The 115,343-nt window shown below is 45.9% G+C and carries 100 protein-coding genes, 1 tRNA gene and 3 pseudogenes (2 of these 104 cut by a window edge); 48 read left to right on the plus strand and 56 right to left on the minus strand.

Translation table 11 applies throughout. The features are described from left to right. Together V5J35_RS03910 and V5J35_RS03915 are read right to left on the minus strand one after the other, a co-directional pair. A protein-coding gene (locus tag V5J35_RS03910; RefSeq protein WP_354010005.1) for a hypothetical protein crosses the window boundary here: on the minus strand, window positions 1-158 show its 5' portion. It extends 151 nt beyond the left edge of the window; the window shows 158 of its 309 coding nt (coding positions 1-158); the start codon lies at window positions 156-158; the stop codon falls past the left edge of the window. Window positions 159-195: 37 nt separating this feature from the next. After that, on the minus strand, window positions 196-726 hold the full coding sequence (locus tag V5J35_RS03915; RefSeq protein ID WP_354010006.1) for a hypothetical protein: 531 nt from the start codon (window positions 724-726) through the stop codon (window positions 196-198). Between the two features lie 877 nt (window positions 727-1,603). Between V5J35_RS03915 and V5J35_RS03920 the strand changes: the two genes are divergently transcribed. Beyond that, on the plus strand, window positions 1,604-1,900 hold the full coding sequence (locus V5J35_RS03920; RefSeq protein ID WP_354010007.1) for a hypothetical protein: 297 nt from the start codon (window positions 1,604-1,606) through the stop codon (window positions 1,898-1,900). Between the two features lie 755 nt (window positions 1,901-2,655). On the opposite strand, the gene V5J35_RS03925 is transcribed toward V5J35_RS03920, so the two are convergent. The 3 genes from V5J35_RS03925 to V5J35_RS03935 all read right to left on the minus strand — a co-directional run bounded on the left by V5J35_RS03925 (window position 2,656) and on the right by V5J35_RS03935 (window position 6,610). Next, on the minus strand, window positions 2,656-3,270 hold the full coding sequence (locus V5J35_RS03925) for a LysE/ArgO family amino acid transporter (protein WP_354010008.1): 615 nt from the start codon (window positions 3,268-3,270) through the stop codon (window positions 2,656-2,658). Between the two features lie 1,782 nt (window positions 3,271-5,052). Continuing rightward, window positions 5,053-5,637, minus strand: a complete 585-nt coding sequence (locus V5J35_RS03930; RefSeq protein ID WP_354010009.1) for an acyltransferase — start codon at window positions 5,635-5,637, stop codon at window positions 5,053-5,055. Between the two features lie 136 nt (window positions 5,638-5,773). Beyond that, entirely contained in the window at window positions 5,774-6,610 is an 837-nt protein-coding gene (locus tag V5J35_RS03935; RefSeq protein ID WP_354010010.1) for a DUF6997 domain-containing protein, read from the minus strand. A gap of 1,393 nt (window positions 6,611-8,003) precedes the next feature. On the opposite strand from V5J35_RS03935, the gene V5J35_RS03940 reads away from it, so the two are divergent. Next, on the plus strand, window positions 8,004-9,212 hold the full coding sequence (locus V5J35_RS03940) for an IS256 family transposase (protein ID WP_354010011.1): 1,209 nt from the start codon (window positions 8,004-8,006) through the stop codon (window positions 9,210-9,212). 232 nt (window positions 9,213-9,444) lie between these two features. On the opposite strand, the gene V5J35_RS03945 is transcribed toward V5J35_RS03940, so the two are convergent. The 3 genes from V5J35_RS03945 to V5J35_RS03955 form a co-directional block, all read right to left on the minus strand. Further along, on the minus strand, window positions 9,445-10,053 hold the full coding sequence (locus V5J35_RS03945) for a serine acetyltransferase (protein ID WP_354010012.1): 609 nt from the start codon (window positions 10,051-10,053) through the stop codon (window positions 9,445-9,447). Between the two features lie 646 nt (window positions 10,054-10,699). Then, entirely contained in the window at window positions 10,700-11,308 is a 609-nt protein-coding gene (locus tag V5J35_RS03950) for a serine acetyltransferase (RefSeq protein ID WP_354010013.1), read from the minus strand. A 124-nt stretch (window positions 11,309-11,432) separates the two neighbouring features. Continuing rightward, window positions 11,433-12,344 (minus strand): competence protein CoiA family protein, encoded by a 912-nt coding sequence (locus V5J35_RS03955; protein WP_354010014.1) that lies wholly within the window; start codon window positions 12,342-12,344, stop codon window positions 11,433-11,435. 355 nt (window positions 12,345-12,699) lie between these two features. On the opposite strand from V5J35_RS03955, the gene V5J35_RS03960 reads away from it, so the two are divergent. Then, on the plus strand, window positions 12,700-12,933 hold the full coding sequence (locus V5J35_RS03960; RefSeq protein WP_354010015.1) for a hypothetical protein: 234 nt from the start codon (window positions 12,700-12,702) through the stop codon (window positions 12,931-12,933). Window positions 12,934-14,990: 2,057 nt separating this feature from the next. Here V5J35_RS03960 and V5J35_RS03965 read toward each other — a convergent pair. Then, the gene (locus V5J35_RS03965) at window positions 14,991-15,599 is read right to left on the minus strand and encodes a serine acetyltransferase (protein WP_354010012.1); all 609 of its coding nucleotides are present in this window, start codon (window positions 15,597-15,599) and stop codon (window positions 14,991-14,993) included. 141 nt (window positions 15,600-15,740) lie between these two features. Continuing rightward, window positions 15,741-16,277, minus strand: coding sequence for a hypothetical protein (locus tag V5J35_RS03970; RefSeq protein ID WP_354010016.1), 537 nt, complete (start codon window positions 16,275-16,277; stop codon window positions 15,741-15,743). Window positions 16,278-16,523: 246 nt separating this feature from the next. On the opposite strand from V5J35_RS03970, the gene V5J35_RS03975 reads away from it, so the two are divergent. Then, window positions 16,524-16,988, plus strand: a complete 465-nt coding sequence (locus V5J35_RS03975) for an FKBP-type peptidyl-prolyl cis-trans isomerase (RefSeq protein WP_354009997.1) — start codon at window positions 16,524-16,526, stop codon at window positions 16,986-16,988. Between the two features lie 134 nt (window positions 16,989-17,122). On the opposite strand, the gene V5J35_RS03980 is transcribed toward V5J35_RS03975, so the two are convergent. The 6 genes from V5J35_RS03980 to V5J35_RS04005 form a co-directional block, all read right to left on the minus strand. Beyond that, window positions 17,123-17,911 carry a pentapeptide repeat-containing protein gene (locus V5J35_RS03980; protein ID WP_354010017.1) on the minus strand — a complete coding sequence of 263 codons (789 nt, stop codon included), beginning with the start codon at window positions 17,909-17,911 and terminating at the stop codon, window positions 17,123-17,125. Between the two features lie 484 nt (window positions 17,912-18,395). Beyond that, window positions 18,396-18,617 (minus strand): hypothetical protein, encoded by a 222-nt coding sequence (locus V5J35_RS03985; protein ID WP_354016271.1) that lies wholly within the window; start codon window positions 18,615-18,617, stop codon window positions 18,396-18,398. 6 nt (window positions 18,618-18,623) lie between these two features. After that, complete coding sequence (locus V5J35_RS03990) at window positions 18,624-19,832, minus strand: IS256 family transposase (RefSeq protein ID WP_354008570.1); 1,209 nt, start codon at window positions 19,830-19,832, stop codon at window positions 18,624-18,626. A gap of 58 nt (window positions 19,833-19,890) precedes the next feature. After that, window positions 19,891-20,136, minus strand: coding sequence for a GFA family protein (locus V5J35_RS03995; RefSeq protein WP_354010018.1), 246 nt, complete (start codon window positions 20,134-20,136; stop codon window positions 19,891-19,893). Between the two features lie 14 nt (window positions 20,137-20,150). Continuing rightward, the gene (locus V5J35_RS04000; protein ID WP_354010019.1) at window positions 20,151-20,504 is read right to left on the minus strand and encodes a VOC family protein; all 354 of its coding nucleotides are present in this window, start codon (window positions 20,502-20,504) and stop codon (window positions 20,151-20,153) included. 821 nt (window positions 20,505-21,325) lie between these two features. Continuing rightward, entirely contained in the window at window positions 21,326-21,793 is a 468-nt protein-coding gene (locus V5J35_RS04005; protein WP_354010020.1) for a GNAT family N-acetyltransferase, read from the minus strand. Window positions 21,794-22,982: 1,189 nt separating this feature from the next. On the opposite strand from V5J35_RS04005, the gene V5J35_RS04010 reads away from it, so the two are divergent. The 11 genes and pseudogenes from V5J35_RS04010 to V5J35_RS04060 all read left to right on the plus strand — a co-directional run. Further along, the gene (locus V5J35_RS04010) at window positions 22,983-23,192 is read left to right on the plus strand and encodes a hypothetical protein (protein WP_354010021.1); all 210 of its coding nucleotides are present in this window, start codon (window positions 22,983-22,985) and stop codon (window positions 23,190-23,192) included. 103 nt (window positions 23,193-23,295) lie between these two features. Continuing rightward, window positions 23,296-23,622, plus strand: a complete 327-nt coding sequence (locus tag V5J35_RS04015; RefSeq protein WP_354010022.1) for a hypothetical protein — start codon at window positions 23,296-23,298, stop codon at window positions 23,620-23,622. Between the two features lie 98 nt (window positions 23,623-23,720). Further along, window positions 23,721-23,981 carry a hypothetical protein gene (locus V5J35_RS04020; protein ID WP_354010023.1) on the plus strand — a complete coding sequence of 87 codons (261 nt, stop codon included), beginning with the start codon at window positions 23,721-23,723 and terminating at the stop codon, window positions 23,979-23,981. A gap of 32 nt (window positions 23,982-24,013) precedes the next feature. Continuing rightward, window positions 24,014-24,217, plus strand: coding sequence for a hypothetical protein (locus V5J35_RS04025; protein WP_354010024.1), 204 nt, complete (start codon window positions 24,014-24,016; stop codon window positions 24,215-24,217). A 440-nt stretch (window positions 24,218-24,657) separates the two neighbouring features. Continuing rightward, window positions 24,658-24,903, plus strand: a complete 246-nt coding sequence (locus V5J35_RS04030; RefSeq protein ID WP_354010025.1) for a hypothetical protein — start codon at window positions 24,658-24,660, stop codon at window positions 24,901-24,903. After that, window positions 24,900-25,103, plus strand: coding sequence for a hypothetical protein (locus V5J35_RS04035; protein WP_354010026.1), 204 nt, complete (start codon window positions 24,900-24,902; stop codon window positions 25,101-25,103). The genes V5J35_RS04030 and V5J35_RS04035 overlap by 4 nt, the downstream gene beginning before the upstream one ends. Window positions 25,104-25,865: 762 nt before the next feature. Beyond that, window positions 25,866-26,693 (plus strand): annotated as a pseudogene (locus V5J35_RS04040) (IS256 family transposase); the annotation flags it as partial. 78 nt (window positions 26,694-26,771) lie between these two features. Continuing rightward, the gene (gene tnpA / locus V5J35_RS04045; protein ID WP_354007878.1) at window positions 26,772-27,071 is read left to right on the plus strand and encodes an IS66 family insertion sequence element accessory protein TnpA; all 300 of its coding nucleotides are present in this window, start codon (window positions 26,772-26,774) and stop codon (window positions 27,069-27,071) included. Further along, window positions 27,068-27,418: an IS66 family insertion sequence element accessory protein TnpB gene (gene tnpB, locus V5J35_RS04050; protein WP_354007879.1), complete on the plus strand. Its 351-nt coding sequence runs from the start codon at window positions 27,068-27,070 to the stop codon at window positions 27,416-27,418. The genes tnpA and tnpB overlap by 4 nt, the downstream gene beginning before the upstream one ends. 41 nt (window positions 27,419-27,459) lie before the next feature. Then, window positions 27,460-28,974 carry an IS66 family transposase gene (tnpC, locus tag V5J35_RS04055; RefSeq protein ID WP_354010027.1) on the plus strand — a complete coding sequence of 505 codons (1,515 nt, stop codon included), beginning with the start codon at window positions 27,460-27,462 and terminating at the stop codon, window positions 28,972-28,974. Window positions 28,975-29,002: 28 nt separating this feature from the next. Then, window positions 29,003-29,389 (plus strand): annotated as a pseudogene (locus V5J35_RS04060) (transposase); the annotation flags it as partial. A gap of 608 nt (window positions 29,390-29,997) precedes the next feature. On the opposite strand, the gene V5J35_RS04065 reads toward V5J35_RS04060, so the two are convergent. From V5J35_RS04065 to V5J35_RS04080, 4 genes are all read right to left on the minus strand, one after another. Then, window positions 29,998-30,600: a pentapeptide repeat-containing protein gene (locus V5J35_RS04065; protein WP_354010028.1), complete on the minus strand. Its 603-nt coding sequence runs from the start codon at window positions 30,598-30,600 to the stop codon at window positions 29,998-30,000. Between the two features lie 674 nt (window positions 30,601-31,274). Continuing rightward, the gene (locus V5J35_RS04070) at window positions 31,275-31,700 is read right to left on the minus strand and encodes a helix-turn-helix domain-containing protein (RefSeq protein WP_354010029.1); all 426 of its coding nucleotides are present in this window, start codon (window positions 31,698-31,700) and stop codon (window positions 31,275-31,277) included. Further along, window positions 31,697-32,011 (minus strand): type II toxin-antitoxin system HigB family toxin, encoded by a 315-nt coding sequence (locus V5J35_RS04075; protein WP_354010030.1) that lies wholly within the window; start codon window positions 32,009-32,011, stop codon window positions 31,697-31,699. Before V5J35_RS04075 ends, V5J35_RS04070 begins: the two co-directional genes overlap by 4 nt. Before the next feature lie 690 nt (window positions 32,012-32,701). Next, on the minus strand, window positions 32,702-33,769 hold the full coding sequence (locus V5J35_RS04080; RefSeq protein ID WP_354010031.1) for an IS4 family transposase: 1,068 nt from the start codon (window positions 33,767-33,769) through the stop codon (window positions 32,702-32,704). A 1,233-nt stretch (window positions 33,770-35,002) separates the two neighbouring features. Between V5J35_RS04080 and V5J35_RS04085 the strand changes: the two genes are divergently transcribed. Continuing rightward, a complete protein-coding gene (locus V5J35_RS04085) occupies window positions 35,003-35,467 on the plus strand; it encodes a hypothetical protein (protein WP_354010032.1) in 465 nt (154 codons plus the stop codon). 130 nt (window positions 35,468-35,597) lie between these two features. Here the strand turns inward: V5J35_RS04085 and V5J35_RS04090 are convergent, their stop codons facing one another. From V5J35_RS04090 to V5J35_RS04100, 3 genes are all read right to left on the minus strand, one after another. Next, complete coding sequence (locus tag V5J35_RS04090; protein WP_354010033.1) at window positions 35,598-35,831, minus strand: hypothetical protein; 234 nt, start codon at window positions 35,829-35,831, stop codon at window positions 35,598-35,600. A gap of 94 nt (window positions 35,832-35,925) precedes the next feature. After that, complete coding sequence (locus V5J35_RS04095) at window positions 35,926-36,210, minus strand: hypothetical protein (protein WP_354010034.1); 285 nt, start codon at window positions 36,208-36,210, stop codon at window positions 35,926-35,928. 211 nt (window positions 36,211-36,421) lie between these two features. Continuing rightward, window positions 36,422-36,889 carry a GNAT family N-acetyltransferase gene (locus V5J35_RS04100; RefSeq protein ID WP_354010035.1) on the minus strand — a complete coding sequence of 156 codons (468 nt, stop codon included), beginning with the start codon at window positions 36,887-36,889 and terminating at the stop codon, window positions 36,422-36,424. Between the two features lie 537 nt (window positions 36,890-37,426). Here V5J35_RS04100 and V5J35_RS04105 point away from each other — a divergent pair. Then, on the plus strand, window positions 37,427-38,287 hold the full coding sequence (locus V5J35_RS04105) for a helix-turn-helix domain-containing protein (protein WP_354010036.1): 861 nt from the start codon (window positions 37,427-37,429) through the stop codon (window positions 38,285-38,287). Between the two features lie 684 nt (window positions 38,288-38,971). Here the strand turns inward: V5J35_RS04105 and V5J35_RS04110 are convergent. Together V5J35_RS04110 and V5J35_RS04115 are read right to left on the minus strand one after the other, a co-directional pair. Next, window positions 38,972-39,664, minus strand: a complete 693-nt coding sequence (locus V5J35_RS04110; protein WP_354010037.1) for an aspartate/glutamate racemase family protein — start codon at window positions 39,662-39,664, stop codon at window positions 38,972-38,974. A 126-nt stretch (window positions 39,665-39,790) separates the two neighbouring features. Continuing rightward, complete coding sequence (locus V5J35_RS04115; RefSeq protein ID WP_354010038.1) at window positions 39,791-40,441, minus strand: hypothetical protein; 651 nt, start codon at window positions 40,439-40,441, stop codon at window positions 39,791-39,793. A 375-nt stretch (window positions 40,442-40,816) separates the two neighbouring features. On the opposite strand from V5J35_RS04115, the gene V5J35_RS04120 reads away from it, so the two are divergent. The 3 genes from V5J35_RS04120 to V5J35_RS24320 all read left to right on the plus strand — a co-directional run bounded on the left by V5J35_RS04120 (window position 40,817) and on the right by V5J35_RS24320 (window position 41,632). Next, window positions 40,817-40,945, plus strand: coding sequence for a hypothetical protein (locus tag V5J35_RS04120; RefSeq protein WP_354010039.1), 129 nt, complete (start codon window positions 40,817-40,819; stop codon window positions 40,943-40,945). Between the two features lie 297 nt (window positions 40,946-41,242). Further along, window positions 41,243-41,476 (plus strand): hypothetical protein, encoded by a 234-nt coding sequence (locus tag V5J35_RS04125; RefSeq protein WP_354010040.1) that lies wholly within the window; start codon window positions 41,243-41,245, stop codon window positions 41,474-41,476. Between the two features lie 12 nt (window positions 41,477-41,488). After that, the gene (locus V5J35_RS24320; protein ID WP_472924764.1) at window positions 41,489-41,632 is read left to right on the plus strand and encodes a WDGH domain-containing protein; all 144 of its coding nucleotides are present in this window, start codon (window positions 41,489-41,491) and stop codon (window positions 41,630-41,632) included. A gap of 1,775 nt (window positions 41,633-43,407) precedes the next feature. Here V5J35_RS24320 and V5J35_RS04130 read toward each other — a convergent pair. The 8 genes from V5J35_RS04130 to V5J35_RS04165 all read right to left on the minus strand — a co-directional run bounded on the left by V5J35_RS04130 (window position 43,408) and on the right by V5J35_RS04165 (window position 54,765). After that, the gene (locus V5J35_RS04130) at window positions 43,408-44,409 is read right to left on the minus strand and encodes a restriction endonuclease (RefSeq protein WP_354010041.1); all 1,002 of its coding nucleotides are present in this window, start codon (window positions 44,407-44,409) and stop codon (window positions 43,408-43,410) included. Between the two features lie 59 nt (window positions 44,410-44,468). Continuing rightward, window positions 44,469-45,077 carry a serine acetyltransferase gene (locus V5J35_RS04135; RefSeq protein WP_354010042.1) on the minus strand — a complete coding sequence of 203 codons (609 nt, stop codon included), beginning with the start codon at window positions 45,075-45,077 and terminating at the stop codon, window positions 44,469-44,471. A 48-nt stretch (window positions 45,078-45,125) separates the two neighbouring features. Beyond that, window positions 45,126-45,734: a serine acetyltransferase gene (locus tag V5J35_RS04140; RefSeq protein WP_354010012.1), complete on the minus strand. Its 609-nt coding sequence runs from the start codon at window positions 45,732-45,734 to the stop codon at window positions 45,126-45,128. Window positions 45,735-46,932: 1,198 nt separating this feature from the next. Beyond that, complete coding sequence (locus tag V5J35_RS04145) at window positions 46,933-47,844, minus strand: competence protein CoiA family protein (protein ID WP_354010014.1); 912 nt, start codon at window positions 47,842-47,844, stop codon at window positions 46,933-46,935. A gap of 1,901 nt (window positions 47,845-49,745) precedes the next feature. Continuing rightward, window positions 49,746-50,354 (minus strand): hypothetical protein, encoded by a 609-nt coding sequence (locus V5J35_RS04150; protein ID WP_354010043.1) that lies wholly within the window; start codon window positions 50,352-50,354, stop codon window positions 49,746-49,748. 259 nt (window positions 50,355-50,613) lie between these two features. Continuing rightward, window positions 50,614-51,360, minus strand: coding sequence for a metallophosphoesterase family protein (locus tag V5J35_RS04155; RefSeq protein WP_354010044.1), 747 nt, complete (start codon window positions 51,358-51,360; stop codon window positions 50,614-50,616). Between the two features lie 1,374 nt (window positions 51,361-52,734). Then, window positions 52,735-53,277: a serine acetyltransferase gene (locus tag V5J35_RS04160; RefSeq protein ID WP_354010045.1), complete on the minus strand. Its 543-nt coding sequence runs from the start codon at window positions 53,275-53,277 to the stop codon at window positions 52,735-52,737. Between the two features lie 720 nt (window positions 53,278-53,997). After that, on the minus strand, window positions 53,998-54,765 hold the full coding sequence (locus V5J35_RS04165) for a reverse transcriptase domain-containing protein (RefSeq protein ID WP_354010046.1): 768 nt from the start codon (window positions 54,763-54,765) through the stop codon (window positions 53,998-54,000). Window positions 54,766-55,904: 1,139 nt separating this feature from the next. Here V5J35_RS04165 and V5J35_RS04170 point away from each other — a divergent pair. Then, the gene (locus V5J35_RS04170) at window positions 55,905-56,192 is read left to right on the plus strand and encodes a hypothetical protein (RefSeq protein WP_354010047.1); all 288 of its coding nucleotides are present in this window, start codon (window positions 55,905-55,907) and stop codon (window positions 56,190-56,192) included. 699 nt (window positions 56,193-56,891) lie between these two features. Beyond that, on the plus strand, window positions 56,892-57,827 hold the full coding sequence (locus V5J35_RS04175; protein WP_354010048.1) for a hypothetical protein: 936 nt from the start codon (window positions 56,892-56,894) through the stop codon (window positions 57,825-57,827). Between the two features lie 150 nt (window positions 57,828-57,977). On the opposite strand, the gene V5J35_RS04180 is transcribed toward V5J35_RS04175, so the two are convergent. Then, the gene (locus V5J35_RS04180; RefSeq protein ID WP_354010049.1) at window positions 57,978-58,673 is read right to left on the minus strand and encodes a hypothetical protein; all 696 of its coding nucleotides are present in this window, start codon (window positions 58,671-58,673) and stop codon (window positions 57,978-57,980) included. 1,387 nt (window positions 58,674-60,060) lie between these two features. Between V5J35_RS04180 and V5J35_RS04185 the strand changes: the two genes are divergently transcribed. Then, the gene (locus V5J35_RS04185) at window positions 60,061-60,459 is read left to right on the plus strand and encodes a hypothetical protein (protein ID WP_354010050.1); all 399 of its coding nucleotides are present in this window, start codon (window positions 60,061-60,063) and stop codon (window positions 60,457-60,459) included. Window positions 60,460-60,534: 75 nt separating this feature from the next. Here V5J35_RS04185 and V5J35_RS04190 read toward each other — a convergent pair whose 3' ends face one another. Both V5J35_RS04190 and V5J35_RS04195 read right to left on the minus strand, forming a co-directional pair. Next, window positions 60,535-61,176, minus strand: a complete 642-nt coding sequence (locus V5J35_RS04190; RefSeq protein WP_354010051.1) for a hypothetical protein — start codon at window positions 61,174-61,176, stop codon at window positions 60,535-60,537. A gap of 67 nt (window positions 61,177-61,243) precedes the next feature. After that, on the minus strand, window positions 61,244-61,432 hold the full coding sequence (locus V5J35_RS04195) for a hypothetical protein (protein WP_354010052.1): 189 nt from the start codon (window positions 61,430-61,432) through the stop codon (window positions 61,244-61,246). A 34-nt stretch (window positions 61,433-61,466) separates the two neighbouring features. Here V5J35_RS04195 and V5J35_RS04200 point away from each other — a divergent pair, with 34 nt between their 5' ends. The 3 genes from V5J35_RS04200 to V5J35_RS04210 all read left to right on the plus strand — a co-directional run bounded on the left by V5J35_RS04200 (window position 61,467) and on the right by V5J35_RS04210 (window position 63,401). Continuing rightward, window positions 61,467-61,694: a hypothetical protein gene (locus V5J35_RS04200; protein WP_354010053.1), complete on the plus strand. Its 228-nt coding sequence runs from the start codon at window positions 61,467-61,469 to the stop codon at window positions 61,692-61,694. Window positions 61,695-62,587: 893 nt separating this feature from the next. Beyond that, on the plus strand, window positions 62,588-62,791 hold the full coding sequence (locus tag V5J35_RS04205; protein WP_354010054.1) for a hypothetical protein: 204 nt from the start codon (window positions 62,588-62,590) through the stop codon (window positions 62,789-62,791). 397 nt (window positions 62,792-63,188) lie between these two features. Beyond that, window positions 63,189-63,401 carry a hypothetical protein gene (locus V5J35_RS04210; RefSeq protein ID WP_354010055.1) on the plus strand — a complete coding sequence of 71 codons (213 nt, stop codon included), beginning with the start codon at window positions 63,189-63,191 and terminating at the stop codon, window positions 63,399-63,401. An 81-nt stretch (window positions 63,402-63,482) separates the two neighbouring features. Here the strand turns inward: V5J35_RS04210 and V5J35_RS04215 are convergent, their stop codons facing one another. The 3 genes from V5J35_RS04215 to V5J35_RS04225 all read right to left on the minus strand — a co-directional run bounded on the left by V5J35_RS04215 (window position 63,483) and on the right by V5J35_RS04225 (window position 65,673). After that, a complete protein-coding gene (locus V5J35_RS04215; protein ID WP_354010056.1) occupies window positions 63,483-64,046 on the minus strand; it encodes a hypothetical protein in 564 nt (187 codons plus the stop codon). Window positions 64,047-64,936: 890 nt separating this feature from the next. Continuing rightward, complete coding sequence (locus V5J35_RS04220; RefSeq protein WP_354010057.1) at window positions 64,937-65,362, minus strand: helix-turn-helix domain-containing protein; 426 nt, start codon at window positions 65,360-65,362, stop codon at window positions 64,937-64,939. Further along, entirely contained in the window at window positions 65,359-65,673 is a 315-nt protein-coding gene (locus V5J35_RS04225; protein WP_354010058.1) for a type II toxin-antitoxin system HigB family toxin, read from the minus strand. The genes V5J35_RS04220 and V5J35_RS04225 overlap by 4 nt, the downstream gene beginning before the upstream one ends. A gap of 201 nt (window positions 65,674-65,874) precedes the next feature. Between V5J35_RS04225 and V5J35_RS04230 the strand changes: the two genes are divergently transcribed. From V5J35_RS04230 to V5J35_RS04245, 5 genes are all read left to right on the plus strand, one after another. Then, complete coding sequence (locus tag V5J35_RS04230) at window positions 65,875-66,108, plus strand: hypothetical protein (RefSeq protein WP_354010040.1); 234 nt, start codon at window positions 65,875-65,877, stop codon at window positions 66,106-66,108. Window positions 66,109-66,120: 12 nt separating this feature from the next. Continuing rightward, on the plus strand, window positions 66,121-66,264 hold the full coding sequence (locus V5J35_RS24325) for a WDGH domain-containing protein (RefSeq protein ID WP_472924764.1): 144 nt from the start codon (window positions 66,121-66,123) through the stop codon (window positions 66,262-66,264). Between the two features lie 646 nt (window positions 66,265-66,910). Continuing rightward, complete coding sequence (locus tag V5J35_RS04235) at window positions 66,911-67,237, plus strand: YopX family protein (protein ID WP_354010059.1); 327 nt, start codon at window positions 66,911-66,913, stop codon at window positions 67,235-67,237. 705 nt (window positions 67,238-67,942) lie between these two features. Next, the gene (locus V5J35_RS04240) at window positions 67,943-68,266 is read left to right on the plus strand and encodes a hypothetical protein (protein WP_354010060.1); all 324 of its coding nucleotides are present in this window, start codon (window positions 67,943-67,945) and stop codon (window positions 68,264-68,266) included. A gap of 1,505 nt (window positions 68,267-69,771) precedes the next feature. After that, window positions 69,772-70,728 (plus strand): integron integrase, encoded by a 957-nt coding sequence (locus tag V5J35_RS04245; protein WP_354010061.1) that lies wholly within the window; start codon window positions 69,772-69,774, stop codon window positions 70,726-70,728. Window positions 70,729-71,194: 466 nt separating this feature from the next. Here V5J35_RS04245 and V5J35_RS04250 read toward each other — a convergent pair. From V5J35_RS04250 to V5J35_RS04260, 3 genes are all read right to left on the minus strand, one after another. After that, a tRNA-Pro gene (locus tag V5J35_RS04250) sits at window positions 71,195-71,271 on the minus strand. 41 nt (window positions 71,272-71,312) lie between these two features. Next, complete coding sequence (locus tag V5J35_RS04255) at window positions 71,313-71,858, minus strand: O-acetyl-ADP-ribose deacetylase (RefSeq protein WP_354010062.1); 546 nt, start codon at window positions 71,856-71,858, stop codon at window positions 71,313-71,315. 6 nt (window positions 71,859-71,864) lie between these two features. Further along, the gene (locus tag V5J35_RS04260; protein ID WP_354010063.1) at window positions 71,865-73,226 is read right to left on the minus strand and encodes a class II 3-deoxy-7-phosphoheptulonate synthase; all 1,362 of its coding nucleotides are present in this window, start codon (window positions 73,224-73,226) and stop codon (window positions 71,865-71,867) included. Between the two features lie 528 nt (window positions 73,227-73,754). Between V5J35_RS04260 and V5J35_RS04265 the strand changes: the two genes are divergently transcribed. Next, a complete protein-coding gene (locus V5J35_RS04265; protein ID WP_354010064.1) occupies window positions 73,755-73,991 on the plus strand; it encodes a hypothetical protein in 237 nt (78 codons plus the stop codon). Window positions 73,992-74,011: 20 nt separating this feature from the next. On the opposite strand, the gene V5J35_RS04270 is transcribed toward V5J35_RS04265, so the two are convergent. The 3 genes from V5J35_RS04270 to V5J35_RS04280 form a co-directional block, all read right to left on the minus strand. Next, window positions 74,012-74,863, minus strand: coding sequence for a sulfurtransferase (locus tag V5J35_RS04270; protein ID WP_354010065.1), 852 nt, complete (start codon window positions 74,861-74,863; stop codon window positions 74,012-74,014). Between the two features lie 81 nt (window positions 74,864-74,944). Next, on the minus strand, window positions 74,945-75,475 hold the full coding sequence (locus tag V5J35_RS04275) for an acyl-CoA thioesterase (RefSeq protein ID WP_354010066.1): 531 nt from the start codon (window positions 75,473-75,475) through the stop codon (window positions 74,945-74,947). A 318-nt stretch (window positions 75,476-75,793) separates the two neighbouring features. Continuing rightward, complete coding sequence (locus V5J35_RS04280; RefSeq protein WP_354010067.1) at window positions 75,794-76,129, minus strand: hypothetical protein; 336 nt, start codon at window positions 76,127-76,129, stop codon at window positions 75,794-75,796. A gap of 157 nt (window positions 76,130-76,286) precedes the next feature. On the opposite strand from V5J35_RS04280, the gene V5J35_RS04285 reads away from it, so the two are divergent. The 4 genes from V5J35_RS04285 (at window position 76,287) to V5J35_RS04300 (ending at window position 80,050) form a co-directional block, all read left to right on the plus strand. After that, window positions 76,287-77,237, plus strand: a complete 951-nt coding sequence (locus tag V5J35_RS04285; RefSeq protein ID WP_354010068.1) for a glycosyltransferase family 2 protein — start codon at window positions 76,287-76,289, stop codon at window positions 77,235-77,237. Between the two features lie 25 nt (window positions 77,238-77,262). Then, window positions 77,263-77,628 carry a GtrA family protein gene (locus tag V5J35_RS04290; protein WP_354010069.1) on the plus strand — a complete coding sequence of 122 codons (366 nt, stop codon included), beginning with the start codon at window positions 77,263-77,265 and terminating at the stop codon, window positions 77,626-77,628. Continuing rightward, on the plus strand, window positions 77,625-78,443 hold the full coding sequence (locus tag V5J35_RS04295; protein WP_354010070.1) for a ChbG/HpnK family deacetylase: 819 nt from the start codon (window positions 77,625-77,627) through the stop codon (window positions 78,441-78,443). The genes V5J35_RS04290 and V5J35_RS04295 overlap by 4 nt, the downstream gene beginning before the upstream one ends. A 62-nt stretch (window positions 78,444-78,505) precedes the next feature. Then, the gene (locus V5J35_RS04300; protein ID WP_354010071.1) at window positions 78,506-80,050 is read left to right on the plus strand and encodes a glycosyltransferase family 39 protein; all 1,545 of its coding nucleotides are present in this window, start codon (window positions 78,506-78,508) and stop codon (window positions 80,048-80,050) included. 54 nt (window positions 80,051-80,104) lie between these two features. Here V5J35_RS04300 and V5J35_RS04305 read toward each other — a convergent pair whose 3' ends face one another. From V5J35_RS04305 to tadA, 3 genes are all read right to left on the minus strand, one after another. Then, a complete protein-coding gene (locus tag V5J35_RS04305; protein WP_354010072.1) occupies window positions 80,105-80,575 on the minus strand; it encodes an outer membrane lipoprotein in 471 nt (156 codons plus the stop codon). A 202-nt stretch (window positions 80,576-80,777) separates the two neighbouring features. Continuing rightward, complete coding sequence (gene purL, locus V5J35_RS04310; protein ID WP_354010073.1) at window positions 80,778-84,680, minus strand: phosphoribosylformylglycinamidine synthase; 3,903 nt, start codon at window positions 84,678-84,680, stop codon at window positions 80,778-80,780. A 183-nt stretch (window positions 84,681-84,863) separates the two neighbouring features. Beyond that, window positions 84,864-85,418, minus strand: a complete 555-nt coding sequence (tadA, locus tag V5J35_RS04315; RefSeq protein ID WP_354010074.1) for a tRNA adenosine(34) deaminase TadA — start codon at window positions 85,416-85,418, stop codon at window positions 84,864-84,866. Window positions 85,419-85,737: 319 nt separating this feature from the next. On the opposite strand from tadA, the gene V5J35_RS04320 reads away from it, so the two are divergent. From V5J35_RS04320 to sctU, 9 genes are all read left to right on the plus strand, one after another. Then, complete coding sequence (locus V5J35_RS04320) at window positions 85,738-86,226, plus strand: type III secretion system chaperone (protein ID WP_354010075.1); 489 nt, start codon at window positions 85,738-85,740, stop codon at window positions 86,224-86,226. Window positions 86,227-86,346: 120 nt separating this feature from the next. Beyond that, window positions 86,347-87,678: a type III secretion system ATPase SctN gene (gene sctN / locus V5J35_RS04325; protein WP_354010076.1), complete on the plus strand. Its 1,332-nt coding sequence runs from the start codon at window positions 86,347-86,349 to the stop codon at window positions 87,676-87,678. 9 nt (window positions 87,679-87,687) lie between these two features. Beyond that, window positions 87,688-88,149 (plus strand): type III secretion system stalk subunit SctO, encoded by a 462-nt coding sequence (gene sctO / locus V5J35_RS04330; RefSeq protein ID WP_354010077.1) that lies wholly within the window; start codon window positions 87,688-87,690, stop codon window positions 88,147-88,149. 71 nt (window positions 88,150-88,220) lie between these two features. Then, on the plus strand, window positions 88,221-88,991 hold the full coding sequence (locus V5J35_RS04335) for a type III secretion HpaP family protein (RefSeq protein WP_354010078.1): 771 nt from the start codon (window positions 88,221-88,223) through the stop codon (window positions 88,989-88,991). A gap of 2 nt (window positions 88,992-88,993) precedes the next feature. Next, window positions 88,994-90,031, plus strand: a complete 1,038-nt coding sequence (gene sctQ, locus V5J35_RS04340; protein WP_354010079.1) for a type III secretion system cytoplasmic ring protein SctQ — start codon at window positions 88,994-88,996, stop codon at window positions 90,029-90,031. Window positions 90,032-90,072: 41 nt separating this feature from the next. Next, window positions 90,073-90,732, plus strand: a complete 660-nt coding sequence (gene sctR / locus V5J35_RS04345; protein ID WP_051790083.1) for a type III secretion system export apparatus subunit SctR — start codon at window positions 90,073-90,075, stop codon at window positions 90,730-90,732. A gap of 53 nt (window positions 90,733-90,785) precedes the next feature. Beyond that, window positions 90,786-91,049, plus strand: coding sequence for a type III secretion system export apparatus subunit SctS (sctS, locus tag V5J35_RS04350; protein ID WP_354010080.1), 264 nt, complete (start codon window positions 90,786-90,788; stop codon window positions 91,047-91,049). Between the two features lies 1 nt (window position 91,050). Next, window positions 91,051-91,842 carry a type III secretion system export apparatus subunit SctT gene (sctT, locus tag V5J35_RS04355; protein ID WP_354010081.1) on the plus strand — a complete coding sequence of 264 codons (792 nt, stop codon included), beginning with the start codon at window positions 91,051-91,053 and terminating at the stop codon, window positions 91,840-91,842. Then, the gene (gene sctU, locus V5J35_RS04360; RefSeq protein ID WP_354010082.1) at window positions 91,839-92,891 is read left to right on the plus strand and encodes a type III secretion system export apparatus subunit SctU; all 1,053 of its coding nucleotides are present in this window, start codon (window positions 91,839-91,841) and stop codon (window positions 92,889-92,891) included. Before sctT ends, sctU begins: the two co-directional genes overlap by 4 nt. Window positions 92,892-92,899: 8 nt before the next feature. On the opposite strand, the gene V5J35_RS04365 is transcribed toward sctU, so the two are convergent. The 3 genes and pseudogenes from V5J35_RS04365 to V5J35_RS24260 form a co-directional block, all read right to left on the minus strand. Further along, a complete protein-coding gene (locus V5J35_RS04365) occupies window positions 92,900-95,218 on the minus strand; it encodes an inositol phosphate phosphatase SopB (protein ID WP_354010083.1) in 2,319 nt (772 codons plus the stop codon). Between the two features lie 93 nt (window positions 95,219-95,311). Continuing rightward, complete coding sequence (locus tag V5J35_RS24255; protein WP_419095898.1) at window positions 95,312-95,671, minus strand: hypothetical protein; 360 nt, start codon at window positions 95,669-95,671, stop codon at window positions 95,312-95,314. A gap of 252 nt (window positions 95,672-95,923) precedes the next feature. Continuing rightward, window positions 95,924-95,998, minus strand: a pseudogene (locus V5J35_RS24260) (C2H2-type zinc finger protein); the annotation flags it as partial. Window positions 95,999-96,440: 442 nt separating this feature from the next. On the opposite strand from V5J35_RS24260, the gene V5J35_RS04375 reads away from it, so the two are divergent. From V5J35_RS04375 to V5J35_RS04385, 3 genes are all read left to right on the plus strand, one after another. Beyond that, window positions 96,441-97,877, plus strand: a complete 1,437-nt coding sequence (locus tag V5J35_RS04375; protein WP_354010084.1) for an aspartate ammonia-lyase — start codon at window positions 96,441-96,443, stop codon at window positions 97,875-97,877. Between the two features lie 682 nt (window positions 97,878-98,559). After that, window positions 98,560-99,213: a response regulator transcription factor gene (locus tag V5J35_RS04380; RefSeq protein ID WP_034876826.1), complete on the plus strand. Its 654-nt coding sequence runs from the start codon at window positions 98,560-98,562 to the stop codon at window positions 99,211-99,213. A gap of 424 nt (window positions 99,214-99,637) precedes the next feature. Next, the gene (locus V5J35_RS04385; protein ID WP_354010085.1) at window positions 99,638-100,027 is read left to right on the plus strand and encodes a response regulator; all 390 of its coding nucleotides are present in this window, start codon (window positions 99,638-99,640) and stop codon (window positions 100,025-100,027) included. On the opposite strand, the gene sbcB is transcribed toward V5J35_RS04385, so the two are convergent. The 5 genes from sbcB to V5J35_RS04410 form a co-directional block, all read right to left on the minus strand. Next, window positions 100,016-101,449 carry an exodeoxyribonuclease I gene (sbcB, locus tag V5J35_RS04390; protein ID WP_354010086.1) on the minus strand — a complete coding sequence of 478 codons (1,434 nt, stop codon included), beginning with the start codon at window positions 101,447-101,449 and terminating at the stop codon, window positions 100,016-100,018. The genes V5J35_RS04385 and sbcB overlap by 12 nt on opposite strands. A 13-nt stretch (window positions 101,450-101,462) precedes the next feature. Further along, window positions 101,463-102,092, minus strand: coding sequence for a YigZ family protein (locus tag V5J35_RS04395; protein ID WP_354010087.1), 630 nt, complete (start codon window positions 102,090-102,092; stop codon window positions 101,463-101,465). Between the two features lie 60 nt (window positions 102,093-102,152). Continuing rightward, window positions 102,153-102,512, minus strand: coding sequence for a PilZ domain-containing protein (locus V5J35_RS04400; protein ID WP_354010088.1), 360 nt, complete (start codon window positions 102,510-102,512; stop codon window positions 102,153-102,155). Window positions 102,513-102,527: 15 nt separating this feature from the next. Beyond that, window positions 102,528-114,863, minus strand: a complete 12,336-nt coding sequence (locus V5J35_RS04405; protein ID WP_354010089.1) for a coiled-coil domain-containing protein — start codon at window positions 114,861-114,863, stop codon at window positions 102,528-102,530. Between the two features lie 265 nt (window positions 114,864-115,128). Then, window positions 115,129-115,343 carry the 3' end of a hypothetical protein gene (locus tag V5J35_RS04410; RefSeq protein ID WP_354010090.1) on the minus strand. Its footprint extends 2,728 nt past the window's final position, so the window shows 215 of its 2,943 coding nt (coding positions 2,729-2,943); the start codon falls outside the window, past its right edge — the gene reads right to left on this strand; its stop codon occupies window positions 115,129-115,131.

A 115,343-nucleotide genomic window follows, 5' to 3' on the forward strand; every position in this document is an offset into this window, starting at 1 on the left:
ATTAATTCCCCAAGAGGTTTAAGTATGGAAAAAGAAAGATAAGTAAAAATGCCGCACAATAAAAACCTTATCTTATAGCTCAGTCTTTTTTCCCAGTTGTTTGTTTGGAGTTTTAACAAGCCTATCAATAATGATAAGCAGATAGTTACTTTAATCATGCTTATTTCTCACAAATATTTAGTTCAGATATTTTCATTATTTTCTCTTCCCATAATATATGTCATCATTTGATACAGTTGAATTACAAACAACTACATCACCATAGTAAACAACTACACTTTGAAATTTTATAATCTTATCAATTTCATTCCTGAAATGAGTGATATCTTTTGGTTTACTCTTAACTTGCTCTAAGAATAAATCAGCGACACTAGTTTTTTTTGAAAAAAATATTCCTATGTGTTTTTTTGCTTCTAGGATAGATCTTTTACATTTGTCTCTCAGTACATTTTCGGTTATTTCATCTTCCTTAATCTTTTCCCCGTCAACGTAAATAAAAATGCTAATAGACTTTTCATCATCAATATATTTAGCACTTGCGCTTTTTATCGGTATAAATCTATCTGCTAGCTCTTCCATCCTTTGATTTAATCGATACATACCAAGATCAAAAGCAGTGACAGGCTGTTCCATCAACCAATTTATACTTTTTGGATGTTTTGCAAAAGTATTTGCAGATGTCACTAATAAAAGAGTTGCAATTATATAATTTTTTATTCTCAACATTCTCTCCTAGAAACATAACGCCTGGTTCAGCCGCCGCCGAAGGCGGTCGGGTGGAGGGGCGCAGCCCCGGAACGAACTGGAACCATTTGTTAGGTGCCCTCGCAACTCTGTTGTTAATTTTGAGCAACGTACTTGAAATAACTCCTCTCTCCGTTTACTCAGAGCTTTCCACCATTCACTGCTGAGAAAGGCAGAGAAGTTAAGATTATACTCTGCACCGTTGAGAGCTTGTAGAAACCTGACCGTGGAACCGAACCAAAAACCATCAAACGGGTTTGAGTCTCCCGCCAGCACCTGCTGAGAAGGTGACCAAGCCAATACTGGCGCTGTTTATTACTTGATATTGGAAATCAGAGCTGCTCGCCAGAAACTCCAAACCAGCCCCAACCTTGAGAGAGGCTCTGTACTTGCAAGGTGGCAACCAACCAAAAGGTTGAGAGCCAGAAAAATCTCAACCGTGGAACGGAACCAAACTTACGCATTGACCTGAACTCACCGTATTGGAAATCAGGGTTGCCCGCCAGAAACTCCAAACCAACCCCAACCTTGAGAGAGGCTCTACACTTGCAAAGTGGCAACCAACCAAAAGGTTGAGAGCCAGAAAAATCTCAACCGTGGAACGGAACCAAACTCACGAATTGACCTGAACTCACCGCCAGAATCGGACAGACAAACCATCGACGTTTATTAAACTAACCGGTTTGCACAAAAAACTCTCAGCAAAGACAGAGATTAAAGATGTGTACCCTTTGCACTGAACTCTTGGCACCTAACGCTGAAGCTCAACCGCCAGCCGTAGGCTGGTCGGGTGGAGGTGCGAAGCACCGGAACGGATTGGAGCGACTTGTTATGTGCCGGTTGGCAGAGGATTATCAAGATGGACTACGAATTAAAATACTGTCCGCTGTGTGATGTATATGCAGCACAATACCAGTACTGGGAAGATCGAAACGATCATGTTGTTGCCTGTCTTCAATGTGGCTGTAACGTCACTGCCTACAGCAAGCAGCAAGTAATCAATACTTGGAACAAACGACCAGAAGAAGAAAAGCTACTAAAGCTGCTGCATGAATGCTACATGCGGTTCAAATCGTATCAAATGGATGTAGATATGAGTCCACCTGAGCATCACAGGGATTTTATGAAGCGTATAGAAGCCGCTTTAGGCACATAACGCCTGGTTCAGCCGCCGCCGAAGGCGGTCGGGTGGAGGGGCGCAGCCCCGGAACGAACTGGAACCATTTGTTAGGTGCCCTCGCAACTCTGTTGTTAATTTTGAGCAACGTACTTGAAATAGCTCCTCTCTCCGTTTACTCAGAGCTTTCCACCGTGCACTGCTGAGAAAGGCAGAGAAGTTAAGATTATACTCTGCACCGTTGAGAGCTTGTAGAAACCTGACCGTGGAACCGAACCAAAAGCCATCAAACTGGTTTGAGTCTCCCGCCAGCACCTGCTGAGAAGGTGACCAAGCCAATACTGGCGCTGTTTATTACTTGATATTGGAAATCAGAGTTGATCGCCAGAAACTCCAAACCAGCCCCAACCTTGAGAGAGGCTCTGTACTTGCAAGGTGGCAACCAACCAAAAGGTTGAGAGCCAGAAAAATCTCAACCGTGGAACGGAACCAAACTCACGAATTGACCTGAACTCACCGCCAGAATCGGACAGATAAACCATCGACGTTTATTAAACTAACCGGTTGAACGGAACCAAACTCACAAATTGACCTGAACTCACCGCCAGAATCGGACAAATAAACCATCGGCGTTTATTAAACTAACCGGTTTGAACAAAAGAACTCTCAGCGAAAACAAAGCCTGAAGATATGCACCTTTGGCACTGAGTTAACGGCACCTAACGCCTGGTTCAGCCGCCGCCGAAGGCGGTCGGGTGGAGGGGCGCAGCCCCGGAACGAACTGGAACCATTTGTTAGGTGCTTGGCACGTCGTATATTAAATGAATTGCAATCGAAAGCATTATGATTCCAATAATAAACTCCAGAACCTTCCAAGCTTTAGGTTGAGAAAAAATTGGAGCTAGCTTTTTTGCACCATAACCAAGCCCAAAGAAAAATAGAAACGAACTTGTGACTGCTCCAGCACCAAAAACATGGTGATATGGCTGATACTGAGTTGAGATTGAACCCAATAAAACGACAGTATCAAGATAAACATGCGGGTTTAACCATGTAAACGCTAGGCATATTCCCATGGTTTTTAAAATCGAGCTATTATCGTCACCTTCTGGATTTAGTGCGTGATTTGTACTGAAAGCTGACTTGAAACTTATTAGTGAATACACTGTTAAGAATATTGCTCCCCCATAACGAGCTATTTGCTCAATTTCAGGAAATCTAGTTACGATAACTCCGAAACCTGCTACACCTAATGAAATTAAAATAGCATCAGATACAGCACAAATTAAACAGACGAGAAATAGGTTATGATTTTTAATACCCTGCTTTAATACAAAGGCATTCTGTGACCCTATAGCCACTATTAGAGAGAGTCCTAAGCTAAAACCAGCAAAGAAAGTAGGCATCATATATTTTTTCTTATTGGAATGTGAATGTTATTTAGGCACCTAACGCCTGGTTCAGCCGCCGCCGAAGGCGGTCGGGTGGAGGGGCGCAGCCCCGGAACGAACTGGAACCATTTGTTAGCTGTACCTTCCAAACTGTTAACTCGCGCATTTTTGCCCAACATTATTCACTCTAACCTCTGCCACATACTCTGAGCCCAAATGCCCGACGTTGCTCAGAACCTGAGTTTTTTTGCCCCAGAGGCAAACTCTGCTGCTTATTCTGGCGTTGCACGAAGGAAAGAAACTCTGAACTTACTTGCCGCCCGTAAACTCAGAAGGTGATGCGAATGGAATGAGCCAAAAACTCCTAACCCAATGGGGCGGCATTGCACGCTGGAAAAGACACTAAACCTGATCGCCAGATTGCACAGAACCAAAGAAGTCTTTGACTGATGAACGCTACCGCCTACCGGCAAAGATAAAACCTGCAGTACATTCCTTTGCGCACCTGTGACAGTCATGGATAAAAGATATACGACTTTTTCCATGCGCTAACTTTGCAAGTCAGAGAATACTGATTTTGAGTGGTGATTTCGAGGGAAAAATGAAGTGGTAACAGCCTCTCGCTTTGAGAGAAGAAAGGCACCGAAGTTTAGGAACAGCTAACGCCTGGTTCAGCCGCCGCCGAAGGCGGTCGGGTGGAGGGGCGCAGCCCCGGAACGAACTGGAACCATTTGTTATGTGCCGTTGCTTTGTTTGAACTCTTTGCTGGGCAGCCCCTTAAAGTCACTCCGGACTGCTACCCGCTAAATTCGGTGTTGCTGAAAACGCAAAAGCCAAAAACTCTGGGCTGGCGTGGCACGAACACCCAAGCCTGATTGCCAGCATGGCACTGAACTAACCCTTGCAAGGCGCACCAAACTATAAGCTGCCATTCCAAGCGGTAAACACTCCGAAGCTGCGGCCAGCTTGAATGAACTGGCAAAATAATCATAGCTTTGTGCTGGCGTGCCCCCCTGCCGCTACCATGCACAGAAACCTCTTGGCAGCATGAAAGAGAACTGAACTTTATGCTGGCATTGCACGACACTGATTTTTGGTGGGTGAAAAGCTGGTTCGCCAGCTTGGGAAAGACTTTCAAACCCCAAACAACAACAGCACTTGACTACACGACAGAAATGACCAACTACCTTAAGGCACATAACGCCTGGTTCAGCCGCCGCCGAAGGCGGTCGGGTGGAGGGGCGAAGCCCCGGAACGAACTGGAACCATTTGTTATGTGCCGTTGCTTTGTTTGAACTCTTTGCTGGGCAGACCCTTAAAGTCACTCCGTACTGCTACCCGCTATACTCGGTGTTGCTGAAAACGCAGAAGCCAAAAACTCTGGGCTGGCGTTGCACGAACACCCAAGCCTGATTGCCAGCATAGCACTGAACTAACCCTTGCAAGGCGCACCAAACTATAAGCTGCCATTCCAAGCGGTAAACACTCGGAAGCTGCAGCCAGCTTGAATGAACTGGCAAAATAATCAAAGCTTTGTGCTGGCGAGCCCCCCCTGCCGCTACCATTCACAAAGCCCACTTGGCAGCAGGAAAGAGAACTGAACTTTATGCTGGCATTGCACGACACTGATTATTGCTGGGTAAAATCTATTTCGCCAGCTTGGGAAAGACTTCCAGACCCCAACTAACAACAGCAATTAACTACACGACAGAAATGACCAAGTGTCTAAAGGCACATAACGCCTGCTTCAGCCGCCGCCGAAGGCGGTCGGGTGGCGAAGCCACGAACTGGAAGCATTTGTTAGGCGCGTTCTGACAGTAGCTTTTTTTCAAGATCAAGTAGCTGTTTAGATCTACGTTTTAATCGTTTAGCTGGGCTGCCAAAGAATACCCCCCATTCTTCAAGGTTTTTGGTTACGAGGGACTGAGCACCAATAGATGAACCTTCTCCAACGGTAACATTGGGCAGAATTACTGAGCCTGAACCAACAATGACATGCTTTCCAAGTCTTACTGTTCCTTTACTGATTCCTGTATATTCAGCAGGTACAGTTGGATTTGTAAGGTATTTTCCACTGTAGTCATCTGTTCGACTGTAGATGCGTACCCCTTGTGATAATCCACTGAAGTCGGATAAATGAATACCATCACCAGCAGACAAAAGGCAATAACTCCCTATATGGATATAAGAACCAATTTTTAACCACCCATCTCCTGCGGAGATGATTGTGCAATACCCATCAATGCGTACATTGTCACCAATCTCAATATTCTCAAGACCAACTATTGTACAATTTTTTGCTATTTGTACATTTTTTCCAATGGATTTGAATCCGGCATCTTTCAAATCATTCTCTGAATAATATCCAGGATTAAAAGGGTTCATTTCATCTCCTTTTCTTGAAATTTGTTTAGCGCCTAACGCCTGGTTCAGCCGCCGCCGAAGGCGGTCGGGTGGAGGGGCGGAGCCCCGGAACGAACTGGAACCATTTGTTAAGTGCCGTTGACTCGATTGGTGTTTTTCAATAACCGTACAAACTATACCTTGATATATTTACAGGTTGAAGTTGATCCAGCGATCCAAAACTGGAATCCTGATATGGAATAGAGCACTCTGCAATATTGAATTCAATATGATCATCGTTACGAATAGTTCGCAGATAAACTGGAACAATTTCCATATATGATGGAATATTGCTTTTTATTGAAAGTATTGGGTATAAAAGCTTATGCTTTGCGAGTGAATCAAACTTTTTACTAGATTTTGCTTCTATAACAAATAGGCATTCTTTTCCATCTCTTTGACCAACAAATATAGCATCAATTTCAACTTGCCCCTGTTGATGAGATAAAGTTTCATTACTTTTAGATGAAGGCTGGAAATCAAATGAAAAAACACTTTGACCAGTGGCAGGTATTATTTGATTTTCTGTACTTGAAATGCCTAATGCTTGCGGCAATAAGCCAGATGCCATAGCTAGATTTACAAGTGAATTTTCAGTTAAAGTTGGAAGTAGCTGAAATGCAAATAGACTGCGAATAGATGAATTAGGTAAAAAAACCTCAGGCTCAACTTGACCAAATAGATCCTCATCCATAAAAAAATAATCTGACCAGCCAGAGTTCGTTTTTGCAAGTGCAAAATGTGTATTTCTGCTTCCTGGTGGGGAACCCAACCTAAAGACCATACAATTTGAATTTCGTAACTCTGCTTTCAAATCTTTGAAGCTATTGATTGATATATGCTCAGCTGTGCCTCTTGAGTTGTTATTAATTGAAGATAAGTATTTCTGGAATGATTCAGCCTTTCCGACAAATCTTCCTGAATTTTCGAGCTTTTCTATTGCTTGTTCAAACATTTCAAATGTAACACTTATTACTTGTTGAAAGCTTAAAATTTCCTAAGACACGTGTCTACTGAATTTGCTGAGAATTATGTAAGGCACTTAACGCCTGGTTCAGCCGCCGCCGAAGGCGGTCGGGTGGAGGGGCGCAGCCCCGGAACGAACTGGAACCATTTGTTAGGTGCCCTCGCAACTCTGTTGTTAATTTTGAGCAACGTACTTGAAATGGCTCCTCTCTCCGTTTACTCAGAGCTTTCCACTATACATTGCTGAGAAAGGCAAAGAAGTTAAGATTATACTCTGCACCGTTGGGAGCTTGTAGAAACCTGACCGTGGAACTGAACCAAAAACCATCAAACTGGTTTGAATCTTCCGCCAGCACCTGCTGAGAAGGTGACCAAGCCAATGCTGGCGCTGTTGATTACTTGATATTGGAAATCAGAGCTACTCGCCAGAAACTCTAAACCAGCCCCAACGTTGAGAGAGGCTCTGTACTTGCAAGGTGGCAACCAACCAAAAGGTTGAGAGCCAGAAAAATCTCAACCGTGGAACGGAACCAAACTCACGAATTGACCTGAACTTACCGCCAGAATCGGACAGATAAACCATCGACGTTTATTAAACTAACCGGTTGAACGGAACCAAACTCACAAATTGACCTGAACTCACCGCCAGAATCGGACAAATAAACCATCGGCGTTTATTAAACTAACCGGTTTGAACAAAAGAACTCTCAGCGAAAACAAAGCCTGAAGATATGCACCTTTGGCACTGAGTTAACGGCACCTAACGCCTGGTTCAGCCGCCGCCGAAGGCGGTCGGGTGGAGGGGCGCAGCCCCGGAACGAACTGGAACCATTTGTTAGGTGCCCTCGCAACTCTGTTGTTAATTTTGAGCAACGTACTTGAAATAGCTCCTCTCTCCGTTTACTCAGAGCTTTCCACCGTGCAGTGCTGAGAAAGGCAGAGAAGTTAAGATTATACTCTGCACCGTTGAGAGCTTGTAGAAACCTGACCGTGGAACCGAACCAAAAACCATCAAACTGGTTTAAATCTCCTGCCAGCACCTGCTGAGAAGGTGACCAAGCCTATACTGGCGTTGTTTATTACTTGATATTAGCAATCAGAGTTGCTCGCCAGAAACTCCAGACAAGCCCCAACCTTGAGAGAAGCTCTGTACTTGCAAGTTGGCAACCAACCAAAAGATTGAGAGCCAGAAAAATCTCAACCGTGGAACGGAACCAAAACCAGAAATTTGCTGGGACTCTCCGATAAAACTGAATCAATAAACCATCGACGTTTACAGGGCCAACGGGGTTGCACAAAAAACTCTCAGCAAAGACAAAGATGAGACTGTAATTCAAATTGTGTAAACGCTTGTCGTTAAAACTCCAAAGAGGAGAATAACAATGAGCGTTGACATCGATCCGGAACTCGTCGAAAAACTTGCCAGTCAAATAAAGACTCAAGATGATCTTGCCGAACTCAGTCGTCAGCTGTTGAAAGTCTCTGTTGAGCGTGTCATGGCCGCTGAACTGGAAGATCATCTTGGCTATTCCAAGCATGCGCCTGAAGGTCAAAACTCCGGAAACAGTCGCAACGGTTATTCCAAAAAAACACTCAAGGGCGACTTCGGTGAAGTCGAGGTCAAAACCCCCAGAGACCGCAACGGTGAATTCTCACCACAGCTTATTGCCAAAGGTAAAACCCGAATCAACAAGCTGGATCAGCAGATTCTGGCTCTGTACTCCCGTGGAATGACCACCCGCGATATAGCCGATGCCCTGGAAGAAATGTATGGCGCAGACGTGTCACACAACCTGATATCCAAAGTGACTGAAGCTGTTCAAGAGGAAGTACAGAACTGGCAGAACCGCCCTCTGGAAAGCCTTTACCCCATTGTCTACCTTGACGGCATCGTCGTTAAAGTCCATCAGGATAAGCGGGTTGTCCGGAAAACCGTTTATGTCGCTCTTGGTGTTGATATTGAAGGCCAAAAGGAACTTCTCGGTCTCTGGATTGCCGAAACAGAGGGAGCCAAATTCTGGCTCTCGGTTTTAACAGAGCTTCAGAGCCGTGGCCTTGAAGATATCTTCATTGCCTGTGTTGATGGACTGTCAGGCTTCCCTGAAGCCATCAACACGGTTTATCCAAAAGCCCAGATTCAGTTGTGTATCGTCCATCAGGTTCGTAACTCTCTGAAGTATGTGTCCTACAAGGATCGTAAGGCCGTATCAACGGACCTGAAGAAGATCTACCAGTCAGCTACTGTGGACGAGGCTGAACGTGAACTGAGCGCTTTTGAGGCGACCTGGGATGATAAGTTTCCATCGATAGGTAAATCCTGGCGCAACAACTGGGATAACCTGATAACCCTGTTTGACTATCCTGATGATATCAGGAAAGCGATTTACACGACGAACGCTATAGAATCGCTGAACAGTGTGATCAGAAAAGCTATCAAGCAACGGAAGATCTTCCCATCAGATAACTCTGTGATGAAGGTGATTTATCTGGCGATGGAAAGAGCTTCAGCGAAATGGACGATGCCCATCAGGAATTGGGTATCAGCTCTGAACCGGTTTGCAATTATGTTTCCAGACCGGTTCAGGCAGTAAAGTTGGTTGAGCGTTTACACAGAATTAATTACAGGCTCAAAGAGAACAGGTTTGAGATTATGTATTTAAACCGTCGTATTTCCTATTTTGAAGATTATGCAGAACAAAAGCCTTCACTAAATCCGCCTTTTAGCTCGGTCTATTTGACTTCTAAAATGTTACCGAAACAGGTTATTTTCAAAGAGGTTAATAAGACTGGCACAAGGCATGGTGTGAACACCTAACGCCTGGTTCAGCCGCGCCGCCGACGGCGGCGTCGGGTGGAGGGCGAAGCCCGGAACGAACTGGAACCATTTGTTATGTGCGTGCTATTTTTTTGTTTCGTAATTGATTCTTTTTTCGTGATAAAAACTGTATTTGATTCTATATCTTTATTTACGAAGCTCATTGCTCCTAGCGTAACATTATCACCAATTTCAATACCGTCACCAATTATACAAGTATTTGCTCCGATATTTACATCATCGCCAATTACAACACCTTCTGAATTGGCATCATCTATTGTTCCAATTGTTGTGTTTTGACGTATTTCACAATTTTTACCAATTTTTGTTTTAGGATTAATAACTATTCCTGATAAATGTCCAATACGAAAGCCAATATCTATGCTACTTTCCCTATGAATATCACAACAATACTTAAATCTTATTCTTTTATTGATTTTTTTAGAAAGTTTTTCTGCTAAAAAATTATTTTTCCGGTATAGAACGTATGCAGCACGATACCAAAATATATAATTGGCCTCTCTGCTATTCTGTATTCTCTTTAAAACTTTTTTCCAAGAAAATTTATCTTTTGGTTTTAATACTTCATAGATTAAATACTCTTTAAAAGTATACATCTTCATTACTCTTAAATTGATGCTTTGTAGAAGCACATAACGCCTGGTTCAGCCGCCGCCGAAGGCGGTCGGGTGGAGGGGCGCAGCCCCGGAACGAACTGGAACCATTTGTTAGGTGCCCTCGCAACTCTGTTGTTAATTTTGAGCAACGTACTTGAAATAGCACCTCTCTCCGTTTACTCAGAGCTTTCCACCGTGCACTGCTGAGAAAGGCAGAGAAGTTAAGATTATACTCTGCACCGTTGAGAGCTTGTAGAAACCTGACCGTGGAACCGAACCAAAAACCATCAAACTGGTTTGAGTCTCCCGCCAGCACCTGCTGAGAAGGTGACCAAGCCAATACTGGCGCTGTTTATTACTTGATATTGGAAATCAGAGTTGCCCGCCAGAAACTCCAAACCAGCCCCAACCTTGAGAGAGGCTCTGTACTTGCAAGGTGGCAACCAACCAAAAGGTTGAGAGCCAGAAAAATCTCAACCGTGGAACGGAACCAAACCCAGAAATTTGCTGGGACTCTCCGATAAAACTGAATCAATAAACTATCGATGTCTACAGAGCCAAAGGGGTTGCACAAAAAACTCTCAGCAAAGACAGAGATTGAAGGTGTGTACCCTTTGCACTGAACTCTTGGCACCTAACGCCTGGTTCAGCCGCGCCGCCGACGGCGGCGTCGGGTGGAGGGCGAAGCCCGGAACGAACTGGAACCATTTGTTATGTGCGTGCTATTTTTTTGTTTCGTAATTGATTCTTTTTTCGTGATAAAAACTGTATTTGATTCTATATCTTTATTTACGAAGCTCATTGCTCCTAGCGTAACATTATCACCAATTTCAATACCGTCACCAATTATACAAGTATTTGCTCCGATATTTACATCATCGCCAATTACAACACCTTCTGAATTGGCATCATCTATTGTTCCAATTGTTGTGTTTTGACGTATTTCACAATTTTTACCAATTTTTGTTTTAGGATTAATAACTATTCCTGATAAATGTCCAATACGAAAGCCAATATCTATGCTACTTTCCCTATGAATATCACAACAATACTTAAATTTTATTCTTTTATTGATTTTTTTAGAAAGTTTTTCTGCTAAAAAATTATTTTTCCGGTATAGAACGTATGCAGCACGATACCAAAATATATAATTGGCCTCTCTGCTATTCTGTATTCTCTTTAAAAGTTTTTTCCAAGAAAATTTATCTTTTGGTTTTAATACTTCATAGATTAAGTACTCTTTAAAAGTATACATCTTCATTACTCTTAAATTGATGCTTTGTAGAAGCACATAACGCCTGGTTCAGCCGCCGCCGAAGGCGGTCGGGTGGAGGGGCGAAGCCCCGGAACGAACTGGAACCATTTGTTAGGCTTCCTCTCTACATTGCTGGTTTAGTTGAGACGGTTTCGCTGCACTTTGGACATGTAACCTCAGAGCGAAAAACAATTATACGCTCTGGTGCATAAAGCCAAACATGTGAACACATGTCACATCTGAGCCAACAAGAACTGTAAACGCCTGATTCGGTTTGTTTCTGTGGTTTCTTTTCTCTAGTGATGACAACTTGTTTCTGAGCTGCTTGTTGCTTTGCTTGCTTTCTTCTTTGGCGAATTTGAGAATTTATTGTTTCTAATTTTGATTTCAACCGATATCGAAGCATTTTTTCTGTAGCTTCTTGCTCTGGTTGATTTATCCACTTTTTATGTTTGTATTCAGAAATTATTATTTCTCTAAGCTCTTCTTTCGTTATTAGTGGATTGATTTTTGATAAATCAATTTCAACTGCCTGAATGCCAAGTTTTTTTATTTTATCTTTTTTCTCTAAACTGACAAAGTGACTTACAGCTATTTCTATTAATATTTGCTCGCCTTCGAAGAAACCTATAATGTCAGGTCTTATTTCATCTATGTTTTTCTCAAGAACCACTGAGTCCATTTTCAATGAACCCTTGATATAAAGTATTTCTGATTCACTATGGCTATTACCATCGATATCTGTATCAGACACTGACACTTTATATTCTGGCAAATTTACCTTACCTTCTTCTTCGAGAATTTGTTTTGCCATTAAGTGTATTGAAGTTTCATAACCTGAAATACACTCATCTTTATTGCTTGGGTCATGTGAGAAGTGATGGACTCTACCGCTATAACCTTTTTTGGCTTGCAGTATTCCTTTGCATGCTGGACAAATGCTATTACAAGCAAGTCCAGAGTCAACCTCGCTGACACTAACAAGTTTCCCATTTTTTAAACCAAATGGGATTTTCAATCCTGATATATTTTCCATACTGTCAATTTTTGTGGAAGCCTAACGCCTGCTTCAGCGGTGCGCCGCAAGGCGCATCCGGTGAGCGTAAGCGAACGAACTGGAAGCATTTGTTATGCGTTTCTATCAGCAAGGCACTTTAGCCAAGCCGACAGGCTAAGACCTTGTTCCTTAGCTGCTTTCTCCCAGCGAGCCTTATCATCGGATGAACATCTAAGGTGTATCCGATCCTGTAGTTTATCTGGATTACGTGGTCTGCCACGTTTGAGTTTTTGTGTTTTCATACTTTCAATTATAGTACGCACTAAAAACTTGACAACCTGAAATATGAGCTATAATTAAAGTACGCACTAAAAATATTAAAGAGGAAATAGCTATGAGCATTTTTGACTACGAAAAAGGAATTAGCGAAAGAGTTGAGGTTGTACCTTCCAAAGATCAATTTGGAGGTATCGAATATAAGGTAAAGGTAGATGGCAAATTTCTGACATATAGCCAAGGAGGAGATCAGAAATTTCACTACGAGCATGAAGCTGAATTACATGGTCGGCAATATGCTAGAGGTTACACTTCAGCATCAACGACATTCGGGGTTCATAATATGGGATAAACGCATAACGCCTGGTTCAGCCGCCGCCGAAGGCGGTCGGGTGGAGGGGCGCAGCCCCGGAACGAACTGGAACCATTTGTTAGGTGCTCTCGCAACTCTGTTGTTAATTTTGAGCAACGTACTTGAAATAGCTCCTCTCTCCGTTTACTCAGAGCTTTCCACCATTCACTGCTGAGAAAGGCAGAGAAGTTAAGATTATACTCTGCACCGTTGAGAGCTTGTAGAAACCTGACCGTGGAACCGAACCAAAAACCATCAAACTGGTTTGAATCTCCCGCCAGCACCTGCTGAGAAGGTTACCAAGCCAATACTGGCGTTGTTTATCACTTGATATTGGAAATCAGAGTTGCTCGCCAGAAACTCCAAACCAGCCCCAACCTTGAGAGAGGCTCTGTACTTGCAAGGTGGCAACCAACCAAAAGGTTGAGAGCCAGAAAAATCTCAACCGTGGAACGGAACCAAACTCACGAATTGACCTGAACTCACCGTATTGGAAATCAGGGTTGCCCGCCAGAAACTCCAAACCAACCCCAACCTTGAGAGAGGCTCTGCACTTGCAAGGTGGCAACCAACCAAAAGGTTGAGAGCCAGAAAAATCTCAACCGTGGAACGGAACCAAACCCAGAAATTTGCTGGAACTCTCAGATAAAACTGAATCAATAAACTATCGACGTTTACAGAGCCAACGGGGTTGCACAAAAAACTCTCAGCAAAGACAAAGATTAAAGATGTGTACCCTTTGCACTGAACTCTTGGCACCTAACGCCTGGTTCAGCCGCCGCCGTAAGGCGGTCGGGTGAGCGCAGCGAACGTACTGGAACCATTTGTTATGTGCCATTGCTTTGTTTGAATTCTTTGCTGGGCAGACTCTTAAAGTCACTCCAGACTGCTACCCGCGAAACTCGGTGTTTCTGCAAACGAAGAAGCCAAAAACTCTGGGCTGGCGTGGCACGAACACCCAAGCCTGATTGCCAGCATGGCACTGAACTAACCCTTGCAAGGCGCAACGAACCATAAGCTGCCATTCCAAGCGGTAAACACTCCGAAGCTGCGGCCAGCTTGAATGAACTGGCAAAATAATCAAAGCTTTGTGCTGGCGTGCCCCCCTGCCGCTACCCTGCACAGAAACCTCTTGGCAGTAGGAAAGAGAACTGAACTTTATGCTGGCATTGCACGACACTGATTATTGCTGGGTAATAATCTATTTCGCCAGCTTGGGAAAGACTTACAAACCCCAACCAACAACAGCTCTTAACTACACGACAGTAATGACCAACTATCTTAAGGCACATAACGCCTGGTTCAGCCGCCGCCGAAGGCGGTCGGGTGGAGGGGCGCAGCCCCGGAACGAACTGGAACCATTTGTTAGGTGCCCTCGCAACTCTGTTGTTAATTTTGAGCAACGTACTTGAAATAGCTCCTCTCTCCGTTTACTCAAAGCTTTCCACCGTGCACTGCTGAGAAAGGCAGAGAAGTTAAGATTATACTCCGCACCGTTGAGAGCTTGTAGAAACCTGACCGTGGAACCGAACCAAAAACCATCAAACTGGTTTGAGTCTCCTGCCAGCACCTGCTGAGAAGGTGACCAAGCCAATACTGGCGTTGTTTGTTACTTGATATTGGAAATCAGAGCTGCTCGCCAGAAACTCCAAACCAGCCCCAACCTTGAGAGAGGCTCTGTACTTGCAAGGTGGCAACCAACCAAAAGGTTGAGAGCCAGAAAAATCTCAACCGTGGAACGGAACCAAACTCACGAATTGACCTGAACTAACCGTATTGGAAATCAGGGTTACCCGCCAGAAACTCCAAACCAACCCCAACCTTGAGAGAGGCTCTGCACTTGCAAGGTGGCAACCAACCAAAAGGTTGAGAGCCAGAAAAATCTCAACCGTGGAACGGAACCAAACCCAGAAATTTGGTGGAACTCTCCGATAAAACTGAATCAATAAACTATCGACGTCTACAGAGCCAACGGGGTTGCACAAAAAACTCTCAGCAAAGACAAAGATTGAAGATGTGTACCCTTTGCACTGAACTCTTGGCACCTAACGCCTGGTTCAGCCGCGCCGCCGACGGCGGCGTCGGGTGGAGGGCGAAGCCCGGAACGAACTGGAACCATTTGTTATGTGCGTGCTATTTTTTTGTTTCGTAATTGATTCTTTTTTCGTGATAAAAACTGTATTTGATTCTATATCTTTATTTACGAAGCTCATTGCTCCTAGCGTAACATTATCACCAATTTCAATACCGTCACCAATTATACAAGTATTTGCTCCGATATTTACATCATCGCCAATTACAACACCTTCTGAATTGGCATCATCTATTGTTCCAATTGTTGTGTTTTGACGTATTTCACAATTTTTACCAATTTTTGTTTTAGGATTAATAACTATTCCTGATAAATGTCCAATACGAAAGCCAATATCTATGCTACTTTCCCTATGAATATCACAACAATACTTAAATCTTATTCTTTTATTGATTTTTTTAGAAAGTTTTTCTGCTAAAAAATTATTTTTCCGGTATAGAACGTATGCAGCACGATACCAAAATATATAATTGGCCTCTCTGCTATTCTGTATTCTCTTTAAAACTTTTTTCCAAGAAAATTTATCTTTTGGTTTTAATACTTCATAGATTAAATACTCTTTAAAAGTATACATCTTCATTACTCTTAAATTGATGCTTTGTAGAAGCACATAACGCCTGGTTCAGCCGCCGCCGAAGGCGGTCGGGTGGAGGGGCGCAGCCCCGGAACGAACTGGAACCATTTGTTATGTTTCGTTCTCAGATATGGGTTCTTATTAACTACTTGACACTGACGTAATGTAATAGTCAGCTATTGCTTCTGCTATAGCTTCTAATTGTCTAGGTGTTGTTGCTCCAAATACTCCCTGTATTGTTTCAGATTCAGTATCAAAAATTGACTGGTTTATAATTTTCCCTGTCTCACTGTCAACTATTTCAGCCCTAATTTTTATTGCGGCATCTCCAAGAATAACACCTGTCATAAACCTTTCGATAGATGAGACATACCTAAATCGCTCGATGGATAAGTTTAAACCAATATTACTTTCTAAGCTTTGATCTAATATAATTACAGTCTGAGGCTTTTGCTGGTTAATATTACGCACAACCAGATCATTTAGTTCTGAGATACTTTGAGAAATATTTCTACTTTCTTTAACTCGCTCAGAAGCCAACGTTTGAATTAATAGTATTTTACTCTCAGACGTTATTCGTGTAGTTCCATCATTATTGTCAACAAGCGACTTATTGATTTTGGCAGCACATCCGGTCAGGAAAAGAGACAAAAGCAAAATGTATAAATAGTTTTTCATTGGTAATTCACTTCTTAGTTTTATTGTTTCAATAGTTCGAATATTTCGTGGTTTTGTTGATTAAATAAAATACTCCTTTCTATTATTTTCTTTCTCAATGATTGGTATAGAAACATAACGCCTGGTTCAGCCGCGCCGCCGACGGCGGCGTCGGGTGGAGGGGCGAAGCCCCGGAACGAACTGGAACCATTTGTTAGCTGCTATACTCGAGGATTTTAAAATATACAGAATTGGGAGTAAGCATATATGAAAATAGATCACACAATTCCATCTGCTGTGGTTTTTCTTTGGCTTGCTGCGACAGTTTGTCTCTGCTTTGCTAATGAAGATTCTAATATTAAATCAGGTTTTAATTCGGTAACTCAGGTAATTCCTGTCGATTGTAATGTTAAGGTGAAAGATGGTGATATTATCAAAGCTCATTATAATGGGTACTTACTGTTAACTGACTCAACGATAAAAATTGATTCATCATATGAACGAGGAAAAACATTCAATTTCCGCTTAGGTTCAGAAAGAGTTATCAAGGGGTTTATTTATGGATTTAGTGATATGTGCCTTGGTGAGAAGCGCCTTATTACTATACCTCCTGAATTGGCCTATGGTGAAATTGGAATACCAGGTAGAATACCTGCAAATTCTACGTTGCTTTTCGAAATAGAGTTAGTTGAGATTCTCCAGCCTGACACTACCTCACAGTATATTAGATAGCCTGTTGTATGGCATGGCAGCTAACGCCTGGTTCAGCCGCCGCCGAAGGCGGTCGGGTGGAGGGCGAAGCCCGGAACGAACTGGAACCATTTGTTATGTGGCTTCCCTCTATGTTGCAAGAATGCAGTAGAAATTCAATCCACTAACTCTATGTCGAGATTTTCTAAAAGTCTTGTAGCTTCGTATCGTGTAAACCTTGCCTTTTTTACATTATTGAAGTTTATATCAATGTCGTAATTTGATGCTTCAAGGAAACTAGCTGAAGTAAGATTTGTATTGTTGAAAGTACTCCTGGTTAAATCTGAATAATTAAATTGACCTTTCCTAAAACTTCCTTCTCTGAAATCCACATCATGTGCTTTGCACTCTTCAATAATAATCTCTGGCAATTCCAAACCAAAAAAAGATGAATCATTTATGATGCATTTTCTGAAAGTTATTGGTGATGACGGGCAGATATTTGACCATGTAGCCTTTGCCCAATCAACACCAATAACTTTACTATTAGTGAACGAGACATCAAGAAAACGACTGTAATTAATTTTTACAAGGCTGAGGTTACATTTATCAAATAAACAGTCAATAAACTTACATTTTTCAAAGGTTGATTCACTCAGGTCACAATTAATAAAAGAACATGAATCAAATTCAATATATCTAATATCTTTATTTTTTAAGTCTTCATCTTGAAATTTCACTAAATAATATTCTGTCTCACCTTCTTTAAAACTATTCATATCATAATATCTTAATTCAATCTGTAATTGTATTTTACTTATCGGTTGCGCTTGCCACATAACGCCTGGTTCAGCCGCCGCCGAAGGCGGTCGGGTGGAGGGGCGCAGCCCCGGAACGAACTGGAACCATTTGTTATGTGCCGTTGCTTTGTTTGAACTCTTTGCTGGGCAGACCCTTGAACTCACTCCGGACTGCTACCCGCTAAACTCGGTGTTGCTGAAAACGCAGAAGCCAAAAACTCTGGGCTGGCGTTGCACGAACACCCAAGCCTGATTGCCAGCATGGCACTGAACTAACCCTTGCAAGGCGCACCAAACTATAAGCTGCCATTCCAAGCGGTAAACACTCCGAAGCTGCGGCCAGCTTGAATGAACTGGCAAAATAATCAAAGCTTTGTGCTGGCGTGCCCCCCTGCCGCTACCATGCACAGAAACCTCTTGGCAGCATGAAAGAGAACTGAACTTTATGCTGGCATTGCACGGCACTGATTATTACTGGGTAAAATCTATTTCGCCAGCTTGGGAAAGACTTTCAAACCCCAAACAACAACAGCACTTGGCTACACGACAGAAATGACCAAGTTTCTAAAGGCACATAACGCCTGGTTCAGCCGCCGCCGAAGGCGGTCGGGTGGAGGGGCGCAGCCCCGGAACGAACTGGAACCATTTGTTAGGTGCTGGAGCTTAAGATTTGTTGCAACTCTTGCAAGCTTGGCATTTCTTCATGCTTACATGTTTCTGTCGGAATTCGATCCCATCTCGCCTTGGAAGCAACATGCAAGTGAATAGCTACCTCTCCGTCAGGGTTTTCAAGCAAGCCAACCGGAATCCACATAAACTTAGTGATTCCCAAAGGATTTGAGCCTGTAATTAATTCTGTGTAAACGCTCAACCAACTTTACTGCCTGAACCGGTCTGGAAACATAATTGCAAACCGGTTCAGAGCTGATACCCAATTCCTGATGGGCATCGTCCATTTCGCTGAAGCTCTTTCCATCGCCAGATAAATCACCTTCATCACAGAGTTATCTGATGGGAAGATCTTCCGTTGCTTGATAGCTTTTCTGATCACGCTGTTCAGCGATTCTATAGCGTTCGTCGTGTAAATCGCTTTCCTGATATCATCAGGATAGTCAAACAGGGTTATCAGGTTATCCCAGTTGTTGCGCCAGGATTTACCTATCGATGGAAACTTATCATCCCAGGTCACCTCAAAAGCGCTCAGTTCACGTTCAGCCTCGTCCACAGTAGCTGACTGGTAGATCTTCTTCAGGTCCGTTGATACGGCCTTACGATCCTTGTAGGACACATACTTCAGAGAGTTACGAACCTGATGGACGATACACAACTGAATCTGGGCTTTTGGATAAACCGTGTTGATGGCTTCAGGGAAGCCTGACAGTCCATCAACACAGGCAATGAAGATATCTTCAAGGCCACGGCTCTGAAGCTCTGTTAAAACCGAGAGCCAGAATTTGGCTCCCTCTGTTTCGGCAATCCAGAGACCGAGAAGTTCCTTTTGGCCTTCAATATCAACACCAAGAGCGACATAAACGGTTTTACGGACAACCCGCTTATCCTGATGGACTTTAACGACGATGCCGTCAAGGTAGACAATGGGGTAAAGGCTTTCCAGAGGGCGGTTCTGCCAGTTCTGTACTTCCTCTTGAACAGCTTCAGTCACCTTGGATATCAGGTTGTGTGACACGTCTGCGCCATACATTTCCTCCAGGGCATCGGCTATATCGCGGGTGGTCATTCCACGGGAGTACAGAGCCAGAATCTGCTGATCCAGCTTGTTGATTCGGGTTTTACCTTTGGCAATAAGCTGAGGTGAAAATTCACCGTTGCGGTCTCTGGGGGTTTTGACCTCGACTTCACCGAAGTCGCCCTTGAGTGTTTTTTTGGAATAACCGTTGCGACTGTTTCCGGAGTTTTGACCTTCAGGCGCATGCTTGGAATAGCCAAGATGATCTTCCAGTTCAGCGGCCATGACACGCTCAACAGAGACTTTCAACAGCTGACGACTGAGTTCGGCAAGATCATCTTGAGTCTTTATTTGACTGGCAAGTTTTTCGACGAGTTCCGGATCGATGTCAACGCTCATTGTTATTCTCCTCTTTGGAGTTTTAACGACAAGCGTTTACACAATTTGAATTACAGTCTCAAGGATTTGGCACTGGACTACCACATGATTTACAGAAATCTACTCGATACCCTGTTTTTTTGATAAATGATGAGACGTTTTCTTGCCCGTTGAGCCATTCAAAACTTTCTTTGTTTACAATGGTTCCTGCATTTGCTGATGAGCCTGTAACTTTTCGGCATAAACTACAGTGACATTGATAAAAGTTTGGAAGTTGCCCAGAAACTTTGAACCTCACTTCATTACATAAACATTGACCTATCATAAGTTTCTTTCACTTTATTTGTCTGACCAAACTGCAAACTCGTTGCCTGATGGTTCTGTGAAATGAAAACGACGACCACCAGGAAATGAAAATATTGATTTAACGATTACACCATTATTACGTTCTATTTTTTCTTGAGTTTTTTCTAGGTTATCACTATAGAAAATTAGCAATGCAGACCCGTTTTCTGTTGAAGCCTTTAGTTCAGACTTATAGAAACCACCATTTAAGCCTTGGTTCATAAATGCTATATATTCTTGCCCAAAGTCTTCAAATGCCCAGCCAAAAGCAGAGGTAAAGAAATCTTTTGTTTTACTTAAATTTGAAGAAGGGAACTCTACATAATCTAACTTTTCATGCTCTAGCATTTCAGTTTTCCTTTTGATTTTTCTTGTACCTCAGGAGTGTAGCTCTCGATTTATGGAAGCACCTAACGCCTGGTTCAGCCGCCGCCGAAGGCGGTCGGGTGGAGGGGCGCAGCCCCGGAACGAACTGGAACCATTTGTTAGGTGCCCTCGCAACTCTGTTGTTAATTTTGAGCAACGTACTTGAAATAGCACCTCTCTCCGTTTACTCAGAGCTTTCCACCATTCACTGCTGAGAAAGGCAGAGAGGTATAAGATTACACTCTGCACCGTTGAGAGCTTGTAGAAACCTGACCGTGGAACCGAACAAAAGCCATCAAACTGGTTTGAGTCTCCCGCCAGCACCTGCTGAGAAGGTGACCAAGCCAATAATGGCGCTGTTTATTACTTGATATTGGAAATCAGAGCTACTCGCCAGAAACTCCAAACCAGCCCCAACGTTGAGAGAGGCTCTGTACTTGCAAGGTGGCAACCAACCAAAAGGTTGAGAGCCAGAAAAATCTCAACCGTGGAACGGAACCAAACTCACGAATTGACCTGAACTCACCGCCAGAATCGGACAGATAAACCATCGACGTTTATTAAACTAACCGGTTGAACGGAACCAAACTCACAAATTGACCTGAACTCACCGCCAGAATCGGACAAATAAACCATCGGCGTTTATTAAACTAACCGGTTTGAACAAAAGAACTCTCAGCGAAAACAAAGCCTGAAGATATGCACCTTTGGCACTGAGTTAACGGCACCTAACGCCTGGTTCAGCCGCCGCCGAAGGCGGTCGGGTGGAGGGGCGCAGCCCCGGAACGAACTGGAACCATTTGTTAGGCTTCGTGCTCGAGAGTTTTGCACATGAACTTGCTATATGGGTCTTCTGTGTAGTTTGCGAAAGGCTCGCAGTATTCAAACCCAAATTTTTCGTATAATCTATGAGCAGCAAGAAAAAAAGGCATTGAACCTGTTTCAAGACTTAGCCTTTTATAACCTCTTTCTTCTGAAATCTTTATAATATGTTTAAGAAGAGATGAAGCTACACCTTTCTTTCTAAAACCAGATGCAGTTCTCATAGATTTTATTTCAGCATGTGTGTTATCCAACTCTTTAATTGCTCCACACCCAGCTAATTTATTTTGATACCAGACTGACCAAAATGTAATTTCCGGAGATTTCAATGCATCCAAATCTAAGGCATGCTTGCTCTCAGGTGGAGAAATTGATTTCATATCTTCTATATGCTGTTCAAGAAACTCTGCAATCAAAGGGCTTGAGAGATCATCAACTTCTATTCTCATAATTAATTACTTTGTCTTTTATTTTTCATTTTCAAATGGTTATTTTTAATAGCTCATCTGAATTCGTATAGATATTTTCAGATTCACCTGCAAGCTAGGATTTACGCATGAGAATAATCATTCTCATTTAGACGACAAAATCTTAGGATTTTTGCCCTGTATGTGTGCTGTGTGAAAAGTACATTTCATAACCAAAACCTGTTCAGAATAGGTTGTTAATGGGAATGATTCTCTTTATGCGTAAGCCCTGATCTGCAAACATCAATAAGGACAAATCGTGTTTAAACAATCTTAATCATCTTACCGTTTTCTAAAGTCTAGATTTTGTATAGAAGCCTAACGCCTGGTTCAGCCGCCGCCGAAGGCGGTCGGGTGGAGGGGCGCAGCCCCGGAACGAACTGGAACCATTTGTTAGGTGCCCTCGCAACTCTGTTGTTAATTTTGAGCAACGTACTTGAAATAACTCCTCTCTCCGTTTACTCAGAGCTTTCCACCATTCACTGCTGAGAAAGGCAGAGAAGTTAAGATTATACTCTGCACCGTTGAGAGCTTGTAGAAACCTGACCGTGGAACCGAACCAAAAACCATCAAACGGGTTTGAGTCTCCCGCCAGCACCTGCTGAGAAGGTGACCAAGCCAATACTGGCGCTGTTTATTACTTGATATTGGAAATCAGAGCTGCTCGCCAGAAACTCCAAACCAGCCCCAACCTTGAGAGAGGCTCTGTACTTGCAAGGTGGCAACCAACCAAAAGGTTGAGAGCCAGAAAAATCTCAACCGTGGAACGGAACCAAACTTACGCATTGACCTGAACTCACCGTATTGGAAATCAGGGTTGCCCGCCAGAAACTCCAAACCAACCCCAACCTTGAGAGAGGCTCTACACTTGCAAAGTGGCAACCAACCAAAAGGTTGAGAGCCAGAAAAATCTCAACCGTGGAACGGAACCAAACTCACGAATTGACCTGAACTCACCGCCAGAATCGGACAGACAAACCATCGACGTTTATTAAACTAACCGGTTTGCACAAAAAACTCTCAGCAAAGACAGAGATTAAAGATGTGTACCCTTTGCACTGAACTCTTGGCACCTAACGCCTGGTTCAGCCGCCGCCGTAAGGCGGTCGGGTGAGCGCAGCGAACGTACTGGAACCATTTGTTAGGTGCGATAGAGTCAGAGGTAGGGTAGATGAACAAAAAAGTAGGCTGGAAGAAATTCATAATACATGGTGAATTAGCCCCGCTGGATATATTAGCTGCAAATCTCAACGCACTAACGTTAAGCAAACAAAAAAAGTGGTGGATTCAGCTTTTTGGGGATCAGGTTACTCTGGTTAGTTCGTCAAATAAAAAGAAAACTTACTACCTTTATAGAAAACAGTTGTACCTGCTTAACTAGCACATAACGCTGAAGCTCAACCGCCGCCGAAGGCGGTCGGGTGGAGGGGCGAAGCCCCGGAACGAATTGGAGCGACTTGTTATGTTGCCGGTTGGTATGAAGTATGGAAAAAGAAACGTTAAAACACGCACTGAATTATCTGGTGCAATGCGAAAAATTAGCACCGTCATTAACGCCGATCCAGATAGGGATCATGCTGTTGCTGATGACGGAAAACAGACCAATGGATTATACAGGCATAGCATGTGAACTAAGGGTATCAAAAAACATGGTCGCTAAGAATGTAAAGTTTATGCTTGCGAAAAACGGGCAAGATGTAATCCAGCGCAAAGATCACAGCGTAGTGTTGACCGAAAAAGGGAAACTGTACTGTCGGTCAATCGTTACGAACACTACCTATGCTATTGCGGAGTTTTGTAAGGCAACATAACGCTGAAGCTCAACCGCCGCTGCTTGCAGCGGTCGGGTGGAGGGCGAAGCCCGGAACGAATTGGAGCGACTTGTTATGTGCGATGCCGAGGCTGGAAAATGAACGAAAAACAGATCGAAGAACTTAGAGCATTGAAAGGTCAGGGGATGGAATCTGCCGTTGGCGAATATACTCCAGCCGAACTATGGGAAGCCTTAGATGAGATTGAGCGACTACAGAGATTAACCGCAAAATTATTGGAATGTTTCGGCGCGATGGAAGGCACTTGGTATGAATCAGAATGGTCTGATTTTGGTATAACTGAAGAAGAATCTAAGCAACTTAGAGCATTTTACTCAAAATATACTTCAAGCACATAACGCCTGGTTCAGCCGCCGCCGAAGGCGGCCGGGTGGAGGGGCGAAGCCCCGGAACGAACTGGAACCATTTGTTATGTGCCGTTGCTTTGTTTGAACTCTTTGCTGGGCAGACCCTTGAACTCACTCCGGACTGCTACCCGCTTATACTCGGTGTTGCTGAAAACGCAAAAGCCAAAAACTCTGGGCTGGCGTGGCACGAACACCCAAGCCTGATTGCCAGCATGGCACTGAACTAACCCTTGCAAGGCGCACCAAACTATAAGCTGCCATTCCAAGCGGTAAACACTCGGAAGCTGCGGCCAGCTTGAATGAACTCGCAAAATAATCAAAGCTTTGTGCTGGCGTGTCCCCCTGCCGCTACCATGCACAGAAACCTCTTGGCAGCAGGAAAGAGAACTGAACTTTATGCTGGCATTGCACGACACTGATTATTGCTGGGTAGAATCTATTTCGCCAGCTTGGGAAAGACTTTCAAACCCCAAACAACAACAGCACTTGGCTACACGACAGAAATGACCAACTACCTTAAGGCACATAACGCCTGCTTCAGCCGTTGCCGAAAGGCGGTCGGGTGAGCGTAGCGAACGAACTGGAAGCATTTGTTATGTTGCGGACTATTTGCTGAACACTAAACACACAAGAAAATTAAAACTGAAACTTCAATGGAGAAGTAACAATGAAAATGACAAATGAAATCGGCAATGAAATCTCAGTCAATCTGTCTGAGAGCGTAGCGAAAGAAGTCTGGGATGATGGAGTAAAAGTTGAAGTTACCCCTAACGACCTGTATAAAAAAGGAGTTGCTAAGGATAAGTTCACGCTCTACATCGGCGCTGAAGACTGTGGTGTGTTCCCGTCCTACACTCAAGCACTTGAACATGCAATTGCGCTAATCAATAACGTGGATTTTAATGAAGAATGAAGACATTAACTTTTCATATTAGTGACAAAACCTGTTCTGAGTATCAAATTGAAATCTCGGATCAGCAAGCTGAAAACATTAAGAAGATGGATAGAAAGGAGCTTGGAGAATACCTTCTTAATTTAAAAGAAAAAGCCACCTGTAATGGTACAGATAAATTCGGATACCCAGAGCTTGAAAGCTATGAGGTAGAAGACTGAGTTAGCAACATAACGCCTGGTTCAGCCGCCGCCGAAGGCGGTCGGGTGGAGGGGCGCAGCCCCGGAACGAACTGGAACCATTTGTTAGCTGTTCCTTCCAAACTGTGAACTTGCGTATTTTTGCCCAACATTTTTGACTCTGACACCAGCCACATACTCTGAACCCAAATGCCTCAAGTTGCTCAGAACCTGAGTTTTGTTGCCCCAGAGACTGACTCTTCTGCCTATTCTGGCGTTGCACGATGGAAAGAAACTCTGAACCTGCTTGCCGCCCGTAAACTCAGAAGGTGATGCGAATGGAATGAGCCAAAAACTCCTAACCCAATGGGCGGCATTGCACGCTGGAAAAGGCACTAAACCTGATCGCCAGATTGCACAGAACCAAAGAAGTCTTTTACTGATGAACGCTACCGCCTACCCGCAAAGATAAAACCTGCAGTACATTCCTTTGCGCACCTGTAACAGTCATGGATAAAAGATATACGACATTTCCCATGCGCTCATTTTGCAAGTCAGAGAATACTGATTTTAAGTGATGATTTCGAGGAAAAAATAAAGTGGTAACAGCCTCTCGCTTTGAGAGAAGAAAGGCACTGAAGTTTAGGAACAGCTAACGCCTGGTTCAGCTGCCGCCGAAGGCGGTCGGGTGGAGGGGCGAAGCCCCGGAACGAACTGGAACCATTTGTTATGTGCCATTGCTTTGAGACTGTAATTCAAATTGTGTAAACGCTTGTCGTTAAAACTCCAAAGAGGAGAATAACAATGAGCGTTGACATCGATCCGGAACTCGTCGAAAAACTTGCCAGTCAAATAAAGACTCAAGATGATCTTGCCGAACTCAGTCGTCAGCTGTTGAAAGTCTCTGTTGAGCGTGTCATGGCCGCTGAACTGGAAGATCATCTTGGCTATTCCAAGCATGCGCCTGAAGGTCAAAACTCCGGAAACAGTCGCAACGGTTATTCCAAAAAAACACTCAAGGGCGACTTCGGTGAAGTCGAGGTCAAAACCCCCAGAGACCGCAACGGTGAATTTTCACCTCAGCTTATTGCCAAAGGTAAAACCCGAATCAACAAGCTGGATCAGCAGATTCTGGCTCTGTACTCCCGTGGAATGACCACCCGCGATATAGCCGATGCCCTGGAGGAAATGTATGGCGCAGACGTGTCACACAACCTGATATCCAAGGTGACTGAAGCTGTTCAAGAGGAAGTACAGAACTGGCAGAACCGCCCTCTGGAAAGCCTTTACCCCATTGTCTACCTTGACGGCATCGTCGTTAAAGTCCATCAGGATAAGCGGGTTGTCCGTAAAACCGTTTATGTCGCTCTTGGTGTTGATATTGAAGGCCAAAAGGAACTTCTCGGTCTCTGGATTGCCGAAACAGAGGGAGCCAAATTCTGGCTCTCGGTTTTAACAGAGCTTCAGAGCCGTGGCCTTGAAGATATCTTCATTGCCTGTGTTGATGGACTGTCAGGCTTCCCTGAAGCCATCAACACGGTTTATCCAAAAGCCCAGATTCAGTTGTGTATCGTCCATCAGGTTCGTAACTCTCTGAAGTATGTGTCCTACAAGGATCGTAAGGCCGTATCAACGTAAGCGGTAAATTAACCCCACATTCCAAAGAAAGCCACGCCCCTTAATACTTCAGGTTTTAAAACGGAGAAACTCATGAAACCTGAAGAGCGCAAACAAAACCAGGCACTCTGGCAAGAGCGGATGAACGACTGGCAGCAGTCCGGACTCTCGGCCTCAGGCTGGTGTAAAAAGCACGACATCAAGCAGCACCTGTTTTTTTACTGGAAGCACAAACTGCTCACCAGACCGGATAATAAATTGATCCCTCTGGGCGTTGTTCAGCCAGAACCTTCTGCGCCTTCCCTGGTGATCCTCTATATGGATTCCATACGAATCGAAGCGGCTCCTGAACAGGCAGCAGCCCTGATCAAAGCATTGCAGGCTGCCTCGTGATCCGCCCGGAAGATGAGGTGGCTGTCTATCTCTACGCTGAGTACGTTGATATGCGCAAATCCATCGACGGGCTGGCGGCTTTAGTCGAACAACAAGCCGGACAGTCACCATTTAATCAGACGGTCTACGTCTTCTGTAATCGCAAGCGGGACAAGATCAAGCTGTTGTGTTGGGAGCGTAATGGCTTTGTGCTCTGGTATAAGCGACTGGAGAAATTCCGCTTTAAATGGCCGGGGAATGAAGCACCCGAAGCGATCGATGGAGGCCTGCTCAACCAGCTTCTGGATGGTTATGACATTCGCCCCAAAGCACCTCACCCAACACTGGAATATACGACTTTACTCTAACAAGGTGGCAATGACTGCGCCGCCGTCTATTCTGAATCGGCATGGAAGCCTGTCCTGTCCCTTTACCCGATAATAACCCCGAGCTGATTGCCTGGGTTCAGTCCATCCTTGCGAAAAATGCATTGCTGGAAGACCGCCTTCGCCTTCTTCTGCATAAACAGTTTGGTGCCTCCAGCGAAAAGACATCACCGGATCAGCAGGAACTGTTCAACGAAGCCGAGCAAGATCAACCGGAACAGCCTGAGCCAGACCCCGAAGAAAACGTCACGGTTGCAGAACATACTCGCCAGAAGAAAGGTCGAAAACCGCTACCCAAAGATCTGCCAAGAGTCCGGGAAGAGCACGACATCCGTGACGATGAAAAAAACTGCAGCGGCTGCGGCAGTCAACTTCATCGTATAGGCGAAGAAGTGACCGAACAGCTGGATATCATTCCGGCCAAAATCCGGGTTATCCAGAATGTGCGGTTCAAGTACGGCTGCAGATGCTGTGAAGAAGGCATTAAAACAGCCAAACTGCCCGCCCAACCGATACCGGGCAGCATAGCTACTCCGGGGCTGTTAGCCTTCATTGCCACCAGTAAATACGTTGACGGATTGCCTTTATACCGTCAGGAGAAATTTATCCTGGCTCGTCTGGGTGTTGATATTGCCCGTGCCACCACCTCACTGTGGATGGTGCGCTGTGGTGATCTGGTGCAACCGTTAATCAACCTGATGCGGGACAAGCTGCTGGAAGCGCCACTGATTCACTGTGACGAAACGGTCACCCAGGTGCTCAACGAGGAAGGCAAGGCTGCCCGAAGTCATTCGTACATGTGGGTTCAGGTGGCTGAACCGGTGAAAAATCAAAAGATCATTCTGTTCGATTACGCGCCCAGCCGCAGCGGTTCAGTACCCATGAAGCTGCTGGATGGCTTCCGGGGCTACCTGCAAACCGATGGTTACGAAGGCTATGCTGCCATAGGTCGCAAGAGCGGGGTAATCAGTCAAGGCTGTTGGGCTCACGCTCGTCGGAAGTTCGACGAAGCCATCAAGGGGCAGAAAGATAAAAACAAAACCGGCAAAAGCCATATGGGGCTGTCTTATATCCGTAAGCTCTACCAAATAGAACATGGGATAAAAGAGAGCCCTCCGGATGAACGAAAAAGGGTACGGCAGGAGCAAAGTCTGCCGGTTCTACAGAAGTTACGACAATGGCTGGATAAATCATTGCCCCAGGTGCCGCCAAAAACCTTGTTGGGCAAGGCCCTTTATTACCTGAATAACCAGTGGGAAAAGCTCATCCGTTATTGCGACGAGGGTTACCTGCGTATGGACAATAATCTGGCCGAAAATGCGATTCGCCCGTTCGTGGTGGGTCGCAAGGCGTGGCTGTTCAGCAACAGTACTGACGGAGCTAAAGCCAGCGCCAATCTTTATAGCCTGGTAGAAACAGCGAAAGCCTGCGGGTTGGAACCCTGCCATTATCTGAAGACCGTCTTCAACGACTTGCCAAGGGCAGAGTCAATTGCCGATATCGAGCAGTTGCTGCCCTGGAATCAGAAGCCAGTTTGAATCAAGGTGTGGTGGAATTACCGCTTACGTATCAACGGACCTGAAGAAGATCTACCAGTCAGCTACTGTGGACGAGGCTGAACGTGAACTGAGCGCTTTTGAGGTGACCTGGGATGATAAGTTTCCATCGATAGGTAAATCCTGGCGCAACAACTGGGATAACCTGATAACCCTGTTTGACTATCCTGATGATATCAGGAAAGCGATTTACACGACGAACGCTATAGAATCGCTGAACAGCGTGATCAGAAAAGCTATCAAGCAACGGAAGATCTTCCCATCAGATAACTCTGTGATGAAGGTGATTTATCTGGCGATGGAAAGAGCTTCAGCGAAATGGACGATGCCCATCAGGAATTGGGTATCAGCTCTGAACCGGTTTGCAATTATGTTTCCAGACCGGTTCAGGCAGTAAAGTTGGTTGAGCGTTTACACAGAATTAATTACAGGCTCATTGCTTTGTTTGAACTCTTTGCTGGGCAGACCCTTAAAGTCACTCCGGACTGCTACCCGCTATACTCGGTGTTGCTGAAAACGCAAAAGCCAAAAACTCTGGGCTGGCGTGGCACGAACACCCAAGCCTGATTGCCAGCATGGCACTGAACTAACCCTTGCAAGGCTCACCAAACTATAAGCTGCCATTCCAAGCGGTAAACACTCGGAAGCTGCGGCCAGCTTGGATGAACTGGCAAAATAATCAAAGCTTTGTGCTGGCGTGCCCCCCTGCCGCTACCATGCACAAAAACCTCTTGGCAGCGGGAAAGAGAACTGAACTTTATTGCTGGCATTGCACGACACTGATTATTGCTGGGTAAAATCTATTTCGCCAGCTTGGGAAAGACTTTCAAACCCCAAACAACAACAGCTCTTAACTACACGACAGAAATTACCAAGTTTCTAAAGGCACATAACGCCTGGTTCAGCCGCCGCCGAAGGCGGTCGGGTGGAGGGGCGAAGCCCCGGAACGAACTGGAACCATTTGTTATGTGGCTTCCCTCTATGTTGCACGAATACAGTAGAAATTCAATCCACTAACTCTATGTCGAGACTTTCTAAAAGTCTTGTAGCTTCGTATCGTGTAAACCTTGCCTTTTTTACATTATTGAAGTTTATATCAATATCGTAATTTGACGCTTCAAGGAAACTAGCTGAAGTAAGATTTGTATTGTTGAAAACACTTCTGGTTAAATCTGAATAATCAAATTGACCTTCCCTAAAACTTCCTTCTCTGAAATCCACATCATGTGCTTTGCACTCTTCAATAATAATCTCTGGCAATACTAAACCAAAAAAAGATGAATCATTTATGATGCATTTTCTGAAACTTATCGGTGATGATGGGCAGATATTTGCCCATGTAGCCTTTGTCCAATCTACACCAATAACTTTACTATTAGTGAACGAGACATCAAGAAAACGACTGTAAGTAATTTTTACAAGGCTGAGGTTACATTTATCGAATAAACAGTCAATGAACTTACATTTTTCAAAGGTTGACTCACTCAGGTCGCAATTGATAAAAGAGCATGAGTCAAATTCAATATATTTAATATCTTTGTTTTTCAAGTCTTCATCTTGAAATGTTACTAAATAATATTCTGTCTCATCATCTTTAAAACTATTCATATTACAACGTATTAATTCAATCTGTACTTATATTTTACTTATTGGTTGCATTTGCCACATAACGCCTGGTTCAGCCGCCGCCGAAGGCGGTCGGGTGGAGGGGCGCAGCCCCGGAACGAACTGGAACCATTTGTTATGTGCCGTTGCTTTGTTTGAACTCTTTGCTGGGCAGACCCTTAAAGTCACTCCGGACTGCTACCCGCTAAATTCGGTGTTGCTGAAAACGCAAAAGCCAAAAACTCTGGGCTGGCGTGGCACGAACACCCAAGCCTGATTGCCAGCATGGCACTGAACTAACCCTTGCAAGGCGCACCAAACTATAAGCTGCCATTCCAAGCGGTAAACACTCCGAAGCTGCGGCCAGCTTGAATGAACTGGCAAAATAATCAAAGCTTTGTGCTGGCGTGCCCCCCTGCCGCTACCATGCACAGAAACCTCTTGGCAGCAGGAAAGAGAACTGAACTTTATGCTGGCATTGCACGACACTGATTATTGCTGGGAAAAAACTGTTTCGCCAGCTTGGGAAAGACTTCCAGACCCCAACCAACAACAGCAATTAACTACACGACAGAAATGACCAAGTATCTAAAGGCACATAACGCCTGGTTCAGCCGCGCCGCCGACGGCGTCGTCGGGTGGAGGGGCGAAGCCCCGGAACGAACTGGAACCATTTGTTATGCCTCGTTGAAGAATACAGATGGCGAGATTTTGAAACGCTGTGAAAGTGCTTGAATATGATCTCTAGTAAGATTTCTTGAACCATTGAGAATCATAGATACAAGACTTTTACTTCCTAACTCATTTTTTAAATCATCAGCCTTTAGCTGATACTGATCCATGATTGTTCTGAGAATCGCCACACCATCATCAAGTTTTTCAACTCTTTTATTGAATTCAGAAAACTGCTCTGACTCATCCTCCCATTTTTCGATTGAGATAGAAAGTACCTCAATCAGTGGGAGATATTTATCATAGTCCTCAATGAGTTCATCCATTAACTCTAAGGCTTGTTCGTATTCTTCCTCATTATGAATACGCCCAACAAAACTAGCTTCAGAGAAGAAGTCTACTGCTTTTTGCTTTAGATTTGAGAATCTCATGAACCTGCCTCCTTTGCGTACTTCTTGCATAATTTGTCGTATTCAGCGTGAGTGACGATATGTTTTACATACATGCGGCTATCTCTGAACTCAATGAAAGCAATGAGTCGGAGGTTGTTGCCACCAATATCAATCACCCACCATTTATCTTTGTACTTGAAGTTATCCAAGCTTGGAAAGAGTGATTTCAGCTCGTCTGGGCTATGAAAATCACCATTTCTCAATGACTTATATGCAGCATCAATGGCAGCTGCATCATTTGGGTATTTCTTTGCAGCTTCGTTAAACGGCTTTCTTGAGATAACGTGCATAATAGCCTCTATATTCACTTATTGTGAACTTTAGCACGCTTTAGACAGGTTTACAAATTGTGAATCAAGGGTTGAGGTTAGGGGCATAACGCCTGGTTCAGCCGCCGCCGAAGGCGGTCGGGTGGAGGGGCGCAGCCCCGGAACGAACTGGAACCATTTGTTAGGTGCCCTTGCAACTCCATTGTTGATTCTTGGCACCGGACTCGAACCAACTCCTCCCTCCATTTGCTGCGGACTCTCCACCATGCACTGCTGAGAAAGGCAGAGCAGTTGAAATGAAACTCTGAGCCAAAAATTTGAGAGCCTGTAAAAGCCTGACCGTGGAAACGAACCAAAAACCTGCAAACTGGTTTGAACTTACTGTGAACACCTGCTGAGAAGGTGACCAAGCTGATACTGGCGCGGTACTGCTGCTATGGATCAAGCGGCTGAGCCTGCACGCCAGATACACCGAGCCAACCCCAACCCTTAAGAAAAACTCAGAAGCTTGGGCTGGCGTTGCACCATAGGGAAAAAACGACAAAGCCTGAACGCCAGCTGCCACGGAACAAAAAAACTCTCGACACAAACAGAATCATCTTTTTTTTGAACAAGCCAAAAAACTCGCAGCACATACAGAGCTTAAAGAGTTGCACCTTTGGCACTGAACCGACGACACCGACAGAATCATCTTTATTGCACTAACCCTGACTACGGGACAAAAAAGTTCAAAGCCTGTTTAAATCCACGTTTCAATTTATCAGGATTCAGAAGTAGTTCCTGCAGGTACTCCAAGCCTTGATGGAAAATGCTTTCTGCTGGCCATGATGCACCAAAGCGCGTTTTCGCAATTCTTGATGGAGAAATTGCTTGCCTCTTCAACCCTTCGGTGTAGCTCCAGCAGAATGCCAAAGCCAGCAAAGCCGTCAGCTTGTCCGTCCTCTCTGGTGCGGTCAGCCTGCAAGCTTCCATGTCAAACCCTCTGGTTTTAAGGCAACTGAACAGAGACTCGATTTCCCAGCGGCAATGGTAGTCGGGAATAATCGTATCAGGCTTATCCTGGCTGACAACAAAGCAGTAGCCTTTATGGGACAAACTCCCTGCAACATAAAGCTTCAAGCCCCAGATTTTGCAAGGCTTCGAAATTGCGTCCCAAGTGCCAGCCTTCAGTGAACGAAACTGCAACCGCACGGAGATGGCAGAGCTTTCGGGCTTCGCCACTTGTGTATTCTTCTTGATGCGTACTCTGAACAGTATTCCTTGCTCCATGAGCCAGCTTAGCCAGCCATGTCCATGAAACTCCCGGTCTGCAGACAGGCAGGCAACTGGCTGATCCGGAAAAGTTGCCAAAAAGCGTTTCATGAGGGCAATTCTCTGATTCGACTCGGAGCAACCAGCTTTATCAAGGTTGCTCCAGAACAAAGGAATGGCAACACCCTGACAACAAACAGCCAGAACCAGATGGTTAATGTCCTGACTTCCGAGTTTCCAGTTGGTTCTGTCGAGACAGAGAGTCCACTTAGGCTCAAGAGGCACTAACGTGACAATCAAGCGAGCAATAGCGGAGTAGTCCAGTGAGTAGCTTCTGAAAAAACGTTGAATCCGTTTGTAGCTTGAGTCGGGGGAGGCCTCTCTGACAAAGGCGACACGGAGTCTGTATAGAGAGCTGGTTCTGAGTTTGATCAGACCAAGGATAAATTGAGCAATAAATTCACAACGAGCCTTGTTCCAATCGAGATGAACACTAAGCTTGTCCTGGAGTGCTGTGACAGGGTTCATTGGCATCAAAGAAAGTTTGTGTGAGAACTACTCTCTTAGCTCATGCTGCTGACCTTGCCAGCACTCTCCTCAAAAAATGTCCCGTAGTCAGGCACTAACCAAAAAAACTCACAGCACAGACAAAGCTTGAAGAGTTGCACCTTTGGCACTGAATTAATGGCACCTAACGCCTGGTTCAGCCGCCGCCGGAGGCGGTCGGGTGGAGGGGCGTAGCCCCGGAACGAACTGGAACCATTTGTTAGGTGCCCTCGCAACTCTGTTGTTAATTTTGAGCAACGTACTTGAAATAGCTCCTCTCTCCGTTTACTCAGAGCTTTCCACTATGCACTGCTGAGAAAGGCAGAGAAGTTAAGATTATACTCTGCACCGTTGAGAGCTTGTAGAAACCTGACTGTGGAACCGAACCAAAAACCATCTAACTGGTTTGAATCTCCTGCCAGCACCTGCTGAGAAGGTGACCAAGCCAATACTGGCGTTGTTTATTACTTGATATTGGAAATCAGAGTTGCTCGCCAGAAACTCCAAACCAGCCCCAACCTTGAGAGAGGCTCTGTACTTGCAAGGTGGCAACCAACCAAAAGGTTGAGAGCCAGAAAAATCTCAACCGTGGAACGGAACCAAACTCACGAATTGAACTGAACTTAGGGTAGAGGCACATCAGAACTTACCAGATTCCGGTGATGAGTCCGCGAGTACCAGTTCCTCACAAACTAACTCTGGTAATTTTCCCAGTGCCACTGCCCTTACCGCCAGAGTCGGACAGATAAACCATCGACGTTTACAGAGCCAACGGGGTTGCACAAAAAACTCTCAGCAAAGACAAAGATTGGAGATGTGTACCCTTTGCACTGAACTCTTGGCACCTAACGCCTGGTTCAGCCGCCGCCGAAGGCGGTCGGGTGGAGGGGCGAAGCCCCGGAACGAACTGGAACCATTTGTTATGCGTATACCACTTATTTATCTGGAGTTTAGAGTGGGACGAACGGTCAGTAACCTCAAGCCCTTGCGCTGCATAAGGTTCCGCGATTTTTCGGAATTCAGCATGTGCAAATTGCTCAAATAGCTACAGCCCTTGCAGCACAAGCGATTAAAGAGGCTGACCAAGTGTCCCACTCTAAACTCCAGTTATTTATAACTAGCAGGCATTATTGAATAATTTTTTTGGTACAAAGGAACTAATTCAATAAATTATTATCAATAATACTTAATGCAATCATTCAAAATGGATAAGTAATGAACTCATCACTATTGATTCTAGAAGTACCCGCTGCAGAGATTAATAAGTCAGAAAACATAGTATCAAATAATGACAACAAATCTGATAGTTATTTTTTTAAAGCATACTCTGTTTCAAAACAAAATATAGTTAGCGTTTTTACAAAGCTCGATGATTCAGCTCTATTCCTTGGTTCTGCTCTTGAAAAGACCTGTAGAGACATAAAAGAGTGGCCGCAATACAAATATTTTACGCGCCCACTTTATAAAACACTTGCATCAAGAATCCCACGCCCTATTTCAGCTTTTGCGACTTTTTTAATAGCAGATATAGTCTTGCATCAAATACCTTTCTATTATCTTACACCTGTTGATAAAAGAAACTTCACAGAGATAAGTTCGTGTAGTTACCCTTTTATATTTTCTGGTTTATTGGTCGCATACAAGAAATACAGGTCTGCAAATGACATAAATAGGAATTAATAGAAATACATTCTAGTTGCTTGAATACTTCTTACGCATAACGCCAAGTTCAGCCGCGCCGCCGAAGGCGGCGTCGGGTGTAGGGGCGTAGCCCCGGAACGAACTGGAACTTTTTGTTAAAATCGATCCATCAGTTGTCTTCTTGCTTTTCAAGCCAGATTTTACCGTTGATCATTACATTTATTAATAAAACAACAGAAGATATGCCCCAGAAAATAAAAAAACCAAACATATTTCTGGAATCATTATTCAAGCCAAGGACAGCAAGATACATTATGAATAAGATAAGAATTTGGGCATTTAGCGGAGTGGTTTTCAGTTTTTTGGCTAGTTTTAATGATAATCCAGCAGCAAGTGTGTGCATTTTAAATCCTTTTAAATATGTTCAATTGCTGTTTATGCCGCTATGGCATAAATCCTTATCGTATTTTTAGACATTTGGGCATAAACAGCAAGAGTCATAAAGATTTAATTGCAGTATGTTGTATTGCCATTAATTTGACACGTAGTGCCATCTGATTTGTAAATGGTGTTACCATTTCTTTGGCTCCAGGAACCATCAGAATTGTGATAGGTGTTACCATTTTTCTGCGTCCATGAACCATCAGAGTGGTTATATGTGTTGCCATTTTTTTGAGTCCATGACCCATCGGAATTATGGTATGTATTACCATTTTTCTGGGTCCACGAACCATCAGAATGGTAATAGGTATTGCCATTTTTTTGAGTATATTCTTGAGCATACAAGCCCATAGAAACAATAAATGCAGCCAGTAATAGTGAAATCCTTCTCATAATTCTTCTCCCCATACTTATTATGTGTATTTGAGTATAGGAGCCAATAAAATACGCTGCTTAGAATTCACTCATAGATTTTAACGCCTGGTTCAGCCGCGCCGCCGACGGCGGCGTCGGGTGGAGGGGCGCAGCCCCGGAACGAACTGGAACCATTTGTTAGGCTTCGTGCTCGAGAGTTTTGCGCATGAACTTGCTATATGGGTCTTCTGTGTAGTTTGCGAAAGGCTCGCAGTATTCAAACCCGAATTTTTCGTATAATCTATGAGCAGCAAGAAAAAAAGGCATTGAACCTGTTTCAAGACTTAGCCTTTTATAACCTCTTTCTTCTGAAATCTTTATAATGTGTTTAAGAAGAGATGAAGCTACACCTTTCTTTCTAAAACCAGATGCAGTTCTCATAGATTTTATTTCAGCATGTGTGTTATCCAACTCTTTAATTGCTCCATACCCAGCTAATTTATTTTGATACCAGACTGACCAAAATGTAATTTCCGGAGATTTCAATGCATCCAAATCTAAGGCATGCTTGCTCTCAGGTGGAGAAATTGATTTCATATCTTCTATATGCTGTTCAAGAAACTCTGCAATCAAAGGGCTTGAGAGATCATCAACTTCTATTCTCATAATTAATTACTTTGTCTTTTATTTTTCATTTTCAAATGGTTATTTTTAATAGCTCATCTGAATTCGTATAGATATTTTCAGATTCACCTGCAAGCTAGGATTTACGCATGAGAATAATCATTCTCATTTAGACGACAAAATCTTAGGATTTTTGCCCTGTATGTGTGCTGTGTGAAAAGTACATTTCTCAACCAAAACCTGTCCAGGATATGTTGTTAATGAGAATGTTTCTCTTTATGCGTAAGCCCTGGTCTGCAAACATCAATTAGGACAAATCGTGTTTAAACAATCTTAATCATCTTACCGTTTTCTAAAGTCTCGATTTTGTATAGAAGCCTAACGCCTGGTTCAGCCGCCGCCGAAGGCGGTCGGGTGGAGGGCGAAGCCCGGAACGAACTGGAACCATTTGTTAAGCGCGTTGTTGAGATATACTCCTTAAAATCAATGAGTTAAATAGATGGATTTAATTAAGTTAATTTTTTTCTTGATTAAGTTAAATCATGATCTATCTTATCATTTTCAACTTTGGAGAATGAAATGAAAAATAATATAATTGACCACATTATTAGAAATACTGGCCTTAATCAAAGAGATCTAGCTAATGAACTAGAAGTATCTTCAGCGCAAATTTCTAAATGGAAATCGGGGGATCCAATTCCATCAGATAGAAGGGAGCAGTTAAATAAAATCATTGACTTTTCAGGAACTGATTCTGAATGGGCTGTAATTGCAAAAACTAAAGATAATAGCCAAGCTTGGGTTGCTTATATGAAGCATAAAGATGAAGCGACTCATGTTATACCTTATGAGTTGCGCGAGTTCATGTGTATGATGGATTATCCTGCGCTTTTAAAGCAGATGTATAGCTTTGGAGTACCAATACCAAACTCAGCATTAAAAATAAATGAAGCTAAAGATACTTCATTTGACAGCTTTGTTTCTGAGTTTTTTAAAAAATATTTAGTGCTAGCCGCATGGTATGACCATGTGGTTTTTAGTGATATCAATCTAGTTGATGAGTTATTTATGGAGCCGCACGAAGTAAGGGATTGCTTGGCAGGTGTTGCATTAAATAATATATCTAGAGATCTTATTATTGAGTTAGGAACCGATATGGATTTTTTTGATCGCAATATGAAAGATCATATTGATGAGACAATTTTAAAACTTAATATCATGTGCAATCAAATTGTATTAAAGGGGCTCCCTTTAGTTGCTGATTATTTTGATATAGTCAACAAAACAGTTGATGAAATATCTCAGGAAATCCCAGTATTAAAAATTGATAAAAAAACTGTAAAGGATTATATGGGATACGGTAATTTAATGATTTTAAAAGAGCTTGAACGACAATCGAAACTGTTGGAGAAAATTCATCATAAATTAGCAGAAATATAATTTTACATAGCACAACGGCAATGAACCGATCAACAGGGTTGAGGTTCGGTTCAGCGCTTAACGCTTGGTTCAGCCGCCGCCGAAGGCGGTCGGGTGGAGGGGCGAAGCCCCGGAACGAACTGGAACCATTTGTTATGTGCCGTTGCTTTGTTTGAACTCTTTGCTGGGCAGACCCTTAAAGTCACTCCGGACTGCTACCCGCTAAACTCGGTGTTGCTGAAAACGCAAAAGCCAAAAACTCTGGGCTGGCGTTGCACGAACACCCAAGCCTGATTGCCAGCATGGCACTGAACTAACCCTTGCAAGGCGCACCAAACTATAAGCTGCCATTCCAAGCGGTAAACACTGAGAAGCTGCGGCCAGCTTGAATGAACTGGCAAAATAATCAAGGCTTTGTGCTGGCGTACCCCCCTGCCGCTACCATGCACAGAAACCTCTTGGCAGCAGGAAAGAGAACTGCACTTTATGCTGGCATTGCACGACACTGATTATTGTTGGGTAGAATCTATTTCGCCAGCTTGGGAAAGACTTCCAGATCCCAACCAACAACAGCAATTAACTACACGACAGAAATGACCAAGTTTCTAAAGGCACATAACGCCTGGTTCAGCCGCCGCCGAAGGCGGTCGGGTGGAGGGGCGCAGCCCCGGAACGAACTGGAACCATTTGTTAGGTTGCCTTTTATCAGGATATTGCTAGCTTTACTGCTTGAGCTGCATGTATCTCTGTTGTGTCATAGAGAGCTACTGATGTGTGCTTTTGCTGAATCAGCAATGCTATTTCAGTACATCCCAAAATTACAGCTTCGGCTCCTTGATCGTAAAGCTGGTTAATTATTTCTAAATATTTTTGCCTGGAGCTGTCTTTTACTTTGCCAAGACATAACTCTGAGTAAATGATGTCATGGATTATTTTTTGCTGTTCATTGTTTGGAACTATTACATCAATACCAAATTTTTCGATGAGGCGACCTTTATAGAAGTCCTGCTCCATAGTGAACTGAGTTCCCAGCAAGCCTACTTTTTTTACATTGTCACGTGTCAATTCTTCTGCTGTTGCATCAGCGATATGTAGTAGTGGAATTGATATCGACTGCTCTATTTCGGGAGCTACTTTGTGCATAGTATTTGTGCATATTATAAGGAAATCAGCACCACCTGCCTGAATAGATAGAGCTGCATTGGATAAAATTGTTGCTGTTTCGCTCCATTTTCCCTGATGTTGTAACTTTTCAATTTCATCAAAATTTACGCTATAAAGACTGATTTTTGCTGAGTTTAAACCGCCCAGAGAATTTTTTATCCCTTCATTTATTGCTCTGTAATAACTGGTAGTAGATTCCCAGCTCATTCCACCAAGCATTCCTATTGTTTTCATTTTTCATTTCTCGATGTTTGGGTTGGCAACCTAACGCCTGGTTCAGCCGCCGCCGAAGGCGGTCGGGTGAGCGCAGCGAACGAACTGGAACCATTTGTTAGGTGCATTATAAACTCCAAAAAAGATTTAAAAACCAAAAAGTGATTTTATATCTGACTCTTGGTATTCATTTAATGCTAAAGGTGCATGATGTAACCAAAAACGTGCACAATGCTCTATCAAAAACTCTGACATACTTGCAGACTGCAGACTGTGCTCTACATAAATTTCCTGAGTGCAAGGGGGTGACGGCTTGTTATATGTGGGTTCTACTGGCTTTTTAGGTATTTGGCCAATACAAAACAATTTCTTCCAGAAAGGAATTTTACTAATTTCATCGTTCCAGTATTGTAGATTGTCATTATAGAAAGCCATCTTCTCATTATATATACACGTACTTTTATCAATTTCTTTTTTATAGTTAAGAAGAGCAATTTGATGTTGCTCTTTTCCTATTGTAGTGAAGAGATAATTCATTTCATTCTTTAGAATTCTATTTTTGATTCTTTTCTGCTTCAAAGCTCCGATTTTTCTTAGCTCCAAGTATTTCTGGAGAATTAAACTCTTTATAACTAAATTATTATGTTCTTCATCTGAATTACTTTCCTCACTTCTGTCAAGAATTCTACCAATACTGAGTTCGATTTCTTGTAATGACATTACCACAACATATGTAAGAAATTCTCTTACAGATGCTTCGAATTTATGTCTTTTTCTTACTCTATCCTCATAACCCATTGCTTCTACTTCTCAGGTCAAATATTCGAGAGAAATATAGTACATATTGACCGATTGTTCAGATTTAGCCTGCTTTTTGATGTTGTAGCACCTAACGCTTGGTTCAGCCGCCGCCGAAGGCGGTCGGGTGAGCGAAGCGAACGAACTGGAACCATTTGTTAGCTGTTCCTTCCAAACTGTGAACTCGCGCATTTTTGCCCAACATTTTTGACTCTGACCCCAGCCACATACTCTGAACCCAAATGCCCGACGTTACTCTGGACCTGAGTTTTTTTGCCCCAGAGACTGAATCTGCTGCCTATTCTGGCGTTGCACGATGGAAAAAAACTCTGAACCTGCTTGCCGCCCGCAAACTCAGAAGGTGATGCGAATGGAATGAGCCAAAAACTCCTAACCCAATGGGCGGCATTGCACGCTGAAAAAGACACTAAACCTGATCGCCAGATTGCACAGAACCAAAGAAGTCTTTTACTGATGAACGCTACCGCCTACCCGCAAAGATAAAACCTGCAGTACATTCCTTTGTGCAGCTGTGACAGTCATGGATAAAAGATATACGACATTTCCCATGCGCTCATTTTGCAAGTCAGAGAATACTGATTTTAAGTGGTGATTTCGAGGGATAAATGAAGTGGTAACAACTTCTTATTTTCAGAAATAAAAGGCACCGAAGTTTAGGAACAGCTAACGCCTGCTTCAGCCGCCGAACGAAGTGAGGTCGGGTGAGCGCAGCGAACGAACTGGAAGCATTTGTTATGTTGCATTGCACAAAGCTAAATATAAATAAACGACGGAGCTTGTATGAAATCATTTAAAGAATATCAAAGCATTAATGAGTCAAGACACCCTAAAGCAAAGGGAAAAGAAATTGATAGGCACGAAACTAAAGTGAAATGGCTAACGCTAGATTTGAGAAATAACAACCTATACATAATTGAAAAAATGAAAGGTGTAAGCGATGAACCAGAAGAATACAATTTGAAAAACAATCGAGAAACTATGATGGAATGGCTGGCTATGTGTAAAGTAAAATGAGGAACTATTAGAATGGATAATAAAATTATACTCCCTTGTGACGTTAGCCAAGTATCAGACGGCTATCACACTTTTGCTGAACTGTACGACCATCGTTGTTTGCTCTGGGTAAACGTGCTTCAGTCGAACAAACCCTTCAGCGGTTGGAGAAACTAGCTGTAGCAACATAACGCCTGGTTCAGCCGCCGCCGAAGGCGGTCGGGTGGAGGGGCGAAGCCCCGGAACGAACTGGAACCATTTGTTATGTGCCGTTGCTTTGTTTGAACTCTTTGCTGAGCAGACCCTTAAAGTCACTCCGGACTGCTACCCGCTAAACTTGGTGTTGCTGAAAACGCAGAAGCCAAAAACTCTGGGCTGGCGTTGCACGAACACCCAAGCCTGATTGCCAGCATGGCACTGAACTAACCCTTTCAAGGCGCACCAAACTATAAGCTGCCATTCCAAGCGGTAAACACTCCGAAGCTGCGGCCAGCTTGAATGAACTGGCAAAATAATCAAAACTTTGTGCTGGCGTGCCCCCCTGCCGCTACCATGCACAAAAACCTCTTGGCAGCAGGAAAGAGAACTGAACTTTATGCTGGCATTGCACGACACTGATTATTGTTGGGTAGAATCTATTTCGCCAGCTTGGGAAAGACTTCCAGACCCCAACCAACAACAGCAATTAACTACACGACAGAAATGACTAAGTATCTAAAGGCACATAACGCCTGGTTCAGCCGCCGCCGAAGGCGGTCGGGTGGAGGGGCGAAGCCCCGGAACGAACTGGAACCATTTGTTAGGTGCCCTCGCAACTCTGTTGTTAATTTTGAGCAACGTACTTGAAATAGCTCCTCTCTCCGTTTACTCAGAGCTTTCCACCATGCACTGCTGAGAAAGGCAGAGAAGTTAAGATTATACTCTGCACCGTTGAAAGCTTGTAGAAACCTGACCGTGGAACCGAACCAAAAAACATCAAAATGGTTTGAGTCTCCCGCTAGCACCTGCTGAGAAGGTGACCAAGCCAATACTGGCGCTGTTTATTACTTGATATTGGAAATCAGAGCTGCTCGCCAGAAACTCTAAACCAGCCCCAACCTTGAGAGAGGCTCTGTACTTGCAAGCTGGCAACCAACCAAAAGGTTGAGAGCCAGAAAAATCTCAACCGTGGAACGGAACCAAACCCAGAAATTTGCTGGAAATCTCCGATAAAACTGAATCAAAAACCATCGACGTTTATAGGGCCAACGGAGTTGCACAAAAAAACTCTCAGCAAAGACAAAGATTGAAGATGTGTACCCTTTGCACTGAACTCTTGGCACCTAACGCCTGGTTCAGCCGCCGCCGAAGGCGGTCGGGTGGAGGGGCGCAGCCCCGGAACGAACTGGAACCATTTGTTATGTGCCGTTGCTTTGTTTGAACTCATTGCTGGGCAGACCCTTAAAGTCACTCCGGACTGCTACCCGCTAAACTCGGTGGTGCTGAAAACGCAGAAGCCAAAAACTCTGGGCTGGCGTGGCACGAACACCCAAGCCTGATTGCCAGCATGGCACTGAACTAACCCTTGCAAGGCGCACCAAACTATAAGCTGCCATTCCAAGCGGTAAACACTCCGAAGCTGCGGCCAGCTTGAATGAACTCGCAAAATAATCAAAGCTTTGTGCTGGCGTGCACCCCTGCCGCTACCATGCACAAAAACCTCTTGGCAGCAGGAAAGAGAACTGAACTTTATGCTGGCATTGCACGACACTGATTATTGCTGGGAAAAAACTGTTTCGCCAGCTTGGGAAAGACTTCCAGACCCCAACCAACAATAGCAATTAACTACACGACAGAAATGACCAAGTACCTTAAGGCACATAACGCCTGGTTCAGCCGCGCCGCCGACGGCGGCGTCGGGTGGAGGGGCGAAGCCCCGGAACGAACTGGAACCATTTGTTAAGTTTCTTTACTCACAGCTCATATCGATCTATAGAAGAAGGTCCCGCCTTTCTTTTATTTACTTTCATTGGACGCGATACAAAGTAAAACATTGCTCGGGAAAAATTATTCCACTTACGATATGCATGATCCGTATAGCCGTCATTGTATGCTCTCATAAATGAGCAGTTACGCATCAGGTTATCTATAAAAAACTTGGGGTCTGTAAAATATGTAATATCAGTTTTACGTATCTGGTATGGCCAATTTTTATACTTTTTGTTTATTTTTTTATGCACACTTTTGATGCAATCTTCACATGAAAAAATAATTTCTTGGACTTTTTCTATTGGATAATCCCAATCTTTCTCTCCATCTCTAATCTTGGGTTCACTTTTTGTGAGTTCGATAATATATCCTGACATTAACTCTATGATATCAATGTCGCATTCAATACATGATATTTTTGGCTTGTGAGGATATACCCCACTATTAATTTCATTAATAAACTGTGACCTATAAGACTTGGGGAAATACCTTTTATATAACAACAATGTCTTTTCATTTTTATGTAGTAGGTCAACTATCTTAGCCCTATCAAAAATCTTAATTTCAAGAAAATCTGCTGGGTTATTATCTTTAGCCTGTTTCAACTCCCTTTGTAATGCATCACTTGAAATAGTTGAATAGAAACCTATAAAACCTTTACAGCCATTATTCCTCATTCTGCCTACAATATCTTTCTCATCACTATTTCCTACCGATTTATTTGATATTTTATTATGAGAATAATGTTTGCAACTAACCAAGTAATTAAATTCATTAGATCCAAATTCCCCTTCTCGTATTTCACTTATAATTATATCTTTGCGATCATCATTGCCACGAGATGGCTCTTTGACAATTTTGAAACCAAGTGCTTCAAATAAATCTCTAGCAAATAATTCAAATGCATCTTGATCACCATTTGGTAAATTTCCTTGTGGTATTTCTTTGAAATCAACATTTAACAATTCTGCTTCAGAATCTTTCATATCATTTGTCTCAAAGCATTGCTAAGGCTTTCATTATAGGCTGAAACTTAACGCCTGGTTCAGCCGCGCCGCCGACGGCGGCGTCGGGTGGAGGGCGAAGCCCGGAACGAACTGGAACCATTTGTTATGTGCGTGCTATTTTTTTGTTTCGTAATTGATTCTTTTTTCGTGATAAAAACTGTATTTGATTCTATATCTTTATTTACGAAGCTCATTGCTCCTAGCGTAACATTATCACCAATTTCAATACCGTCACCAATTATACAAGTATTTGCTCCGATATTTACATCATCGCCAATTACAACACCTTCTGAATTGGCATCATCTATTGTTCCAATTGTTGTGTTTTGACGTATTTCACAATTTTTACCAATTTTTGTTTTAGGATTAATAACTATTCCTGATAAATGTCCAATACGAAAGCCAATATCTATGCTACTTTCCCTATGAATATCACAACAATACTTAAATTTTATTCTTTTATTGATTTTTTTAGAAAGTTTTTCTGCTAAAAAATTATTTTTCCGGTATAGAACGTATGCAGCACGATACCAAAATATATAATTGGCCTCTCTGCTATTCTGTATTCTCTTTAAAACTTTTTTCCAAGAAAATTTATCTTTTGGTTTTAATACTTCATAGATTAAGTACTCTTTAAAAGTATACATCTTCATTACTCTTAAATTGATGCTTTGTAGAAGCACATAACGCCTGGTTCAGCCGCGCCGCCGACGGCGGCGTCGGGTGGAGGGCGAAGCCCGGAACGAACTGGAACCATTTGTTATGTGCGTGCTATTTTTTTGTTTCGTAATTGATTCTTTTTTCGTGATAAAAACTGTATTTGATTCTATATCTTTATTTACGAAGCTCATTGCTCCTAGCGTAACATTATCACCAATTTCAATACCGTCACCAATTATACAAGTATTTGCTCCGATATTTACATCATCGCCAATTACAACACCTTCTGAATTGGCATCATCTATTGTTCCAATTGTTGTGTTTTGACGTATTTCACAATTTTTACCAATTTTTGTTTTAGGATTAATAACTATTCCTGATAAATGTCCAATACGAAAGCCAATATCTATGCTACTTTCCCTATGAATATCACAACAATACTTAAATCTTATTCTTTTATTGATTTTTTTAGAAAGTTTTTCTGCTAAAAAATTATTTTTCCGGTATAGAACGTATGCAGCACGATACCAAAATATATAATTGGCCTCTCTGCTATTCTGTATTCTCTTTAAAACTTTTTTCCAAGAAAATTTATCTTTTGGTTTTAATACTTCATAGATTAAATACTCTTTAAAAGTATACATCTTCATTACTCTTAAATTGATGCTTTGTAGAAGCACATAACGCCTGGTTCAGCCGCCGCCGAAGGCGGTCGGGTGGAGGGGCGAAGCCCCGGAACGAACTGGAACCATTTGTTATGTGCCGTTGCTTTGTTTGAACTCTTTGCTGGGCAAACCCTTGAACTCACTCCGGACTGCTACCCGCTAAACTCGGTGTTGCTGAAAACGCAGAAGCCAAAAACTCTGGGCTGGCGTTGCACGAACACCCAAGCCTGATTGCCAGCATGGCACTGAACTAACCCTTGCAAGGCGCACCAAACTATAAGCTGCCATTCCAAGCGGTAAAGACTCGGAAGCTGCGGCCAGCTTGAATGAACTGGCAAAATAATCGAAGCTTTGTGCTGGCGTGCCCCCCTGCCGCTACCATGCACAGAAACCTCTTGGCAGCAGGAAAGAGAACTGAACTTTATGCTGGCATTGCACGACACTGATTATTGTTGGGTAAAATCTATTTCGCCAGCTTGGGAAAAGCTATCAAACCCCAAACAACAACGGCTCTTAACTACACGACAGAAATGACCAAGTTTCTAAAGGCACATAACGCCTGGTTCAGCCGCCGCCGAAGGCGGTCGGGTGGAGGGGCGCAGCCCCGGAACGAACTGGAACCATTTGTTATGTGCCGTTGCTTTGTTTGAACTCTTTACTGGGCAGACCCTTGAACTCACTCCGGACTGCTACCCGCTAAACTCGGTAGTGCCGAAAACGCAGAAGCCAAAAACTCTGGGCTGGCGTTGCACGAACACCCAAACCAGATTGCCAGCATGGCACTGAACTACCCCTTGCAAGGCGCACCAAACTATAAGCTGCCAATCCAAGCGGTAAACACTCAGAAGCTGCGGCCAGCATGTATGAACTCGCAAAATAATCAAAGCTTTGTGCTGGCGTGTCCCCCTGCCGCTACCATGCACAGAAACCTCTTGGCAGCAGGTAAGAGAACTGAACTTTATGCTGGCATTGCACGACACTGATTATTGTTGGGTAGAATCTATTTCGCCAGCTTGAGAAAGACTTCCAGACCCCAACCAACAACAGCAATTAACTACACGACAGAAATGACCAAGTTTCTAAAGGCACATAACGCCTGGTTCAGCCGCCGCCGAAGGCGGTCGGGTGGAGGGGCGAAGCCCCGGAACGAACTGGAACCATTTGTTAGGCTTCCTCTCTACATTGCTGGTTTAGTTGAGACGGTTTCGCTGCACTTTGGACATGTAACCTCAGAGCGAAAAACAATTATACGCTCTGGTGCATAAAGCCAAACATGTGAACACATGTCACATCTGAGCCAACAAGAACTGTAAACGCCTGATTCGGTTTGTTTCTGTGGTTTCTTTTCTCTAGTGATGACAACTTGTTTCTGAGCTGCTTGTTGCTTTGCTTGCTTTCTTCTTTGGCGAATTTGAGAATTTATTGTTTCTAATTTTGATTTCAACCGATATCGAAGCATTTTTTCTGTAGCTTCTTGCTCTGGTTGATTTATCCACTTTTTATGTTTGTATTCAGAAATTATTATTTCTCTAAGCTCTTCTTTCGTTATTAGTGGATTGATTTTTGATAAATCAATTTCAACTGCCTGAATGCCAAGTTTTTTTATTTTATCTTTTTTCTCTAAACTGACAAAGTGACTTACAGCTATTTCTATTAATATTTGCTCGCCTTCGAAGAAACCTATAATGTCAGGTCTTATTTCATCTATGTTTTTCTCAAGAACCACTGAGTCCATTTTCAATGAACCCTTGATATAAAGTATTTCTGATTCACTATGGCTATTACCATCGATATCTGTATCAGACACTGACACTTTATATTCTGGCAAATTTACCTTACCTTCTTCTTCGAGAATTTGTTTTGCCATTAAGTGTATTGAAGTTTCATAACCTGAAATACACTCATCTTTATTGCTTGGGTCATGTGAGAAGTGATGGACTCTACCGCTATAACCTTTTTTGGCTTGCAGTATTCCTTTGCATGCTGGACAAATGCTATTACAAGCAAGTCCAGAGTCAACCTCGCTGACACTAACAAGTTTCCCATTTTTTAAACCAAATGGGATTTTCAATCCTGATATATTTTCCATACTGTCAATTTTTGTGGAAGCCTAACGCCTGGTTCAGCCGCCGCCGAAGGCGGTCGGGTGGAGGGGCGCAGCCCCGGAACGAACTGGAACCATTTGTTATGTGCCGTTGCTTTGTTTGAACTCTTGGCTGGGCAGACGCTTGAACTCACTCCGGACTGCTACCCGCTATACTCGGTGTTGCTGAAAACGCAAAAGCCAAAAACTCTGGGCTGGCGTTGCACGAACACCCAAGCCTGATTGCCAGCATGGCACTGAACTAACCCTTGCAAGGCGCACCAAACTATAAGCTGCCATTCCAAGCGGTAAGCACTCAGGAGCTGCGGCCAGCTTGAATGAACTCGCAAAATAATCAAAGCTTCGTGCTGGCGTGCCCCCCTGTCGCTACCATGCACAAAAACCTCTTGGCTGCAGGAAAGAGAACTGAACTTTATGCTGGCATTGCACGACACTGATTTTTGGTGGGTGAAAAGCTGGTTCGCCAGCTTGGGAAAGACTTTCAAACCCCAAACAACAACAGCAATTAACTACACGACAGAAATGACCAAGTTTCTAAAGGCACATAACGCCTGGTTCAGCCGCCGCCGAAGGCGGTCGGGTGGAGGGGCGAAGCCCCGGAACGAACTGGAACCATTTGTTATGTGCCGTTGCTTTGTTTGAACTCTTTGCTGGGCAAACCCTTGAACTCACTCCGGACTGCTACCCGCTAAACTCGGTGTTGCTGAAAACGCAGAAGCCAAAAACTCTGGGCTGGCGTTGCACGAACACCCAAGCCTGATTGCCAGCATGGCACTGAACTAACCCTTGCAAGGCGCACCAAACTATAAGCTGCCATTCCAAGCGGTAAAGACTCGGAAGCTGCGGCCAGCTTGAATGAACTGGCAAAATAATCGAAGCTTTGTGCTGGCGTGCCCCCCTGCCGCTACCATGCACAGAAACCTCTTGGCAGCAGGAAAGAGAACTGAACTTTATGCTGGCATTGCACGACACTGATTATTGTTGGGTAAAATCTATTTCGCCAGCTTGGGAAAAGCTATCAAACCCCAAACAACAACGGCTCTTAACTACACGACAGAAATGACCAAGTTTCTAAAGGCACATAACGCCTGGTTCAGCCGCCGCCGAAGGCGGTCGGGTGGAGGGGCGAAGCCCCGGAACGAACTGGAACCATTTGTTAGGTGCCCTCGCAACTCTGTTGTTAATTTTGAGCAACGTACTTGAAATAGCTCCTCTCTCCGTTTGCTCAGAGCTTACCATCGTCCACTGCTGAGAAAGGCAGAGAAGTTAATATTGTACTCTGCACCGTTGAGAGCTTGTAGAAACCTGACCGTGGAACCGAACCAAAAACCATCAAACTGGCTTGAATCTCCTGCCAGCACCTGCTGAGAAGGTGACCAAGCAAATACTGGCGTTGTTTATTACTTGATATTGGAAATCAGAGTTGCTCGCCAGAAACTCCAAACCAGCCCCAACCTTGAGAGAGGCTCTGTACTTGCAAAGTGGCAACCAACCAAAAGGTTGAGAGCCAGAAAAATCTCAACCGTGGAACGGAACCAAACCCAGAAATTTTCTGAAACTCTCCGATGAAACTGAGTCAATAAACTAAGAGGCTCGGTACTTGCAAGGTGGCAACCAACCAAAAGGTTGAGAGCCAGAAAAATCTCATCCGTGGAACGGAACCAAACCCAGAAATTTGCTGGAACTCTCCGATAAAACTGAATCAATAAACTATCGACGTTTACAGAGCCAGCGGGTTTGCACAAAAACTCTCAGCAAAGACAAAGATTGAAGATGTGTACCCTTTGCACTGAACTCTTGGCACCTAACGCCTGGTTCAGGGGCGCCGCCGACGGCGGCGTCCCTTGGAACCATTTGTTATGGTTCGTCTATCGTTTTAGGAGAACTTAATTAGGGTAGGATTCTAAAAGTTTTACATTACTACCAGATTTCGCGGCAGCAGTTTCTAGTGAAGCAATTATTCTAGGAATAAATTGACTACTATCTCCTACAACGGATTGTGCAAGGGTTCTACCAAGGTCTTCTGGAGAAAAGCCACCTGAAACAGAAGTAAAGTTGTAATAAACATTTACATGATGACCTTCAGAGTAAGGCATCAAACAAACAAAAAATGTTGTATTTTCTGCACCTTGAAAATTTGCATTGGATGTAGCTGTGAATGTAGATCCTTCGCATTCTGGTACTTTCATTGAATTACCTTGTGCTGCCATTAATGTTCCCATGCTTGAGTTGGCAAACGGGTCAGTTAATGTGAAGCGTGCAGGTGTTTCAGGAAGAGGATGTGGTGGAATGCTGTTTGAAAATCTAACCTGATCAGCATTCTGCTGTAGAGCCGTTCTCAAATCTGCTGCGATAACACTGGAACCTACATCACCTGTAATATCGTAAATTCGATATCCTTCTGTAACTTCCCGTGTTGGAGTCATGCTTGCACATGCAGTTAATAGTGTGGATGCTGCCAATGCAAGAGCTACTTTTGATCCTTTATTAATCATTTTATGCTTACCCCCTAGATAGCATAACTTTTACAAAGTGATTTCGTAGGAATCTGTTATAAAGCCACAGACGTATAGATACTGTCAATCTTAAGTAATAGATAAAAACAATTGTATGCATTTTGTTCTTGCTTTTTGTGTATTTCTTAATCTATCCGTCTGATCTTTAACCTTGCTATTGGTAATAGAACCATAACGCCTGGTTCAGCCGCCGCCGAAGGCGGTCGGGTGAGCGAAGCGAACGAACTGGAACCATTTGTTATGCAGCCCTGCCCGATTTGAGTGAATAAGCCCAATCATTGCGACTTCTTGCTTTCGCTGCATTAACTGCACTATTGAGTTCGTATGGTACTTTAATAAACTCAATGTTCCAGCCTTTAGAGCACTGTTCAATCATTGCGTATGAAGCATGTGAACAATAATTTTGCATGCTATGCATTACTGGCTCTTCATCTTTGTATGCAGGCAAACCAACACTCCCTGGATTTACGACAAGCTGCTCATTTGTAAGCTCAACAGCTCTTGGAATATGTGAATGACCACACAGGACAAGTTTTTCTGTTATGTTACTGAGAAAGTGCCTTATTTCAGATTCATTTCTGACCTTCGGTATGCCAGATGATATATCCTCGACCATATACACCAGATCATTATCAGGGACTCCATGACACATGAAAATATCTTCTGGGAGAGATAATGTAGAAGGTAAAGACTTCATCCATACCAGAGCTTCATTTGGCAATTCTGCAAGTATGAACTGCATTGTAGGATTATCAGATATTTCCTCTGGTGTAGCCTCATAAATTTGGCGATCTTGATTCCCCCTGATTGTAATCATTTCTTCGGATCGTAAAAGTTCATAAGTTTCTTTTGGTGCGAGAGGACCGTATAAGATATCACCAAGATTTATGAACTTCTTTGCCCCTTTCTTTTTTGCATCTTTGATTACTGATTCTAATGCCCAGATATTGCTATGAATATCAGATAAAACTGCAATTTTACTCATAATGTTTTTGTTTTGTATGGCTGCATAACGCCTGGTTCAGCCGCCGCCGAAGGCGGTCGGGTGGAGGGGCGAAGCCCCGGAACGAACTGGAACCATTTGTTAGGTGCCCTCGCAACTCTGTTGTTAATTTTGAGCAACGTACTCGAAATAGTTCCTCTCTCCATTTACTCAGAGCTTTCCACCATTCACTGCTAAGAAAGGCAGAGAAGTTAAGATTATACTCTGCACCGTTGAGAGCTTGTAGAAACCTGACCGTGGAACCGAACCAAAAACCATCAAACTGGTTTGAATCTCCTTCCAGCACCTGCTGAGAAGGTGACCAAGCCAATACTGGCGTTGTTTATTACTTGATATTGGAAATCAGAGTTGCTCGCCAGAAACTCCAAACCAGCCCCAACCTTGAGAGACGCTCTGTACTTGCAAAGTGGCAACCAACCAAAAGGTTGAGAGCCAGAAAAATCTCAACCGTGGAACGGAACCAAACCCAGAAATTTTCTGAAACTCTCCGATGAAACTGAATCAATAAACTAAGAGGCTCTGTACTTGCAAGGTGGCAACCAACCAAAAGGTTGAGAGCCAGAAAAATCTCAACCGTGGAACGGAACCAAACCCAGAAATTTGCTGGAACTCTCCGATAAAACTGAATCAATAAACTATCGACGTTTACAGAGCCAGCGGGTTTGCACAAAAAACTCTCAGCAAAGACAAAGATTGAAGATTTGTACCCTTTGCACTGAACTCTTGGCACCTAACGCCTGGTTCAGCCGCCGCCGAAGGCGGTCGGGTGGAGGGGCGCAGCCCCGGAACGAACTGGAACCATTTGTTATGTGCCGTTGCTTTGTTTGAACTCTTTGCTGGGCAGACCCTTGAACTCACTCCGTACTGCTACCTGCTAAACTCGGTATTGCTGAAAACGAAGAAGCCAAAAACTCTGGGCTGGCGTTGCACGAACACCCAAGCCTGATTGCCAGCATGACACTGAACTAACCCTTGCAAGGCGCACCAAACTATAAGCTGCCATTCTAAACGGTAAACACTCCGAAGCTGCGGCCAGCTTGAATGAACTTGCAAAATAATCAAAGCTTTGTGCTGGCGTGCCCCCCCCTGCCGCTACCATGCACAGAAACCTCTTGGCAGCAGGAAAGAGAACTGAACTTTATGCTGGCATTGCACGACACTGATTATTGCTGGGTAAAATCTATTTCGCCAGCTTGGGAAAGACTCACGAACCCCAACCAACAACAGCTCTTAACTACACGACAGAAATGACCAAGTTTCTAAAGGCACATAACGCCTGGTTCAGCCGCCGCCGAAAGGCGGTCGGGTGGAGGGGCGCAGCCCCGGAACGAACTGGAACCATTTGTTATATGGCCTTCAGTCACAATTCGCTAGCATTTTTTTGACAGCTCTCTTTTCTGTGTAAAATACTGTATTTGATTCGATGTCCTCATTCACAAAACTCATTGCTCCGATTGTTACATTATTCCCTATTCTTAAACGATCACCTATTATACAACTATTGGCACCTATACTTACATTGTCTCCAATTATTATTTCTCTATCAACATCTTTATCAACTATTCCTATCGTAGTATTTTGTCTTACTATAAAATTTTTACCAATTTTAGCTACAGGGTTAATAACTATCCCAGACAGGTGAACTATATTCAAACCTATATCTATATTACATTCTCTATATATATCGCAACAATACTTAAATCTAATTTTCCTATTGATCTTTTTTGATATTTTCTTAAGAAATGGATTATCTTTTCGATATAAAACATATGCTAACCGATACCAAAAAATAAAATCAGCTTCCCTACTCCCTTTAATTTTTTTAAAAACTTTCTTCCAAGAAAAACACTCATCCGAATCTAATAATTCTTGAATTAGATATTCTTTAAAACTATACATCTCTAACTATCCAAAAGGTATATTACTATTTAATGTGTTGCCATATAACGCCTGGTTCAGCCGCCGCCGAAGGCGGTCGGGTGAGCGAAGCGAACGAACTGGAACCATTTGTTAGCTGTTCCTTCCAAACTGTGAACTCTCGCATTTTTGCCCAACATTATTGACTCTGACCCCAGCCACATACTCTGAACCCAAATGCTCGAAGTTACTCAGAACCTGAGTCTTTTTGCCCCAGAGACTGACTCTGCTGCCTATTCTGGCGTTGCACGAAGGAAAGAAACTCTGAACCTGCTTGCCGCCCGTAAACTCAGAAGGTGATGCGAATGGAATGAGCCAAAAACTCCTAACCCAATTGGCGGCATTGCACGCTGGAAAAGGCACTAAACCTGATCGCCAGATTGCACAGAACCAAAGAAGTCTTTTACTGATAAACGCTACCGCCTACCGGCAAAGATAAAACCTGCAGCACATTCCTTTGCGCACATGTGACAGTCAGGATAAAAAATATACGACATTTACCACGTTCTAACTTTGCAAGTCAGAGAATACTGATTTTAAGTGGTGATTTCGAGGGATAAATGAAGTGGCAACAGCTTCTTATTTTCAGAAATGAAAGGCACCGAAGTTTAGGAACAGCTAACGCCTGGTTCAGCCGCCGCCGAAGGCGGTCGGGTGGAGGGGCGAAGCCCCGGAACGAACTGGAACCATTTGTTAAGTGGCTTACCTTATTGCTTGACTCTGAGTTGGATTCACTGAGTAAACATAGCCAACAATCCCTGCCAATTTATGAAAATTTTCCGATTTCTGATATTGTTCTTGGAACTCAACAAGTCGAGAAGGCGAAACCTCCATAAGATCATGAGAAAGTTCAATATTAAAAGCTGTTATAGATTCAGCTGGGCCTTCTTCTTTTTCATAATTTAATGGAAAACGAGATCGCTCTGCTGCTTCTTTAACTTGTAAAAGAAGTTCTTTGGCTAATATTTTATCTTTAGTGGATATGATTATATCGTCTACATAGACACTGATAGAAGCTGTTGAAAGCTGATTTATCTTATGGAGAACTTTTCCGAGCTTACTTTTCCGAAGGCAGAGAGATGCCAAAATCGGTGATTGAACAAAGCCAAATGGTAATATATGTGATTTTTCCAAAGCTTGTTGAATTGTAACTGTTGACTCTACAGCAACTTCTCTGGCTGCTTCATAACCAAAATAGTATTTCAGAGTACGTGTGATACGGCTTCTACTTACTGATGAGAAAAAGCTTTTTAAATCAAGATGTACGAAATAATCATTCATCACATGTGATTTCAATGCAAGTACATGGCCACCGTCTCTTAGGTGATAATAGTAATCAGGCGGTGTCCATTTTGATTCAACGGCACGTTTTATGAGCTTGCCAGACTTTACTGTGCTTTCTGAAGGAACAAATACCCAAGTTCCTGATTTTATTTGGAACTTGCTAATCCATTTGGGTTGGGAAGGCATGAGAGGATATTCTTTTTCGAGTAGTTAAAAGCCACGCTCAAGAACGTAAGAACTTCAGTTGCCAAGCCAACACCTGCTCCTAAAAACAGGATAATAGCTGTAGCAAGTTCCACTCGCTCCCGAGCTAGGCTGTAATTGAATTTCTTCATATTACATCCCTCATCTCAAGTCCTGGCTTACCTAGCGCTGAGCGCATGGCCTTAAAACCAACGGAGAGACACAATGAGTACATATGATACACATAGCGTCATCCATGAATCACAATGTGACACAGATGAGGATAGACTGAGCAATGCTGCCTATCGCCAGGAAATTTCACACTACCACTGTCTGATATCTCATTGCAAGGGCTATCAGGTTGGGCGCCACTTAACGCTTGGTTCAGCCGCCGCCGAAGGCGGTCGGGTGGAGGGGCGAAGCCCCGGAACGAACTGGAACCATTTGTTAGGTGCCCTTGCAACTCCTTTGTTGATTCTTGGCACCGGACTCGAACCAACTCCTCCCTCCATTTGCTGCGGACTCTCCGCCATGCACTGCTGAGAAAGGCAGAGCAGTTGAAATTAAACTCTGAGCCAAAAACCTGAGAGCCTGTAAAAGCCTGACCGTGGAACCGAACCAAAAACCTGCAAACTGCTTTGAACTTACTATGAACACCTGCTGAGAAGGTGACCAAGCTGATACTGGCGCAGCACTGCTGCTATGGATCAAGCGGCTGAGCCTGCACGCCAGAAACACTGAACCAACCCCAACCCTTAAGAAAAACTCAGAAGCTTGGGCTGGCGTTGCACCATAGGGAAAAAACGACAAAGCCTGAACGCCAGCTGCCACGGAACAAAAAAACTCTCGACACAAACAGAATCATCTTTTTTTTGAACAAGCCAAAAAACTCGCAGCACAGACAGAGCTTAAAGAGTTGCACCTTTGGCACTGAACCGACGACACCGACAGAATCATCTTTATTGCACTAACCAAAAAAACTCACAGCACAGACAAAGCTTGAAGAGTTGCACCTTTGGCACTGAATTAATGGCACCTAACGCCTGCTTCAGCCGCCGCCGAAAGGCGGTCGGGTGAGCGCAGCGAACGAACTGGAAGCATTTGTTATGTTTCGTAGTCGATAAATTAAATAGAGGCAGATCATGGAAACTATTGACTGGAATGAGTACGAAGAAAAAGAACACGTCATTGCATGGTTCATTGTTGAAGCTATGACCAAAGCAGGGTTTGACAGGTTTGGTAAATTTGATAATGAAAAAATGGAAATATCAATGCAGATAAACGGTATTGATGTTTCTTTCAAGGAAACTATGGAATTTCTGAACACTCAGCTTGACGATATAAAAAACCGTGGCTTTGAACATGGTAAAGAAGTTGCTGGCTGGGAGATAAAAGAAAACATAGACAAGATACTGGGTATAGAAACATAACGCCTGGTTCAGCCGCCGCCGAAGGCGGTCGGGTGGAGGGGCGAAGCCCCGGAACGAACTGGAACCATTTGTTATGTGCCGTTGCTTTGTTTGAACTCTTTGCTGGGCAGACCCTTAAAGTCACTCCGGACTGCTACCCGCTAAACTCGGTGGTGCCGAAAACACAGAAGCCAAAAACTCTGGGCTGGCGTTGCACGAACACCCAAACCAGATTGCCAGCATGGCACTGAACTAACCCTTGCAAGGCGCACCAAACTATAAGCTGCCACTCCAAGCGGTAAACACTCAGAAGCTGCGGCCAGCATGTATGAACTCGCAAAATAATCAAAGCTTTGTGCTGGCGTGTCCCCCTGCCGCTACCATGCACAGAAACCTCTTGGCAGCAGGAAAGAGAACTGAACTTTATGCTGGCATTGCACGACACTGATTATTGTTGGGTAGAATCTATTTCGCCAGCTTGGGAAAGACTTTCAAACCCCAAACAACAACAGCACTTGGCTACACGACAGAAATGACCAAGTTTCTAAAGGCACATAACGCCTGGTTCAGCCGCCGCCGAAGGCGGTCGGGTGGAGGGGCGCAGCCCCGGAACGAACTGGAACCATTTGTTATGTGTATGCGGGATATACTCATAGAAATGTCAGTACCACTTTTGCACGATATTTCATTATTAACAATAACTGCTCTATGAGTGTATTAATGATTAAATCGTTTCTTCCAATAGCCACAGCCGTATTTCTCTTAACAGGGTGCGCCACTACGTCACAAAATAACAATTCTTCGGCTGAAAATGCACCAAAAAGCATCAACGAGAATCAGTGCCACTATAACAATATGCCTGGTGCTGAATTTATTTATGTCGGGACTCCTAAGTATTTTTCACTATATTTTGAAGGTGATAATGGTTATTTAGGAAAATCTGATATTGGAACCAAGCTAAAAGGGAAAAAATTTAAGTTTTCGGGTAACCTAGCTCAAGAAAAATCATACCAGAAAAAATATAGAAAGATATTGAATATCAATGGAAATGATATTCAGTTTGATAGCAACGTTAAAACTGCCGTTTTGTTCGAGAACTGTGAAACTGCTTTATGGTTTAAAGGGCATGTAAATTACGACAGAGTACAAAATGAAGACACCTTTATAAAGGTTGATGGTCAACCATTTAATGTTAATGATCTTGCTTATGCTTACGGGACAAATAATGTTAAGCCAGCTGAGTATAAAGCGAATATTGAAATTGATGGCTTTGCTAAAAGAGCAACTATTAAAACAGAGTTTCAAGACAAAGTTATGCTAAGAGCATGGTCAGATAGTAAAATGAAAACAAAACCAAATGAATTTCAGGTATATGTAGATCTAGGTTTTTTGGGTGATTGGGGACATATAACTTCTGCAAGGACAAGAGATGGTAATAAATACTCTGTAACTAAAATTAATACTGATGTTGATTGTAGTGGAAATCTTGGTTGTTATTTGACAGAAACTGTTGGAGTATCTTTACCAATTAGTTTTTTAGAAGAAAACAAAAATGGTTTTGATATAAAGTTCTATGGTATGCAACAAAGAGAAGTTAAAATTAGTGGATACCATGTCAAGTCTTTACTTCAAGGTTTAGAACAAATAAAGATTTAACTCAATGATTTGTAAAACCTGCAATTTTAACTTCTTTGGGATTGCAGGTTGTAAATACACATAACGCCTGGTTCAGCCGCCGCCGAAGGCGGTCGGGTGGAGGGGCGTAGCCCCGGAACGAACTGGAACCATTTGTTATGCTGATTCGTGCTACATGATGTGCTTTTTTAGAATTTTAGAGCCTTTCTCTTGAAACTCTTCTTCAGAAAGCAGACCTATTGACCAAGAATGCTCAAGCAGCTCTAATTGTTGTTTAGTGTCTTGAGGAATTTGCTTTCCATCTTTTGTTTTCATGGTTTCAGCAATTAGCATAATAAGCATATAAAAGAGGAAGAAGATCAAGCTAGGAATGAAAAATTTATATTGTTCAATATACCAGATGAAACCATCACCTGTAATGTCAGTTCTTATTGAAGCTTTACCACTATCTTGGGAAGAGATAGAAATGCGTTCATCAATGTTTCTAGAAGAAATATATGAGAATGAAGACCAAAAAAAAATTTCTATTGTTTGATCTGGCTCAATTATATCAATATAAATATCTTCTGATTTCTCGTGATTAAATTTTTCTTTGCCTGCTATTATTTGAGCAAAATTATAACCACTGTTTAATTTAACGTACACTTTTCTTGCTGGCAAATCTCCGGTGTTTGTAATTTCAATTTTACTAATATGATCTCTTGAAAATTTTGACTCTTCTTGCTGGCTAGGTATTTCAAGAAATTCATGTGATGTTACATAAGCAGATAGAGATGCTTTTTTACTGAACGGATTACCAAAAGCTAATAGTATGGTAAGAATTCCGCTAACAACACCTACCCAAGTAATGATTGCTTTCTTTGTCATATATCTAGATTTAATAACCTACTGTTGTATCAGAAAATAATTTACCATATACCAACAGCTTACGCATTATTAAGATATTTTGTTCATCAGCATAACGCCTGGTTCAGCCGCCGCCGAAGGCGGTCGGGTGGAGGGGCGCAGCCCCGGAACGAACTGGAACCATTTGTTATGTGCCGTTGCTTTGTTTGAACTCTTGGCTGGGCAGACGCTTGAACTCACTCCGGACTGCTACCCGCTATACTCGGTGTTGCTGAAAACGCAAAAGCCAAAAACTCTGGGCTGGCGTTGCACGAACACCCAAGCCTGATTGCCAGCATGGCACTGAACTAACCCTTGCAAGACGCACCAAACTATAAGCTGCCATTCCAAGCGGTAAACACTCAGAAGCTGCGGCCAGCTTGAATGAACTCGCAAAATAATCAAAGCTTTGTGCTGGCGTGCCCCCCTGCCGCTACCATGCACAGAAACCTCTTGGCAGCAGGAAAGAGAACTGAACTTTAAGCTGGCATTGCACGACACTGATTATTGTTGGGTAGAATCTATTTCGCCAGCTTGGGAAAGACTACCAGACCCAAACCAACAGCAGCAATTAACTACACGACAGAAATGACCAAGTGTCTAAAGGCACATAACGCTTGGTTCAGCCGCCGCCGAAGGCGGTCGGGTGGAGGGGCGAAGCCCCGGAACGAACTGGAACCATTTGTTAGGTGCCCTTGCAACTCCTTTGTTGATTCTTGGCACCGGACTCGAACCAACTCCTCCCTCCATTTGCTGCGGACTCTCCGCCATGCACTGCTGAGAAAGGCAGAGCAGTTGAAATTAAACTCTGAGCCAAAAACCTGAGAGCCTGTAAAAGCCTGACCGTGGAACCGAACCAAAAACCTGCAAACTGCTTTGAACTTACTATGAACACCTGCTGAGAAGGTGACCAAGCTGATACTGGCGCAGCACTGCTGCTATGGATCAAGCGGCTGAGCCTGCACGCCAGAAACACTGAACCAACCCCAACCCTTAAGAAAAACTCAGAAGCTTGGGCTGGCGTTGCACCATAGGGAAAAAACGACAAAGCCTGAACGCCAGCTGCCACGGAACAAAAAAACTCTCGACACAAACAGAATCATCTTTTTTTTGAACAAGCCAAAAAACTCGCAGCACAGACAGAGCTTAAAGAGTTGCACCTTTGGCACTGAACCGACGACACCGACAGAATCATCTTTATTGCACTAACCAAAAAAACTCACAGCACAGACAAAGCTTGAAGAGTTGCACCTTTGGCACTGAATTAATGGCACCTAACGCTTTGGTTCAGCCGCCGCCGAAAGGCGGTCGGGTGAGCGAAGCGAACGAACTGGAAGCATTTGTTATATTCGGACTAAGGAGATACATAATGGTTATAGAAGACTACCCGTATACAGGCGACACTATAATTGTAAAAAAGATGACAAAAACAATGCCTATTTTTTTACGGTTCGGGCATTTCCAATCAGAAACGGGAGAGAAATCTATAAATTGGTTGACCGGAGAATACGAGAATGGAATTTGTGTTATCCCTGCTAAATTAGTTAATGGCAAAGTAACGCCGGATGAAGACTGGATAAATTACCTAAAAGAATCGTGGGATATTTTTAGCGAGCGAACTGTTTACGCTTTGACTGGAAGAACTTCGACGATTGATGGTGGTACGGGCAGTGCGGGAGAGCCAGTATTACAGCCGAGCAGTATTGTTGTTCGGGGTATCCAATCCCCGAAAATGACTGTTGGCATAGAAATTGAATTGAGAATATAACGCCTGGTTCAGCCGCGCCGCCGACGGCGGCGTCGGGTGGAGGGGCGCAGCCCCGGAACGAACTGGAACCATTTGTTATACGCGTGGTAGATATGGTGTCACATCAATAATTTGTACGGATTTTTTGTGAATAGCAAAATAATCTCTGGTTTTGCTAACAGTATTTCCGTACTTGTTTTGAATTGCCCTTATAATTCCAGGCTGTTTTGAAAGCACACTGGTTAAAGCTCGACCACCATTGAAGAATTTTAGCGGATAATGTGTTCCAACAACGTAGTGTTTCTTTTCTTTTTCTGTTTCAAATTCTGCAAGGTTATAAAAATCCTTAAAAAGACCATTTTGTCTTATAGTTTCCGCACCACCTTGCCAATCAATAAACTTGAACTCAGCAACTTGTAAGTTTGTCTCTAAATCAAATCTTCGTCCTGTATTTCCTGCTCCAAGGGAAACACTTTCAATTTTTTCTCCATCACTAAGAAGCTTGCTCAGAGAATTTAAAATTGCTGTGGCATGAAGAATAACATTTATTTGTCCAGAAACTTTCTTGACAGCTCTTACTGAGTTGATTAAATCATCATTTACACCAAAAGATTTACAGAAACCAAGTGATTCGTTAGCAGACATTCCAAAAATTTTACTTTCAATTTCAGCCAAGCTCTTAGTAAGAGACTCACCTTGAAACTTTTCAATAATTTCTAAATCTTTCTCGATGGTCATGAATAAATCATCACATAGCTTTTTAATTATCGAAGATATGGATAGTGAAAACGGAAAATAAAATCCTTTATTTTGAAAATCTTGAAACTTCTTTTAGTTCCATTATTCCATCTTGTCTTATCAGTCTTGTTGAACCATCTTCCCTTTCGACACGATAAGATTTTGGTGTTTTTTTAATACATTTTACTTTGTTCTCATATTCAATTTCGTAGCGCCCTGTTGAAAAACAGACATCATAATATTTTCCAATTTCCATAATTATCTTCCAAATTAATTCAGGCTTTGAGAATTTGAATAAGCGTATAACGCCTGGTTCAGCCGCCGCCGAAGGCGGTCGGGTGGAGGGGCGAAGCCCCGGAACGAACTGGAACCATTTGTTATGTGCCGTTGCTTTGTTTGAACTCTTTGCTGGGCAGACCCTTAAAGTCACTCCGGACTGCTACCCGTTATACTCGGTGTTGCTGAAAACGCAAAAGCCAAAAACTCTGGGCTGGCGTGGCACGAACACCCAAGCCTGATTGCCAGCATGGCACTGAACTAACCCTTGCAAGGCGCACCAAACTATAAGCTGCCATTCCAAGCGGTAAACACTCCGAAGCTGCGGCCAGCTTGAATGAACTGGCAAAATAATCAAAGCTTTGTGCTGGCGTGCCCCCCTGCCGCTACCATGCACAGAAACCTCTTGGCAGCAGGAAAGAGAACTGAACTTTATGCTGGCATTGCACGACACTGATTATTGCTGGGAAAAAACTGTTTCGCCAGCTTGGGAAAGACTTTCAAACCCCAAACAACAACAGCACTTGGCTACACGACAAAAATGACCAAGTTTCTAAAGGCACATAACGCCTGGTTCAGCCGCCGCCGAAGGCGGTCGGGTGGAGGGGCGAAGCCCCGGAACAAACTGGAACCATTTGTTATGTGCCGTTGCTTTGTTTGAACTCTTTGCTGAGCAGACCCTTAAAGTCACTCCGGACTGCTACCCGCTAAATTCGGTGTTGCTGAAAACGCAGAAGCCAAAAACTCTGGGCTGGCGTGGCACGAACACCCAAGCCTGATTGCCAGCATGGCACTGAACTAACCCTTGCAAGGCGCACCAAACTATAAGCTGCCACTCCAAGCGGTAAACACTCAGAAGCTGCGGCCAGCATGTATGAACTCGCAAAATAATCAAAGCTTTGTGCTGGCGTGCCCCCTGCCGCTACCATGCACAGAAACCTCTTGGCAGCAGGAAAGAGAACTGAACTTTATGCTGGCATTGCACGACACTGATTATTGTTGGGTAGAACCTATTTCGCCAGCTTGGGAAAGACTTCCAGACCCCAACCGACAACAGCAATTAACTACACGACAGAAATGACCAAGTTTCTAAAGGCACATAACGCCTGGTTCAGCCGCCGCCGAAGGCGGTCGGGTGGAGGGGCGAAGCCCCGGAACGAACTGGAACCATTTGTTATGTGCCGTTGCTTTGTTTGAACTCTTTGCTGGGCAGACCCTTAAAGTCACTCCGGACTGCTACCCGCTTATACTCGGTGTTGCTGAAAACGCAAAAGCCAAAAACTCTCGGCTGGCGTGGCACGAACACCCAAGCCTGATTGCCAGCATGGCACTGAACTAATCCTTGTAAGGCGCACCAAACTATAAGCTGCCATTCCAAGCGGTAAACACTCAGGAGCTGCGGCCAGCTTGAATGAACTCGCAAAATAATCAAAGCTTTGTGCTGGCGTGCCCCCCTGCCGCTACCATGCACAGAAACCTCTTGGCAGCAGGAAAGAGAACTGAACTTTAAGCTGGCATTGCACGACACCGATTATTGTTGGGTAGAATCTATTTCGCCAGCTTGGGAAAGACTTCCAGACCCCAACCAACAGCAGCAATTAACTACACGACAGAAATGACCAAGTGTCTAAAGGCACATAACGCCGTTTTCAGAGGCGTGCCGAGGGTACGTCCTTTGGAAAACTTTGTTATGTGTAGTCATAGCAACCAACTAGAAGCTAAAAGAGGTAATTGTAATGAAAACAGAACCATTCTATTTCGCTTGCACTAAAACCAATCAAACAATAATGATTGAAAAATATGGAGAAATGGAAGATGAAGAAAAAACCAGTTTCAGTGTCAAAAAAGAACTAGATGCTTTCAGGGCAGTATTTATTTATGGGGCAACAACAGTGGAATATAATGAGACCACAGATATGTGGTTGGTCAAGATATATAAAGCTGATTGACTACACATAACGCCTGGTTCAGCCGCCGCCGAAGGCGGTCGGGTGCAGGGGCGAAGCCCCGGAACGAACTGGAACCATTTGTTAGCTTGCGTCTATCAGTTTGACTCGTTTTATTGCTACAAGTCCAAATAATCCAGCCCTCAGCTCAACTAAAAACTGCTTGTTTATTATGTCGATATTTTCGTATTTTCTTGGTACTGGATACGCTAAATTATATTCTTCATTTTTTAGCTGTAAATATTCAAGACCTTTTGATTTATGCGTTTTGTATGCTGTTAATATAACATCTTCACCTTTATCTGAATATTGAATACCATTAGTGATGTGAATAAAAAGCATTAATCCAAGAGATATCAAGAGTGATTTAATAGTTACACTATCAAAGCCAAGCTTCTTCTTACTTATTATTAATTCATTATTGAAGTATTCTTTTCTTCTTTTTTGATAGAATGGGATTAATAAATTCAATACACAATAAAACAAGGAGAATGTAGCAGAAATTAGAAAACCATTTACATAAGAACGAAATACTAATATTCCAACCATGAATACAAGAACAACATGAAATATTTTAAAAATAATTTCCATTACTCCTTTAGATTTTTTGTAACTGCTTAAAATTCGTAGGCTACTTTTCAGTTCCATGAGCTACAGGCCTTTAAAATCAAGGGGCACTATCTAAAAAGAATCATTTTGCTTGCATTTTTTGAGCAATTACGTTTTTTTGTATAAGCGAGCTAACGCCTGGTTCAGCCGCCGCCGAAGGCGGTCGGGTGGAGGGGTGAAGCCCCGGAACGAACTGGAACCATTTGTTAGGTGCCCTCGCAACTCTGTTGTTAATTTTGAGCAACGTACTTGAAATGGCTACTCTCTCCGTTTACTCCGAGCTTTCCACCATGCACTGCTGAGAAGGGCAGAGAAGTTAAGATTATACTCTGCACCGTTGAGAGCTTGTAGAAACCTGACCGTGGAACCGAACCAAAAACCATCAAACTGGTTTGAATCTCCTGCAAGCACCTGCTGAGAAGGTGACCAAGCCAATACTGGCGCTGTTTATTACTTGATATTGGAAAACAGAGCTGCTCGCCAGAAACTCCAAACCAGTCCCAACCTTGAGAAAGGCTCTGTACTTGCAAAGTGGCAACCAACCAAAAAGTTGAGAGCCAGAAAATTCTCAACCGTGGAACGGAACCAAACCCAGAAATTTGCTGAAACTCTCCGATGAAACTGAATCAATAAACTAAGAGGCTCTGTACTTGCAAGGTGGCAACCAACCAAAAGGTTGAGAGTCAGAAAAATCTCAACCGTGGAACGGAACCAAACCCAGAAATTTGCTGGAACTCTCCGATAAAACTGAATCAATAAACTATCGACGTTTACAGAGCCAGCGGGTTTGCACAAAAACTCTCAGCAAAGACAAAGATTGAAGATGTGTACCCTTTGCACTGAACTCTTGGCACCTAACGCCTGGTTCAGCCGCCGCCGAAGGCGGTCGGGTGGAGGGGCAAAGCCCCGGAACGAACTGGAACCATTTGTTATGCCCCGTTGAAAAACACAGATGGTGAGATTTTGAATCGCTGTGAAAGTGCTTGAATATGATCTCTGGTAAGATTTCTTGAGCCATTAAGAATCATAGATACAAGACTTTTGCTTCCCAACTCATTTTTCAAGTCATCAGCCTTTAACTGATACTGATCCATTATTGTTCTAAGGATTGCAACCCCATCATCCAGTGCTTCAATTCTTTTATTGAACTCAGAGAATTGTTCAGACTCATTCTCCCATTTTTCGATTGAAGCAGAAAGCACCTCAATTAGTGGAAGATATTTGTCGTAATCCTCAATGAGTTCATCCATTAACTCCAGGGCTTGTTCGTATTCAGCTTCATTATGAATATGCCCGACAAAGCTGGCTTCAGAGAAGAAGTCTACAGCTTTTTGCTTTATATTTGAGAATCTCATGAACCTGCCTCCTTTGCGTACTTCTTGCATAATTTGTCGTATTCAGCGTGAGTGACAATATGTTTCACATACATACGGCTATCTCTGAACTCAATGAAAGCTATGAGCCTGAGGTTGTTACCACCAATATCAATCACCCACCATTTATCTTTGTACTTGAAGTTATCCAAGCTTGGAAAGAGTGCTTTCAGCTCGTTAGGACTATGAAAGTCACCATTTCTCAATGACTTATATGCAGCATCAATAGCAGCTGCATCATTTGGGTATTTCTTTGCAGCTTCGTTAAACGGCTTTCTTGAGATAACGTGCATAACAGCCTCTACATTCACTTATTGTGAACTTTAGCACGCTTTAGATAGATTTACAAATTGTGAATTAAGGTTGGTGTTAGGGGCATAACGCCTGCTTCAGCCGCCGAACGAAGTGAGGTCGGGTGAGCGCAGCGAACGAACTGGAAGCATTTGTTATGTTGCATTGCACAAAGCTAAATATAAATAAACGACGGAGTTTACATGAAATCGTTTAAAGAATATCAAAGCATTAATGAGTCAAGACACCCTAAAGCAAAGGGAAAAGAAATTGATAGGCACGAAACTAAAGTGAAATGGCTAACGCTAGATTTGAGAAATAACAACCTATATATAATTGAAAAAATGAAAGGTGTAAGCGATGAACCAGAAGAATACAATTTGAAAAACAATCGAGAAACTATGATGGAATGGCTGGCTATGTGTAAAGTAAAATGAGGAACTATTAGAATGGATAATAAAATTATACTCCCTTGTGACGTTAGCCAAGTATCAGACGGCTATCACACTTTTGCTGAACTGTACGACCATCGTTGTTTGCTCTGGGTAAACGTGCTTCAGTCGAACAAACCCTTCAGCGGTTGGAGAAACTAGCTGTAGCAACATAACGCCTGGTTCAGCCGCCGCCGAAGGCGGTCGGGTGGAGGGGCGCAGCCCCGGAACGAACTGGAACCATTTGTTATGTGCCGTTGCTTTGTTTGAACTCTTTGCTGGGCAGACCCTTAAAGTCACTCCGAACTGCTACCCGCTAAACTCGGTGTTGCTGAAAACGCAGAAGCCAAAAACTCTGGGCTGGCGTTGCACGAACACCCAAACCAGATTGCCAGCATGGCACTGAACTAACCCTTGCAAGCCGCACCAAACTATAAGCTGCCACTCCAAGCGGTAAACACTCAGAAGCTGCGGCCAGCATGTATGAACTCGCAAAATAATCAAAGCTTTGTGCTGGCGTGCCCCCCTGCCGCTACCATGCACAGAAACCTCTTGGCAGCAGGAAAGAGAACTGAACTTTATGCTGGCATTGCACGACACTGATTATTGTTGGGTAGAATCTATTTCGCCAGCTTGGGAAAGACTTCCAGACCCCAACCAACAACAGCAATTAACTACACGACAGAAATGACCAAGCGTCTAAAGGCACATAACGCTTGAGTTAAGCCGCTGCCGAAGGCAGTCGGGGGAGCGAAGCGACCGGACTTGAACGATTTGTTATGTTCACGAATTGCACAGGACTAGAAACATGAGATTCAAATTCAAAGCATGGCATGACGGCGCAAAATCAATGATCCCGCACAGAGATCAGGGTTTTGAAGGTGATGTTTTTAACTGGCTGCATGAGCGTCAACCAATCACTATCCTGCAATTTACTGGATTGAAAGATAAACAAGGCACAGACATTTATGAGGGCGACATTGTTAGGATTGCTGGTGTTGGTAATTGCAAAGTTGAATGGGACTGTTGCGGCTACTGGGCTTTTGGTACTGATCGGCTAGATTACCAAGATGTGATCGAAGATATTGAATCAGTCGTCGGTAATATTTATGAAACACCAGAACTACTTGAGTGAACATAACGCCTGGTTCAGCCGCCGCCGAAGGCGGTCGGGTGGAGGGGCGAAGCCCCGGAACGAACTGGAACCATTTGTTAGGTGCCCTCGCAACTCTGTTGTTAATTTTGAGCAACGTACTTGAAATAGCTCCTCTCTCCGTTTACTCAGAGCTTCCCACCGTGCACTGCTGAGAAAGGCAGAGAAGTTAAGATTATACTCTGCACCGTTGAGAGCTTATAGAAACCTGACCGTGGAACCGAACCAAAAACCATCAAACTGGTTTGAATCTCCTGCCAGCACCTGCTGAGAAGGTGACCAAGCCAATACTGGCGCTGTTTATTACTTGATATTGGAAATCAGAGTTGCTCGCCAGAAACTCCAAACCAGCCCCAACCTTGAGAGAGGCTCTGTACTTGCAAAGTGGCAACCAACCAAAAGGTTGAGAGCCAGAAAAATCTCAACCGTGGAACGGAACCAAACTCACGAATTGACCTGAACTCACCGCCAGAATTGGACAGACAAACCATCGACATTTATTAAACTAACCGGTTTGCACAAAAAACTCTCAGCAAAGACAGAGATTAAAGATGTGTACCCTTTGCACTGAACTCTTGGCACCTAACGCTGAAGCTCAACCGCCAGCCGTAGGCTGGTCGGGTGGAGGCGCAGCCGGAACGAATTGGAGCGACTTGTTATGTTCACGAATTGCACAGGACTAAAAAAATGAGTGTATTTAACGAAAAACATCGCCAGTTTGCGGCGAAAAAACTTGAGCTGCCTGATAATTGGGAACTGGTATATCAGTCTGTTGATGTCCCGTTTATTTATGACTCTTGCGACGTGTCAGATTTTCTTAAAACAGAGCATGAAGACAACGACTACCAGTTTGGGCTTATGGATGTTGAGGTTGCTGTTGATGAAGCGACTATCCATATTCCTTTACCCGCAGGCTTACGAATCGTAGGAATGAAGTCACCAGAAACAGGCGAGCGTTTTTATGGTGTAGTCGATTTTAATCCCATCGAACAGGTAGAACTCGCTGAGTGAACATAACGCCTGGTTCAGCCGCCGCCGAAGGCGGTCGGGTGGAGGGGCGAAGCCCCGGAACGAACTGGAACCATTTGTTATGTGCCGTTGCTTTGTTTGAACTCTTTGCTGGGCAGACCCTTAAAGTCACTCCGTACTGCTACCCGCTATACTCGGTGTTGCTGAAAACGCAGAAGCCAAAAACTCTGGGCTGGCGTTGCACGAACACCCAAGCCTGATTGCCAGCATAGCACTGAACTAACCCTTGCAAGGCGCACCAAACTATAAGCTGCCATTCCAAGCGGTAAACACTCGGAAGCTGCAGCCAGCTTGAATGAACTGGCAAAATAATCAAAGCTTTGTGCTGGCGAGCCCCCCCTGCCGCTACCATTCACAAAGCCCACTTGGCAGCAGGAAAGAGAACTGAACTTTATGCTGGCATTGCACGACACTGATTATTGCTGGGTAAAATCTATTTCGCCAGCTTGGGAAAGACTTCCAGACCCCAACTAACAACAGCAATTAACTACACGACAGAAATGACCAAGTGTCTAAAGGCACATAACGCCTGGTTCAGCCGCCGCCGAAGGCGGTCGGGTGGAGGGGCGAAGCCCCGGAACGAACTGGAACCATTTGTTAGGTGCCCTCGCAACTCTGTTGTTAATTTTGAGCAACGCACTTGAAATAGCTCCTCTCTCCGTTTACTCAGAGCTTTCCACTATGCATTGCTGAGAAAGGCAAAGAAGTTAAGATTATACTCTGCACCGTTGAGAGCTTGTAGAAACCTGACCGTGGGACCGAACCAAAAACCATCAAACTGGTTTGAATCTCCAGCCAGCACCTGCTGAGAAGGTGACCAAGCCAATACTGGCGCTGTTGATTACTTGATATTGGAAATCAAAGCTACTCGCCAGAAACTCCAAACCAGCCCCAACGTTGAGAGAGGCTCTGTACTTGCAAGGTGGCAACCAACCAAAAGGTTGAGAGCCAGAAAAATCTCAACCGTGGAACGGAACCAAACTCACGAATTGACCTGAACTCACCGCCAGAATCGGACAGATAAACCATCGACGTTTATTAAACTAACCGGTTGAACGGAACCAAACTCACAAATTGACCTGAACTCACCGTCAGAATCGGACAAATAAACCATCGGCGTTTATTAAACTAACCGGTTTGAACAAAAGAACTCTCAGCGAAAACAAAGCCTGAAGATATGCACCTTTGGCACTGAGTTAACGGCACCTAACGCTTAGTAGAACTACTCATCCGTAATTGAGGCAACATTACTGATGAAGACACTTTTTTGCCATACTTCCTGACGAGTCCTACTAATCCTCAAATTCTGCATAAAATGCCTTTTTATCTGCATAATACGCAAGGCTCTATGTTTGTAAAATCCCTATGTGTCATGAGTTCTGGTCAGCTTATGAGTAGGGTTCTGAATTAAGCCGATAAATAAATATTTGACCATAAATTCAGAGCGACTATATATACTGTATAAATATACACAACAAGGTATCAGTATGTCTGAGCGACTTATGGTACGAGTTCGAAAGCAAATAAGATTAAAACATTACAGTTACAGGACAGAAGATTCTTACTGTCACTGGATCAAGACATTTATTCGATACCATAACTACAAGCATCCTGAAGAAATGGGAAATGAAGAAGTCATTCAATTTTTAACATGGCTTGCGGTAGATAAACAAGTGGCACCAAATACGCAAAACCTTGCTTTTTCTTCGATTCTTTTTTTGTATCGAGAAGTTTTAGGTCGACCACTGAAAGATATTGATGCTGTCCGGGCTAAGACTCCTCAAAAACTTCCGGTAGTACTCTCACGGGAAGAGGTTCGTAAAGTCATGAAATGTTTACAAGAAACAGCGCTCCTGATGGTTCAGTTATTGTACGGGTCAGGTCTCAGACTAATGGAAGTACTTCGACTCAGGATCAAGGATGTTGATTTTGACCATCAGTGTTTTGTTGTCCGTGACGGCAAGGGACGCAAGGATCGGGTCACAATTCTACCTGATACAGTGATCCCGAAACTGAAACAACAAATTAAAAAAGCCAAATACTATTACAATCTCGATAAGCTGGAAAATTGTCATGAAGTCTGGATGCCTAATGCCCTGGCTAAAAAGTACCCGGACCAGGCCAGAAGCTTTCATTGGCAATATATTTTTCAATCTAACAGGCTTTCGATTGACCCAAGATCAGGTAAAAAAAGGCGACACCACTTCAGCGATAGCCACTTGCAAAAACAAGTTAAGCAGGCTGTTAAGCAGGCAGGCATTGCTAAATCCGTTTCTTGTCATACATTCAGGCACAGCTTTGCTACGCATCTCCTGGAAGACGGGTACGATATTCGTACAGTGCAAGAGCTACTGGGACATAAAGACCTGCGAACCACGCAAATTTACACTCATGTTTTGAATAAAGGCGGCAACGCCGTAAAAAGTCCTTTATCCAGACTATAACAGGCACGCTACCGCTTAGACATGAGCAATGGTCAGTCATTACTCGGGCAACAGTCTTCAACAAGTTTGATTTTTGAGTGGTACTATTATGTCATTTTATAATGTATCGCTGTACTAAATTGGCTCAAAAAAATCACTATACTGACGACATTTCATAAGCGTTCAGCCAACAACGCTTACCCGTGAAACCTCAACAGGGGCATCTTAACGACTCCGGTCAATGTTCATTGGAAGCAATTCCGTTACATCGCTTTCTTTTTGCATGATAGCCTCACTCAGATTGCTTTTTGAAGCGACAGGCATTTCTCTATGGATGTTTTGTCTTTATTCGTTGCTCTATGACTTAAAACGCTCGAATGTGGATGGAGACGGATTTAACCGAACCATTATCGGCAAAGAATAGCTAAAAGGCTTTTGGTATAAGGAGTTTTTAGGCTGGCTGGGATGTCAGTGGGGGGGGGAAGTGTGGTCGGCGTGAGAGGATTCGAACCTCCGACCCTTTCGTCCCGAACGAAATGCGCTACCAGGCTGCGCTACACGCCGATTATATTTGATGATTTATTTTAGTGAATTGACTATTTCTGTCAATCCTTACAGTCAGGCTGACGCTGGACGATTTCATGCAAAAGACGACGATAAATATCTGTCATCGCCTGATCAAAAAGAACAAATACAACCTCTTCAGGGCAAGCAGACTCTTTTAACCACTCAACAACCGTGGTGATAGCAATATGTGCCGCTTCTTCGTAAGGGTAACCGTAAACACCGCAACTGATAGCTGGAAAAGCAATACTGGTCAGCTGTTCCTGATCAGCAAGTTCAAGGGTCTTTTGATAACAGGAGCGTAATAATTCGGTCTCGCCTGCCTCGCCGCCCTGCCATACAGGGCCAACAGTATGCAGGATTTTTTTTGCAGGAAGATTAAAGGCCGGAGTCACTCGCACCTGCCCTGTAGGACAGCCGTCGTATTCCCGACAGGCCTGTTGAAGCTGTGCAGCCCCTGCCGCACGATGTATGGCTCCATCAACCCCGCCGCCACCAGCCAGGCGGCTATTGGCAGCATTCACAATGCCATCAACAGCGATTTTGGTAATATCGCCCTGTACGACTTTGATCCGACCTTTAATCATCACGTTTCACTCATTGCGCAGCTTGCGGCAATCCTTCATTGTTTCAGCAATCAGGTAGGCCAGTTCCAGAGCCTGATCTGCATTCAGGCGAGGATCACAATGTGTATGGTAGCGGTTGCCCAGGCTGTCGACCGTTACCGGGCGGGCTCCACCAATACACTCAGTGACATTCTGCCCCGTCATCTCAAAGTGAACACCACCAGCATAAGTGCCTTCAGCACGGTGTACTTCAAAGAACTGCTTCACTTCACTCAGAATTTTTGAGACTTCACGGGTCTTATAGCCATTATCCGCTTTAATCGTGTTGCCGTGCATTGGGTCACAGCTCCACAGTACTTTTTTACCCTCTCGCTCAACGGCTCGAATCAGGTCAGGCAGCCCTTTCTCAACGTTATCAGCCCCCATGCGCACAATCACATTCAAGCGACCTGCTTCATTCTCCGGATTCAGCAGATCAATCAGACGAATCAAGTCTTCCGGAGGCAGGGTTGGTCCCGCTTTCAGGCCAATCGGGTTATGAATACCCCGGGCAAATTCAACGTGCGCACCGTCCACCTGACGGGTACGGTCACCAATCCACAGCATATGAGCAGAGCAGTCATACCAGTCACCTGTCAGGCTATCCCGACGGGTCATTGCCTGTTCATAAGGCAGTAACAGTGACTCGTGGGAAGTATAAAGATCCGTTTCGCTGATAGCAGCCGAGTTTTCAGCCGTAATACCGCAGGCTCTCATAAAGTCCAGTGCTTCATCAATCCGGTCGGCAAGGTGTGAGTATTGCTCTGATTGCGGACTGTTCGCCACAAAATCCAGGTTCCAGGCATGCACCTGCTCAAGGGAGGCCAGGCCGCCCTGAGCAAAAGCGCGCAACAGGTTCAGGGTAGAAGCCGATTGATGGTAAGCCATCAACATGCGTTCCGGGTCAGGTGTACGACTTTCAGCCGAAAAGTCCATGGCATTAATAATATCGCCACGGTAGATTGGCAGTTCCAGACCATTAATGGTTTCTGTACCGGATGTACGCGGCTTGGCAAACTGACCCGCTACCCGGCCAACCTTGATCACAGGTGAACTGGCACCAAAGGTCAGAACCACCGCCATCTGCATCAGAACTTTAAAGGTGTCACGGATATTATCGGCACTGAACTCCAGAAAGCTCTCAGCACAATCTCCGCCCTGCAGCAGGAAGGCATTTCCTTCTGTCGCCTGAGCCAGGCGTCTGCGTAATTCGCGCACCTCACCAGCAAATACCAACGGCGGCATTTTACGCAGGCGGTTTTCAACCTGCTGCAGATGAGCCTTGTCTGGATACTCTGGCAACTGGATAACTGGCATCTCTCTCCAGCTGTCAATATTCCACTGCTTCATTCACTTCTCTCATGAATCAATTTTTACTCAGCTGGCAATAGTACAACAGATATTTCAACAAAGCTGTGTCTTATACGTAAACATTTTTGCAATTGCACAAGTAAACACCGTCGCCAGCATAACCCAAAAAATTCACAGACAGGCACACAAAAAAGATCACTAAAGTACCAATTTTAAATCCGTACTTTACACAGCAAAAATTCACTGTTATACAGTACATTACGAATTCAACCAGACAATTTTACCTAGCATGCTTTTCCATCTATCTGTGACCAAGACCATGATTAAACGCACCATGATTATGCGGTGCGGGGTCTGTTGTGGATAGCTGAAAGGCACAGAACAGGCCCCCGCATCGAAAACGATCCGGGGGCTTTTTTTTCGGGTAAAAAAACCTTGCAGACTTTTGCAGCAAGGGAACCAGTGCAAAGTTAACAATCAACCATGAGCTGAAAATGCCGTTAATTCAGAACAAGCCAGCGTGATAAAGCTTGATCAACCGCATTTTCATAGTAAAAGGACAAGACAGTGAGTTATCTGAAACTGAGACTGGTCACCACAGGCAGCCTCGGCAACCTGGAAAAGGTTCTTCATTCCGACGCCAGTTATGACCTGAAAATCAATCATTTCTCGGCAGAACGCAATATTGATCGTGACCACTATGAAGTAGAAATGTGCATTTCCGGTTTTCATACTCAGGATCAGGTCATCATGAAACTGGCGGGAGAAAAAGAGATCCGCGAGCTGACACCACTGCGCCGATAACGATATGGACGTCAGGGAGCTTATCCCTGACGCCTCTGGCCCATTGCAACCGGACGAGATTCATCGGTTATCCATTCGCTCCATGATCCCGGATAAAGTTTCGCCCCCGCCAGCCCGGCATATTCCATTGCCAGAATATTGTGGCACGCCGTAACGCCTGAGCCACAATAGAAGACGGGCTTAAGGCCAGCAGGCAACAAGGCGTTAAAGGTCTGTCTGAGTGACTCTGCCGCAAGGAAGCGTCCTTCATCATCCATATTGTCTGAAAATGGATGACACAGAGCCCCGGGAATATGCCCGGCTCGGGCATCAATGGGTTCAGACTCTCCTGCAAAACGCTCATAGGAACGTGCATCCACCAGACTAAAACAAGGATCATCAAGCTGGCTGAGAATGTCCTGTGCCGAAACCGTCTCTTCGTCGTGTAAATGGCTGATAAACTGACTGGAGTGGATCTCTGGCCGTTCTGAAGTCAGCGGATACCGACCTGCGAGCCAGGCTTTAAAGCCTCCATGTAGAACACTCACATGCTGCACTCCGATCCAGCGCAGCTGCCACCAGGCCCTTGCTGCCATGGCATGGCCGCCATCGTCATACACAACAACATGAGTATCGTCGTTAACTCCCCAAGAGCGAACCCGTTCTGCAAAAACATCGGGTTCAGGTAACGGGTGCCGTCCTGTTTTGCCAGGGATAATGGCACCTGACAAATCGCCTTCCAGGTCGGCATAACAGGCACCCGGCAAATGGCTCTGGTTATAGAGAGAATATCCCGCTGAGGGATTGGCAAGGTCATAACGGGCATCAATGATGGCAATGCGCTCATTATTGAGCAGCGTAGCCAGGACTTCTGGCTCTATGAGTGGCGACATAACGATCCCATCAAATGCTGGATTAACGAGAGAATATCACGGGCAGGAAGAACACAGCAACGACGCCTCTGTTCAGTCAACTTAAGGCTCCGGTGGCCAGGGCCTTAGTGCATCTCCTTCGACCCAGGATCTGACCCACTCAGGCAGTTCTGTTTCCCATTGTTCAAGCCCCATCTCGTCCAGAACTTTCTGCGTTGGAACCCCCCCGCTTTTACTGGTCACCGCTGTTCGCAGCAATACAGACGAAGCTGGCTGTCCCTTAACCCACATAGACTGGGCAACGTAAGTCCACCGGTCATCTATCCCAACCAGTTGAGTCCGTATGGTGACCCGGTCAAACATTCTGACCCGTCGGCGGTAACGCACAGAACTGCCCGCCACCGCAAAGCCCCAGCGGTTGCGTCGCAAGACCTCAGACAGACCCGTGCGGATCGATAGATCGAACCGGCCAATATCATACAAAGTCAGCATCCGACCATTATTGACCTCCATAAACATATCCAGATCCCATGGACGACAGCGAAAGGTGGTCTCACAGAGATCACTGACAGAAATGCGTGATGAAAATCTGGCTTTAATGCTGGACGTCAATAGACGTATAAGAGGGTACATAACATCCTTTTCGATAATCCATTTTTTGGAAAATAGTTATTTGAATACAGTTATCAGACTATCAGTCAATCGCTATAAAGTTCATCAGAGATAAGAGTTTTTTGCAATGTTGTATGGTGGGAAAAGTATATTCAGAGGAAAGTAATAAAAAGTAACCCGCCGAGTCCCTGGCAGGTTGTATCACTTCCTTGTGATGAGCGCTGTCCTTGCACTTACAAGATAACAACACCCGGGCAGAGCGAGCTATAGGCAGATCACGGCATTTACTGTAAGAAATATCCTACACCTTGCTTTTAACTGCACTATTTTTTAACTGCGCTATGGTGTGAGCCCCCCGGACTTATCCACCACCTGATTATCGATAATGACTTTTTCAGAAAGGATACTTGAAATCTCGTCGGCATCCTCTGTGCCATTTTCAATCAGAATCCGTGTAACGGCACCAGCATCATCGTCTTTGTCAAAATCATAGCCTTCAGGAAAAACCGGCTCCACGCCAACCGGGTCTGGAAAAATCATGGTTTCCTCAATGATGGCTTCTACCGGCAGCTCCGTCACATTTTCGTTGTTGTTATCAGGCAGCAGAAACAGCCCCGTCACAATCGCGCCTATACCCACTGCAAGACCTGCACCCCAAAGCACTTCCTTTCTCATATCAAACCTCAAAGCCGAAAACATGGCGACAACCTTATGGGCTGTAACAGAGCCTGCCCCGGGTCATGTAATTAGGGTTTACAACAATAACCGTTTATAATGGTGGTGTTAACTGATCTGTCACTAATAATCATTAAAAGAATCGCCCGGAGCGCTGATGACCGACAACACATCCTTCAGCCTGAGCTGTGTCGTACCCGTTTTCAACGAAGGACCGGTCATTGTACAGTTTCTCGAGGCATTACAAGAGCGCCTGCAGGGAATCACGCCAGACTATGAAATCGTCGTGGTAGATGATGGTAGCCAGGACAACACCGTTCAGCTGGTCGAAAGCTATTGCGATGGCCAGCACATCAAACTGATCGAACTCTCTCGGAATTTTGGCAAGGAAACCGCTTTGACAGCTGGTATTGATGCAACCGACAGCGATGCTGTTATTCTGATTGATGCCGACTTCCAGCACCCGCTGGACATGCTTCCGGTCTTTGTTGATTACTGGCGCCAGGGCTATCAGATGGTCTATGGCATACGCCAGAACCGCCACGATGAGCCTTATCTCAAGAAAAAAGGCGCCCAGCTTTTTTACCAGATTATGCACTCTAGTACAGGAATCAATGTCCCTGCACACGCAGGTGATTTTCGCCTGATGGATCGCAAGGTGGTTGAAGCGCTCAAGTCCCTGCCCGAGCGCAACCGCTTTATGAAAGGCATCTACGCCTGGGTAGGTTATAAAACCATCGGCCTGCCCTTTCAGGTTCAGGACAGAATGGCTGGCGAATCAGGCTGGGGCTTTGCCAAACTGACGAACCTGGCCCTGTCTGGCATTACGGCATTCACTACCCTGCCTCTGCGTATTGTTGGCGGACTGGGGTTACTGATTTCTATTGTTTCCGTGTTTTATGCCTTTTTTATCATATTTAAAACCCTGTTCCTTGGCACACCTTTGCCTGGCTGGCCAACGGTTATTGTTGCTATTACTTTTATCGGGGGGATACAACTGTTGTCGCTCTGGGTGCTGGGGGAATACATTGCCGGTATATTCAATGAAGTCAAACAGAGACCAAGGTACCTGATTCAACGTCAGATCGGTTTTAAGAAAAAACACTAGTACGTCCACAGAACAACGGTTATCCATGCAAATCATCAAGTTTACCGTGGTAGGCGCCCTGGCAGCACTGGTTCATCTCGCCTCGCTCTGGCTGATTGTGAACTTTCTCGCCCTTGACCCGGTTGTCGCAAACATTCTCGCCTTCTTCTGTGCCTTTACGGTCAGCTTTTCTGGTCAGAGCCTCTGGACTTTCAACCATAAGTCCCATAACCACCATGCCGCGTTTCGGTACCTGATCATCCAGTTATTGTGCAGCTTTCTCCTCAACCAGGCGTTATACACACTGCTGTTTCTGTACACACCACTGCACTATCTGGTCGCCAGCTTTATTGTCCTGATTACTATCCCAGTCATCACCTTTACCCTTAGCAAATACTGGGCGTTCCGATGAAATCACTGACTCTTTGCGCCGACGACTACGGTATGCACCCTCAGGTGTCGAAAGCTATTGTCAAGCTGATCCAACAGAAGCGGGTACAGGCAACCAGTTGTCTGGTTACCTCACCGTACTGGCAGGAATCAGTCCAGTATATTGCAGACATTCGGGCTCAGGCAGATGTTGGTCTGCACCTTAACTTTACTGAAGGCAGCGGACTGAGCAATGGGTATGTTAATGGTCTTCCCGGCCTTGGCAAAATACTGGCACTCAGCCATTTAAGACTACTGAACACATCGAACCTGATTGAAGAGACCAGAGCACAGCTTGAAGCCTTCACATCTGCAACGGGTTTTTTTCCTGACTTTATTGACGGCCATCAGCACGTACACCACTTGCCCCAGGTTCGTGATGCCCTGCTGAAAGTGATCACCCGTTATTCGCTGTCAGATCGTTTCTGGGTTCGCAGTGTTCATCCAATGCACTACAACGCTTCAGACATAAAAGCCCGGATTATTGTCCAGAGTGGCGCAAGAGTGTTTCACAGGCAATTGCAGTCAAACCAGATTCATCATAACCGAGCCTTTGCCGGTGTTTATTCTTTAGCCCCAAACCAGCCGTTCAGGCAATACATGCGACACTGGATGAGGCATTTAAAAGATCACGGCCTGATAATGTGCCACCCTGCCCTGTTGGTAACCCCCGATAGTATTGACCACGCAGAAGCCAGGTTGCAGGAGTATAATTATCTTAACAGTAACAACTTTTCTTCTGACTGCACTGAAAACACGATTAAGCTCATAAAATTTTCCGAGAACACTGTCATGTAATTAACTCATGGTTAATAACATCCTACCAACAATAAAACTGATTCAATCATTACGAAAAGCCTATGGATGACCAGCACCCTAGTACCAAAAAATTTCTGAAACATCCGCTGCGCTGGCTCAGCCTCCTCTGCCTGTTCCAGCTTACCCTGTGGACACTGGCTCCTAACTGGGTTCGACATACGCTCAACTCGGATACTCTGGAAGGCATCACCTGGGGAAACCTGTGGCAATGGGGTTACGACAAGCACCCACCACTGGCTGCCTGGGTAACTGCTTTGTTTGCAAATTTAAGTGACACTTCAGACCTTCCGGTGTATTTCCTGGCGCAGTTATCCATCGTTATTGTGTTTATCGCCGTATGGCGTCTTGCCAGAGAGTATCTGCCAGAGCATAGTGCCTTGCTGGCTGCCTTTTTGTTACAGGGGGTGCTGTTTTACAGCAACCGGGTAGAACGAGTCACACCCGATACCATTCAGGGGCCGGTCTGGGCATTGCTGGCCTTAACGTTTTATTTCGCTGTGACCCGCGAATCCCTGAAATACTGGCTGTTGACTGGTGTACTGGCAGGTCTGGCTGTTCTTGCCAAATATCAAGCCGCGGTTTTATTTCTGCCATTATTGGTGGTTCTGTTTATAACTCAGGAAGGCCAAAAAAGCCTTAAAACTGCAGGTCCATGGCTGGGAGCTATTTTAGCAACTCTGATTATTCTGCCCCATTTGCAATGGCTGATGAATAACGACTTTGCAGCAGTGAATTATCTGGAAGAAACCTACGTTGATAATCCCAACAGGCAGCCCGATTCAGACTGGCCGGGTCGACTTTATTACCCTCTGTCATTCACCTTCAACAGTTTTAACAATATCATTCCCCTGCTGCTGTTATGCATCCCTCTTTATCGAGCCAGAAAGCTCAGCATTCAATACAGTTCATTCAAAACCCTGTTCCTGACAGCCATTGCCCTGGGGCCTTTTGTGCTTACCCTTCTGTTTGGGTTAATGACAGGAGAAAAGCTTATTCCACGATGGGCTACGCCTTACTTTGCCTGGCTGCCACTTTTTATTCTGGTCAGGCTAAAGCCAGAAATCAGCTATAAGCAGTTTAAGACTCTTGTCGTCTGGTGTCTGGCTCTGGGCATTACCTTTTGCGCACTGCGAACCAGCTATCAGTATTACAAGCCTCTCTATAAAGACAGATACTGGGAATCTGATGAATATATGCCTGCCCGTGAAGAAATGGCTTATGCAGAAAAACTCTGGCAGGAATATTACACTTACCCAATGCCCTATCTTGGGGGGCTGCATTACCACATTGCAGAGCTGGCCGCTTACAGTAAAGACAACCCTGTTCCTTTCTTTGGCCTGAATCCTGATGAAAGCCGCTGGATGAAGCCTGAGAATTTCCGCCTTCGCGGAGGAATGATTCTTATACGTCACGACAGAAAAAATACAGGCGAAGTGCAGGAGCGCCTGAAAAGCAACTACCCTGACGCCATCTACATAGGCAGCCAGAGTTTCAAACCCGTCAGTCGGCTGAACGTTGAACCGCCGATTGAGTTTGTGACCGATTATTACCTGCTGGAGCCTCTATCTGCCCGGAAAAAACCCTAAAAAAACCGCGTTCAGAACACTGAGCGCGGCTTTTCAAGTCAGGCAGCAGAGCTATTACTGTACACGGACAACCCGGCTGGTCGTACCCTGAGTAAGCACCTTTACACGATCGCCTGCATTGAAGGTCGCTGCCGGGTCATGCTGCTGAACCACTGATACATAAGAACCATCTTCCAGACGCACGGTGACTTCAATGCCCTGTTTCTGGGTCAGTTTTTTCTCAGCCATATTACCCAGAACACCACCGGCTACAGCACCTGCAATACCACCAATGATGCCCTCGTTGCGCCCACCAATCTGGGAGCCCAGCACCGCACCAGTTGCGCCACCAGCCAGCGTGCCAACCTCGCCTTCTGTACCCTCAAGCTTTACAAACCGGGCTTCCGCTACCGTACCAAAACGTACCACCTGCATCTGCCGGGCTTCACTGCTGGAATAAGTGGTACCCGTCAAATCGGACATACATCCGGTCAAAGAAACGGCCACAAGAACAGCAAGGCCAGCCTGTTTGATTTTGTTTGTCATAAATGTCTACTCCTGCGTTATCCTTTATTACCAGTGTATCCAAGGATCTGACAGCTGTATCTTAAAAAAAGGAGCTGCTTTTTCCAAAGCCAGCTCCTTCGCTTATTCGGTTGGACTCCCTGACAGGCAGGGAGTTCCTCAGCTTTATGTTACTGAATCGATCAGTTTTCTTATCAACTCACTTTCTTAGTCAACCCGCTATTTAATCAACCCAGACGCGCGCATTACGGAACATGCGCATCCAGGGTGCGTCATCCTGCCAGTGGTCAGGGTGCCAGCTGTTCTGAACGGTTCTGAACACTCGTTCAGGGTGAGGCATCATGATCGTTACACGCCCATCAGCAGAGGTCAGGCCGGTAATCCCCTTGGGAGAACCATTTGGGTTATACGGATAACGTTCAGTGGCCTGACCCTGATTGTCCACATAGCGCAGAGCCAGCTGACCCGTTTCCTGCAATCGCTCAATATGTTCAGGTTTACCGAATTCGGCATGCCCTTCACCGTGAGCAACAGCAATAGGCATACGGGAACCTTCCATGCCACGCAGGAAAACAGAGTTGCTCTTCTGCACTTCAACCATGGCAACCCGGGCTTCAAACTGCTCGGACTGGTTGCGGACAAAATGAGGCCACAGGTCGGCACCGGGAATCAGCTCATGGAGGTTAGATAACATCTGACAACCGTTACAGACCCCCAGAGTAAAACTGTCTTTCCGGTCAAAAAAGGCAGCGAACTGCTCACGTCCCCGGCGGTTAAACAGGATGGATTTAGCCCAGCCTTCACCCGCACCCAGTACATCACCATAAGAAAAGCCGCCACAGGCCACCAGACCTTTGAATTCATCCAACTGCCGACGACCGCTGAGGATATCACTCATGTGGACATCAACCGCAGTAAAGCCTGCTTTATCAAAGGCCGCAGCCATTTCTACATGACCGTTTACGCCCTGCTCCCTCAGGATAGCGACCTGAGGACGAATGCCCGTGGCAATAAAAGGTGCTGCAACATCATTGTTGATATCAAACGGCAGGGAGGCATGCAGACCGCTGTCCCTGTCGTCCAGCAAGTTATCGAACTCCTGACGGGCGCATTCGGGGTTGTCACGCAAAGCCTGGATACGATAGCTGGTTTCTGCCCACCAGCGCTGGTATTTCACACGGCTTTCAGAGGTCAGTGTCTTGCCTTTGAACAGCAGGTTCACACGCTGGTCATCACGAAGGGTACCCATTGTGTGAGTGCAGTCCCCCAGACCTGCCGCCGCAAGAATGTCCTTAACCCGCCCTTTATCTTCCGCACGAACCTGCAACACTGCACCCAGTTCTTCGTTGAACAGGGCTGGCAGAACACCATCAGCGAACCGGGTTATTTTCTCAAGATGAATATCCATACCGGCACGACCGGCAAAGGCCATTTCAACCAGAGTCGTAAACAAACCGCCGTCAGCACGATCGTGATAAGCCAGCAGCAGGTCCTGTTCCATCAGGCTTTGAATGGCGCTGAAGAAGCCTTTCAGGTCAGCAGCCGAATCAACATCAGCGGCCTCATCACCAATCTGCGCAAACACCTGAGCCAGCGCCGAACCGCCTAAACGATTCTTGCCGCGTCCAAGATCCACCAGCAGCAGACGGGTATCACCCTTGTCCAGACGCAACTGCGGCGTGACAGTTTTGCGAACATCGGAAACCGGTGCGAAGGCTGAAATCACCAGAGACAGTGGCGATGTTACGCTCTTGTCTTTATCACCGTCTTTCCAGCTGGTACGCATGGACATAGAGTCCTTGCCCACAGGAATGGCAATGCCCAGCTCAGGACACAGCTCCATCCCCACCGCTTTTACGGTTTCATACAGTTTTTCGTCTTCGCCAGGGTGACCTGCTGGTGCCATCCAGTTCGCGGACAGCTTGATATCACCCATTTTTTCAATTCGGGCAGAAGCGATGTTGGTAATCGCCTCACCAATAGCCATTCGACCAGAAGCCGGGCCATCAATAATGGCTACGGGAGTACGCTCTCCCATGGACATGGCTTCGCCGGTACAGGTGTCGAACGAGGTTGTCGTTACCGCACAGTTGGCAACAGGTACCTGCCACGGTCCCACCATCTGGTCACGGGCCACCTGACCGGTAATGGTTCGGTCACCAATGGTGATCAGAAAACTCTTGCTGGCCACAGAAGGCAGTTTCAGTACACGTTCGCTGGCTTCTTCCAGGGTAATGCCGCTCAGGTCAATGGCATCCTGCTTAACAGCAGCCGATTCCACATCCCGGTGCATACGGGGTGGTTTACCCAGCAGAACATCCAGAGGCATATCCACCGGATTATTGCCAAAGTGGGAATCCTCAACCAACAGATGTTTTTCTTCGGTGGCTTCGCCCACTACGGCATAGAGGCAGCGTTCACGCTGACAGATGGCTTCAAACAGCTCCATATCTTCCGGAGCCACCGCCATCACATAACGTTCCTGAGACTCGTTACACCAAAGCGCCAGAGGGGACATACCCGGTTCGTCGTTCAGGATGTCGCGCATCTGGAAACGACCGCCCCGGTCACCATCACTCACCAGTTCAGGCAGGGCGTTGGACAGACCACCCGCACCCACATCATGGATAAAGGCAATCGGGTTGTCGTCACCCAGCTGCCAGCACTGGTCGATCACTTCCTGACAGCGACGTTCCATTTCCGGGTTATCACGCTGCACACTGGCAAAGTCCAGATCTTCCTGCCCCTCACCAGAGGTCATGGAGGAAGCGGCTCCGCCGCCCAGACCAATCTGCATGGCCGGACCACCCAGAACAATCAGTTTGGCGCCCACAGGAATTTCTCCCTTTTCCACATGGTCAGCGCGGATATTACCCAGACCGCCTGCCAGCATAATGGGCTTATGGTAGCCACGCACTTCTTCGCCAGTGGCTGCTTTGGCTGTCTGTTCGTAGGTACGGAAATAACCACACAGGTTCGGACGACCAAATTCATTGTTAAAACCCGCGCCACCCAGTGGACCATCAATCATGATATCCAGGGCCGATACGATCCGGTCAGGCTTGCCATAGCCTTTTTCCCATGGCTGTTCGTAGCCGGGAATATTCAGGTTGGAAACGGTAAACCCGGTCAGGCCCGCTTTAGGTTTGGAGCCTCGCCCCGTCGCACCTTCGTCACGAATTTCACCACCAGAACCTGTCGCTGCACCGGCCCAGGGGGCAATAGCGGTAGGGTGGTTGTGAGTTTCCACTTTCATCAGGATATGGATGTCTTCCTGATGGTAGTCGTAAGCTTTAGTTTCAGGGTTCGGGAAGAAACGCCCGGCTTTAGAGCCTTCAATAACGGAAGCATTGTCTTTGTAGGCAGACAGCACACCCTCACCGTTCATGGCGTGAGTGTTGCGAATCATCTGAAACAGGGAGTGGTCCTGCTTCTGTCCGTCAATGGTCCAGGAGGCATTGAAAATCTTATGGCGACAATGTTCGGAATTTGCCTGAGCAAACATCATCAGTTCCACATCAGTCGGGTTACGTTCCAGCTTTATATAGTTCTCGACCAGATAATCAATCTCATCGTCTGCCAGCGCCAGTCCCAGAGAACGGTTCGCCTGTTCCAGAGCTTTCCTGCCGCCATCAAGAATGTCTACGGCAGTCAGAGGAGCGGGTTCGGATTCTGCAAACAGGGACTCGGCGGCCTCCAGATTATTCAGTACCGTTTCCGTCATACGGTCGTGAATCAGCTCACCAGCCTTCTGAATCTGCAGTTCACTCAGCCCTTCTTCAGCGGTAATGTAATAAGCAATACCACGCTCAATACGCTGAATTTTGTTCAGGCCACAGTTATGGGCAATATCAGACGCCTTACTGGACCATGGAGAAATGGTGCCGGGACGAGGGACAACCAGTAGCAATGTTCCAGTGCAGGCACCTTCCTGCAGGCGCGGACCATAGGTCAACAGTTGTTCGAGAACTGCCAGTTCCTGTTCAGACAGTGCCTCACTGCTCTGAATGAAGTGCTGGTAGTCGGCAAAGACACCGGACACTTCCGGAATAGCGTTTTGTAAGGTTTCCAGCAGTTTTTTGCTGCGAAACGGAGAAAGAGCGGGAGCACCACGCAATATCAGCATGCTTTTACCGTAAAAATACAGTTTATGAAGCTGAAAGCTCGCCACAAACAGCCTGTTCACTGCCTATGACACACTTTTCAGCAGAACTCAGGGGGATCAAGGCGGCTATGATAATCGAAACTGTGGTACGGAAACCAGTCATGGAAAATACACATAACTGCTTATTTTTACTCCGGACAATCGCTAACATAACCGCAAACGCTTCCTTTCTTCTTTCTTCTGCCGGCGTCGTTCCCTGAAAAAAGCCGACATCATTTCGCTGCATTCATCCTGTAATACACCCTGAGTTACTTCCACCCGGTAATTCATCTGCGGCTGATCCAGCACCTGAGTGACACTGACGACAGCACCAGACTTGGGTTCACAGGCACCAAAGATTACCCTGCGAATGCGGCTATGAATAATAGCACCTGCACACATGGTGCAAGGTTCCAGTGTCACATAAAGGTCGCAATCCACCAGCCGGTAGTTACCCAGCACTCTGGCGGCCTGCTGCAAAGCCAGAATCTCGGCATGGGCCACCGGATTACACGCGGAAATAGGCTGATTATGAGCGCGGGCAATGATTTCACCATTATGGACAATCACTGCCCCTACCGGTACTTCCTGTTTTTCCCAGCCCTTGTAAGCCTCAGACAGGGCTTCCTGCATCCAGTCGCTATCTGTTTTTTCACTGGCACTTCTGCAGCTACCCATTTCGCCGCTATCCATTTTGCCGCTATCAGTTTTTTCTAACACCCGTCTCAATGCCCTGCATTTGGCTAAGTCAATTAACAGCTAGGCAGTATACAACGAAAACACGGCAAACCGGGGAAGCCTGTCAAATCGACGACAGCATCCGCATTCGCAAAAAACTTTACAGCCGGCTATTAATTTTACCGGCACCCGACCGATGCCCATTATTACGGCTCTGTAACTGCTGCGAATCAAGAGAACACAGGAATAAAAATTAGTTGTTAAATCCTCTACGCTCTTGGCAACAGCCATATATACTGAATGAAAGAAGTTTTTCTTATTCCAGATTTGATGACTTGATACCAGCGGAGGGTAGGGTCAAATGTCTTACAAGCAGAACGTCGAAGAGAATCTGCAGCATTTTGCCGAGAGCATTGGCCTTGGTGAACTCAGTCTGAACGAACACGATGCCTGCGGCCTCTGTTTCGATGACACCTTAATTGTCAACATGGAGTATCTGGAGGAAGATGAAGCTCTGGTCTTTGTTTCCTCGGTCAAACCCATGGACGCCCACGACGATGCCCGCACCCAGCTGTTCGAAAAACTGCTCTCCCTGAATCTCCAGCATCACAGCATGCAGGGCGCTTTCATTGCCCTGAACCATGACAAAACGGAAGTCCTGTTGATTCGCTCCATGCTGGCTTCCAGCGATTACGGCAATTTTGAATCCACCCTGGAAAAATTTGTAAACACCCTGGAATGGATTGTGTCTGAAGTGGACAACGTTGACCAGGACAGTACTCCGGCAGCAGGCAGCTCTGCACCACAGCCTGGTCCGGGCGGTCCCGGCGACATGGGCATGATGGTCTGACGGGACAGAATGTTGAAAAAGGGCTTAACAGCCCTTTTTTTCTCTCTGAAGAATGTTTTTCCCTAAGCACTTTTCTTTGAACACTTTTCTTTGAACAATGGATGATCAGGAGAATAAGGCTTGCCAGAAGCATTAAAGTACTTAACAGATGCCCTTGAGAGCGCTGTAGGCGGTGAGCGACTGGTGGATATTCGCGGCCGGGTGACCGAAGTACAGGGCATGATCATCAAGGCAGCCGTTCCCGGTGTCAAAATCGGTGAGCTGTGTGAGCTGATCACTCCGGGTGAAGAACAGGCCAGCTATGCAGAAGTGGTTGGCTTTCAGGGACATGAAACTGTTCTTTCGCCCATGGGTGAGATTATGGGCATCTCCTCAACCACAGAAGTGATACCGACCGGCAAAGTACATCATGTGGGTGTTGGCCCTCATCTGCTGGGACACGTACTGGATGGCATGGGCGACCCTCTGGATAAAACCGCGTTCGATGACATTGAGCCAGAAACTTACTACCCGGTCTACGCCGACAGTCCGGACCCCATGACCCGCAAAATTATCGACAAACCACTGCCTCTTGGCCTTCGGGTTCTGGATGGCATTCTGACCTGTGGCGAAGGACAGCGGATGGGTATCTTTGCCGCAGCCGGTGGTGGTAAGTCCACCCTGCTCTCCATGCTGGTCAAAGGTGCCGAAGTCGATGTCACCGTACTCGCGCTGATCGGTGAACGGGGACGGGAACTGAGGGAATTTATCGAACACGACCTGGGGCCTGAAGGCGTGCAGAAATCGGTCATCATCGTTGCAACGTCCGACAAGTCGTCAATGGAACGCGCCAAAGCGGCCTATACCGCAACCGCCGTCGCAGAATATTTCAGGGATAAAGGCAAACGGGTTCTTTTGTTGATGGACTCCGTCACACGCTTCGCCCGGGCTCAGCGTGAAATCGGTCTGGCAGCGGGCGAACCGCCAACCCGCCGGGGTTTTCCCCCTTCCGTTTTTGCCACCCTGCCAAAGCTGATGGAACGCGCAGGTATGTCTCACACAGGTTCCATTACCGCCCTCTACACCGTTCTGGTGGAAGGTGATGATATGACCGAACCGGTAGCGGACGAAACACGATCTATTCTCGATGGACACATTATCCTGTCCAGAAAACTGGCAGCCGCAAACCATTACCCGGCTATTGATGTACTGTCCAGTGCCAGCCGTGTTATGAACGCGATCACGCCAGAGGAGCACAAAGCCGCAGCAGGCAGGTTACGGGAACTGCTGGCAAAATTTGAGGAGATTGAACTGCTGGTAAAAGTTGGGGAATACAAACAGGGCTCTGACGCCGTTGCCGATGAAGCCCTGCAGAAAATCGACCATATCCGTAACTTCCTCAAACAGCGTACCGACGAACTCACCCCTTATGACGACACCATTCAGCTGCTCAGGCAGGTGGTGGGTGTCTGAGCCTGAACCATGCTGCACGAACTACTGAAAGTTAAACAGATTCGTGAAAAGTCTGCCCACGATGAAGTCCAGAAACGCAAATACCACCTCGAAGAAACCCACCGGGCGGTTGAGCGTGCAAAGCAAGAGTTCCATGAGTATGTCGAGTGGCGCGGTAAAGAAGAGCAGCGGCTCTACGATAATATTATCAATATGGAAGTAAAGCAGAGCGATCTGGATCTGCTGAAACAGAAAGTCGGTTTGCTGCGGGAAAAAGACGTACTGCTGGAGCAGGCGATTGCCGAAGCCAAAAAGAAAGTCGTAGACGCCGAGGCTGCTCTGGAGGAAGCTCGGGAGGAGCACGCCAAAGCAATTCAGGCAGTCAAGAAGTTTGAAGAGTTTACTGCCGCCCTGGACGAAGACGCTGCCAAAGAAGCGGCTCGTCTGGAAGACCTGGAAATGGAAGAGTTTACGGTCAGGCCCCGACATTAAGGCAAAGCCGTTTCTGTCCATCAAACAGAACAACGAGTATCAAAAAGATCCGTCAGATCAGCGAGGCCACCATGGATGGAGTTAACCAAAGCAGCCAGCCACAAGCCAGCCCTCCCCCGGACTCATCAGGTAACCAGCAACAGGTGACCGAAAGGCAGGCCGACGACTTCGCCAAAAAAATGGGCAAAAAGAAAGACAGCCCCAAAACCGCAGACAAAGAAGAAATGACCCTTGAGAGCCTGCTGGCTTCCCGCAGCAAAAAAGGCTCCGACACTGAGCGCCTGAGAGGAGAGCATGGTTCCTCTCAACATGACAAAGGTGACAAAGGTGGCAAGGGTGGAAGCATGGGTGAACAGCACGAGGAAGTCGATACTCTTTCTTCACTCACAACAGGCAATGAGAAACAGGACCAGCCTTTGCACACAACCCGTGAAGTTCAGGCACCAACGTCTGTTACAGACATAAAGGCCATGGATAAAGTCAGTGGCGCGAAAGAAATTAACGAAGTGATTAACAAGCTTGTGGATAAGATCCACGTTTCCGTCAAGGACTCCATCAATGGCGCCGAAGTTCGCATTACCATGAAAGAGAACATTCTGCCCGGCACTGAAATTCGCATTCAGCGTATGGGTGGAGAGCTGACCGTCACCATGAATACGACGTCAGCAGACACCCATAACTTCCTGGCGGTGAATGAATCTTCTCTGCTGAAAAGCCTGAATGAACGTTTTGGCGACAAGGTGCAGGTCAACATCAACATGTCCGGCGGCGACCAGCCCGGAGACGGGCGCTCCCGGGAGCAGTATGAGGGAGAGCAGGAGCAGGATGATAACGAAGGCTGACAATGTCTACAGAACCTCTGGCTTATCAGACCCTGTCAACGGCTCAGCTTGAACTGAGTCGTTTGCTTTGTCATCGCCAGAGCGTCTTTACCACCGAGATCAACCAGTCTGAGACAGAGCTTGAGCTGTGTCACCAGCCGGCCGATACACTGCCCTCCTATACCTTCCATCTGGAACTCAATGGCCACCCGTACCAGATTTATGCCGGTGACAGCCTGCTGGATTCACTATTGCCCGGTAAGCTGGATCATCATGGACTCAATAAGTTACCCGACGATTTGCGCATCGCGGTACTGACCCACACCATAACGCCAATTTTTACACCACTCGCTGAACAGCTGGGTATTTCCTGGTCACTGCAGGAAGTCCAGCCTACGGATTCGGCAGATCATCCTGCCACCCTGGGCATGAACATTCGCCAGAACACCATTAACACACGTATTGAGCTGCTGATTGATGATCTGCTGTTGTCCATACTGAAGGCGATTCCTGCTCATCATCCACAGCAATTGCCCGATATACCTTTCTGGGCGACTCTGGAAAAAGGGCATACCCGGTTGTCGTTCGCAGAGCTGAAAACACTGGAAGCTGGTGATGTTGTTTTTTTAGACCAGCACATCAACGACGATCAGGTCATTGTTCGTATCAACCAGCGTACCGCATTTCTGGGAGAGATCGCCGATACCGGAGTCAGCATCTTACAGAGGCATCAGACAATGGACGAATATGAGCACGAAGAGGCACCAGCCGACGCTGAGGATGGCCATGAACAGGAAGAACCATCTGAAATGTCTCCCGCCGATACAGACGTTAGCGTTGACCTGCACGACCTGCCTGTCACCCTGATGTTTGAAGTCGGTCAGCAGCAGCTCACCCTGGCAGAGCTGCAGAGCATTCAGGCAGGCTATATTTTTGAACTGGACCGCTCTGTCCAACAGCCCGTTAACATTCGTGCCAATGGCAAGCTGATTGGTCACTGCGAACTGGTACAGATTGAAAATCGCCTTGGAGCACGCATCACTCACCTGCACGATCAGTAAACCAGCTGAGTTCTCCTGAAAACAAGGGACAGGACTGACCCATGGAAAGCGGTATACTGAATCTCACCAGCCCTTTTTATTTAATGATCCCATTGGCGCTTATGGCGCTGATTCCCTTTATGGCGGTCATGGGTACCTCTTTCCTGAAACTGGTTGTCGTCTTTTCCATTCTGCGAAACGCTACAGGTCTGCAGCAAATTCCCCCAAACATCGCCATGAATGCCCTGGCGATTATCCTGACACTGTACATTATGGCCCCGGTCGGTTACGAAATGTACGAGCGAATTCAACCTGAAACCCTGAATTTTGAAGACCTGTCCTGGATCGAAGCAGTTCAGGATGGCATCACTCCTTACCGGGAATTCCTGAAAGCCAATACCACGGCGGAAGAACGCAACTTTTTCCTGAAATCCGCACGGCTTCTTTGGCCAAGCCGTTACCAGAAAGAGTTGTCAGGCGATGACCTGATGATCTTGCTGCCATCGTTTTGTATCAGCGAACTGACCAAGGCGTTTCAGATCGGGTTTCTGCTGTATCTGCCGTTTATCATCATTGACCTGATCGTATCCAACATTCTTCTGGCCATGGGTATGATGATGGTGTCGCCCATGACCATCTCCCTGCCCTTCAAACTGCTGTTATTTGTATTGCTGGAAGGCTGGACAAGACTGATTCACAGCCTGGTACTCAGTTACAGCTAGACCTTTCAGGAGGAGAAAACAATGTCTGGAGAAAACAATGTCTGGAGAGAACAATGGTTGATGGTGAAGTGATACAGCTGACAGCTCAGGCTCTGCTGCTGACCCTGATCCTGTCCATGCCCCCCATCATTGCGGCGGCAGGCGTGGGCCTGATTATCAGTCTGGTGCAGGCGCTGACCCAGATTCAGGAACAAACCCTGCCCTTTGCATTCAAGCTGATTGCCGTCATCATCAGCATTTTTGCCACTGCGCGATGGCTGGGCATAGAAGTGTATAACTATTCGCTGGCTATCATGGCCAAGATTGGCACGATCTGAGATGCTTATCCCGATTGATGAACTCAAGGAATGGTTTTATGTGTTCTCAATGGGAGCCCCACGGATTGTTGCGCTGTTTACACTGATTCCCTTTCTGCACAAGCGCATGCTCGGTGGAGCCATGATGCGTAACGGTGTGGCCATGGCGCTGGTGCTGTTTATGCACCCGATGCTGGCGGAAGCCGTTCCGGACAAAACACCCACCATCTACGCAACCCTGTTCATTGTCTTAAAAGAGGTCTTTATTGGTGCGCTTCTGGGCTTCGTGATTACCATCCCTTTCTGGGCTCTGGAATCGGCGGGTTTCTTTATTGATAACCAGCGGGGTGCCTCCATGGCGAGCGCCATGAACCCTTTATCCGGTGCTGAGTCGTCACCGATGGGCATTCTGTTTTCTCAGGCGTTCACGGCTATTTTCATGGTCAGTGGTTTGTTTTTGCTGCTGGTGAAAAGTCTGTTTATCAGCTACTCCACCTGGCCTGTCTTCAGCTACTTTCCCAACATGAACCCGGAAGGCGCTATCTTTTTCCTGAAGCAGTTTGACCTGATCATCAGCCTCTCCATGTGGCTGGCCGCGCCGGTTATTATTGCCATGTTCATTACCGAGTTTGGCATCGCCCTGATCAGCCGCTCGGCACCTCAGTTGAACGTATTTATTCTGGCCATGCCCATAAAAAGTGGTGTAGCCGCCGCTATTCTGGTGGTTTATGTCGGCACCATACTCACACTTGCACGCAAACACGACGAAGGCATTCCAACGCTGTTTATGATGCTGGGAGAACTCTGGCGATGAGTGCGGAAAAGACCGAACAGCCCACCCCGAAAAAACTGAGGGACGCGCGTAAGAAAGGCCAGGTCGCCAAAAGCAAGGAAGTGTCGGGTACTTTTGGTTTTCTACTGGTCATCGCTACCCTGTGGTTTATGAGTGACAACTACATTAACACCATTCAGGAAATGGTGATTCTGCCCTCTACGGTTTACAACGAAACCTTTGAGGAAGCCTTCAAGATCGTTACCATGGGCATTCTCAACAAATCCATTGAACTTCTGATCCCCCTGGTCGGCGTTACCCTGTTAGGTGCCATTATTGGCAATATCATGCAGTTTGGCTTTCTGCTGGCCGGTGAATCCATCAAGCCTGACCTAAAAAAAATCAGCCCGATAGGCGGCTTTAAAAAAATATTTGCCATGAAAAACCTTATGGAGTTTTTCAAGTCGGTGGTTAAGATCATTTTTCTTTCCATTGTTGTCTATTACGTGATCAAGGGCAGCCTGGGTGATATGGTCAACATGCCTTATTGCGGCAGCAGCTGCATTCTTCCCATTACCGGTGTATTGCTGAAGAAACTGCTGATTTACGCCATTGCGGCGTTTGTCGTTATCGCCGTACTCGACTTTATGTTTGAAAAGCACCAGTTTACCAAGCAGAACAAGATGTCGAAGGATGAGGTCAAACGGGAACATAAGGAGAGCGAGGGTAGCCCTGAGATCAAAGGTAAACGCAAAGAGATTCATCAGGAAATTCTTAATGAAGCTGAAAACACAAAAAAATCCGATGTCGTCATCAAGAACCCGACCCACCTGGCCATCGGTTTACATTACAGTGAGGACAAAACCCCGTTGCCCGTTGTCACAGTAAAAGGTCGTGGCGGGCGCGCCCGCTTTATTCTTAAAATTGCAGAGAAAGAAGGGATACCCATCCTGGAAAACGTCCCCCTGGCACATGCCCTGTTTGACACCGATATTGCCAGCTATATTCCCAGTGAACTGATTGAACCCGTGGCCGAAGTTTTCCGCTGGGTGGAAGACCTCAAGGAACAGGAGAAGTATGGAGAGCTATAAACTATAAGCTATAAACCCACCGATTTTGACAGTCCCCTGACCTCTTCCCGTATGTCCTTATTGCCAACACGCTCGTCAATGGAGGTAATGAGTTCGGTTTTATAGCCTCTGACGCCGACATTCATCTCCTGAACTTCATGATTGCCGGACTTCAGCAGAATTTCCCTGAACAAGGCTTTTTCGTCTTCATTAAGTGGACCCGGCTCTGGCACAGCGCCATTTTCTGCAATTCTTGCAGTCAGGAATTTAATCTCTGCATCAAGCATTCCGGTCCGGTCCTTGCCGCTTTTACAGTTAATTAACGGCACACCTCCCAGCTTATGAGTCAGCAGGGCAACTCTTGCAGCCAGTTTATAGGCATCTTTATGTTCATGGTGGTGACGGCCTTTTCGATAAATATCTTTGATCTGCCGGCTGAGGTCCTGAATGGTTTTCTTATCTTTTGCCAGCTGACTGGATTCCTGCTTTATCGCTTTAATCAAAGCAGCATCGGGGTTAGCCCGGTTTTCTTCAGCCGTCAGCTTGTAAGCGAGTAACCTCTGTTTTTCTTCGTACTGCCCCAGCCAATGAGCGGCCATTCCGCCAACCTCACCACCGCGCTTCGGGTTGCCAACCAGATCTGTGATGGCTTCCCGGTTCATACGGGCCTGATTTCGCCGTCCGCCAAAAATTGACGACAACGGCCCGACACCACCCCAGTTAACCGGAATATTAAACCGTGACTGCCGTATGTTCATCCTGATCTTTCGGGGGGTGCCATCAGGCCCTGCCAGTTCAATCTCTACAGGCTGATTTCCGGGAGCAGTGAAATGTTTGAAGGCCTCATTCTGGGTTTTCTGCATTTTCGCTTCTTTGCCGGACCCTACCCCGGTTGTCAGTAGTGATGTTGACGTGGTAAAAAGCGTCGGTATCTCTTTCCCGGTTTCTGCCGCTTTTAGGGCCTGCTGAAATAACTCAGGCTTGGTAGAGAGAGCTGCAATCAAAATCTCTTCCGCTTTTTTTCTGGCCCCCTGAGCTTTTAACGCTTTAGCTTCATCACTGCCTTTCACGCCATATGGGTCTACAACACCGTGTCGAATACCAGTAAATTCATTGTGTCCACCAACCTGAAAATCGGTGCGCAGCAGGTTGGTCGCGTGCTTCAGGTTCTTTGTATCAGCACAGCTGACACCTTTGCTCCCCTGGTAATCCAGCAGTTTCTGCTGCTCTCCATTGACTTCAATCTGTGAGGCAGGGGTTTGTTTTGAAGAAAAGGCCCGGCCACCATACTCAAACGAATTATGAATGACCTTCCACTCCCGGTTATTCAACTGCTCAGCATAGGCGTCCTGAAACCTGGTATTGATCCGGGAAGGCTCAACCCCGGCTTCGACCAGAGCGTCCTTCAACAACTGCGGATACAGATCCTTGGCAACTTTGACTTCATCTTTCGATACCGGCTCGTCGCCACTGAGCTGAACGGTCCTCTCAAGCTGGACAAACTGTTCATCCAGCCGCTGTTCGACCTCTGCAAGCCGGTTTTGCAGGGGTTCATTACCAGCCTTCCCGGCAGCAGCCAGTTCATCGGCTACCAGCGCTTTGGCCGCCTGGAACTGAAGCGACTGAAGCTTGAACAGCTCTTTGTGGTTATGGGTGCTATGGGCGTTTAATTCATCTTCATGAGGCGAAGAAAGCTGCTGCTTGTCCAACTCTGCCTGCCTGTCTGCTACATGGCTCTTAAAGGCTGAAAGCACCTCCTCCCCGGACAAACCTGCCTGATCCACGAAAGAGGCAAAGGTTTGTGGGTAGTTCTTTAAGGATTTAACCGATTCCGGCGTGACTTCAAACTCATGACTGGCAAGAAGTTGTTTCAGATGGGCTTTGATGTCTTTCAGTGTCTCTGCCAGTTCACCACCCCGGGATTCAGAAGCTTCTGCAATAGCATCGTCTGTCACCTTTAAAGCAGCATTCAGGTACTCATTACGAACCGCTTCAAACTGACTCCGCACCTCAGGGTCAGACCTTTTTTCTCCCTGCGACAGAGTCAGTAAATCATCCAGTCTGGCTGCGGCTGTTCTGGCCGAAGCAACCAGTGGCTTAACGTCTGAGGCTTCCTTTGGCAGAGGGCTGGAAATCACAACATTACGATCATGAATAGTGCGCTTTGCCGGTTGGCGCTTGCCGGAGGCTTTGGCAGACCTGGGGAGGATTTTGAGTTTTACCCCAATGCTTTTGATGGCTCTGTTCAGGCGACTGCTGCGTTTGTGGACAACTTCATCGCGTTTTGCCGGGTCAAGAGGATTAGAAGACGCATTGCGTACACCACCAACCGGTCCGTTACCATCCATGGCTTTTCACCTTATTCAGGAATAAATTCAGGCACAATCCCCGGGGTTCCGAAACAGAACCATGGTGACATTTATGCACCCATTTTTGATTCATCAACTATCTGGAGGCTGATCACGACGAGCTGCCATATCCCCAGTCGGTATATCATCGAACATATCGTCAGGATAATAATCATACCCGCCGATAGCCAAACTCGTTAATGTACTGGTGCGGCCATCACTGGTCGCTAATCCTGAGCTTTGTGTCACAGTCGTAATGGTTGATGTCCCAGTTGATATTGCTGAGCTTACCGTGACGACATCGACGCTTCCATCTGATGTAGCAATCTGAGATACCGTTGTTGTAGTACTTCCAACGGCAAACACATGCGTCGTCGCTGTCACTTCCCCCACAGCTTCCTGATGGGTTTGACTACTGGTGGCAGGCGGTGTGGGTGGATGAACCGTTCGCATGTGAAGAGTAGCCTGGCTCTGATTCGTAAAACCCATTCCGCATACTTCACAGTGATATTGATAGGTATCTCTTCTGTCATGGTATTGCATGTGTCGGGTAAGACATCCAGCCTGTTTAAACCCTTTTTGACATACTGGACATAAATAGGGGCGGTCATCGCTATGAACCCGCTCGTGCCGGGCCAGGCCGTGTTTATCAATAAAGCCCTTTCCGCACGTCAGACACTTATGGGGGCGCTCGCCAGTATGGATTAGCACGTGTCGATTGAGGTCCCTTGCCCGGGAAAATACCTTTTTGCACACGCTACATTGCAAATCATTCGGCATACTAATACCTACCCTACCTCACCTAGGTGCAGTATCAAACAAACCGCTACGACTTTCTATGACGTTTTCTCTGGAACAAATGTTCAGTCATTCATCCCGCAAATGGTCCAGCAGACCCAGGACATTATTAAGCAGTACTGCTGTAAACCTTTACTGTTATTATGAAAGCGTAGTCAATTAAGAAGTTAATCAGTCATCAGGTAGTGGCAATGCTCACAGTTAATGAAATAACTAATTATGAGTTAGGTAGATTTTCTTATTGCTGCAAATTCTATAGAGGCAGAGACTAACCACATCAAACACACGGATCAAACGCTACGCAATTCCACCGCGAATCTAGGCTGCTGACAGCACTAAGTGCTCACTTGTCACCGGTCAACAAACGCGGACTGGCTGCACGATCCATTATTGCCGACCTCCAATCCTCACGGTGATGACCAAAATGGCACTGGATACTACTGAACTGAACGAGTATCGAACTGAACACGACCTGCTGGGTGATGCCAAAGTACCGAATACAGCCTATTACGGTATTCAAACTCAGCGCGCCATGGAAAACTTTAATATCTCCGGTGTTGAACTGAGTCACTATGCCAACGTGCCAACTGCTCTGGCCATGGTAAAGAAGGCCTGCGCACTGGCTAACCGTGATCTGGGCATGCTGGACGCTGCCAAAGCTGACGCCATTGCTGATGCCTGTGATGAAATCATTGCCGGAAAACTGCACGAGCAGTTCCGTGTTGACATGATTCAGGGTGGTGCCGGTACTTCCACCAATATGAATGCCAACGAAGTCATCGCCAACCGCGCGCTGGAACTGATGGGCTATCGTCGTGGCCAGTACGAGCATCTGCACCCGAACACTCACGTTAACATGGCTCAGTCCACTAACGACGTGTACCCAACCGCTATGCGCCTGGCTATGGTCCTGAAGCACAACGAACTGATTGTTGCTGCCAGAAGCCTGAAAAATGCCTGTGAAGTAAAAGCAGAAGAGTTCAAGAACATCCTGAAGATGGGCCGTACCCAGCTGCAGGACGCTGTACCTATGACTCTGGGTCAGGAATTCAAGGCGTTCGCCACCACCATCGGTGAAGACATTGACCGTATCAGAGATATGGCCAAACTGCTGTGCGAAATCAACCTGGGCGGCACCGCCATCGGTACCGGCATCACTGCCGACAGCCGTTACGCACCTCTGGCTGTTCAGTACCTGTCTGAAATCTCCGGTCAGAAGATGATCCTGGCAGGCGACCTGGTAGAAGCCACTTCCGACATGGGTGCCTTCGTGATCTTCTCCAGCGCCCTGAAGCGTATGGCAGTAAAACTGTCCAAGATGAGCAACGACCTGCGCCTGCTGTCTTCCGGTCCTCTGTGTGGCCTGAACGAAATCAACCTGCCTGAAATGCAGCCAGGTTCTTCCATCATGCCTGGTAAAGTAAACCCGGTTATCCCTGAAGCTATGAGCCAGATCGCTTTTCACGTCATCGGCAACGACATGGTGGTGACTATGGCTTCTGAAGCTGCACAGCTGCAGCTGAACTACGCTGAGCCGGTTCTGGTTTACAAGATTCTGGAATCCATCCAGCAGCTGACCAACGGCATGTTCATGCTGACCGACCGCTGCGTTAAAGGCATCACTGCCAATGCAGACGTTTGTCAGGCTTACGTAGACAACTCTGTTGGTCTGGTCACTGCTCTGAACCCATACCTGGGCTACGAGAACTCCAGCCGCATCGCCAAAACGGCACTGCGCACCGGTCGTCGTGTTGTTGAGCTGGTGAAAGAAGAAGGCCTGCTGACTGACGAGCAGCTGGCAGAAATTCTGAAGCCGGAAAACATGGTGGCTCCACTGGACCTGAGCAGCAAGCTGGTATAAAAGACTAACGTCGCTTACGTCGTTGTCATACAGTTTCGTAAACATCCGAAAAGCCCGCATTCAGCTTCCTGAACGCGGGCTTTTCGGTTTTTAACCAAGCTACAACGCTGCAAACTAAGTAAGCCTCACACCTCCAATCGCACATCCCCCAATTTAAACCTCACCCCATTCGTCTAACATTGCGCAATTCGCATAAGGCAAGGCCAAAAACGAAACAGCTTAAATTCACAGAACGTAACAACTGCTCATTATTAATGGTAAGATGCACGATCGTAGCGAGTAGAGAAATCACACCGGCTCATACTCCGCAATGTCGAAATCCTCTGCTAAACTGTGATCGAATTCCACAGCCGTTAAGCATCTTTTTGCGTCCGCTTTTCATACAACGGCTACAGGCAACTGTAGTTCGATCAAGCAAGCATACGCAAATTACCTAATGCCTGAGATGAACAGAAGTATGAAGTGGTTCTGTGTTCGTTATCCCTTACCCAACTGTGAACCCGAATTACGGCCTACAGCACATCATGACAATGATGGTATGACTACAGGCATTTTCATGGCATGAATCACGGTATGAACGGTCATGGCATGAACCGAGGCATGGAAAGTTAGCTGAAACCTTCCGGCCAGACGGCAATTAACTGTCACCCTTTTACGATAACTTGTACTCAGTGGAGTCATTATGCAGCAACAGGACATGAAGCAGGAACCCACCGTTTTCATCATCGATGATGACGAAGCTGTGCGTGACTCGCTGAAAATGTTGATGAAGTCTGTTGGTCAGGCTGTTGAAGCGTTTTCCTCTCCGGCAGAATTTCTGGAGAGCTACGATGAAAACCGTCCGGGTTGCATTGTGCTGGATATTCGCATGCCAGGCATGAGCGGTCTGGAGCTTCAGAACAAACTGAACGAAATGCACTGTATTCTGCCAATCATCTTCATCACCGGCCACGGCGATGTACCTATGGCTGTTCAGGCCATCAAAGACGGTGCCATGAACTTTATCCAGAAGCCATTCCGCGACCAGGAACTGCTGGACCTGATCAACGATGCCCTGAAACTGGATACCCAGCAGCGTCGCGAACTGCTTGAGCACAAAGAGATCCTGCGTCGTCTGTCTACCCTGACCGACCGTGAGCGCGAAGTGCTGCATCATGTTGTAGAAGGCAAAGCCAACAAGGTGATTGCTGCCGATATCAACCTGAGCCAGCGTACGGTAGAAATCCACCGCTCACGCGTGATGGAAAAAATGGGAACCAAATCCCTGGCCCACCTGGTGCGTCAGGTGATGCAAGTGAAAGATCATCTGGAAGGTGAGTTTAACTTCAAGATTTAAGTAGATCCCAACAGTTAAACAGAGCTAAACCGAGGCAGAGTGAACCGTAGAAACCCAAAACACTCTGCCAGCGGTTACCCTAAAGGGTAAAAACTGCAGCCCCCGTCTTTTTAGTTTCGGCTCGATACCAGACAATCAACGGCTTTCTACCATCAGAACCAGCCGGTAACATCCCTTTGCAATTCGTCACGAAACCGGAACCAAGGCTTTAAGTACTCCCCGTACAACGTCTAGTAAATCCCTCCATTCAGCAATTCAGACTCTAAATCTAAACTTCTTTCAGTCTTAGTGATAACCCGCCACATCGCTTGGTTATCAAGCCCTGCAGCTAAAGGTTATAGTTTCTTGTTATAGCTTCTTAACAAAGAGACTATTTTTAGAACAGCGGGATCTAACGCCCTATTAAATCATCAAGGCTGCCTATATGAGTCTGGCTAAACAAGCAACAGTGTATCTTCTGGAAAAAGATACCGGTATTACCGATACCATCCGCAGCCTGTGTGATGAAAAGTCCATGCTGCTTGAATGCTTTGAATCCGGTCAGGAACTGCTGCGCGCTATAAAGGGTCTGGCACCTGACTGTATTGTTGCGGCAAACAACGAACCCATCGGTCAGGCTCTGACACTGATGGAAGCACTGGATACTCACCACCATGATATACCGGTCATTATTCTGGGTGATCACAGTGATGTATCCAGCGCCGTAGCAGCGATTAAAGCCGGAGCCATCGATTACATCGAAAAGCCGGTCATCTACGGCCGTCTGGCAGAGCATTTCAATCAGGCACTGGCTCGCACAGCATTAATGAGTTAAACCGGCTTGCAGTTGGTCAGCGTAGGCTGCCAACTGATCAAGCAGCTTGAGTTCATCCACCGAAGCATCCTGCTTCGCACTGTCCAGATCGCTCCGGAACTGACCAAACCCAAGCACTGCCGCATCCTTATCGGATAATCTCTGACGTCGGAACTCCTGCCACCTGAGGGACTCTTCCTGATTCAGCGTTTCCGGATAATGGCGCCCGCGATACCTGAACAGCATTTCATCAAGACGACCGTCTTCAAACGATAAATGCAAATGCCCCAGCAACTCCGGGGTCGCCTCACGAATCCGATCCATCAGGCGCTTGTCCGCCCAGGAAAAAAATCCCCCTGAATACAACATCTGATCAGGGTCCTGAGTCTCTTTACCTGCCGAGCCTGTAAAAACGGCCTGAACTTTTTCAACAAGGCCCGGACTGTTCAGCAGTGTTTCCCTATGCCGTTTACAGACATCAAGATCAATACCAAGCCTTGCCTGATCGTTTACCTGCAGTACTTTCAAAGGCGCCAGTGCCGGACATTTATTAAGACTGACACCTTTCAGCGGAATACGCTCCCGTGTTTCACCTTCCTGCCTTGGGGTAAACAGATTTTCCTGTATTTCCTCCACAGACATTGCCAGTAAAGGCGCCGGATCAACACTCAGGTCATACACAAACACCTGATTCCGGTTAACAGGGTGCTCAACCAGAGGCATCACCACGGCCAGACACTGTTTTGCCGCCCCAAACATACCGGAAACATGAACAACCGGCTCTTTTGTATGGAGATCCAGCAAGGTACCCGCTTTGTCCTTGAAGCGATGATCCAGATAAAACTGAAACAGCCTCGGCTGTGTATCCCGAATCAACCGGGCCAGAGCAATGGTGGCGCGCACATCAGACAGCGCATCGTGAGCATCACCATGTTCAATGCCATTGGCTCTGGTCAGTTCTTCCAGCTTATAACTGTTAAAGCCATCTTCCCGTTTTGGCCACTGGATTCCATCAGGCCGCAAAGCACCCGTCATACGCACCAGATCAATCAAATCCCAGCGGCTGTTGCCATTGGCTCGTTCCCGAAGATAAGGGTCATGGAAATTCCGGTAGAGGCTGTTCCTGATGACCTCATCATCAAAGCGAATGCTGTTGTAACCTGCTGCGCAGGTGCCGGGAACCATCAGCTCATCAAGTATGCGCTGGATAAACTCCGGTTCAGACAAGCCTCTGGCATTGACGACCTGAGGCGTTAAGCCTGTGACCAGGGTCGCCATGGGGTGAGGCAGATGATCATCAGGCAACTTGCAGAAGAGGTTGACCGGTTCGCCAATTTCATTGAGTTCCGCATCGGTGCGAATAGCAGCAAACTGCGATGGCCAGTCGGTGGCAGGGTTAGTGCCAAACGTTTCAAAATCGAACCACAAAAAGCTTTTTAGCATAGAAATATCCGGGTTAGTCGTCTGACCATCGTATGGTTGCCTGCCCTTTACTGACCTCTGACACTCTGAACCCAAAGGACTGATGCTCAGAATCAGGAAGTGAGACCTGTAATTCAACGACTTCAGAATAGCTATGGCTGACCACTTCCCCCCCAAAGCCTTCCAGCAAATGTCTGACGACCTGTTCAGAGGCATAATCAATAACCACTATACCCGTTTTCATTGCCACCCGCTGTTCAACCGGCAACGCATCACAGGCCGCCTGAACTGAAGCTCCATAGGCTCTGACCAGACCACCAGCCCCCAGCTTGATACCACCAAAATAACGCACGACAACAGCACAGAGTTCGCCAATGCCTTTATGCTGAAGAACGTTTAGCATAGGCTTTCCGGCGGTGCCTCCCGGTTCCCCGTCGTCATCAAAACCGACCACAGTATTACCTTCCGGAGGACCGGCGATAAAAGCGAGGCAGTGATGGGAGGCATCAGGGAAACGTTGTCTCAGACTGGACTGAAACAACAGGGCTTCGCTTCGGGAAGTGACACGGGCAAGAAAACAGATAAAACGGCTGCGCTTTATTTCGGTTTCCACTTCAATAAAATCGCCAACCGCCAGGGCAGGTACAGCGTAATCCTGAGACATGAAGTAACAGATCCAGAGTTTCGACGTTATGACACCCGGGAACCTGTCGGACTCAGGGTGTCACTCTATTTCCTGAAAAGTAAAAAACTCTTTCAGGGATTCAACCAGATCAATAATATCATTGTCAGCATTGACAATGCTGTAGCCGGAGTCAAAAAACTCAGGCCCCACGTCGGGTTTGCACCAGTGGCACCGGGCCTCAAAGTCTACCGGTGTATGATCACCCGGAAGAATAATGCGCATACTGTAAACCGCACCGATTAAAACGGGTACAGTGCTGATCAACATCAGTCCGTTATTGCTGATGTTGCCAATACTGCCCATCTCTCTCATGGTATTGCGATTATAGACCCGTAAATATTCATTTAACTGGTGTCGTTTGATGGTTCGGCTTTCCTTGCCTTTTGGTATCAGTGACATTCCCTGCTCACTCCTTTACTGCGTCTTAACGGTAAACTGTTGCATCATGTTCGCCTGTCGCGTCATGAAATCCACTTTGGCTTCTGACTCTTCCTGACGATCCCTGTAAAAAGCGTTCATTTCATTCAGAGCCTGCTCTTTCCATTCATCCAGACATTGCTTGAAAACCAGGCTACCCGGGTTGGCACAAAAATCTCTTATGGCTTCTTTTTCTTTCTGTTCCTGTTTCAGGCTTCTGGCGGTATTAATCAGCTTATCCACCTCTTTTTCCGGGTCTGGTCTCTCTCTCAAGTCCGGAGTGCTGAAAAATTTGACTTTCGATTGCCGAGTGAGATTCGCGGATTTTAGCGGCCGACCTCCCCGTGAGGAAGGTCTCGCTCTTGGCGACTTGTCACCCTGCGCCATAGAGTCGCCAAACAGCATATTCGAAAATGCATAGTCGTTTTGAGAAGCATCTACTCTTACTTTACTACCAGACGTTTTTCTCCAGATAATAAGATGAACGCCAGTAAATTCTGTCTGAACGGCTGTGGCATCTATTCCTTTCTCTTTACTCTGCGATTTTTTCCTGGTTTCTTGTTGAGCCAGTGCTTTCTTTTTTTCTATTTCAAGGCTGGTTGAGTAAAAACTTAACTTGTGACTTGAATTAGTCACAAATTTAGCGCATGAGTCTTTTATGTTTTCCAGAATAGAGTCTCTTAACGACTGATTAATATGGGTTGTAAAAGACACATTGGTCAGCGCATCCATCATTTGTACATGACGTTTTGTCATACCGGTCTTTAACTCGATGGCCAGATCATCCAGGCGATCAGTGGGCTGGCTTTGCTTATCCAGTACTGAACGGAAATCAGTAATTTCTTTTTCCGCCTGTTCACGTATTTTTGTCAGACCTTTCAAGTTTCGGATATACGATCCTGAAGCCTTTTTGTCAGTCGCAACCGACTTGTCTGCCTCGAGTATATGCGCCTCAAGCTCACTGACTCTCTGGACCAGAACTTCTCTGGCCTGAATCGCCTTTTCATACAAATCTCTCCGTACCGTTTTTAAAGGGTCTGTCACCACCTGTTCAAGCCCGCTGATTGAAATTTCATTAGCGCACCGCTCAATCTGCTGTTTAACAAAGTCAGGCGTAACAATATCTTTTACTTCTGATTTATCTATCTGCTTCTTAGCGACACGTCTTGGGCTCTGCTGCATCAACGCTTCAGTCGTCTCCCGGAATGACTGAAGCACCATACTCTGCTTCAGTTCACTGCCAAGCTTTTTGTTAACACCTTCACTGAAAGTCAGATTCTGACAAACACCAGCACAACCCTGCTGAAGCCACTGATGCTCTTTTTCCAGCTGCCCGCTCACATGGCTGCGTACCTGTGCCTGTTCCAGCAATGTTTCGTAATGCCGGGTGTCTTCGTTTTGCTCACGTTTCGCCATTTCCACAAAAGCCAGCTCCACCCAGGCTTTCTTTGCCTTCCATTCCAGTTTTTTCAGGTGAGCAAGGTCTTCAGCAAATTCACCGAGAATACCGGACTGGGACCATTCGACCGTCTTTAAATGCTGTAATTGCTCCTGCATCTGGTTCTCCAGTCGTGCATCCAGTGCCGATTTTATAAGGCCTGGCTTGTCTTTATGAGTCTTTCTGATCTGCTTTTCAGCCTTAATATCATCCTCAACCTCCAGCGGCTGATTAACCAGTTTTCTCTGTGTGCTGCTCAGGTTCTCCTGATTAGCCCCGGCGTGCTCATTTATTTTCGCCTTTGCTGTTTCCAATTCTGAGGACAGAGCCTGCAGCTTCTTTTTTTGCGGAGAGTCTGAACAGATGTCTGCCACAGCTTTCATATCCACCACCACAAACAGCTTCTGAAGGTTTCTTGGTGTCGAGCGCCGCATTAAACGACCCAACTGCTGAGCGACGGCATCGGCCCTGCCCTCTTTGCCCTGCTCAACCACCCCCAGGCAGACGCCAACCGAACCCTCATCCTCGCCATCCGGGCCTTTCTGCGGAGCATCCGTTCCTTCGGATTGCTCCTGCGTAAAGTACACATCAATGCCTGTGCCGCCCTCCTGTCGCATTAAGGCTTCTTCTTCAGGCAGTACTGTCGCTCCGGACTCCTGACCATAACGCGGGTCATCCTCCAGGTATTGCTGCATCTCCTTCTGTTTGTTGTAAAACACCATTCCCCTGACTTTTTGCGCCTGCGTCGGAGCATACTCCTTTCTGGCGTTTTTCAGGTCTTGATAAAACGCTTTGGCTTTCTCAACCGTCTTATCGCCGGACTCGGTACCATCAAAAACCAGTACTGACCGGTCGGTGCCTACCTTGTTCACAACCTGCCTGAGCAACTCGGGACGATTGGCGGTGGCCGGGTCCGTGACAAAAATGGGTTCAGCCTTACTCATCCAGAAATTAAATCGCTGCTGAGTGGTAAAAGGATCGGTATGAGCCAGCTCTTTAATGTCTTCCGCCCTGTCTGCTTTTGCTACGACCGCCTGGGCGTAATTAGTACCCGGGGTTGCACACAACAGATGTCTGCGGCTACAACTCATAACGTATTCATCGTGACTACGGATGATATCGTCCATGGTCGGCTGGTAGTCGGGCAATGCACTGATCGCCCGCCGGGTGGCATCCAGTACATTCTGCGGATCTCCGGTTCTGTATGGCACAACCAGACTGACCCATTCGTCAATAAAGGTGGGAGATTTAGCCAGTATTCCAAAAATAGAGTGAAGTCGATCGACAACTCTCTTTTCCGAGGGCTGAAGGTCGCCTTTCGACTCGAGTGCATTTAACAGATGCTTCAAAATCTGGACATCTTTTACGGATATCCCGACAGGTGCCTGCCCCTCCTGCTGAAGCACTGCCTGACGCTGGTTTTCAGGCACTTCCGGAGCAACACCCAGCACGATATTTTCTATTTTTCTAACCGCTTCTTCTGTCCACCACGCCTGTCCCGGTTTTACAAAATCCTTTTCAAGATCCAACCTGCGATAAACCTTTCCTTTGGCGGCATAAAAGCGTGACAAGTCAATATCCAGCTCTGCCTGGTTAGTGACCGGAGCGCAGACCACCACGCTGCAATCTTTTTGTCCCTCTGCCAGTTCGGCAGCATGGGCTGTAAGGATCTTGAGAATGGTCGACTTACCCCAACCTGTTCCCTTATGGGATACCCTCGACATCGACTTGTCACTGGCATCATCTGCCATGCATTCCGTTAGCTGCTGCAATGCTGCATTCACCTCTTCAATCTGGTTCTCCCTCAAAACGGTGCGGGCTCGTCGCTCAAAGGACAGCTTTGCCAGCCTGTCCGTCGTTAAAGGGGCATCAGCATAGTTTTCCAGCGACCGGTGAATATTCTCCTGCGCAGTCGCGCAATCAGCCATGCTCAGATTTATCTTCCTGCACCGGTTAGCATAGGCGGCTCGATCTCCCCCTTTCTCATCAATCATCATGGGCGCATCCGCTGCCAGCTGTTGCAGGTCACGCTTTATGCTTTCCTGTCGGGAAATAATCTTCTGAGTCTGGGCAAGATCGTTCTCAGCCAGCATAAGATTGGCAACAAGATTAATAAACTCACCATCCTTACAGTGAGCGGGTAACCGGCCACGCTCAAAATCAGCCATCACCTGATTCAGAATCTGTCGTTCCGAATAACGGCTGAATTTCTCCTGATCAGCACTGGCCACCTGCTGAACAATTTGCTGCCGTAAAACCGCCATCTGTTCGACCAGACGAGTGCAGTGTTCCCGATTCACTGTCATCACACGGTCCAGTCGTCGTGAAACAAAGGCGGGAGAACCTTCAGGCGGTTCTCCATCCATGGAGGCAGGAATATACTGAGGCTTAAGCTCACACCCTTCAAACACATACAGGGGTTTGAAGACTTCCTTACGGAACCTGGCCTGTTCTGCTGCCTGCTCCCCTAACACCGGGTCGCTATCGTGTTTCAGATGCTCCTGACAGGTGTTGATAAAAGCATCTCCAGCAACATTGAAGGTCGCATCGACATTGAAGGAGGCATAGTGTTCAGGGTTGTACTCTGCAAGAGTCGTGGCACTTTTATGCTGCTCTTCACGTTTGGTTTTGATGATATTTCTTAACGGATTAAGCGACACAGTGTAGAACTGGAGATCATCAGAAGCATCCACCGTATCGATCGGTGCCTTCACAGGATGATCAACAGCAGAGTCCAGATACAGCTGGTGCGCCTGAGCTTCACAGTTAACTGGCAGCCATTTGCGCCTGCTGCCCAGGATCGCCTGAACCAGAAGCTGCTTTTTACCCACCGAATTCGATTCATTGTTCGGTTTGAGTGATACGACCTTTGATAAAAAGCGAGCCTGTTGCAGCTCTTCAACCGGCTTATCACTGATAGTCCGGGGTACCAGCTGGCCGGAAGTATCCACTTCATAGAGGAAGTATTGCGGGTTGCTCCTGGTCTTTTGCAGCAGCAAAATGCCGGTATTACCCTGGTCATCCCGAACGGGAATCCAGTCTCTTTGTACCGAGGGCTTTCCTGAACGGTTTTCAAAAGGCACTTCCAGCTCCGGGTGATCCAGTAAAAGCGTGGGGTCAACCGTCCAGACAGCTCCACCCATAGCTACTTTCCATTGAGCAAGCTGCCCTTTATCGCGTTTTTCCTCAAAGACCAGAGGAGGAATGCACTTGTTACTCTGCAACTGCATATAGCGGGTGCCAGTGACGATACTCTGCTTAACACTGGCTGTTCCGGCGCCATCAAAAAAGGTATTAAAGAGTGCGTTAGTATTTTGCCCGAGGTCAGTAATACGGTAACTGCCGCTTACTCTGGAGACCGCTGTACTATCCAGCAACTTTTGCCCCGTACCCTTTTTGAAGCAGTCCAGAACCTGTCTATGAGGATGGACGACCAGTTGACTGTCATTATGGGACTGCCCACGAAACGCTTCAGCAGTGCCTTCCAGTTTTTTCTCCTCATCCTGACAGCCTTTGACCTGATTAATCAGCTTTTGTCGTTTAGTACCCTGCTTATTACTGGAAAAATCACCTTCATTCGACGTGACTTTGGCAGTGACCAGCCTTGAGGCATTTCTGGACTCCAGATCAAACAGGCATGCTTCGTACAACTCGCTGAAGGTCGGCATATCAATCAGACCATGCTTCTGTCGCATATCCCTGAGCCAGGCGCTGGATGCCGCCGTGTAGTTGTACCAGGGCTTATCAATACCCTGATGTTCTTTACGCACACTGGTCAGAAACGACAGGACATCGCGGGCAAAGACTGGATTATCCAACAGCGACAAGGCCTGCCGCTTGCCAGACTCACCTCTGGGATCTTCTGAATCAGTGGAAGCAAAGTCAGCCGTACTTTCTGTGCGATCGCCTTCAGCAGCGTTCTCAATAGCAGCCACGGCACCGGCAATCTGTTTTTCCATGTAATGGCGGGCATTCGGAGAAACAGCGTTTGCCAGTTCCAGAGGCAACCGTCCGGGCAAAATCCGTTGTAAAGCCTCCTTGTAAGCTAACAGGCTTTTTAACGCAGAATCACCCTGCCCTTCCAGAGTCTTAACTTTCTCCTGAAACTGGCGCTGCAGTGTTGAACAGGCCGATGTCGCCAGAAATGCTGCTGTGTAGCCATCCAGCTCCCCCTGAATGGGAGATCTGGATGAATGCTGTTGCAGATGGCGCAATTTAACCAGAACCCGGGTCACCAGATCATGAGGATTGTCGGAATTCGTCTGAACCAGGCTTTCAAAAGGCCTGGTCTTTTCATCAAAACTATGCTCCCTGATGCGTGCCTTTCCACTTTCAAAAGATTTCTGCTCTGCCTCAAACACTGCCGTGTTGACATCAATCCTGGCCAGATATTTTTGTACGGCTTTTCGGGAACCGGACTCTTGTTCGTCTGTTTTGTATTTATCTCTTACACTTTGAACCTTGTCATGGCACACCTTCAGTGCCTGAATAATTTGCTTCCGTTTTTCGGACTGGCTGGGAGGTTCGTCGGGCTTATATTGATAAACCTTGCTGTTCTTTTCTATTTTTTCTATTTCTTCCTCAAGTGCAGCGGCTGCCCTGGATAATGCTACTCCTATCTGATCTTCATCCCCTTCAGGTATTACATAACCGGAGTCGTTGACCTTAAAGCTCTTAAGTTCCTGAACCAGTTGTTTAATACCAAGCGGTTCAACAGCATCCCCCATGCTGCCAGAGTCAAGGGAATAACCAGAGTCTGTACTACTGAAATCATCGGAATCACTTTCCTGAACCAGAGGTTTTTTCAGGTGGCTGAATCGTAAAAGCGCCTGTTGTTCATTAATGGCTTCATCTCTTTTCTGGAACGCCTCATCCCTGTCCAGACGTGCCGTTTCAGCAAGCTCTTTTTCCAGCGCAACCTGTTTTTCCAGTTCCCCAATTTTTACTTCTGTAACGCCAAGCTGCTCACTGGTCTGACGCTCTTGTTCCTCCAGCTTATGATGGCTATCTTCCAGTGACTTAACACGGGCTTCAGTGTTCTTCAGTTTAATCAAAGTCTCTGAAAGTTCTGTATGTTCATGCCCCAGTTGTTCCTGCTTCTCGTTCAGTTGTTGCTGCAAGCTTTCAGCCTGTTCTCTGGCTGCCTGCAACTGACTCTCGACAATGCTTTTTTCTTCTCTTACTAATGCCAGATCCTGCTGCTTTGCGGTCAGATCATCGCCTGTTGACAATATCCGGGCTTCGGCGGTTTCTGCTCTCTGCAGGGCAGCGCTCAACTCTTTTTCCAGTCTGGATTCAAGCAGAGCAACTTTATTGGATGAACCTTTCAGATCTTCTTCCAGCCGTTCTACGACCTGGGTTTTCCGTTCAAGATCATTAGTCCTGTTGGTCAGCTCAGTGGATACCTGAGCATGTGCCTTTTGAAGTGTCCCGTAATCTTCTGAGCTTTTTTTCTGTAGATTATCCAGCTCGCCCCTGAGGCGCTCTTCCTCATTCTTTAATCGTTCGTTTTCCGGCCTTAATTTATCAAGATCATCTACAGCCTGCGTGTGGGCTTGTTTTAGAGCCTTGTGATCTTTCTTGGATTCATCAATCTGCGTGGATAAAAATTCTATTCTTTTTTCAGCGGTTGCTGATTTATTTTTGAGATCGCTCAGCTCTTTATTAAGCAAGCTGCGTTCGCTATCCCAGCGACGCTTTTCATTACCAAAGCCGGTCTCTTCTTCAATCAGCTTTTTATTGCTTTCGTTTAGCTGATTTTTAACGTCCTGATAGTCAATTTGCAGAGCGGCCAGTGCTTCAGATTTTTCCGTCAAATCAGAAATCCGGCGTTCCAGACTCAGCTTTTCGCTGGTTAATTCGCTTTGAGCCAGTTTAAGCTTTCCAACTTCTTTAAGTTGGTCTTCTTTTTCGCTCCTGAACCCTTCAGCCTGACCTTTCAACTGTGTATTGAGAATACGCTGCTGTTCCAGCTCGTGATTAACACTTTGCAAATCTGATTCAGCCGATTTAATCAGGCTGTCAGCTTTCGCTTTTTCCAGCGTCAGCTTATTCAGCGCTTCATCAAGCGTATTAACCCTTTGCTCTCGCTGCTTCAGCTGTTCCTCAGCCTCTCTGATGGCGTGTTGATTTTTCAGCTCCAGCTCATTTCCCTGCACCCTGAGCTGTTCCAGTTCCAGCTCTGCTTTTTGCTTTTGTTGCAGAGTATCTTTGACAGCATCAGCCTGCAGATCACGATCTGCCGTAATGGTTTTAACATCCTCCTGAAGTCGGGTCACTTTCTCTGAAAGGACTTTTACACCTTCATCTCCGTCATTGAGTGTTGCTATCTCTAATTCACGCTCCCTGAGCTGAACTTCCAGCTTCTGGATCTGCTCTGTTTTGTCACCAAGCTCTGTAAGGCATTCATCTCTTTTCTGCTCAACCTCAGACTTTTTCTGCTCCAGTTCTGCCCTGGCTGTCTGCAGGCGTTCCAGCTCATCAGAAAGTGTTTGTTCCCGGCTAAGTGCCTGCTGATTTCTGGCTTGTTCTTCTTCAAGCTTTGTCTGGAAATCATCCGCACGTCCCTGTGCTTCCTGGTGAGCCTTTTGAGTATCGCTCAGCAATGCCTGTGACTCTTCCAGCTGGCTTTGCAGTTTTTCAAATGCTGTCTGTTGATCTGTCAGGCGTTCCGTTTCTGTCTGAAGCTGTCCCTGCAGTTTTTCCTGTTCAGCGACAAAAGCCAGGCGCTCTTTACCGGAGGTCTCCTCCTGACTCCTTAATTTGTCCTGAAGCGCTCGAATCTGTGCTTCAAATTCACTGCGCTGCTGGTTCCAGACTTTTTGTTCTTCTACCAGATTGTTCAGTTTGGATTCTGTCGCCTGCTTCTCTTCCTCAACAGCATGGCGATGCGATTCAGACTCTGTTAATGCCTTATCTTTTACTGCAAGCTCTTTCTCAAGATTCAGCCTCTGCTGATCAAACTCCGACTCTTTCTGGCTGATAACAACGCTATGCTGTTCCTGTTGCTCTTTAAGCGCCTGCTCAAGAGACTTCACCTCGTCACTGATCGTTGTCTGTGCTTTTTCAGCATCCGTTAGCTGTTGCAGGTATTGCGTCTCTTTACTTCTAAGTTCATCCAGTTCTCTTTCAAGTCTGGTTTCCTTATCTTTTAAACCAGCCAGTTCGGTCTGAGCTTTCTGGTCAGCTTCAGCCTGGCTGGACAATTGCTGCCCTGCTTTCTCAGCCTCTCCCCGAACGGTGTTGAGCGCTTCCTGAAGCTCGCTGATCGTTTGCTGAGAGGACGTTACCTGATCCTGCAATGCCCTTGCTTTTTCTTCAGCTGTTTCCCGTTGTTTACTGGCGGTTTCAATCTCTGACAGTTTCTGGTTCAGCGCTTCCTGAGACTGTTCAGCTTTTGCCTTCCAGCCAGCGGTCTCTTCTTCACTGTCTTTAAGCTTCTGCGCAAGTAACTGACTTCCTTCTAATGCCTCACTCAATACCTGATCATGCTGTTTCTGTTTTGTTTCAGAGTCATCAATTAGCTGTTGATAGTCCGACTTCAGCTTCTGCAACTCGTTTTCTCTTGCGGAAGCCCGCGTTTCAGCATCAGCCTGCGCTTCCTGACTTGAAGCCAGTGCAGACTGATTTTCTAATTCCGCAGCATTAAGAAGGTTGTGCTGTTTTTCCAGCTCCTGGTGTTTTGTCTGCCATTCACTTAACTGATCTTTTAATAACGCCTCACCGGCTTGAAGATCAGATAATTGACGTTGTAATAATTTATTCTCAGTTTCAGAAAGATTATTTTTCTGTTCCGTTTCTGAGGTAAGAGATTGTAAGGATGTAATTTGATCACGGTAGGCGTTCAGCTGGCTTTCATGTTCAGCCACTGCTTCATCAAACTGACGCTTCCAGTCCTCGATTTTGTTATTTTTTTCTGAAAGCTGCTGCTCAAGGCTGGTAATCTTTTCATTCGCTTCCTCGATAAGCCGTTTACTTTCAGCCTGCACCGCTTCAATGTCTTCATCAGTCTGCTGTTGAGCATTGGCAATCGCCTGCCTGGCTGCTCTTAACCGGATAACTTCCAGTTGTTCCCGATTCAGTTTTTCCTGATTTTTTTCAAGTTCTGACTTTAAATGCTGGACCTCTATACTTTCCTGTCTTTCTCTCTCAGCAAGAGCCTCTTTAGCCTGACTGGCTTCAGCTTTAAGCGTTGCCTCAATCTCTTTATAGGCTTTCAGCTGGTTGTTCAGTTCATCACTTAACTGTTTTGTACTTTCCAGCTCTTCGGTTAATTGCTGTTGTTCATCCAGAGTCCGTTTCAAGACATTTTCTGCCTCTGACTGCTGAAGACTCAGTTGTTGTTCTTTCTCTGCAACACTCTGTTCAAGTTCTTCAATTTTGCTTTCCAGTGAGGTTTTATCTTTCTCCACGCTTTGCAGTGTGCTGTTGAGTTCCTCAAGCTGAGTATTTAATGAGGCTTCCTGCGTTTTGCTGGCTTCTGCCGCTTCTGTTAACGCACTTATCTGCTCGTTTTTCGCTTCTATCTGGTTGCGCAGTTTATCACTCAACTGTTTTGTACTTTCCAGCTCTTCGGTTAACTGCCGCTGTTCATCCAGAGCCTGTTTCGAGGCCTTTGCTGCTTCTGACTGCTGAAGACTCAGTTGTTGTTCTTTCTCTGCAACACTCTGTTCCAGCTCTTCAATTTTGCTTTCCAGTGAGGTTTTATCTTTCTCCACGCTTTGCAGTGTGCTGTTGAGTTCCTCAAGCTGAGTATTTAATGAGGCTTCCAGCGTTTTGCTGGCTTCTGCCGCTTCTGTTAACGCACTTATCTGCTCGTTTTTCGCTTCTATCTGGTTGCGCAGTTTATCACTCAACTGTTTTGTACTTTCCAGCTCTTCGGTTAACTGCCGCTGTTCATCCAGAGCCTGTTTCGAGGCCTTTGCTGCCTCTGACTGCTGAAGACTCAGTTGTTGTTCTTTCTCTGCAACACTCTGTTCCAGCTCTTCAATTTTGCTTTCCAGTGAGGTTTTATCTTTCTCCACGCTTTGCAGTGTGCTGTTGAGTTCCTCAAGCTGAGTATTTAATGAGGCTTCCAGCGTTTTGCTGGCTTCTGCTGCTTTTGTTAACGCACTTATTTGCTGGTTCTTCGTTTCCAGCTTTGAATGGACTTCCGCTAGCGCATCAACCAGTTCCTCAACAGCCTGGTCACTGTTTTTCCTCAGTGTTTTAAGATTCTCTTCTGCTTTTCGCAGTTCGTCTTTTGTCTTTTGATGTTTCGCCTCAAACTCTTCAGCAGCAGCTAACAACTGTGCTTCCGATGCACTTTTAGCCTGCTCCAGCTGTTGTTCCATCTCAGCCAGCTGATCTTTGAGGTGTGACTCTGCAAGCGTTAACTGTTCCAGTTGCGATTTCAGCTCATCGTTACTTCTGGCAGACTCCTCCAGCAAATCATGCACTTCCTGAAAGCGTGTTGCCGCCTCAGCCGCTGCCTGACGGGAACGTTGTTGTTCCTGCTCCAGCGCAGAACTCTTTTGCAGAACCTGGTCTTTCTGGCTGGCAATCTCCCTTTCCAGTCCCCCTATTGTTTCCTCAAGTTTACCTTTGGCGGCCTGCGTCTCAGCCAAAGCATTTCTCATCCGGGCTTCACCCAGTTGTAATTTTTCAATCAACGCCTGTTGGTGCTGTTGCTGCTCCAGAAGGCTGGCGTTCTCATCCGTTAACTGGTCATTGCTGGTTTTCAGCCGTTCCCACTGATCCTTTAAAGTCTCAAGCCCTGCTTCCCGGTCACTCAGCAACTGAGTCTTAGATTCCAGTTCCTGGTTTAAAAACTGAATGGTTTGCTCATTGTGCTCAGCGTGACTCTGTGCTTCTTCAAGATGACTGTTGAGCTGCTCCACTTCGGCCTTCAGCTGTTCAATAGCCTGCTGGCTTTCCTCCAGCTGTTCCTGAAGTTCGTCTTCATGCGAAAGAAGGGGAGACGTTGAGGGTTGGCCCGGTTGCACCCCAGAGTCAGGGTACTGCTCGCCAGGCATGAGTTTACCTCTCTGAACCTCTTTGCCTTCTGTGAAACCAGCGTACTGGGGCTGAGGGGCGGCAAAAAGCTTACCTTCAACCGGTGCCTCGAACACTTCTTCTCCAGAGAAATAACCTGAATCTGTTTCATTTTCTGGACTGCCCGGTATGACAAAAGGTGCTTTGCAGGGTATATAGCCTTCCGGTATATAACTTCTCCGACAATAATATTCAGTGACAGCTTCGAGATCTTCCCTGAGTTCTTCCAGTTCCGCACTGAGAATAATTGCTCGATAGAAGCCATCGTCTGTCTTGTTTCTCTCCAGCTGTTCATTTTTTGCAGTTTCACGCTGCTCGATGACTTCCCTCATCACCTTAGCCCTCGCAACGGTCAGCTGAACACTTCCCAGAGGAATTGTTTCTCTTGTAAGGGATTCTGTTGTGAGGGATCGCACATCCAGATTTTCCAGGGGTGGAGGCAGGGGAAAATTGAGCGCTTGATGCAAACGAATGACCCGTGCCTGCATTTGTTCAAGATTAGCGGCACTGGCACGCTGAACCTCATATTCAGTGACGCCCATAACCGTGCTTTCTGCTCCGGAAGAACGCGAAAATGGTGCAGACAGCTTTAAAGCAGGATTACCGTAGTGCTTATCAGGCGGAGTCAGGGGCGGAGAAAGAACAGGGGTAACACTTTTCAGAGCCTCAACAGATCGTTCACTCATATCCAGGAGAGAACCTTCCATCGAAGATGACCGGCTATGAGCTGGCTTCGGAAGATACCGGGCAGGCTCTACCGGTCTGACATTCGGGCGCTTGTCATCTCCCCAGTCTACATGGACCGGGTGACGAGCGCCTGTGCTGTGCTGCGTGCCATCACTTCTTGGGGGAGGGAAATCCATATTCCGTTACAACTCGCCCTGTTAACTTCGTAAGAAAAAAATTGGAATAAGCACTTCTATCTTGATAGCAGGAAGGTACAACTGATGGATAAGATCAACCTCTGCAATAAGCACTGCTTACTGCAATAGCTAATACTCATAAAAAGACTGCATTATGAGTGAGATAGCTTGTTCTCTAACTATTGAGGCTAGCAAGGGAGTTAACGGTGGTTTTTAACTCAAGAGATAAATTTAAAATAACAAGCAAATTTAGAATTAGCGTTCGCTATATATACAAGCCGTCAATCAGAAACACATCACCTTCGCTGCGTCTGTGTACTTCTTCAAGCAGGTGAGCATATAGTGCCGATAGCTGGCGATATTCACCTTCAGACAACGACGTCCTGTTCAGTGCCTGCTTTGCCTGACTGCACAGGTTGTCAATATTCAAAGTTTCAGCTGGCTGTATATCTGCCCTCTGCAATTCAATTAAAAATGGAA

The organism is Endozoicomonas sp. NE40, from assembly GCF_040549045.1.
Lineage (GTDB): Bacteria > Pseudomonadota > Gammaproteobacteria > Pseudomonadales > Endozoicomonadaceae > Endozoicomonas_A > Endozoicomonas_A lisbonensis.

What these genes read in the sequence shown, in the direction of transcription:
- V5J35_RS03915 (WP_354010006.1), bottom strand. Translation starts at nt 726, where the DNA reads ATGTTGAGAATAAAAAATTATATAATTGCAACTCTTTTATTAGTGACA.
- V5J35_RS03920 (WP_354010007.1), top strand. Translation starts at nt 1,604, where the DNA reads ATGGACTACGAATTAAAATACTGTCCGCTGTGTGATGTATATGCAGCA.
- V5J35_RS03925 (WP_354010008.1), bottom strand. Translation starts at nt 3,270, where the DNA reads ATGATGCCTACTTTCTTTGCTGGTTTTAGCTTAGGACTCTCTCTAATA.
- V5J35_RS03930 (WP_354010009.1), bottom strand. Translation starts at nt 5,637, where the DNA reads ATGAACCCTTTTAATCCTGGATATTATTCAGAGAATGATTTGAAAGAT.
- V5J35_RS03935 (WP_354010010.1), bottom strand. Translation starts at nt 6,610, where the DNA reads ATGTTTGAACAAGCAATAGAAAAGCTCGAAAATTCAGGAAGATTTGTC.
- V5J35_RS03940 (WP_354010011.1), top strand. Translation starts at nt 8,004, where the DNA reads ATGAGCGTTGACATCGATCCGGAACTCGTCGAAAAACTTGCCAGTCAA.
- V5J35_RS03945 (WP_354010012.1), bottom strand. Translation starts at nt 10,053, where the DNA reads ATGTATACTTTTAAAGAGTATTTAATCTATGAAGTATTAAAACCAAAA.
- V5J35_RS03950 (WP_354010013.1), bottom strand. Translation starts at nt 11,308, where the DNA reads ATGTATACTTTTAAAGAGTACTTAATCTATGAAGTATTAAAACCAAAA.
- V5J35_RS03955 (WP_354010014.1), bottom strand. Translation starts at nt 12,344, where the DNA reads ATGGAAAATATATCAGGATTGAAAATCCCATTTGGTTTAAAAAATGGG.
- V5J35_RS03960 (WP_354010015.1), top strand. Translation starts at nt 12,700, where the DNA reads ATGAGCATTTTTGACTACGAAAAAGGAATTAGCGAAAGAGTTGAGGTT.
- V5J35_RS03965 (WP_354010012.1), bottom strand. Translation starts at nt 15,599, where the DNA reads ATGTATACTTTTAAAGAGTATTTAATCTATGAAGTATTAAAACCAAAA.
- V5J35_RS03970 (WP_354010016.1), bottom strand. Translation starts at nt 16,277, where the DNA reads ATGAAAAACTATTTATACATTTTGCTTTTGTCTCTTTTCCTGACCGGA.
- V5J35_RS03975 (WP_354009997.1), top strand. Translation starts at nt 16,524, where the DNA reads ATGAAAATAGATCACACAATTCCATCTGCTGTGGTTTTTCTTTGGCTT.
- V5J35_RS03990 (WP_354008570.1), bottom strand. Translation starts at nt 19,832, where the DNA reads ATGAGCGTTGACATCGATCCGGAACTCGTCGAAAAACTTGCCAGTCAA.
- V5J35_RS03995 (WP_354010018.1), bottom strand. Translation starts at nt 20,136, where the DNA reads ATGATAGGTCAATGTTTATGTAATGAAGTGAGGTTCAAAGTTTCTGGG.
- V5J35_RS04000 (WP_354010019.1), bottom strand. Translation starts at nt 20,504, where the DNA reads ATGCTAGAGCATGAAAAGTTAGATTATGTAGAGTTCCCTTCTTCAAAT.
- V5J35_RS04005 (WP_354010020.1), bottom strand. Translation starts at nt 21,793, where the DNA reads ATGAGAATAGAAGTTGATGATCTCTCAAGCCCTTTGATTGCAGAGTTT.
- V5J35_RS04010 (WP_354010021.1), top strand. Translation starts at nt 22,983, where the DNA reads ATGAACAAAAAAGTAGGCTGGAAGAAATTCATAATACATGGTGAATTA.
- V5J35_RS04015 (WP_354010022.1), top strand. Translation starts at nt 23,296, where the DNA reads ATGGAAAAAGAAACGTTAAAACACGCACTGAATTATCTGGTGCAATGC.
- V5J35_RS04020 (WP_354010023.1), top strand. Translation starts at nt 23,721, where the DNA reads ATGAACGAAAAACAGATCGAAGAACTTAGAGCATTGAAAGGTCAGGGG.
- V5J35_RS04030 (WP_354010025.1), top strand. Translation starts at nt 24,658, where the DNA reads ATGAAAATGACAAATGAAATCGGCAATGAAATCTCAGTCAATCTGTCT.
- V5J35_RS04035 (WP_354010026.1), top strand. Translation starts at nt 24,900, where the DNA reads ATGAAGACATTAACTTTTCATATTAGTGACAAAACCTGTTCTGAGTAT.
- tnpA (WP_354007878.1), top strand. Translation starts at nt 26,772, where the DNA reads ATGAAACCTGAAGAGCGCAAACAAAACCAGGCACTCTGGCAAGAGCGG.
- tnpC (WP_354010027.1), top strand. Translation starts at nt 27,460, where the DNA reads ATGGAAGCCTGTCCTGTCCCTTTACCCGATAATAACCCCGAGCTGATT.
- V5J35_RS04065 (WP_354010028.1), bottom strand. Translation starts at nt 30,600, where the DNA reads ATGAATAGTTTTAAAGATGATGAGACAGAATATTATTTAGTAACATTT.
- V5J35_RS04070 (WP_354010029.1), bottom strand. Translation starts at nt 31,700, where the DNA reads ATGAGATTCTCAAATCTAAAGCAAAAAGCAGTAGACTTCTTCTCTGAA.
- V5J35_RS04075 (WP_354010030.1), bottom strand. Translation starts at nt 32,011, where the DNA reads ATGCACGTTATCTCAAGAAAGCCGTTTAACGAAGCTGCAAAGAAATAC.
- V5J35_RS04080 (WP_354010031.1), bottom strand. Translation starts at nt 33,769, where the DNA reads ATGAACCCTGTCACAGCACTCCAGGACAAGCTTAGTGTTCATCTCGAT.
- V5J35_RS04085 (WP_354010032.1), top strand. Translation starts at nt 35,003, where the DNA reads ATGAACTCATCACTATTGATTCTAGAAGTACCCGCTGCAGAGATTAAT.
- V5J35_RS04090 (WP_354010033.1), bottom strand. Translation starts at nt 35,831, where the DNA reads ATGCACACACTTGCTGCTGGATTATCATTAAAACTAGCCAAAAAACTG.
- V5J35_RS04095 (WP_354010034.1), bottom strand. Translation starts at nt 36,210, where the DNA reads ATGCTCAAGAATATACTCAAAAAAATGGCAATACCTATTACCATTCTG.
- V5J35_RS04100 (WP_354010035.1), bottom strand. Translation starts at nt 36,889, where the DNA reads ATGAGAATAGAAGTTGATGATCTCTCAAGCCCTTTGATTGCAGAGTTT.
- V5J35_RS04105 (WP_354010036.1), top strand. Translation starts at nt 37,427, where the DNA reads ATGAAAAATAATATAATTGACCACATTATTAGAAATACTGGCCTTAAT.
- V5J35_RS04110 (WP_354010037.1), bottom strand. Translation starts at nt 39,664, where the DNA reads ATGAAAACAATAGGAATGCTTGGTGGAATGAGCTGGGAATCTACTACC.
- V5J35_RS04115 (WP_354010038.1), bottom strand. Translation starts at nt 40,441, where the DNA reads ATGGGTTATGAGGATAGAGTAAGAAAAAGACATAAATTCGAAGCATCT.
- V5J35_RS04120 (WP_354010039.1), top strand. Translation starts at nt 40,817, where the DNA reads ATGAGCCAAAAACTCCTAACCCAATGGGCGGCATTGCACGCTGAAAAA.
- V5J35_RS04125 (WP_354010040.1), top strand. Translation starts at nt 41,243, where the DNA reads ATGAAATCATTTAAAGAATATCAAAGCATTAATGAGTCAAGACACCCT.
- V5J35_RS24320 (WP_472924764.1), top strand. Translation starts at nt 41,489, where the DNA reads ATGGATAATAAAATTATACTCCCTTGTGACGTTAGCCAAGTATCAGAC.
- V5J35_RS04130 (WP_354010041.1), bottom strand. Translation starts at nt 44,409, where the DNA reads ATGAAAGATTCTGAAGCAGAATTGTTAAATGTTGATTTCAAAGAAATA.
- V5J35_RS04135 (WP_354010042.1), bottom strand. Translation starts at nt 45,077, where the DNA reads ATGTATACTTTTAAAGAGTACTTAATCTATGAAGTATTAAAACCAAAA.
- V5J35_RS04140 (WP_354010012.1), bottom strand. Translation starts at nt 45,734, where the DNA reads ATGTATACTTTTAAAGAGTATTTAATCTATGAAGTATTAAAACCAAAA.
- V5J35_RS04145 (WP_354010014.1), bottom strand. Translation starts at nt 47,844, where the DNA reads ATGGAAAATATATCAGGATTGAAAATCCCATTTGGTTTAAAAAATGGG.
- V5J35_RS04150 (WP_354010043.1), bottom strand. Translation starts at nt 50,354, where the DNA reads ATGATTAATAAAGGATCAAAAGTAGCTCTTGCATTGGCAGCATCCACA.
- V5J35_RS04155 (WP_354010044.1), bottom strand. Translation starts at nt 51,360, where the DNA reads ATGAGTAAAATTGCAGTTTTATCTGATATTCATAGCAATATCTGGGCA.
- V5J35_RS04160 (WP_354010045.1), bottom strand. Translation starts at nt 53,277, where the DNA reads ATGTATAGTTTTAAAGAATATCTAATTCAAGAATTATTAGATTCGGAT.
- V5J35_RS04165 (WP_354010046.1), bottom strand. Translation starts at nt 54,765, where the DNA reads ATGCCTTCCCAACCCAAATGGATTAGCAAGTTCCAAATAAAATCAGGA.
- V5J35_RS04170 (WP_354010047.1), top strand. Translation starts at nt 55,905, where the DNA reads ATGGAAACTATTGACTGGAATGAGTACGAAGAAAAAGAACACGTCATT.
- V5J35_RS04175 (WP_354010048.1), top strand. Translation starts at nt 56,892, where the DNA reads ATGATTAAATCGTTTCTTCCAATAGCCACAGCCGTATTTCTCTTAACA.
- V5J35_RS04180 (WP_354010049.1), bottom strand. Translation starts at nt 58,673, where the DNA reads ATGACAAAGAAAGCAATCATTACTTGGGTAGGTGTTGTTAGCGGAATT.
- V5J35_RS04185 (WP_354010050.1), top strand. Translation starts at nt 60,061, where the DNA reads ATGGTTATAGAAGACTACCCGTATACAGGCGACACTATAATTGTAAAA.
- V5J35_RS04190 (WP_354010051.1), bottom strand. Translation starts at nt 61,176, where the DNA reads ATGACCATCGAGAAAGATTTAGAAATTATTGAAAAGTTTCAAGGTGAG.
- V5J35_RS04195 (WP_354010052.1), bottom strand. Translation starts at nt 61,432, where the DNA reads ATGGAAATTGGAAAATATTATGATGTCTGTTTTTCAACAGGGCGCTAC.
- V5J35_RS04210 (WP_354010055.1), top strand. Translation starts at nt 63,189, where the DNA reads ATGAAAACAGAACCATTCTATTTCGCTTGCACTAAAACCAATCAAACA.
- V5J35_RS04215 (WP_354010056.1), bottom strand. Translation starts at nt 64,046, where the DNA reads ATGGAACTGAAAAGTAGCCTACGAATTTTAAGCAGTTACAAAAAATCT.
- V5J35_RS04220 (WP_354010057.1), bottom strand. Translation starts at nt 65,362, where the DNA reads ATGAGATTCTCAAATATAAAGCAAAAAGCTGTAGACTTCTTCTCTGAA.
- V5J35_RS04225 (WP_354010058.1), bottom strand. Translation starts at nt 65,673, where the DNA reads ATGCACGTTATCTCAAGAAAGCCGTTTAACGAAGCTGCAAAGAAATAC.
- V5J35_RS04230 (WP_354010040.1), top strand. Translation starts at nt 65,875, where the DNA reads ATGAAATCGTTTAAAGAATATCAAAGCATTAATGAGTCAAGACACCCT.
- V5J35_RS24325 (WP_472924764.1), top strand. Translation starts at nt 66,121, where the DNA reads ATGGATAATAAAATTATACTCCCTTGTGACGTTAGCCAAGTATCAGAC.
- V5J35_RS04235 (WP_354010059.1), top strand. Translation starts at nt 66,911, where the DNA reads ATGAGATTCAAATTCAAAGCATGGCATGACGGCGCAAAATCAATGATC.
- V5J35_RS04240 (WP_354010060.1), top strand. Translation starts at nt 67,943, where the DNA reads ATGAGTGTATTTAACGAAAAACATCGCCAGTTTGCGGCGAAAAAACTT.
- V5J35_RS04245 (WP_354010061.1), top strand. Translation starts at nt 69,772, where the DNA reads ATGTCTGAGCGACTTATGGTACGAGTTCGAAAGCAAATAAGATTAAAA.
- V5J35_RS04255 (WP_354010062.1), bottom strand. Translation starts at nt 71,858, where the DNA reads ATGATTAAAGGTCGGATCAAAGTCGTACAGGGCGATATTACCAAAATC.
- V5J35_RS04260 (WP_354010063.1), bottom strand. Translation starts at nt 73,226, where the DNA reads ATGAAGCAGTGGAATATTGACAGCTGGAGAGAGATGCCAGTTATCCAG.
- V5J35_RS04270 (WP_354010065.1), bottom strand. Translation starts at nt 74,863, where the DNA reads ATGTCGCCACTCATAGAGCCAGAAGTCCTGGCTACGCTGCTCAATAAT.
- V5J35_RS04275 (WP_354010066.1), bottom strand. Translation starts at nt 75,475, where the DNA reads ATGTACCCTCTTATACGTCTATTGACGTCCAGCATTAAAGCCAGATTT.
- V5J35_RS04280 (WP_354010067.1), bottom strand. Translation starts at nt 76,129, where the DNA reads ATGAGAAAGGAAGTGCTTTGGGGTGCAGGTCTTGCAGTGGGTATAGGC.
- V5J35_RS04285 (WP_354010068.1), top strand. Translation starts at nt 76,287, where the DNA reads ATGACCGACAACACATCCTTCAGCCTGAGCTGTGTCGTACCCGTTTTC.
- V5J35_RS04290 (WP_354010069.1), top strand. Translation starts at nt 77,263, where the DNA reads ATGCAAATCATCAAGTTTACCGTGGTAGGCGCCCTGGCAGCACTGGTT.
- V5J35_RS04295 (WP_354010070.1), top strand. Translation starts at nt 77,625, where the DNA reads ATGAAATCACTGACTCTTTGCGCCGACGACTACGGTATGCACCCTCAG.
- V5J35_RS04300 (WP_354010071.1), top strand. Translation starts at nt 78,506, where the DNA reads ATGGATGACCAGCACCCTAGTACCAAAAAATTTCTGAAACATCCGCTG.
- V5J35_RS04305 (WP_354010072.1), bottom strand. Translation starts at nt 80,575, where the DNA reads ATGACAAACAAAATCAAACAGGCTGGCCTTGCTGTTCTTGTGGCCGTT.
- purL (WP_354010073.1), bottom strand. Translation starts at nt 84,680, where the DNA reads ATGCTGATATTGCGTGGTGCTCCCGCTCTTTCTCCGTTTCGCAGCAAA.
- V5J35_RS04320 (WP_354010075.1), top strand. Translation starts at nt 85,738, where the DNA reads ATGTCTTACAAGCAGAACGTCGAAGAGAATCTGCAGCATTTTGCCGAG.
- sctO (WP_354010077.1), top strand. Translation starts at nt 87,688, where the DNA reads ATGCTGCACGAACTACTGAAAGTTAAACAGATTCGTGAAAAGTCTGCC.
- V5J35_RS04335 (WP_354010078.1), top strand. Translation starts at nt 88,221, where the DNA reads ATGGATGGAGTTAACCAAAGCAGCCAGCCACAAGCCAGCCCTCCCCCG.
- sctQ (WP_354010079.1), top strand. Translation starts at nt 88,994, where the DNA reads ATGTCTACAGAACCTCTGGCTTATCAGACCCTGTCAACGGCTCAGCTT.
- sctR (WP_051790083.1), top strand. Translation starts at nt 90,073, where the DNA reads ATGGAAAGCGGTATACTGAATCTCACCAGCCCTTTTTATTTAATGATC.
- sctS (WP_354010080.1), top strand. Translation starts at nt 90,786, where the DNA reads ATGGTTGATGGTGAAGTGATACAGCTGACAGCTCAGGCTCTGCTGCTG.
- sctT (WP_354010081.1), top strand. Translation starts at nt 91,051, where the DNA reads ATGCTTATCCCGATTGATGAACTCAAGGAATGGTTTTATGTGTTCTCA.
- sctU (WP_354010082.1), top strand. Translation starts at nt 91,839, where the DNA reads ATGAGTGCGGAAAAGACCGAACAGCCCACCCCGAAAAAACTGAGGGAC.
- V5J35_RS04365 (WP_354010083.1), bottom strand. Translation starts at nt 95,218, where the DNA reads ATGGATGGTAACGGACCGGTTGGTGGTGTACGCAATGCGTCTTCTAAT.
- V5J35_RS24255 (WP_419095898.1), bottom strand. Translation starts at nt 95,671, where the DNA reads ATGCGAACGGTTCATCCACCCACACCGCCTGCCACCAGTAGTCAAACC.
- V5J35_RS04375 (WP_354010084.1), top strand. Translation starts at nt 96,441, where the DNA reads ATGGCACTGGATACTACTGAACTGAACGAGTATCGAACTGAACACGAC.
- V5J35_RS04380 (WP_034876826.1), top strand. Translation starts at nt 98,560, where the DNA reads ATGCAGCAACAGGACATGAAGCAGGAACCCACCGTTTTCATCATCGAT.
- V5J35_RS04385 (WP_354010085.1), top strand. Translation starts at nt 99,638, where the DNA reads ATGAGTCTGGCTAAACAAGCAACAGTGTATCTTCTGGAAAAAGATACC.
- sbcB (WP_354010086.1), bottom strand. Translation starts at nt 101,449, where the DNA reads ATGCTAAAAAGCTTTTTGTGGTTCGATTTTGAAACGTTTGGCACTAAC.
- V5J35_RS04395 (WP_354010087.1), bottom strand. Translation starts at nt 102,092, where the DNA reads ATGTCTCAGGATTACGCTGTACCTGCCCTGGCGGTTGGCGATTTTATT.
- V5J35_RS04400 (WP_354010088.1), bottom strand. Translation starts at nt 102,512, where the DNA reads ATGTCACTGATACCAAAAGGCAAGGAAAGCCGAACCATCAAACGACAC.
- V5J35_RS04405 (WP_354010089.1), bottom strand. Translation starts at nt 114,863, where the DNA reads ATGGATTTCCCTCCCCCAAGAAGTGATGGCACGCAGCACAGCACAGGC.